Source organism: Dermatophilaceae bacterium Soc4.6 (assembly GCA_039889245.1).
Taxonomy (GTDB): domain Bacteria; phylum Actinomycetota; class Actinomycetes; order Actinomycetales; family Dermatophilaceae; genus Lapillicoccus.
In genome coordinates this window covers 3,202,115-3,316,423 of the sequence record JAZGVH010000002.1, presented here as the reverse complement: position 1 = coordinate 3,316,423, position 114,309 = coordinate 3,202,115, and the positions used below count along the sequence as shown (strand labels likewise).

Below are 114,309 nucleotides of genomic sequence, written 5' to 3'. Positions count from 1 at the left end.
CAGCGTCGATGTGCGCCATGATGCCGATGTTGCGGACCTTCGTGAGGTCCGTCAGGACGTCGAGTGCCACGTGTGCCTGCTCAATCTCGTAATCGGGTTCTTGGTCTTCGGTCTTCGGGCTGCCCGAGGCAGCCTCCAGGTCAACGCACCGCCCTGCCCCCGTATGCCGGGTGCGCCACTGGCGCACCCGGCACACGAAGCAGACGGGCGACTACCAGCGGTAGTGCGCGAAGGCCTTGTTGCTCTCGGCCATCTTGTGGGTGTCCTCGCGACGCTTCACGGCGGCACCGAGGCCGTTGGAGGCGTCGAGGATCTCGTTCATCAGGCGCTCGGTCATCGTCTTCTCGCGACGCTGACGGGAGTAGCCGACGAGCCAGCGCAGCGCGAGCGTCGTGCTGCGGTTCGGCTTGACCTCGATCGGCACCTGGTAGGTGGCCCCACCGACGCGGCGGGACTTCACCTCGAGGGCCGGCTTGATGTTGTCGAGGGCGCGCTTGAGCGTGACGACGGGGTCGGCGCCGGTCTTGACCCTGGCACCCTCGAGGGCGCCGTAGACGATGGTCTCGGCGATCGACTTCTTGCCGTCGAGGAGGATCTTGTTGACCAGCTGGGTCACGAGCGGCGAGTTGTGCACCGGGTCGATGACGAGCGGGCGCTTGGGTGCGGGTCCCTTGCGAGGCATATCAGCTCTTCTCCTTCTTCGCGCCGTAGCGCGAGCGAGCCTGCTTGCGGTTCTTGACGCCCTGGGCGTCGAGCGAGCCGCGCACGATCTTGTAGCGCACGCCAGGCAGGTCCTTCACACGACCGCCACGCACGAGCACGATCGAGTGCTCCTGCAGGTTGTGGCCGACGCCGGGGATGTAGGCCGTCACCTCGATGCCGGAGGTCAGCTTGACGCGCGCGACCTTCCGCAGCGCCGAGTTGGGCTTCTTGGGGGTGGTGGTGTAGACGCGGGTGCAGACACCGCGGCGCTGGGGCGAGCCCTTGAGCGCCGGGGTCTTGGTCTTGTCGACCTTGTCCTGGCGACCCTTGCGGACCAGCTGGTTGATCGTAGGCAACCTGTTCTCCGTCTTTGTTGCGTGTCGTCTGCCCCACCGACCGGCGGGGCTCCTTGGGTGTCCCGCCGACCCCCGCACTCGGGCGTGTCGGTCAGGTCGGAACGGGGTGCTCTCCCCTGCACTTCCCACCGGGGCGCAGGCCGCGAGGCCGTTGCCCGGGAGGTTGCCCGGCGAGAGAGGGTGAGCCTGCTTCCCTGACCGACAGTGGTAACCACCGGATCGGGGACATGCTCGGGTGCCCGGCAGACCGGGCACAGATCCCCACGATACCGCCCGCCCCACCCATCCCCAAATCTCCGCCACCCACACCCTCGACGCCTAGGATTCCCCCGCAACGCCGGCTGCGGGGCGACCCGCTGGAGAAAGGGAGCAGATGGCTCGACGAGCATGGCGGGTGGCGGTGCTGCTGACGCTGCCCTACGTGCTGCTCGGCCTCGCGTGGCTGGGCTCCAACCCGGGCGGTGCCGCCCCCGACGAGGACGCCCACCTGATCAAGGCCCTCGCCGCAGCCCACCTCGACATCGGCACCCCGGGGCCATCCCCCACCGCCGACCAGAGCCCCATCCAGGTCCGCAACGCCTCCAACCGCCGCGAGGTGACGATCCCCGGGCGGCTGTCGCCTCGCGGCGACAACTGCCTGGCCTTCCGCCCCGACGTCACGGCGGCCTGCCAGCAGGCCCTCCCGCCACCCCCGCCGGGTCAGATCCGGATCGGCACGACCCTCGGCGCCTACCCGCCCTTCCTCTACCCGCCGATCGGTCTGGTCGCCTCGCTCGGGAGCACGCCCTACCAGGCCTACCTGCTGGGACGGCTCGTCGTGCTCGCCGCGACCTCCCTGCTGCTCCTGCTCGCCTCGTGGCACCTGACCCGGTGGCTCGGACCGCAGGCCCTGCTCGGCGTGCCCGTGCTGATGACCCCCCTCGTCTCGTTCTGCACCGGGGTCGTCAGCACCTCCGGCGTGGAGATCCTCGGTGCCCTGCTCGTCGCCGCCGTCATCACGGTGTCGGCCCGTCGACCGGAGTCGCTCGAGCACCGCAGCACCCAGCTGCTGCTGCTGCTCGGTGGGGGGCTGCTGGTGCTGAGCCGGCAGCTCGGTCTGGTGACCATGGCCGCCCTCACCGTGGCGCTGCTCGCGCTGGGCGGCTGGAGGGCCGTCCTGGGGGGCCTGCGTGCCCGCTCCCCCGTCACCCTCGCGACCGTGGGTCTGCTGGCCGTCTGCTCCGTCGCAGCGGCCGCGTGGGAGGTCCGCTACGACCACCCCGCCATGCTGGGGCCCTGGATGAGCCGCGACGGCTGGGCCGCGTGGAGCGGCGCGTGGCTCGAGATGGCGCGCTCCGGAGTCGGCTGGTTCGGGTGGATGGAGACCCGGATGGCGTGGTGGACGACGACGGCCTGGCTCCTGGCGGCCCTCGCCCTCGTGGTCACGGCAGTCGTCCTCGGCAGCGCCCGTGACCGTGTCGTGCTCATCGGCGGCGCGGTGGCGCTGGTCGCGCTCTCGAGCACGCTCTACGTCCACGTCTTCCTGCCCGTCGAGTCCGGCCTGCAGGGCCGGCACGTCCTGCCCTTCGCGGCCCTGCTCCCGGTCTACGCCGGGGTGGTCGTCGCCGAGCGACTCCCCTCGCGCGTGGTGCCGCGCGTCGTCGCGGGTCTCGCGCTCACCCTCCCCCTGCTCCACGCCTACGGCTTCGTCCTGTACGCCGTGCGCAACGCAGTCGGGCTCACGCACCCCAGCTGGCGCTTCGTCCCGCTCGCGTCGTGGTCGCCCGTGCTCGGGTGGTACCCGTGGCTGGCTCTCGGCGCGGTGGCCGTGATCGGGCTCGTGACGTCAGGGCTGGCGCTGGCCCGCGCCGGCCGGCGCGACCCGCTGGTCTGACCCCCGGGGCACGACGAAGGGCGGGTGGGCCGGGAGTCTCCTCCCGGCCCACCCGCCCTGTCGTCAGGCGGTGACTGGTCAGCTGTCGGCGAAGCCCAGGCTGACGTCGTCGAGCCGGATCGCCTCGCCCGACCCGAAGGACGAGTAGTCGTAGGCGTCGTAGTTCGGCATGGAGTACATCGCCGCCTTGGCCTCCTCGGTCGGCTCGACCGAGATGTTGCGGTAGCGCGGGAGACCCGTGCCGGCCGGGATGAGCTTGCCGAGGATGACGTTCTCCTTGAGGCCGAGCAGCGGGTCGGACTTGGCCTCCATGGCGGCCTGGGTGAGCACCCGGGTCGTCTCCTGGAAGGACGCGGCCGACAGCCACGACTCGGTCGCGAGCGACGCCTTGGTGATGCCCATGAGCTCGGGACGACCGGCAGCAGTCTTGCCGCCCTCGGCCATGACCCGACGGTTCTCCTCCTCGAAGCGCCCGCGCTCGACGAGGTCTCCGGGGATGATGTTGGCGTCACCCGACTCGATGACCGTCACCCGGCGCAGCATCTGCCGGACGATGACCTCGATGTGCTTGTCGTGGATCGACACACCCTGCTGACGGTAGACCCGCTGCACCTCGTCGACCAGGAAGTTCTGCGTGGCCCGGGGGCCGAGGATGCGCAGCACCTGCTTCGGGTCGATGGCACCCTGCACGAGCTTGGCGCCGACCTCGACGTGGTCGCCGTCGCCGACGAGGAGGCGCGACCGCTTGCTGACGGGGTACGCGTGCTCCTCGCTGCCGTCGTCGGGGGTGAGGACGATGCGACGGGTCTTGTCGGTGTCCTCGATCTGGATGCGACCGGTCGCCTCGGCGATCGGGGCGACGCCCTTGGGGGTGCGTGCCTCGAAGAGCTCGACGACGCGGGGCAGACCCTGCGTGATGTCGTCACCGGCCACACCACCGGTGTGGAAGGTGCGCATGGTCAGCTGCGTGCCGGGCTCACCGATCGACTGGGCGGCGATGATGCCGACCGCCTCGCCGATGTCGACGAGCTTGCCGGTCGCCAGCGAGCGCCCGTAGCACCGGGCGCAGGTGCCGACCTTGCTGTCGCAGGTGAGGACCGAGCGGACCTTCACCTTGTCGACGCCCGCGACGAACAGCGCGTCGATGACGACGTCGCCGAGGTCGATGCCGGGCACCGCCAGCACGGCCCCGTCGAGGACGACGTCCTCGGCCAGGGTCCGCGCGTAGACGCTGGTCTCGACGTCCTCGTGCAGGATGCGGCTGCCTGTGGAGTCGGTGTCGGCGATCGGCATGGTCAGGCCACGCTCGGTGCCGCAGTCGTCCTCGCGGACGATGACGTCCTGCGACACGTCGACGAGTCGACGGGTCAGGTAGCCCGAGTCGGCCGTGCGCAGCGCCGTGTCGGCCAGACCCTTGCGCGAGCCGTGGGTCGAGATGAAGAACTCGAGCACGGTCAGACCCTCGCGGAAGTTCGCGCGGATCGGGCGCGGGATGATCTCGCCCTTCGGGTTCGAGACCAGGCCTCGCATACCGGCGATCTGGCGCAGCTGCATCCAGTTGCCACGAGCGCCCGAGGAGACCATCTTGTAGATCGTGTTGGTGGTGGGGATGTTGCGACGCATCTCCTCCGCGACCTTGTTGGTGGCCTCGTTCCAGATCTCGATGAGGTCCTCACGACGCTCGTTGTCCGTCATCGCACCGCGGTCGTAGAGCTTCTGGACCTTGGCCGCCCGGTCCTCGTAGTCCTCGAGGATCTTGATCTTGGTGGGCGGGGTGACGACGTCGGAGATCGCGACGGTGATGCCGGAGCGCGTGGCCCAGTGGAACCCCGCCTCCTTGAGCGCGTCGAGCGACGCCGCGACCTGGACCTTGGAGTAGCGCTCGGCGAGGTCGTTGACGATCGTCGAGAGCTGCTTCTTGTCGACGAAGACGTCGACGAAGGGGTAGTCCAGCGGGAGGGTCTCGTTGAAGAGCGCCCGACCCAGGGTCGTCTCGAGCGTGAGGGACGGGTAGATGCCCGCCTCGTCGGGGACGACACCCTCGGGCACCTCGAAGCCGGCCGGGGGCACGACGTCGGACAGGCGGATCTTGACGATCGAGCCCAGGTGGATGTCGCCCGCGTCGAACGCCATACGAGCCTCGGCGGGCGAGGTGAACGCCCGTCCGGCGCCCGGGTTCTCCGGCGACTCCGACGTCAGGTGGAACAGCCCGATGATCATGTCCTGGGTGGGCATGGTCACGGGGCGACCGTCGGCCGGCTTGAGGATGTTGTTGCTCGACAGCATGAGGATGCGGGCCTCGGCCTGCGCCTCCGCCGACAGCGGCACGTGCACGGCCATCTGGTCACCGTCGAAGTCGGCGTTGAACGCCGTGCAGACGAGCGGGTGGATCTGGATGGCCTTGCCCTCGACGAGCTGCGGCTCGAAGGCCTGGATGCCGAGGCGGTGCAGGGTGGGCGCACGGTTGAGCAGCACGGGGTGCTCGGTGATGACCTCTTCGAGGACGTCCCACACGACCGGCTTGCTGCGCTCGACCATCCGCTTGGCCGACTTGATGTTCTGCGCGTGGTCGAGGTCGACCAGGCGCTTCATCACGAACGGCTTGAACAGCTCGAGCGCCATCTGCTTGGGCAGGCCGCACTGGTGGAGCTTCAGCTGCGGGCCGACGACGATGACCGAGCGGCCGGAGTAGTCGACGCGCTTGCCGAGGAGGTTCTGACGGAAGCGCCCCTGCTTGCCCTTGAGCATGTCGGAGAGCGACTTCAGCGGCCGGTTACCCGGGCCGGTGACCGGACGGCCACGACGGCCGTTGTCGAACAGCGAGTCGACGGCCTCCTGGAGCATCCGCTTCTCGTTGTTGACGATGATCTCCGGCGCACCGAGGTCGAGCAGCCGCTTGAGGCGGTTGTTCCGGTTGATCACGCGCCGGTAGAGGTCGTTGAGGTCGGACGTCGCGAAGCGACCACCGTCGAGCTGCACCATCGGGCGCAGGTCGGGCGGGATGACCGGGACGCAGTCGAGCACCATGCCCGTGGGGCTGTTGCTCGTCGTCGTGAAGGCCGTGACGACCTTGAGGCGCTTGAGGGCACGCGTCTTCTTCTGGCCCTTGCCGGTCGCGATGATCTCGCGCAGGATGTCGATCTCGGCAGCGAGGTCGAAGGTCTGCAGGCGCTTCTGGATCGCCGCGGCGCCCATGCCGCCCTCGAAGTAGAGACCGAAGCGGTCGCGCATCTCGCGGTAGAGGATCTCGTCACCCTCGAGGTCCTGGACCTTGAGGCTCTTGAACCGGTCCCAGACCTGCTCGAGGCGCTCGACCTGCTGGTCGGTGCGACGACGGATGGCGTTCATCTCGCGGTCGGCACCGTCACGGACCTTGCGCTTGGCGTCAGCCTTCGCGCCCTCGGCCTCGAGCTCGCCGAGGTCGTTCTCGAGCCGCTTGGCCCGGGTGTCGATCTCGGAGTCGCGACGGTTCTCGATCTCCTTCTTCTCCACCTGGATCTGCGCCTCGAGCGAGGGCAGGTCGCGGTGACGCTGGTCGACGTCGACCGACGTGATCATGTACGCCGCGAAGTAGATGACCTTCTCGAGGTCTTTCGGGGCGAGGTCGAGGAGGTAGCCGAGCCGGCTCGGGACACCCTTGAAGTACCAGATGTGGGTGACGGGGGCGGCGAGCTCGATGTGGCCCATCCGCTCACGACGCACCTTGGCCCGGGTGACCTCGACGCCGCAGCGCTCGCAGATGATGCCCTTGAAGCGGACCCGCTTGTACTTGCCGCAGTTGCACTCCCAGTCCCGGGTGGGGCCGAAGATGCGCTCGCAGAACAGGCCCTCCTTCTCGGGCTTGAGCGTGCGGTAGTTGATGGTCTCCGGCTTCTTGACCTCGCCGTGGCTCCACCGACGGATGTCATCCGCAGTAGCGAGACCGATACGCAGCTCGTCAAAGAAGTTGACGTCGAGCACGTGGTTCCTTCTTCCGTGGTCTTTCGTGACGCAAAAACATGCTTAGAGGGTGTCCCGGTCCGGGCGCCGCGAAGGCGCCCGGACCGGTCACCGATCAGACCTCTTCGACGCTGCTCGGCTCGCGCCGCGACAGGTCGATGCCCAGCTCCTCGGCCGCCCGGAAGACGTCCTCGTCGCTGTCGCGCATCTCGATCGCCTGGCCGTCCGAGGACAGCACCTCGACGTTGAGGCAGAGCGACTGCATCTCCTTGAGGAGCACCTTGAACGACTCGGGGATGCCGGAGTCGGGGATGTTCTCGCCCTTGACGATCGCCTCGTAGACCTTGACGCGTCCGGGGACGTCGTCCGACTTGATCGTGAGCAGCTCCTGCAGGGTGTAGGCCGCGCCGTACGCCTCGAGGGCCCAGACCTCCATCTCACCGAAGCGCTGGCCACCGAACTGGGCCTTACCGCCGAGCGGCTGCTGGGTGATCATCGAGTAGGGACCCGTGGAGCGTGCGTGGATCTTGTCGTCGACGAGGTGGTGGAGCTTGAGGATGTACATGTAGCCCACCGACACCGGCTCGGGGTACGGCTCGCCGGAGCGGCCGTCGAAGAGCAGCGCCTTGCCCGACTTGTCGATCAGGCGCACGTCGTCGCGCGTCTTGAGCGTCGAGTCGAGCAGACCGGTGATGACGTCCTCGCCGGCACCGTCGAAGACGGGGCTGGCGACCCGGCTCCCCGCCGGCGCCTCGTGGGCGTCCTGCGGGATGACCTTCGCCCAGTCGGGCTCGCCCTCGATCTTCCAGCCGCGCGAGGCGGCCCAGCCGAGGTGGAGCTCGAGCACCTGGCCGATGTTCATGCGGCCGGGCACACCGAGCGGGTTGAGCACGACGTCGACCGGGGTGCCGTCCTCGAGGAACGGCATGTCCTCGACGGGCAGGATCTTGGAGATGACGCCCTTGTTGCCGTGACGGCCGGCGAGCTTGTCACCGTCGGTGATCTTGCGCTTGTTGGCGACGTAGACCCGCACGAGCTGGTTGACACCCGGGGGCAGGTCGTCGCCCTCGTCCTTGTCGAAGACCTTCACGCCGATGACCGTGCCGGTCTCGCCGTGGGGGACCTTCAGAGAGGTGTCGCGGACCTCACGGGCCTTCTCACCGAAGATGGCGCGCAGCAGGCGCTCCTCCGGGGTCAGCTCGGTCTCGCCCTTGGGCGTGACCTTGCCGACGAGCAGGTCGCCGTCGCGGACCTCGGCGCCGATGCGGATGATGCCGCGCTCGTCGAGGTCGGCCAGCACGTCCTCGGAGACGTTGGGGATGTCCCGCGTGATCTCCTCGGGGCCGAGCTTGGTGTCGCGGGCGTCGACCTCGTGCTCCTCGATGTGGATCGAGGAGAGGACGTCGTCCTGCACCAGACGCTGGCTGAGGATGATCGCGTCCTCGTAGTTGTGACCCTCCCACGGCATGAACGCCACCAGCAGGTTGCGACCCAGCGCCATCTCGCCACCATCGGTGGCGGGACCGTCGGCGATGACCGAGCCCTTCTCCAGCCGGTCACCCTCGTTGACGAGGACGACCTGGTTGTAGCAGTTGCCCTGGTTGGAGCGGTCGAACTTGCGGATCCGGTAGGTCTGGTACGTGCCGTCGTCGTTGGCGACGGTGACCAGGTCGGCACTGACCTCAGCGACGACACCCGGCGCGGTGGCCAGGACGACGTCGCCGGAGTCGAGGGCCGCACGGAACTCCATACCCGTGCCCACGAGCGGGGCCTCGGACTTGACCAGCGGCACCGCCTGACGCTGCATGTTGGACCCCATGAGGGCCCGGTTGGCGTCGTCGTGCTCGAGGAACGGGATGAGCGCCGTCGCCGCCGAGACCATCTGACGCGCGGAGACGTCCATGTAGTCCACGTCGAGGGCGTTGACGAGCTCGACCTCGCCCTGCTTGGTGCGCACGAGCACGGTGTCCTCGGCGAAGTGGTCGTCGTCGGTCAGCGGCGCGTTGGCCTGCGCCACGACGAACTCGTCCTCCTCGTCGGCCGAGAGGTAGGCGACGTCATCGGTGACCTGCCCGTTGACCACCTTGCGGTACGGCGTCTCGACGAACCCGAAGGCGTTGATCCGCCCGTAGGACGCGAGCGAGCCGATGAGGCCGATGTTCGGGCCCTCAGGGGTCTCGATCGGGCACATGCGGCCGTAGTGCGACGGGTGGACGTCGCGGACCTCCATGCCGGCGCGGTCGCGGGAGAGACCACCCGGGCCGAGGGCCGACAGCCGCCGCTTGTGGGTCAGACCCGCGAGCGGGTTGTTCTGGTCCATGAACTGCGAGAGCTGGCTGGTGCCGAAGAACTCGCGGATCGAGGCCACGACCGGGCGGATGTTGATCAGGGTCTGCGGCGTGATGGCCTCGACGTCCTGGGTCGTCATCCGCTCGCGCACGACACGCTCCATCCGGGACAGGCCGGTGCGGACCTGGTTCTGGATGAGCTCGCCGACGCTGCGCAGGCGGCGGTTGCCGAAGTGGTCGATGTCATCGACCTCGACGCGCATGGCCTGGTCGTGCCCGTCACGACGGCCGGGCATGGTCTGCTCGCCGGCGTGCAGGGAGACGAGGTAGCGGATCGTGGCGACCACGTCGTCGATCGAGAGCGTGGACGCGCCGAGCTCGGCCTCGACCCCGAGCTTCTTGTTGATCTTGTAGCGACCGACCTTGGCCAGGTCGTAGCGCTTCGGGTTGAAGTAGAGGTTGTCGAGCAGGGTCTGCGCGGCCTCCTTCGTCGGGGGCTCGCCGGGACGCAGCTTGCGGTAGATGTCGAGCAGCGCGTCGTCCTGGCCCTGGGTGTGGTCCTTCTCCAGGGTGAGCCGCATCGACTCGAACTCGCCGAACTCCTCGAGGATCTGCGCCTCGGTCCAGCCGAGCGCCTTGAGCAGCACGGTGACCGACTGCTTGCGCTTGCGGTCGACGCGCACGCCGACCATGTCGCGCTTGTCGATCTCGAACTCGAGCCAGGCCCCACGGCTGGGGATGACCCGGGCCTGGTAGACGTCCTTGTCGGACGTGCGGTCGGGCTGGCGCTCGAAGTAGACACCCGGGCTGCGCACGAGCTGCGAGACGACGACGCGCTCGGTGCCGTTGATGATGAAGGTGCCGCGCTCGGTCATGAGCGGGAAGTCGCCCATGAAGACCGTCTGGCTCTTGATCTCACCGGTGTTGGTGTTCATGAACTCGGCGGTGACGAACAGGGGCGCGTCGTAGGTCTGGTCGCGCTCCTTGCAGGACTCGATGGTCTTGCGGGTCTCTTCGAAGCGGTGGTCGCGGAACGAGAGCGACATCGAGCCGGAGAAGTCCTCGATGGGGGAGATCTCCTCGAAGATCTCCTCGAGACCGGAGCGGTCCGGGACATCGGTGCGTCCGGCGGACTTGGCCGCGGCGACGCGACCCTGCCAGCGCTCGTTGCCGAGGAGCCAGTCGAAGCTCTCGGTCTGGAGCGCCAGGAGGTCGGGGACCTCGAGGGGTTCGCGGATCTGGGCGAATGACAGACGGCCCGAAGCCGTCCGTGCGGTGGACACTTTCTGGGACGCGGTGCGCGAGGCAGCCAAGGAGGGTCCTTCCACGGGCCTTACTGAGCGGTGACTATCGGGCGGCTACCGTGGACCAGATCCCCCTCCCCCACGACATGGCACGATCAGCGCCACGAACCGAGAACGTCGGTCGTGGACTGGGCGCCTGGCTGGAGGGGATCACGGGTCATAGGCAGCGCAAAGCGTCAGCGTACCGGCTCAGGGCACAGAAGTCCATTCGAGTCAAGCACCACCCGTGGGCGCGGAGTGCGCCGCGACCTGGTGGACCTGTCGAGAACGCCATGAGCGTGACGCATGGCAGGCCCTCGCGTCAAGGTCGGGCCCGAGCCGACACGCGCAGAGGCCCCGACCGGCAGTGCCGGTCGGGGCCTCGTGCAGCGGTCAGGACCGCAGGGTCACTTGAGGGTGACGGTGGCTCCTGCGCCCTCGAGCTGCTCCTTGGCCTTCTCGGCCGCAGCCTTGTCGACCTTCTCGAGGACGGCCTTGGGCGCGCCGTCGACGAGGTCCTTGGCCTCCTTCAGGCCCAGGCTCGTGAGGGCGCGGACCTCCTTGATGACCTGGATCTTCTTGTCGCCGGCGGCCTCGAGCACGACGTCGAACTCGTCCTGCTCCTCGACCTCCTCGACGGCGGCGGCGCCGCCACCGGCGGCCGCGACGGCCACAGGGGCCGCGGCGGTGACGCCGAAGGTGTCCTCGAACTGCTTCACGAACTCGGAGAGCTCGATCAGGGTCATCTCCTTGAATGCGTCAAGGAGCTCGTCGGTGCTGAGCTTAGCCATGGTGGCTTCCTTCCATCAGGTGGTGCCAGAAGAGTGGCGGTGGTTAAGGTGCGAACCGTGCGGCAGGATGCCGTCCGGTCAGTTGTCGCCACCCTCGGCGACGTCGTGGGGTGCAGCGTCCTGCGACTCTGCGTCCTGCGTGGTCTCCGCATCCTGCGGAGCCACGTCCTGGGGGGCGTCGTCCACGGGGGACGCCGGTCCCTCCGCCTCGACCTTGGCCCGGAGCGCGTCGATGACTCGGACGCTCTGTGCCAACGGCGCAGCGAAGAGGTAGACCGCGTTGGTCAGCGACGCCTTGAGCGCGCCAGCCATCTTGGCCAGGAGGACCTCGCGGGACTCGAGGTCCGCGAGCTTGGTGATCTCGGCCGGGGTGAGGGCCCGTCCGTCGAGCACCCCACCCTTGATGACGAGAAGGGGGTTGGCCTTGGCGAAGTCCCTCAGGCCCTTGGCCGCCTCGACCGGGTCACCGGTGATGAAGGCGATGGCTGTCGGGCCCTGGAGCTGGCCGTCGAAGGCCGTGACTCCGGCCTCCTTCGCAGCCAGCTCGGTCAGGGTGTTCTTCACCACGGCGTAGGTGGCGTGCTCACGAAGCGAGGTACGCAGCAGGGTGAGCTGCTTCACGGTCAAGCCGCGGTACTCCGTCAGCACGGCCGCACCCGAGGTGCGGAAGCTCTCCGCGAGCTCGGCGATGGCGGCGGTCTTCTCCGCGTTGGCCATCGGGCCTCCTTATCCGTTGCATGACGACCGCGGGCGAAAGCGTCCGGTCACACGACAAGAGCCCCGGCGCAGGCACGGGGCTCGGATGAAAGCGACGCCGTGAGGCGCGTCCTCAGAGGAACTCGATGGCCTGCGCTGGATGCCCGCGTTGCGGGACCTTCGGCCTGGCACCCGCAGGAGCGGGAGCCGGACAACCGGCGGTCTGTGGTCGTTGCCCACCGTACGTGGTCGGTGGCCCCGAGGTCAACACGAGCGGACCTGCCTCGGCGGCGGACGGTCTGTTGCTCCCTCTGCATCGTCCGAATGGCACGAACCAGCGACTCACCCTGTCGCTGACCCGGTTCAGCGTCTACCCTCGTGGTGCAGCACCGTCGGATCCCGCACAGCACGCCGAACGGTGGTACCCCCACCACCGACCCGGCTCCGCATCGGCGGCCCTCCACCCCGAGGGCACCCGTGCGTCGACACCACCACGGACGCGTCGGGTCCCCCCGCATCGACGCCACCGGGTGGCCGCGGGACGACGAAGCGCCCGGTCCCCTCCTCGGAGGGGGCCGGGCGCTACCACGTCAGGGGCGTGCCGCTCAGGCGGTCGCCTCGTCCTCGACGAGGAGGTTGCGCGTGCGCCGGTAGTCGAGCGGGATGCCCGGGCCCATCGTCGTGGCCATGGTGGCCTTCTCGATGTAGGCCCCCTTGGACGAGGACGGCTTGAGCCGCAGGATCTCGTCGAGCGCAGCGGCGTAGTTCTCCACGAGCAGCTTCTCGTCGAAGGAGACCTTGCCGATGATGAAGTGCAGGTTGGAGTGCTTGTCGGTGCGGAACTCGATCTTTCCGCCCTTGATGTCGGTGACGGCCTTGGCGACGTCCATCGTCACCGTGCCCGTCTTGGGGTTCGGCATCAGGCCACGCGGGCCGAGGACCTTGCCCAGACGACCGACCTTGCCCATCATGTCGGGCGTCGCGACGACGGCGTCGAAGTCGAGCCAGCCACCGGACACCTTCTCCAGCATGTCGTCGGAGCCGACGAAGTCGGCTCCGGCCTCTCGGGCCGCCTCGGCCTTGTCGCCGTTGGCGAAGACCAGGACGCGGGCGACCTTGCCGGTGCCGTGGGGCAGGTTGACCGTCCCACGGACCATCTGGTCGGCCTTGCGGGGGTCGACGCCGAGGCGCATGGCGACCTCGACGGTCGAGTCGTACGTCGTCAGGGACGTGTCACGGGCCAGGCGGACGGCCTCGAGCGGTGCATACATCCGGCTCGAGTCGATCTTCTCCGCGGCGGCGGTGTAGGCCTTGCTGCGCTTCATGGTGCTGCTCCTTCGAGAGAACGGGTGGGGAGTCGTGGTGCGGACCAGCGCTGGCCCTCCCACTGGGGGCAGGAGCCCCCGAGGGTCAGTAACCCTCGGTGGTGATGCCCATCGACCGGGCGGTGCCGGCGATGATCTTGGCGGCGGCCTCGACGTCGTGCGCGTTGAGGTCCTCCATCTTGGCGGCGGCGATCTCGCGGACCTGGTCGCCGGTGAGCTTGGCGACCTTGGTCTTGTGGGGCTCGCCGGAGCCCTTGGGCACGCCGGCCGCCTTCTTGATCAGCTCGGCCGCGGGCGGCGTCTTGGTGATGAAGGTGAACGAGCGGTCTTCGTAGACGGTGATCTCGACGGGGATCACGTTGCCGCGCTGGGACTCGGTCGCGGCGTTGTAGGCCTTGACGAACTCCATGATGTTGACGCCGTGCTGACCGAGGGCCGGACCGACCGGCGGCGCGGGGGTGGCCGCACCGGCGTTGATCTGCAGCTTGATGAAGCCGGAGACCTTCTTGGACTTGGGGGGCATGGTGAGCCTGCTTTCCTGTGTGGTGGTGGGCCGACGCCGAGGGGCGATGACCCGGTTGCCGTATGACGGTGGGCGGTGGAGGTCCTACAGCTTGGAGACCTGACCGAACGAGAGCTCGACCGGGGTCTCGCGACCGAAGATGGAGACGAGCACCTTGAGCTTCTGGGTGTCGGGGTTGATCTCGGAGATGGTCGCCGGGAGGGTCTCGAACGGGCCCTCCATGACGGTGACGGACTCGCCGACCTCGAAGTCGACGACCGCGACGTCACGCTGCGAGGAGCGACCCGAGGGGCCACCTCCGCCGGGGGTCTCGGGGCTCTCGAACTCCGGGGCGAGCATGGTGAAGACCTCGTCGTAGCTGAGCGGCACCGGCTGGTGTGCGTTGCCGACGAAGCCGGTGACGCCGGGCGTGTGACGTACCGCGCCCCAGCTCTGGTCGGTGAGGTCGAGACGCACGAGGACGTAACCGGGCATGCGGACGCGACGGACGAGCTTCTTCTGGCCGTTCTTGATCTCGGTCACCTCCTCCATGGGGACCTCGATCTCGAAGATGAAGTCCTCCATGTTGAGCGACACGATGCGGGTCTCGAGGTTGGTCTTGACCCGGTTCTCGTAGCCGGCGTAGGAGTGGATGACGTACCAGTCGCCGGGCTTGGCCCGCAGCTGCGTCATGTACTCCGCGACCGGGTCGAGCACGGGGGCGTCGAGCTCGGCCGTCTGGTCGGCGGTCGGTGCGTCGTCGTCCTCAGCGGACTCGTCGTCCTCCACGGACTCAGCGTCCTGGTCGGACTCGGCGTCAGACGCCTCGGCCCCGGGCAGGTGGTGGTCGGCGAGCGCGTCCTCGGTGTCGAGGGTCTCGGTGTCGACCGGCTCGACCTCGAGGAGGTCGGGCTGCGGCTCGTGGTCGCTCGTGGCGGCCTGGGGGGCGTCCTGCGTGGACACTTCCTCGGACACGGTGGAACCTCATTCCTTCAAGACGTGGTGGGTGGGGCTGGCGGAGCGGGTCGAACCCGGCCGCTAGCCCGCGAGGGCGAGGAGCACGGCCCTCTTGAACACGAAGTCCAGGCCGGTCACGAGCCCCATGACGACGAGCACGAAGACGATGACCACTGCCGTGTAGTTGAGCAGCTCCGGGCCGGTGGGTCGCACCACCTTGCGCAGCTCGTCGAGGATCTGGCTGACGAAGAGCGTCACCGACCGCACCAGACGCGAGAAGGGGTTGCCCTGCTGACGCTTCTTGCGGTCGGCGCGGCCCGTCTCGCGGCTCTCTGCGCTGGTCTCGGTCACGATGTCGTCCTTGCCGCAGTGAGGGCCCGGGCGCTGGTCGCGCCGCAGGCGAGCTGTCTCGTCGCCCCGGGTGGTCGTCGGGCCACCCGGTCAGGTCGGCCGGTCCGGGAGGACCGACGACGCAGGGCACGAGGGACTCGAACCCCCAACCCCCGGTTTTGGAGACCGGTGCTCTACCAATTGAGCTAGTGCCCTTCGCCGCACCCGGTTGAGGCAGTGGGGCGGGCGGCCGGACGGCGGGCACAGGAGATCATGGCAGCCGTCAACCACCGGGGACGAGCATACGTGACCCGGCAGGGCCCACGCGAACCGGTGAGCCCTCCTTGGCCCACCGGTGCGAGGATGGAGCCCGTGTCGACCACCTCGCAGCCCACCGTCTCCCCGCTCGCCGACCGCAGCCCCGACGAGCTCGCCACCTTCCTGGCCCGGGCCAGGGACGACTACGCGGCCCTGCAGGCCCGCGGCCTGGCGCTCGACCTGACGCGGGGGAAGCCGAGCAGTGCCCAGCTCGACCTCGCCGACGCGCTGCTGCACCTGCCGACGACCACCCGCGACCGCGCCGGGGTCGACGTGCGCAACTACGGAGGGCTCGACGGGCTCGCGGAGCTGCGCGAGCTGTTCGCCGAGCTGCTGTGGGTCGAGCCGGAGCAGGTCGTCTGCGGGGGCAACTCGAGCCTGACGATGATGCACGACACCCTCGTCGACCTGCTGCTGCACGGCGCCCCCGACTCCCCCCGGCCGTGGTCGAAGGAGCCTGTGGTCAAGTTCGTGTGCCCCGTGCCCGGTTACGACCGCCACTTCTCGATGCTCGCCAGCTTCGGCATCGAGATGGTGACCGTGCCGATGCACGACGACGGTCCCGACGTCGAGGCCGTGCGCGCCCTCGTCGCCGACGACCCCAGCGTCAAGGGCATGTGGATCGTGCCCACCTACGCGAACCCGTCGGGTGCGGTCTGCTCGCTCGAGGTCGCCTCGGCGCTGATGGCGATGCCGACGGCAGCGCCCGACTTCCGCATCTTCTGGGACAACGCGTATGCCTTCCACCATCTGACCGAGGACGAGGCCAAGAGCGCCGACGCGCTCACCCTCGCCTCGGCGGCCGGCCACCCCGACCGGCCGATCCTCTTCGCCTCCACGTCGAAGATCACCTACGCCGGTGCCGGCGTCGCCGTGATGGCGGCGTCGAGCACCAACAAGGCCTGGTTCATCAAGCACCTGTCCATGGGCTCGATCGGCCCCGACAAGGTCAACCAGCTGCGGCACGTGGAGTTCTTCGGCTCGGCCGACGGTGTGCGCCAGCACATGCGGCGCCACCGCGAGATCATCGCGCCGAAGTTCGACGCGGTCGACGTGGCCCTGCACGGCGCCCTCGACGGCCTCGGCATCGCCACCTGGACCAAGCCGACCGGTGGCTACTTCGTCAACCTCGACGTCATGGACGGGACCGCCTCGCGGGTCGTGCAGCTCGCCAAGGAGGCAGGCATCGCGCTCACCCCGGCCGGGGCGTCGTTCCCCCTCGAGCACGACCCACGCGACCGCAACATCCGCCTCGCCCCCACCTTCCCGGTGCTGCCCGAGGTCGAGACGGCCATGACCGGGGTGGCCACCTGCGTCGCCCTCGCCGCGGCCGAGAAGCTCACCGCGCAGGCCTGATCCGGGACGAGCTGCCCCGGGAGCGCCCGTCCGCTGCGGCGCGTGACAGAGTTGCCGCATGAGCGACAACGGCACCGACGACACCCTGGGCAGCGACGAGAGCTACAGCGGCGAGGAGCTCAACACCGACACCGGGTCCTACTCCCTCGACGACGAGGACCAGCTCCCCGCCGAGGACACCCTCGTCGACCGGGGGCTCGAGGACAGCCTCGACGAGGGCTACTCGCCGCCCGACCGCGCCCGCGGATCGCTGATGTTCGGGACCACGGCCTGGGAGCAGTCCCAGGAGGAGACGATCGAGCAGCGGATCGCGCAGGAGGTGCCCGACCCCGACAGCGCCTACGGCGCTCCCGACAACGAGAGCGGCCTCGACCGCCCACTCGACCGGGTGGGCGGTGACGACCCCGACGCGATCCCTGCCGAGGACGACTTCATCGGGGACGCGGGGGCCCGCAGCGGGCGGCTCGTGGCCCCCGACGAGGGAGCCCACGCCGACGAGGAGAAGGACCTCATCGGCAGCGACGTCGGCTTCGCCGGCGGTGCCGCGTCGGCCGAGGAGGCCGCCATGCACATCGAGGGCGGGCGCCCCGAGGAGGGCCTCGACAACGACGCCTCCGACGAGCTGGACGTCGACGACCCGGAGAGTATGCACACGGCCGACTCCCCCGCCGAGCTGGAAGACCTCGACGGCATCACCGACCTCGACCGCTGACGGCTCGAGAGCCCGGCGGTGGCGTCTGTGAGGCTGGGCACATGACGTCGTCCAGGGACGGTCGGCGCGACCTCGGCGCCCTCCCCAAGGCGCACCTGCACCTGCACTTCACGGGGTCGATGCGGCTGACCACGCTCGCGGAGCTCGCCGAGCACCACGGGGTCCCGCTGCCCGACCAGCTGCGGGCCGGGGCCGACTGGACGCCGCCCCACCTCCACGCGACCGACCAGCGCGGCTGGTTCCGGTTCCAGCGCCTCTACGACCTCGCCCGGGCCTGTGTCCGCGGGGAGGACGACATGCGCCGGCTCGTGCGCGAGGCCGCGGAGGACGACCTCGCCGAGGGCTCGCGCTGGCTCGAGATCCAGGTCGAGCCGAGCTCGTACGCGCCCTTCGTCGGGGGCGTCACCCCCGCCCTCGAGATCGTGCTCGACGAGGCGGCCTCGGCCTCGCGCGACCTCGGGATCGGGGTAGGCGTCGTGGTGGCAGCGAGCCGCATCCGCCACCCGCTCGACGCGCGCACCCTCGCTCGACTGGCCGTGCGCTACGCCGGGTCGGGGCCGGGCACGGTCGTCGGCTTCGGTCTGTCGAACGACGAGCGGCGAGGGGCCCTCGAGGACTTCGCCCCGGCCTTCGACCTCGCCCGTCGCGGCGGGCTGGCCCTCGTGCCGCACGCGGGCGAGCTGCTCGGGCCGGACAGCGTCGCCGCGACCCTCGAGGTGCTGCGACCGGACCGCCTCGGCCACGGCGTGCGCGGCACCGAGGACCCGCGGGTGCTCGAGCAGGTCGCGCAGGCCGGGGTGGTGCTCGAGGTGTGCCCCGCCAGCAACGTGTCCCTCGGGGTCTACGCCAGAGCCGACGAGGTGCCGCTGACGACCCTGCTCGACGCCGGGGTGCCCGTCGCCCTCGGCGCCGACGACCCCCTGCTGTTCGGCTCGCGGCTCACCGCGCAGTATGCGATCGCGCGCGACGACCTCGGTCTGGACGACGTGGTGCTCGCCGAGCTGGCCCGCGCCTCGTTGCGGGGAAGCCGAGCCCCCGCCGACGTCGTCGGGCCAGCCCTCGCGCACGTCGACCAGTGGCTCGCCGGCTGACCGACCTCTGGTCGTCGCCGGGGCAGGGGACGGGAGTCCCACCCGACCGGATTTGGCCGGGCCCCCGCGACGGGGCAGTCTGGTGGGCGTGTCCACGCCCGTCTCCCGCCCCTCGTGGCGACTGCTCCCGCAAGCCGCGGTGAGCGTCGGCGCCGCCGCCCTCGTCCTGTCTGCGTGTGCGGAGCCGGCCCCTCTCGTCACCGGTGGGGGCACCGTGGCGCCCGCGACCGCCGCCCCCTCGCGCACCCCGAGCGCCTCGTCCTCGCCGACCTCGTCGGCCCCCACCTCGTCGCCCTCTGCCACCTCCGGCACCCCGCTCCCGTCCGCCACGACGAAGGCGCCGGCCTGGCCGACCAGGACGGTGGACGTGGGCAAGACGCTGACGGACACGGGCCTGGGGCACACGATCGAGATCAAGCGCATCCTGCGCGGCCTGCCGTGGCCGGCCGGCTACACCGCGACCGCACTGGCCTACGAGCTGGTCGCCGTCGAGATGACATGGACCCCCAGCACGACCTACACGGCTCCCCTGCGGCGACAGGACTTCGCGATCCGCACCGGAGCACAGTTCCCCAGCCGACCCCTCAAGCTGATCGACGGGCCGATGCGGGCGCACCGCCTCATCCCCATGCCGACCCAGATCGACAGCAACAAGTCGCGCACCGGGTGGCTGGTCTTCAAGGTCGACCCCAAGTCGGCCCCCAACCTGACCCTGGCCTACACCCGGCCCAAGTCGCAGGTCTCCGGCAGCGGACAGATCTTCGACACCAAGCTGTTCAGCGTCGTGCTCACCGGCGCCCCGGTCTCGACCAGCTGACGAGAAGTCAGAGGGAGTCGCCGACCACGACCGGCTCGGCCTCGAGGGTGACCCCGAAGGTGTCACGCACCCCGTCACGCACCTCACGGGCGAGCGCGAGCACCTCGGCGGCGCTCGCGTCTCCGCGGTTGGTGACCGCCAGGGTGTGCTTGGTCGAGAGCGAGGCGCGACCCGGCAGTCCGTGGCCACGGGCGAAGCCGGCGCGCTCGATCAGCCAGGCGGCGCTGGTCTTGACCCGGCCCCCGCCCTCCGGCCACGACGGCGGCTCGACCTCGGTGCCGAGGCGGTCGCCCACCCGCGTGACGAGGTCGGCCCAGGCACCGTCGCGCAGCACCGGGTTCGTGAAGAACGACCCGCAGCTCCAGGTGTCGTGGTCGGGGGCGTCGAGGACCATGCCGCGACGACGGCGCTGGGCGAGGACGGCGTCCCGCACCTGCACGAGCGGCGCCCGCTCCCCCACCGCGATGTCCAGCTCGGTCGCGAGGTCGGCGTAGCGCACCGGCTCACCGAGGTCGCCGACCCGCAGCTGGAAGAGCACGTCGAGCACGACGTAGCGCCCGCCCCTGCCGTCACCGGTCTTGAAGCGGCTGTCGCGGTAGCCGAACCCGCACTCGGCCCCGAAGACCGTGCGCACGGTCTGGGTCTGACGGTCCCACACGCGCACCTGGGCGATCGTCGTGGCGACCTCCTGACCGTAGGCGCCGACGTTCTGGATCGGCGTCGAGCCCGTGGCCCCGGGGATGCCGGAGAGGGCCTCGACGCCGGCCCAGCCCTCGACGACGGCTCGGGCGACGAGGTCGTCCCACGACTCACCCGCCGCGACCCGCACGTTGGCGCCGCCACAGGAGTCGTCGGACTCGACGGCGATCCCGGTCGTGGCCACCCGCACCACCGTGCCCGGGAAGCCGGCGTCGGCGATGACGACGTTCGACCCCCCGCCGAGCACGAGCAGCGGCTCGTCGGCGTCGTCCACCTCGCGCACGGCGTCGACGAGCTCGTCGGTCGTGGTCACCGTCACCAGGCGGGCGGCAGGGCCACCGACGCGCATCGTCGTCAGGTCGGCGAGGAGGACGTCGCGCTGCTCCAGCAGGGTCGGGCCCGGGCTCACGGCGCTCCGCTCAGTCGAGGTGGACGACGGCCACGGCGCGCCCGAGCACCTTGTCCTCGCCACAGGTGGCGCGCAGCTCGACGGTGACCAGACCGGTCTCCGCGTCGACCTTCGTGACCGCGCCGGAGAAGACCACGTCGGCCCCGGTGTCATGAGGGACGACGACCGGCTTGGTGAAGCGCGTGCCGTACTGGACGACACGGCCAGCGTCACCGGCCCAGTCGCCGACGACGGTGCCGCCCGCGCCCATGGTGAACATGCCGTGGGCGATGACGTCGGGCAGGCCCACCGAGCGCGCGAAGCGCTCGTCCCAGTGGATCGGGTTGCGGTCGAGCGAAGCCCCGGCGTAGCGCACGAGGGTGGCCCGGTCGATGTGCACGGTGCGGGTGGGCAGCTGGTCTCCGACGGTGACGGAGGCGAGGGCGCGAGCCGACATCAGGCGTCCTCTCCGCGGATGACGAGGGTCGAGGTGGCGGTGCAGACGGCCTCGCCGTCGACGCTCAGCTCGGTGCGGGTGGTGACCATCGAGTGCCCCCCGGCGGACCGGACCCCGTCGACGTGGAGCACACCGACCACGTCGTCACCCGCGGTCAGCGGCCGGTGGTGGGTGAAGCGCTGCTCACCGTGGACGACCCGGCTGTAGTCGATGCCGGCCTCGGGATCGACGATCAGCTGGGCGTCGCACTGCTGCGCGATGAGCACGGCGAAGGTGGGCGGGGCGATCACGTCGCGGTAGCCGGCGGCGAGCGCCGCGGCGCGGTCGAGGTGCACCGGGTCGGCGCTGCCCACCGCCTGGGCGAACTCGCGGATCGTGGCCGAGCCCACGGCATACGGGGTGGTCGGCGGGTACTGACGCCCGACGAAGTCTGCGTTGACCGGCATGCCCTCACCCTAGTGGGCGGGCCTCGTCGGCATTGGACGTGGCATCGGCGTCGGGCCCGGTGAAGGCAGTGAGGGCGACGGAGGCGTCGTAGCGCCAGAAGGGGCGCACGAGCACTCCCGCCACGAGGACCACCACCACGCAGACCAGGCCACCGCCGACCCAGGAGGCGGTCGCACCGGACCAGGCCGCGGTTGCGCCGGCGCGCACGTCACCGAGGCGGGGACCGCCGGCGACGACGGCGATGAAGACACCCTGCATCCGGCCGCGCATCTCGTCGGGGGCGTAGGTCTGCAGGATGGTCTGCCGGTAGACGGCCGAGACGAGGTCGAAGGCGCCGGCGAGGGCGAGCAGCACGACGGCGAGCCACAGCTGGTGGGCCAGGCCGGCGAGGGCGATCGCCGCGCCCCAGCCGGTGATCGCGATGACCAGCGCCACCCCCTGGCGTCGCACGCGGCCGATCCACCCGCTCGAGACCCCCGCGACGACCGCGCCGATGGCGATGGCGGCATAGAGCGGACCCACGTTGCCGCCGTAGCGCGCGGCGGCCACCTCGGGGAAGAGCGACCGTGGCATCGCGAGCACCATCGCCGCGATGTCGACCACGAAGCTCATCAGGAGCACGGGGCGGACGGCGATGAACCGCAGCCCCTCGAGGACCGCACCAGCGCCGGCACCGGCCCGGGCCGAGTCGCCCCCCGGGGGCACGGCGGGAAGTCGGAAGGCCGACCAGAGGGCCGAGGTGAACAGCAGGGCGTCAGCCCCGTAGGCGTAGACGAAGCCGTGCGGCAGCACCACGAGCACCCCGGCGAGCAGCGGTCCCACGACCTGGCCGACGTTGCCGACCGTGAAGTTGAGCGTGTTGGCGGCGGGCACCAGCTCGGTCGGCACGATGCGCGGGATGATCGCGCCCCGGGCGGACGAGGCGACCGCGAAGGCACCGGACTGCACCGCGACGAGCCCGAGGATCAGTGGCACGCTGCCCACGACCAGCAGGGTCTGCGCCAGCAGCGCGAGGGTGACCGCCCACCCGAGCAGCGACGACCACAGGTAGAGCACGCGCCGGTCGACCACGTCGGCGATCGCCCCGCCCCACAGACCGAAGCCCACGATGGGTAGCAGACCGGCCAGCCCGACGTAGCCGACGTCGAGGCTCGAGCGCGTCAGGTCGAAGACCTGCACGGGCACGGCCACCTGCGTGAGCATCGACCCGATGAACGAGGTGCCCTGGCCGACGAGCAGACGCCTGTACGGCGAGACGCCCAGCGGGCGCGTGTCGATCGCGTGGCGGTCCAGCAGGCCACGCAGAGCCGAGAGCCTGGGGACGGGCTGCTTCTGACCGTCGCTCGACACGAGGGTCGAGTCTGACACGCCCGGACGACGAAACGACCGCCACCCCCGGTGGGGCGACGGTCGGACGTGGTGCTGCGGGGCGGTCGCGAGGCCGCCGACGTCAGCGGGTCTCGCGGTGCTCCGTCTGCTTGCCGCAGTTGGGGCAGAACTTGGCCAGCTCCAACCGGTCGGGGTCGTTGCGGCGGTTCTTCTTCGTGATGTAGTTGCGGTTCTTGCAGTCCACGCACGCCATGGTGATCTTGGGACGGACGTCGGCGCTCTTGCTGGCCACGGGACAACCTGCTCTCGGAACTGAGGGGATGGGCACGGGACGTGTCCACCAACGCTGCTTGGGGGCGACCGGCTGACGGCCTGAGGCCGACAGCTGACGCGACCCCTGAGTTTACGCGAGGGGTGTGCCGGGCGAGAAATCGTCTCGTCCGACTCGACCCCGGGGCGGTCGTCGTAGCGGGAGCGGGGCTCGATCCCGCGACCTCACGATTATGAGTCGTGCGCTCTAACCAGCTGAGCTACCCCGCCGGGGGCCCTGCGCGAGGCAGGACCAGAGCCCCTTTACGGAATCGAACCGTAGACCTTCTCCTTACCATGGAGACGCTCTGCCGACTGAGCTAAAGGGGCGCGGGAGGCATGGCCTCCCAGTCGGTGCGTCGCAGACTTTACACGAGCCGGAGGGACGGGTGAAATCGGCCTTCCAGCCCCGTGGCCGTCAGCGGTCGCGGACGCCGGCGACGAACGAGGTGGTCTCGCCCAGCCGGGGCAGGATGACCGCCTGGTAGGCGTGGTAGGTGTCGGGCTTGCCCTCCCAGACGTGGCGGCTGGGCTCGTTGTGCTCGTCGAGCTCGTGCCGCCACGACCCGCGCTCCGCGTCGACGAAGAGGTCGGCGATGTGGGTGCGCCAGGCGTCGAAGCGGTCGCGGTAGCGCTGCTCCCCCGTCACCAGGGCGAGGGTCCAGGCAGTGGCCAACCCCTCGGCGGCGACCCAGTGCAGGCGGTCGCGCACGACGGGGGTGGCGTCGAAGTCGGTGGTGTAGACGAAGCCGGGGAGTCCGTCGACCGCCCACCCGTCGGCGACGGCCCGGTCGAAGAGGGCGACCGCGTCGTCGAGCAGCCAGGCCGGTGCGTCCTCGTCCCGCGCGCGTAGGGCGGTGCGCACGTGCAGGGCCAGGCGCGACCACTCGAGGAGGTGACCGATCGTCACGCCGTAGGGGCGGAACTTGTCGGCGGGGTGGTCGCGGTTGTAGCCCAGCTGCTGGTGCCAGCCCTCGTCGTAGTGCTCCGGCAGGCGGTAGCCGTTGCCGGCCGCGAACTCGTGGACCACCCGCTGCGTGATCCGCAGCGCTCGCTCGAGGTGGGCGCGGTCACCGGTGACGTCGTGCGCCGCGAGCATCGCCTCGACCGTGTGCATGTTGGCGTTCACGCCGCGGTAGGGGTCGAGGGTCGTGAAGGTGCGGTCCCAGACGTCGGCCGCCAGACCGTCGGCGTCGCTCCAGAACCGCGACACGAAGGTGTCGAGCGCCTCGGCGAGCAGGGCCGGGGCCTCGGGGTGCCCGGCGGCCACTGCGCTCGAGGCCGCGAGCATGACGAACGCGTGCGCGTAGGCCGCCTTGGCGTCGTCCGCGGGGCGCGAGGTGCCGTCGGGCGCGGTCTCGACCGCGGCATACCAGCCGCCGTGCTCGTCGTCGTGGAGGCGACCACGCAGGGCCCGAATGCCGTGGTCGACCAGGGCCGCCGCCCCGGCGTCGCCCTGCAGCGCGCCCAGCGCGAGCACGTGCGTCATGCGACAGGTGACCCAGAGCTCGACGGGACGGTCGGTCTCGACGGCTCCGTCGTCGTCGAGCCAGCCGAAGCCGCCGTCGGGGTGGACGGCACCCCGGGTGAAGTGAAGGAGCGAGGCCGCCTGACCGTCGAGCCAGGCCCGCTCGGGCCCCGTCAGGGTGGTGGCCGGGTGGGCGGGCGGCGACGTCGACATAGGACGAACCTAGTGCTCAGACGACGATGACCACGTGGAGGGTGCGGGGCCCGTGCACGCCCTCGACCCGGTCGAGCTCGATGTCACTCGTGGCGCTGGGGCCCGAGATCCAGGTCATCGGGCGGGTGGCCGCTCCGCTGCGGTCGAGGAGGGTGACGGCCTCCGGGACGTCGGCGACGACCTGGTCGGCGCGCACGACGCAGACGTGCCGGTCGGGCACGAGGCTGAGCGCCCGGCGCCCCTGGCCGGTGCCGTGGTCGAGGATGATCGTGCCGGTCTCGGCGATCCCGACCGTGGCGAGCGTGACGACCGCGTCGACGGCGTCGAGGGCGTGCGCGTCGAGCCCGTCGTCGGTGACGCGGCGGGCACCCGTCGGCAGGCCCAGCAGGTCGTCGGGGAACCCGTCGGGCACGACGACCGTGCCGCTGTCGGCGAGCCCGTGGCGCACGGCGTCGGCCACCTCGGCCTCCGTGCAGCGCACCACCACGGCGCGGTAGTCGGCGACGCGCTCCTCGAAGAGGTCGACCAGCCCCGACGTCGCACCCCCCCTTGTTGCGTCGGAGGTGCCCGAAACCGTCTCGGGAGAGCGGGATGCGGGTTGATCCGGCGCAACCAGCGGTCGGGGGGTGGCGGTGTGCAGGGCGGAGCGGACCCGGGCCAAGACGTCGTCGCGGGCGGTCACGACCGACCCCCCGCCGTCTCGTCGCGACCTCCGTGGGTCTGCGTCCACCACGTGCGGAAGGACGTGCGCGGGGGCACCGGCAGGTCCCGGGCGTCGCTCCACGCCGCCCCCGGGCCGGGGAGGCGGCCGATGGCGGCGCGCCCTCCGGGGAGGCTGCGGCCGTGCACACCGGGCAGCCCGGTCAGACCGGCGACCACCCGGTTGGCCACACCGGAAGCCTTGACCGCCAACGACATCCGCCCCGGGTCGGCGAAGAGCACCGAGGTGGCGCGCATCGCCAGGTCCATCCCCGTGGGCCAGCCGTCCCGGTGCGCGTCGACCACCTCGGCGCGCAGGTGCACCAGCACCTCGGGGATGTCGATCTTGACCGGGCACACCTCGTAGCACCGGCCGCAGAGGCTCGACGCATACGGCAGCGAGTCGACCTGGGCGTCGTGGCCCACCCCCTTGAGCAGGGGGACGAGGATGGCCCCGATGGGGCCGGGATAGACCGAGCCGTAGGCGTGGCCGCCGGTGCGCTCGTAGACCGGGCAGACGTTGAGACAGGCCGAGCAGCGGATGCAGCGCAGGGCCTGGCGGCCGACCTCGTCGGCCAGCACGTTGGTGCGCCCGTTGTCGAGCAGCACGACGTGCACCTCCTGCGGGCCGTCGCCGGGGGTGATGCCGCTCCACATCGAGGTGTAGGGGTTCATCCGCTCCCCCGTGCTCGAGCGGGGCAGCAGCTGCAGGAAGGTGTCGAGGTCGGCGAAGCGTGGCAGGACCTTCTCGATGCCGACGACGCTGATGAGCACCTCGGGCAGGGTCAGGCACATCCGCCCGTTGCCCTCGGACTCGACCACGACGAGCGTGCCGGTCTCGGCGACGGCGAAGTTGGCGCCGGAGACGGCGACCTTGGCCCGCAGGAACTTCTCCCGCAGGTGCAGCCGCGCGGCCCCGGCCAGCTCGCGCGGCTCGTCGGTGAGGTCGGCCGGCGCGGGGCGACCGCTGCCGGCCATGTGGTCGAGGAAGATCTGCCGGATCTCGGACCGGTTGCGGTGGATCGCGGGCACGAGGATGTGCGAGGGCAGGTCGTCGCCGAGCTGCACGATGAGCTCGGCGAGGTCGGTCTCCCACGCCGCGATGCCCTGCGCGGCCAGGGCCTCGTTGAGCTCGATCTCCTGGGTGGCCATCGACTTGACCTTGACCACCTCGTCGACGCCGTGGTCCGTGGCGACCTGCGCGACGATGGCGCAGGCCTCGGCCGCGTCGCGGGCCCAGTGCACGATCGCGCCCCGGGCAGTCAGCGACGCCTCGAGGGTCAGCAGGTGCTCGTCGAGGTGGGCCAGCATGTCGTCCTTGACCTGAGCCCCCTTGGTGCGCAACGCCTCCCACTGGTCGACCTCGTCGACGACCCGCTGGCGCTTGTCGCGGATGGTGTGGGTGGCGTGGCGCAGGTTGGAGCGCAGCTGGGTGTCGGCGAGGGCCGTGTGGGCCGCCTGCGGGAAGGGCGGCATCCCGACGAAGGTGGCGGTCACGAGCCCACCACCGCTGGCTGGTCCTGGGTGCTGGCGAGGATCTCGGCCAGGTGCATGACCCGCATCCCGGCCTGCTCGCGCGACAGCATCCCCCCCAGGTGCAGCAGGCACGAGTTGTCCGAGGCCACGAGGACCTCGGCGCCGGTGCCGCGGGCGTGCCGCACCTTGTCGGACCCCATGGCCACCGAGGTCTCGGCGTTCTTCAGGGCGAAGGTGCCACCGAAGCCGCAGCACTCCTCTGCCGCCGGCAGCTCGACGAGGCGCAGCCTTCGCACCTGCTGCAGCAGCTGGAGCGGCCGGTCGCCCACCCCGAGCATCCGCAGCGAGTGGCAGGTCGGGTGGTAGGTCACGGTGTGCGCGAAGGTCGCCCCGACGTCGGTCACGCCGAGCACGTCGACGAGGAACTCGGTGAGCTCGTAGGTCTTCGGGCTCGTAGCGGCGACCGCGTCGACGAGGGCAGGGTCACCGCTGCGCCGGGCGACGAGGCCGTGCTGGTGGCGCACGCAGCCGACGCACGAGCCGGAGGGGACGACGACGGCGTCGTACCCCTCGAAGGCCGAGGTGAACTGGCGCACCACCGGGACGGCCTCGTCGAGGTAGCCGGTGTTGACCATCGGCTGGCCGCAGCAGGTCTGGCCGGGCGGGAAGTCCACGTCGACCCCCAGCCGGCGCAGCAGCCGGACGACAGCCTTGCCGGTCTCGGGGAACATGGTGTCGTTGATGCAGGTGAGCATGAGCGCGACGCGCACAGCAACCCCCTCCTTGCGCCGGACGTCGTCGACCAACGTGCCCCCAACCTACTCGCGCACGTCCTGGGCTTGCTCCAGACGCGTGTGACATCGGGGCCACGTGCCGCCGTGCGTGTGACGAGGGGGCACGGGCGTGAGCGACGACCAGGACGGTCGGGCACCGCAGCGGAGCGCGCCGGGGGCTCCCACCCCGTTGCCGCCGTGGTCACGGTGCCGCTCGTGGCCGGGGCGGGCCGGCGGTCGTACGCCGCCGGCGGGCCGGGCCGGCGGCTAGGGCACCATCCAGGACAGGACGGCCGTGGACTGCAGGAAGACGATCAGGCACATCAGCACCAGGAAGCCGAGGGACCAGCCGACGACCTTGCGGAAGATGTCTCCCTCGCGGCCCGACATCCCCACGGCGGCGGCGGCGATGGCGAGGTTCTGCGGGGAGACCATCTTGCCCAGGACACCACCTGAGCTGTTGGCCGCAGCCAGCAGGAGCGGAGACAGCCCGGTCTGCTTGGCGGCCGACACCTGCAGAGCGCCGAAGAGGGAGTTGGACGAGGTGTCAGAACCGGTAACGGCCACACCCAGCCATCCGAGGATCGGCGAGATGAGGGCGAAGAGGGCACCGGAGGCCGCGAGCCAGGTGCCGAGCGTCGCCGTCTGGCCCGACGCGTTCATCACGTAGGCCAGCCCGAGGACAGCCATGACCGTGACGATGGCGGCGAAGAGCTGGCGGTAGGTCTCGACGTAGGCCTTGAGGGCGCGCGACGGGCTGATGCCGATGACCGGGATCGTCACGAGTCCGGCGATGACCATCAACGTGCCTGCGGCCGAGAGGAGCCCCAGCTTGAAGGTCGGCAGCGTCGACGCCTTGCCCGCGGCGGTCTGCAGGTGCAGCCCCGGCCACTGGAACGACGGGTTGAGCACCTTGGAGGCGAAGGCGTCCTTGATGCCGGGCAGCTGGGTGAGGACGAAGATCGCGACGATGATCAGGTAGGGCGAGTAGGCCTTCAGCACGTCGTTGCGGGAGTCGACGGCGTCGCGGTCGCGGGCGGCGAGCTCCTCGAGGGTGCCGACCCCGGCACCCACCGGGTGGTCGTCGCCCGACCCGGCCCCGACGGCTCGGGTGGCGGAGCCAGCCGGGATACGGGATGCCGCACTGGTGCCCGTCGTGTCGTCACCGGTCTCGACGTAGGCGCCGGACGGCTGCCACACGCGCAGCAGGAGGACGACCGACAGGGCGCCGACGAGCGAGGCGACGATGTCGGTGAGCTGGGTGGAGATGAAGTTGGAGGTGACGTACTGCGCGATGGCGAAGCTGACACCGCAGGTGAGGGTGGCTGGCAGGGTCTCACGCACACCCTTGCCCTTGTCGATGATGAACACCAGGGCCATGGGCACGAAGATCGCGAGGATCGGCGTCTGGCGCCCCACCATCTGCGCGAGGGAGTGCTCCGGCTGCTGGCTCACCGTGGCCAGCGTGGTGATCGGCACGGCGAGGGCGCCGAAGGCGACGGGGGCGGTGTTCGCGACCAGAGCGACCACGGCCGCCTTGAGGGGACGGAAGCCCAGCGCGATCAGCATGACGCTGGTGATGGCGACCGGCGTGCCGAAGCCGGCAAGGGCCTCCAGCAGGGCACCGAAGCAGAAGGCGATGATGACGGCCTGGATGCGCTGGTCGTCACTGACCTTCGCGAAGGAGCGGCGCAGCACGTCGAAGTGCCCGGTCGCCACCGTCATGTTGTAGACCCAGATCGCGTTGATGACGATCCACAGGATGGGGAAGAAGCCAAAGGCCGCCCCTTCGCTGCCCGCGAGCAGCGCCTGCCCGACGGGCATGGAGTAGACGGCGACGGCGATGAGCACGGCGGCGGCCAGGGAGGCGAGGGCGGCCTTCCAGGCCGAGATCCGCAGCACGCCGAGCATGACGAACAGCAGCAGCAGCGGCACCATCGCGAGGAGGGCCGTGAGGAAGAGCGAGCCTCCGACGGCGTCGAGGACGGGTTTGTACATGTGGTCACCTCTGGGTCGAGCCGGTCCCACCGCGTCGTCGGGGTGGGGTGCTGCGGGGTGCTGCGGCGGTGCCGCAGGGTGGGCGCTACACGGGTGCGGTCACTCCGAGACTGGTGGGGGGCAGCCCCCGGATGGAGGCGTCGAGCACCTCGACGGTGTGGGCCAGCGCGATCTGGGCCCCGGCGCGCTGCACCGAGGTCGCGACCTGCATGAGACAGCCGGGGTTGGCCGTGACGAGCAGCGAGGCGCCGGTGGCGATGACGTTGGCGGCCTTGCGGTCGCCGAGCTCGCGCGCGGGCTCGGGGTTGAGGATGTTGTAGACCCCGGCGCTGCCGCAGCACAGGTCGGCCTCGGCGATCTCGCGCAGCTGTAGGCCCGGTATGCCACGCAGCAGCTCGCGCGGCTGGGCGCGCACGCCCTGGGCGTGACCGAGGTGGCAGGCGTCGTGGTAGGCGATGGTGACGTCGAGCGGGTGGCGGGTGGCGACGGGGCCGGCCTCGGCGAGGATCTCGCTGACGTCCCTGACCTTCGCCGCCATCGCCGCCGCGCGGTCGGCCCACTGCGGGTCGTCGGCGAGCAGGTGCACGTAGTCCTTCATCGCCGAGCCGCACCCGGCGGAGTTGACCACGACGTGCTCGACGCCGGAGGCCTCGAACTGCGCGATGAGGTCGCGGGCGAAGCCCTGTGCCTCCTCCTCGCGTCCGCTGTGACCCGAGAGGGCGCCGCAGCAGCCCTGTCCGGCCGGGGCGACGACCTCGAAGCCCTCGGCGCTCAGCACCCGGACGGTCGCGGAGTTGACGTCGGGGAAGAAGGCGCGCTGCACGCAGCCCAGCAACATCCCCACAGTGCCGCGCTTCTGACCCTGCGCCGGGGTGCGCTCGGGCACCGGGGTGACCTTGCCCAGCGGTGGGGCGAGCGACTCCATGGCCGCGAGGGTGGGCGAGATCCGCTCGAGGACACCGCTGCGACGCACCAGCTTCGACAGGCCCGTGCGCTGGTAGAGGCGCAGTGGTCCGCGGGCGGCGCGCAACCGCTTCGGGTAGGGGAACAGGCTGAAGATGGCTTCCCGGTAGGCCCTGTCGGCCGGCTTGCGGGCGTGTCGGCGCTCGACCTGGGCCCGGGTCGCCTCGATGAGCCGGTCGTACTGCACGCCCGACGGGCAGGCGGTCACGCAGGCCATGCACCCGAGGCAGGCGTCGAAGTGCTCGACCATCGTGTCGGTCAGCGGCTCGCCGTTCATGCCGTCGTTCATCAGGGAGATGCGCCCGCGCGGGCTGTCCATCTCCTCACCCCACAGCACGTAGGTCGGGCACGTCGGCAGGCAGAAGCCGCAGTGGACGCAGTCGGCGATGAGCTCGGGGCTGGGCGGGCGGTGCTCGTCGAAGGCGCCGAGGGTGAGCGACACCGGCCCCGGTCGTCCGCTGGGTGCGCCGGATGCGCCCGAATGCGGCGTCCCGGAGGCGGATCCGGGACTGTCCGGCGCAAGAGCCGGACTCTGGGCGGGGCGGTAGGGCGTGGCGGGACCGGGCTGCTGCGGGGCCTCGTCGTCGGCGCCGTCGCCCGGGTGCCCCGTGCTCATGTCCCCTGCCATCAGATTCCTCCCACGAAGCGGCCGGGCGCGAGGACGCGTCCGGGGTCGAGCCGGTCCTTGACCCGGCGCATGAGGTCGAGCCCTCCGACGGGGCCCCAGACGTCGAGCCGCCGTCGGGTGGCGGGGTCGGCGTCGCGCACGACGACCGTGCCCCCCACCTCGGGGCTGCGGCGGCGCAGGCCGTCGACCACGGCCACGACCGCGGCCTCGTCGGGGCGACCGCGCAGCGCGACCGAGACCGTGCCGACGCCCACCGAGCCACGCACGTCGAGGGGCACCCCGGTCTGCTGCGACACGTCGTCGACGGCGGCGAGCAGCCTGTCGACAGAGGCGATCTCGTGCGTCACCTTGAGTCGCACGTCACCGTCCTCGCCAGGATCGCACCCCCACCAGGACGGCGCCTGGGCGAGCTGCTCAGCACCGCCACCGAGCATCTCGACAGCGGCATCGGCCCGCGCAGGCACGGCGGCAGCGATGCCGTCGATCCGCACGGCGAGCTGGGCGACTCCCCCTGCGGGGCGCTCGAGCTCGCAGCCGGTCATGACGAGCTGGGAGTGGACGACGCCCTGCACCAGCTCGCGGGCGTGCTGGGCCGACGGCACCGTGACCACGACCCAGCGGCTGGCCTCGGGCACCGGGTGCAGCCTCACCGCGACCTGGGTGAGGACGCCCAGGGTGCCGAAGGAGCCGGTGAGCAGCTTGGACAGGTCGTAGCCGGCGACGTTCTTGACCACGCGACCACCCGCGTGGGCGACGACGCCGTCGGCTCGCACCACCGTCGCGCCGATGACGAGGTCGCGCACCGGCCCGTGCACGAGGCGGGTCGGCCCGGTGTCGGCGGTCGCGACGAGACCACCGACGGTGCCGCGGCGGGCCGGGTCGACGGCCAGCCACTGGCCCGCCGACGACAGGTCGCCCTGGAGGTCGTCGAGCCGTCGACCGGCGCCGACCACGGCCACCAGGTCACCGGCAGCGTGGTCGACCAAGGCGTCGAGCCGACCCAGCTGGAGCAGGATGTCGAGCCGCTGCGGCGGAGCGCCCCAGCCGAGCTTGGTGCCCGAACCGGTGGGCACCACGGCCAGGCCCTCGTCGTGGGCCGTGCGCAGCACCGCCGCCACGCCCTCGGTGTCGGCGGGAGAGACGACCCACCGTGGGCGCAGCCCGTCGACCGCGTCGAGGTCGGTGCCCTCGCGGGCCGACCCCGCTGTGGCATCGGTCAGTCGAGAGAGGAGATCTGTGGTCGTCGTCATCAGAACGCGTCCGCCAGACCGGCCTCGACGAGGGGGTGCGCCCCGTCTGCGGCGTGGGCCCGCCGGGGCACCTCACCGCACAACCGTGGCGTGGGAAAGATCTTCCCGGGATTGGAGATCGACGTCGGGTCGAAGGCGCAGCGCAGCAGCTGCATGGTGTCGAGGTCGTCCTCGGTGAACATCTTGGGCATGTGCTTCGCCTTGTCGGAGCCGACCCCGTGCTCGCCGGTGATCGACCCGCCGAGCTCGATGCAGAGGTCGATGATGGCTCCCGACACGTCTTCGGCGCGCTCGGCCTCACCGGGAACGGCGTCGTCGAAGAGCACCAGGGGATGCAGGTTGCCGTCGCCGGCGTGGAAGACGTTGGCCACGCGCACTCCCCGTTCGCTGGCGAGCTGCTCGATGCGGCGCAGGGCGGGCCCCAGGGCGGTGCGTGGGATGACGCCGTCCTGCACGATGTAGTCGGGGCTGATGCGCCCGACGGCGGCGAAGGCCGACTTGCGGCCCTTCCAGAAGAGCGCCCGCTGGGCGTCGTCGGCGGCGATGCGGATCTCGGTCGCACCGGCCGCCTCGCACATGCCCGTCACCTGCTCGAACTGGTGGCGCACCTCGGCGGCGGGCCCGTCGAGCTCGACGATGAGCACCGCGCCTGCCCCCTGCGGGTAGCCGCAGGCGACGGCGGCCTCGGCGGCCTCGATGGCCAGGGCGTCCATCATCTCGATGGCGGCCGGCACGACCCCGGCGCTGATGACGGCCGAGACCGCGCGTCCCGCCGAGTCGGTGTCGGGGAAGCCGGCGAGCAGGGTCTCGACCGCCTCCGGGGTGCGCGTGAGCCGCACGGTCACACGGGTGGCGACACCGAGGGTGCCCTCCGACCCGCAGACCACGCCGAGCAGGTCGTAGCCGGGCGCGTCGGGCGCCTTGCCACCCAGGGTGATGAGCTCACCCGCTGGGGTGACCAGCTCGAGACCGGCGACGTGGCCCGTGGTGAAGCCGTACTTCAGGCAGTGCGCCCCACCTGAGTTCTCGGCGACGTTCCCCCCGATCGAGCACACCTGCTGGCTCGACGGATCGGGCGCGAAGTAGTAGCCCTCAGGACGGGTCAACGCCGACAGCTGGAGGTTGATCACCCCGGGCTCGACGACGGCCCGCTGGTTGGCCCGGTCGATCTCGAGCACGGCCCGCATCCGCGACAGCACGATCAGCACGCCGTCGGCGTGGGGCAGGGCCCCACCGGACAGACCGGTGCCCGAGCCCCGCGCCACGAACGGGATGTCGTGCTCCGCGCACGCCCGCACCACAGCGGCCACCTGCTCGGCGGTCTCGGGGATCACCACGAGCGCCGGCGTCACCTTGTAGAGCGCCAACCCGTCGCAGGAGTAGGTGCGCAGCTGTGTCGGGTCGGTGATGACTCCGCGGGCGGGTAGCACCGGAGCAAGCAACCCCGCCAGTCCTCGAGCATCCACGTCGCCCCCCCTGCTCAGGCCATGCGCTCGTAGGCCGGCAGGGTGAGGAACTCGGCGAAGTCGTCGGCGACAGCGACCGACAGGAAGGTCTGCGTGGCGGCTTCGTACTCCTGCTTGTCCCCGGGCAGCTTGGCCAGCTCCTCGTCGACGAGCCGGTCGACGAGCTCACGGGTGACGACCGTGCCGTCCTGCAGCTCGACGGAGTTGTGCAGCCACTGCCACACCTGCGAGCGGCTGATCTCGGCCGTGGCGGCATCCTCCATCAGACCGTTGATGCCGACGGCGCCCTGGCCGCCGAGCCAGGCGTGGAGGTACTGGATGCCGACGCTGATGTTGGCGCGCAGCCCCGTCTCGGTGACCTCACCGGGGGTGGAGGCGACGTCGAGCAGCTGGGCGGCCGTGACGTGCACGTCTTCGCGCAGCCGCCCCAGCTGGTTGGGCTGGTCGCCGAGCACCTTCGTGAAGGCCTCCTTGCAGGTCTCCACCATGCCGGGGTGCGCGACCCACGAGCCGTCGAAGCCGTCGCCGGCCTCGCGGGTCTTGTCGTCGTTGACCTTCGCGTAGGCCGCCTCGTTGGCCGCCTCGTCCTTGCTCGGGATGAGCGCCGACATGCCACCGATGGCATGGGCGCCGCGCTTGTGGCAGCTCCGCACGAGCAGCTCCGTGTAGGCGCGCATGAAGGGAACGGTCATGGTCACCTGAACCCGGTCGGGCAGCAGGAAGTCGCGGCCGCGGGTGCGGAACTTCTTGATGGCACTGAAGATGTAGTCCCAGCGCCCCGCATTGAGCCCGCTGCTGTGCTCGCGCAGCTCGTAGAGGATCTCCTCCATCTCGAAGGCAGCGGGGTAGGTCTCCACGAGGACGGTCGCGCGGATGGTGCCCTGCGGGATGCCCCGGGCCTCCTGGGCGGCGACGAAGACGTCATTCCACAGCCGGGCCTCGAGGTGGCTCTCGAGCTTGGGCAGGTAGAAGTACGGGCCCTTGCCGGCGTCGATCTGGCGCTGCGCGCAGTGGTAGAAGTAGAGGCCGAAGTCGAAGAACGAGCCCGACAGGCGCTCGCCGTCGACCAGCAGGTGCTTCTCGGTGAGGTGCAGGCCCCGGGGGCGGGCGACGACCGTCGCGAGGTCGGCGTCGGTGCGCAGGGCGTAGGACTTGCCGCCCTCCGCCGTGAAGTCGATGGTGCCGTCGAGCGCGTCCATGAGGTTGAGCTGGCCGTTGACCGCGTTCTCCCACGTGGGGGTCGAGGCGTCCTCGAAGTCGGCGAGCCAGACCTTGGCGCCGGAGTTCAGCGCGTTGATGGTCATCTTGCGGTCGACCGGGCCGGTGATCTCGACGCGACGGTCCTCCAGGCCGGGGGCGGGTGCGGCGACCTGCCAGTCACCGTCGCGCACCTCGGCGGTCTCGGGGAGGAAGTCGAGGGTCCCGCCAGCCGCCAGCTCGGCATACCTGGCGTCGCGGGCGGCGAGCAGGTCTCGGCGGCGGCTGTCGAAGCGCCGGTGGAGGTCGGCGAGGAACGCGAGCGCGTCATCGGTGAGCACCTGCTCGAACCGGGGGCCCATCGGGCCGGTCACCTGCACGCCATCGGGAATCGTCATCGTCACTCCTGCTCATCTCGGCATTATTTCCACAAAGCGGAAACAAAAGTTCACTATGCAGAAGCATCCTGCCCCGAGAATCAAGGGCGGTCAACCCCTCCCCGACCGTGCGGGGTGCGGTACCGGTGCACCGGGTGCCGTCCTCGGCGTGCGCTAGAATTATGTACATGACGACCGTCCCCTTGGCCGAGGCCCGCGCCCAGCTCTCCCGACTGGTCGACGAAGCCGTCACGACCCACCACCGCGTCGACATCACGCGCAACGGGGTGCGTGCGGCCGTGCTCATCGGCGCCGAGGACTACGACGAGCTGACGGAGACGATCGACGTGCTCGCCGACGCAGCCCTTGTCCAGGACATCCGCGACGCCATGGCGGCCTCCGCCGGCGACGACGTCATCGACCTGGACACCATGACCCATCAGATGCGGGCTACCGGGCGAATCGTCTCCTGACCGATGATCCCTCGGACGACCGCGAGGGGCCACCGGCGATGAACCCTGCCCCCTACACCGTCACCTTCTCGCGCCAGGCGCGCACGGCACTGACTCGGGACCTCCCCGAGGCCGTCGCTGCCGCCTGCTTCGAGTTCATCCGAGGGCCCCTCGTGGCCAACCCGCACCGGGTCGGCAAGGCGCTTCGCCCACCACTTGACGGTCTCATGTCGGCACGGCGCGGCGACTTCCGTGTGGTCTACGAGATCCGCGAGTCGGTCGTGACCGTGCACGTGGTGGCGGTGCAGCACCGCAGGGACGCTTACCGCACCTGAGCTGCTGGGTCGCCGCGGCCAGTAGCGTTGGGCCTGTGAAGCCGCCCATCTTGCAGGCCACGGACCCCGCCGCCGACCGCCACGACCTCATCCGCGTGGTCGGCGCCCGGGTCAACAACCTGCGCGACGTCGACGTGGTTATCCCGAAGCGGCGACTGACCGTCTTCACCGGGGTCTCCGGCTCGGGCAAGAGCTCGCTGGTCTTCGGCACGATCGCCGCCGAGTCGCAGCGGCTGATCAACGAGACCTACAGCACCTTCGTCCAGGGCTTCATGCCCAGCCAGGCCCGGCCCGACGTCGACGTGCTCGACGGGCTCACCACGGCGATCATCGTCGACCAGCAGCGGATGGGGGCCGACCCCCGCTCGACCGTCGGCACCGCCACCGACGCCTACGCCATGCTGCGGATCCTGTTCAGCCGGCTCGGCACTCCGTACGTCGGGTCGCCGCAGGCGTTCTCCTTCAACGTCGCCTCGGTGAGCGGGGCCGGGGCCGTGACGGTCCAGCGGGGCGTCGAGAGCGTCCAGGAGCGGCGCAGCTTCAGCATCACCGGCGGCATGTGCCCGCGATGCGAGGGGCGCGGGTCGGTCACCGACATCGACCTCAGCGCCATCGTCGACGAGAGCCGCTCGATCAACGGCGGCGCCATCGTCGCGCCGGGTTACAGCATGGAGGGGTGGTTCGGCCGGATCTATCGCGGGAGCGGGTTCTTCGACCCCGACAAGCCGGTGGCGAGGTTCACCAAGAAGGAGCGGCACGACCTCCTCCACAAGGAGGCGACCAAGATCAAGGTCGACGGCATCAACCTCACCTACGAGGGCCTCATCCCCAAGATCAGCCGCACCATGCTCAGCAAGGACGTCGACGCGCTGCAGCCGCACATCCGTGCGTTCGTCGAGCGGGCAGTGACCTTCTCGGTCTGCCCGGAGTGCGGCGGAAGCCGGCTCAACGAGGGCGCACGGAGCGCAACGATCAACGGCACCAACATCGCCCAGGTCAGTGCGATGCAGATCAGCGACGTGCTCGCGTGGGTGCAGCGCCTCGACGACGTCTCGGTCGCGCCGCTGCTCACCGCGCTGCGCGACACGCTCGCGTCGTTCGTCGAGATCGGCCTGGGCTACCTGTCGCTCGACCGGCCGGCCGGCACCCTCTCGGGCGGGGAGTCGCAGCGCACCAAGATGATCCGTCATCTCGGCTCGGCCCTCACCGACGTGACCTACGTCTTCGACGAGCCCAGCGTCGGCCTGCACCCGCACGACATCGCTCGGATGAACGACCTGCTGGTCCGCCTGCGGGACAAGGGAAACACCGTGCTCGTCGTCGAGCACAAGCCCGAGATGATCGCCATTGCCGACCACGTCATCGACCTCGGCCCGGGAGCCGGCAGCCAGGGCGGCCAGGTCGTGTACGAAGGCCCGCTCGCCGGTCTGCGCAGCAGCGGCACCCTCACCGGCCGCCACCTCGACGACCGGGCCCGGCTCAAGCCGGTCGTGCGCGAGCGCACGGGCGCGCTCGAGGTCAAGGCGGCCAGCACCCACAACCTGCGGGACGTCGACGTCGACGTGCCCCTCGGGGTGCTCGTCGTCGTCACCGGCGTGGCCGGGTCGGGCAAGAGCTCGCTCATCACCGGGTCGGTCAGCGGGCGCGAGGGGGTGGTCACCGTCGACCAGTCGCCGATCAAGGGCTCGCGGCGCAGCAACCCCGCGACCTACACCGGACTGCTCGAGCCCATCCGCAAGGCCTTCGCCAAGGCCAACGGGGTCAAGCCGGCCCTCTTCAGCCCCAACTCCGAGGGCGCCTGCCCGACCTGCAACGGCGCAGGGGTGGTCTACACCGACCTCGCGATCATGGCCGGGGTCGCGGCCCCGTGCGAGACCTGCGACGGCAAGCGCTTCCTGGCCGAGGTGCTCGACTACACGCTCGGCGGCCACAACATCGCGCAGGTGCTGGGCATGTCGGCGGAGCAGGCGCACGCGTTCTTCGCCGTCGGCGAGGCGAAGACGCCCGCGGCCCACAAGCTGCTCGGCCAGCTGGTCGACGTCGGGCTGGGCTACCTCACCATCGGCCAGCCCCTGCCGACCCTCTCCGGCGGCGAGCGCCAGCGGCTCAAGCTCGCCACCCACATGGGCACGAAGGCGACCGTCTTCGTGCTCGACGAGCCCACGACCGGCCTGCACCTCGCCGACGTCGAGCAGCTGCTGGCCCTGCTGGACCGGCTCGTCGACAGCGGCACGTCGGTGGTCGTCATCGAGCACCACCAGGCGGTCATGGCCCATGCCGACTGGATCATCGACCTCGGCCCCGGCGCCGGCCACGACGGCGGTCGGGTCGTCTTCGAGGGGACGCCCGCCGACCTCGTCGACGGTCGGGAGACTCTCACCGCCCAGCACCTGGCGGCCTACACCGGCGCCTGAGGGCTCTGCGGTCGGAGCCGGTGGCCTGGCCTCGTGACGGCGGGCGCATGGGGTCTTCCCCGGCGCGGGGCTCAGCCGACCACGAGCGCCTGCATCGCCGCCCGCAGACCAACCGGCACCGGAGCCGGTCTCCGGGTGACCCGGTCGACGAAGACGTGCACGAACCGGCCGGCCGCCACATCCTCACCGTCGCTCTCGCGGGTCATCGCGATCTCCCACTGCACGCTCGTCGTCCCCAGCCGGGCGATGCGCAGGCCGAGCACCAGGGCGTCGGGATAGCTGAGGGAGGCGACGTAACGGCAGCCCGACTCGACGACGAGGCCGATGACCGGGCCGCGCCCGACGTCGAGGCCGTGCGCGATCATCCAGCCGTTGACCACGGTGTCCATCGCCAGGTAGTGGACGGTGTTGTTCACGTGACCGTAGACGTCGTCGTCCGTCCAGCGGGTGGGGACGCGGGCGGCATACGGGTAGCCCGGGATCGTGGGCGACGCGGGCGGAGGGTGCGCCACGGGGGGCTCGTTGACCGACACCCGGCGGAGGTTAGCGGACGACTGAGGGCCCCGCGCAGATGCCGTCGCAGAACGTGCCCGGCCTCACGCCTCGATGTGACCGGATCGACATGTCCCCCGCTCACACCGCACCCCGGCCGACCGGCTCACCGGCGACGCCGCTCTACCGGTGGCGTCCTGGTGGTCGCCCTGCCGGCGGTCCTGGTGTGGGTCGGGCTCCTCTGACCGGACCGCGGCCGCGCGCCGGCCCTCACCGTTGAGGTTGACCCAGAGTCGATCGCACCGACGCGCGGCACGACTGCTCGACGACCGGAGTCGTCAGCTGCCGGAGGCGGCAGCGGCGAGGTTGCCGAGCGAGGTCTCGAGCTGGTCCTTGCTCACGAGGGGGAAGTGCACCTTCGAGAGGATGTCCTTGTCCGTGACCTTCTCCCAAGCGTAGGTGAGGGTGACGTCGGTGGAGTCGGGGCCCGTGGCGTCGAGCTCCCAGACCCACTCCCACCCGGGAGGCTCGGTGCCCGCCGGCGCGGTCTTCCACGACACCAGCGAGTTCTTGTCGTAGCCCGTGACGTGGTTGTCGGTCTTGTACTCCCCACCCATGTGGTCGCCGGACATGTTCATCGTGAAGACCTGCCCGGTCGCCGTGATGCGGTCGCCGCGGTCGACCGACAGGACGAAGCCCGAGCCGTCCAGCTCGACGTGCCGCTGCGGCAGCGTCAGGACCTCGAAGACCTCCGACGCCGGAGCGTCGATGGTGCGGGTGACGGTGGTGCGCTTCTCGTGGTCAGCCATAGGGGTCGCGTACCCCGCAGACCCCGGTCCAAACGTCCCGGTGACATCCGGGGCAGATGAGGGGACAACCGGAGCGTGCGGGGACGGCCGACCGGATAGATTGGCGGGACGTCTGACACCACGGCCCCGAGGGGCCGACCACCCAGGGGAGCGCACCGCCGATGACCGACTCGACCTCGACGCCGTCCGACGCTGCTTACGCACCGCTCGCACCGCCCGCCCCGAGCTCGGGGCTGACGCTCGCCCCCCCGGCCCCGGCGCAGGCGGTCAGCACCACGGCCGCACCGAAGATGGCGCCACCGGTGCCCGCGGAGGCAGTGGCCGGTCTCGACGCCAAGGTCGAGGGCTACCTCGAGGCGCTGATGACGGCGCAGTCCAAGAGCCCGACCTTCGAGGCCAAGGCCGCCGACGTGCGCACCATGGGGAACGACGAGATCAGGCGCGCCGCCGAGTCGAGCAACCGCCTCCTCAAGGCGCCCGTCAAGGCGCTGCAGGAGGGTGGGCTGTCGGAGGGCTCGACGGTGAGCAAGACCCTGCTCGACCTGCGCCGTACCGTCGAGGACCTCGACCCGGGTCAGGCCAAGGGCGCCCGCAAGGTCTTCGGCATGATCCCCTTCGGTGACAAGCTCACCGACTACTTCCGCAAGTACCAGTCGGCGCAGAGCCACCTCGACGGCATCCTGCACTCCCTGCGCAGCGGCCAGGACGAGCTGACCCGCGACAACGTCGCGCTCAACCTCGAGAAGCAGAACCTGTGGGACTCCATGGGCCGGATCAACCAGTACGTCTACATCGCCGAGCGGCTCGACGCGCGCCTCACCGCGCAGATCGCCACCCTCGAGGCGACCGACCCCGAGAAGGCGGCGGCCCTCAAGCAGGACGTGCTCTTCTACGTGCGTCAGAAGCACCAGGACCTGCTCACCCAGCTGGCCGTGTCGATCCAGAACTACCTGGCCATCGACATCGTCATCAAGAACAACATCGAGCTCATCAAGGGGGTCGACCGCGCATCGACCACGACGATCTCGGCGCTGCGCACGGCGGTCATCGTGGCCCAGGCGCTCGGCAACCAGAAGATGGTGCTCGACCAGATCACCGCCCTCAACACCACGACGAGCAACCTCATCCAGAGCACGTCGGAGATGCTGCGCGACAACTCGGTGGCGATCCAGCAGCAGGCGGCGTCGGCGACGATCGGGCTGCCGCAGCTGCAGGCCGCCTTCGCCAACATCTACGCCACCATGGACGCCATCGACACCTACAAGGTGGCCGCCCTCGACTCCATGGCCTCGACGATCGGTGTCCTCGAGACCGAGGTCGGCAAGTCGCAGGCGTACCTCGACCGCGCCAACCGCACCAACCCGCAGGTGCAGGCGGGCGCGCTCGACCTCGGCCACTGAGCGGCCGAGGACGACGCGACACCATGGGAATCGCCGCGTGGTTCGGCTTCGGCTCGCGCGCGCCCGCCGAGCCGCAGGTGTCGACTCCGCGCGCGCCGAACGCCGACGACCTGGTCGCGGCGGTCGACACCGTGGAGCAGCAGGCCCGTGACGGCAAGGTGCCGCCCATGGTGGCGGCGCGGCTCGGCCGGGTCACCCGCGTGGTGCGCGACACCGTGCCCCGGCTCGACACCCTCGGCGCCGGAAGCCCCAGCGCCTACAACGTCATCGCCACCGCCACCAACTACCTGCCGGACGCGATCGGCGGATACCTGAGGCTGCCCCGGCAGTGGGCCGACTCGCGCCCCGTGGACCGCGGGCGCACGCCGTTGATGATCCTCATCGACCAGCTCGACCTGCTCGGCGCGACGATGGACCAGGTCTTCGACGCCGTGTGCAACGCCGATGCCCAGGCGCTGATCGTGCACGGTCGTTTCCTGGAGGAGAAGTTCGGAGCCGCCGCCGGCGGTGGAGCGCTGCGCCTCGACCCCGCCGCGTCGTCGACCGCCGCCTCGACCGACCTCGAGAGCGGCGTCGCCCCGCTGTCGCCGCCCAGCGGGCGATCGACCTCGTGAGCGCCCAGCTGACGCGGGCCCTCGACACCCTCGCCGAGGTGGCGCGCGCCGTGGGCGTCGACCCACAGGAGGCGCGCCGCGAGGGCGTCCTGCTCGCGGCGACCGTCGCCGAGTCCGCCTCCCCCCTGTATGAAGCGGCCCGGTCGTGGGCCGCCGGTACCGGTCTCGCCGACCCCACCGACCTCGACTCCAGCGTCGCAGCCTTCGTCGACGCCGCCTCGGCCGGACGCCGGTGGCGGGCAGCGCCCACCGAGTCGCTCGCGCGCCTGCGCGCCGGCGGCGGCGATGCGACCAGCTACGCCGCCGCTCTGGTCACGGTGATCGAGTCGTGCACCACCCTCGGCGGCCTGACGCCCCGGGTCACGGACAACATCATGGCCGTGGCGGCTACGCAGCGAGGTGCCGCCACTGCTCCCACCGCCGCTCCCTCGGCCGCCACCGGACCGGCCGGACCGGCCGACCCGGCGGCCCTGCGGGCCGACTCCGTCGCGGCCATGCTCGAGGCGCTCGGGCGCCTCGAGCCAGCCCCTCCACCCACGGGAAGCCCCACCACCGGAACGGGGTCCGAGCCCGAGCCCGAGCCCGAGCCCGAGCCCGAGCCCGAGCCCGAGCCCGAGAAGACGGTCGAGGAGCTGCTCGCCGAGCTCGACGCGCTGATCGGGCTCGACGCGGTCAAGCAGGTGGTGCGCCAGCAGGTCGCGATGCTGCGGGTCGAGGCCAAGCGCGAGGCCGCCGGGATGCGCAACCCCTCGATCACCCGCCACCTCGTCTTCGTCGGCAACCCCGGCACGGGCAAGACGACCGTGGCCCGCATGGTCGGCGGCATCTACCGAGCGCTGGGGCTGCTCGAGCAGGGCCACCTCGTCGAGGTCGACCGCAGCGAGCTCGTGGCCGGCTTCCTCGGGCAGACCGCGGTCAAGACCGCCGAGGTCTGCGCCAAGGCCGTCGGCGGGGTGCTCTTCATCGACGAGGCCTACTCGCTGACGGGCGACCAGTACGGCGCCGAGGCGGTCAACACCCTCGTCAAGGAGATGGAGGACCACCGCGGCGACCTCGTGGTCATCGTCGCGGGATACCCCGACCCCATGGTCGCGTTCGTCGCGCAGAACCCGGGGCTGTCCAGCCGCTTCAGGACGACCGTGGAGTTCGCCGACTACACCGACGCCGAAGTGATCTCGATCCTGCACAAGCTCGCGGCCGACGCCGACTACGACGTGACCGCCGCCGCGGAGGAGGTCTTTCGTGAGGTGCTCGCTGCGGCCCCGCGCACCATGGCCTTCGGCAACGGTCGCTTCGCCCGCAACCTGCTCGAGGAGGCGATCGGCCAGCAGGCCCTGCGCATCCAGGACGTCGAGGAGCCGACCGACGCCCAGCTGCGCGACCTCGAGGCCACCGACTTCGGCGCCGAGCCGACGCCCGACACCGTCCACGACGACGCCCACGACGGCACCCGCCCGGACGCCACGCCCGAGGAGGACGGGCCATGAGCCAGCAGCTGACCGCCGGCACGGTGGCCGTCGCCCCGCCGGCGCCCCGCGCGCCGACGGCCCGGCTCGTCTCCGGTCTGCAGGGCACCCCCGGCCGGCTGCGGGTCGTGGCCGCCGTGACCGCACTGGTGGTGGCCGCCTTCGGACTCGTCGCGGCCAGCACCCTGAGGTCGTCGTCGGGTGCCCTCGAGCGGGCCGATCTCAACCTCACGCAGCTCGTGCGGGTGCAGAGCATCCAGTCGGACCTGCTCCAGGCCGACGCGAGCGCGACCAACGCGTTCCTCGTCGCGGGCCTGGAGCCGCCCACGCAGCGCGCCGCCTACGACGACGCCATCGCCCGGGTGACGACGACGATCGCCACCGCGGCCAGCGCGCAGCCTGCCGACGCCGCAGCGCTCGGCGCACTCAACGGCCAGGTGCAGCAGTACACCGCGTCGGTCGAGCAGGCCAGGGCGCTCAACCGGCAGGGGCTGGTGGTCGGCGCGACCTACCTGAGGAACGCCAGCGACACGCTGCGGGGGCAGGGCATCCGGCTCATCGACGCCCTCAGGGCCGCCAACCAGAGCCGGCTCGACACCGAGATCGGGGCGAGCTCCTCCGGGCTCGCCCTCACCCTCGTCGGTGCGCTCGCGATCGTGGTGCTGCTGCTGGCGCTCGTCGAGCTGGCCCGGCGCACCCATCGCTACGTCAACGTGCCGCTGGCCGTCGGGACCGGGCTCGTCGTCGTGACGCTCGTGACCGGCACCGTGGCCATCGCCTCGGTGCGCTCCGCCGCCACCGAGGCTCGGGACGGCAGCGTCGCGGCGACGACCAGCCTGTCGCAGGTGCGGGCGGCTGCCTTCGACGCCAAGGCCAACGAGAGCCTCACCATCATCCTGCAGGGTCCCGCGGGCGACCCGTATGAAGCCCTGTGGGTGACGGACAGCGAGACCCATGTCCTCCAGCGGCTCACCACGCTCAGCGTGCCCGCGGCCGCCGAGGGACTGGGCGCCGCCTGGAACGCCTACGTGTCCCGGCACGAGGCGATCCGGACCACGAGCGCCAAGGGCCGGTACGAACAGGCCAGGACCGACGCCGCCAAGACGGACCCGGCCTCGGCCAACGCCGCCTTCAACGCCTTCACGACCACGGTGTCGCAGCGCCTGCAGCAGCAGGAGGACGCGGCCGGGGCAGCGCTCACGGCCCCCCGGACCCGCACGTCCCTGGTGGGCTGGCTCGTCCTCGTGCTCAGCCTGGCCGCCGCCGCACTCGCCCTGCGGGGAGTCGGCCAGCGACTGGAGGAGTACCGATGACCCGTCTCCGGCGTTCAGCGGCCGGCCTCGTCGCCGCGCTGGCCCTCCTGGCACCCGCGGCGTGCTCTGCCGGGGGCTACTCGGCGACCCCGGTCCCGAGCCCGACCACCTCCCCGCCACCGGCGGCGACGAGCAGCGCCCCCAAGAACAACTGCACGAAGCCCACCGACAACGTCAGGTCCTTCGCCCCGCTGCCCGCGGGATCGACCGCGGACCTGCCCGACTTCCCCACCGGCACGCTGCGGGTCGGGGTCTCCGCCGACACCCTGCTGCTCGGTGCCCGCAACCCGCGCACAACGGCGATCGAGGGCTTCGACATCGACCTCGCCAAAGCCGTGGCGAAGGCGGCCCTGGGTGACGAGAAGAAGATCACGCTCGTGGTCATCACCGCAGCCGAGCGGGTCAGTGCCCTGCAGACCGGGAAGGTCGACATGGTGGCGCGCAACATGTCGATGACCTGCGCACGGTGGGCCGACATCGACTTCTCGGCGGAGTACTACCGTTCCGGTCTCAAGCTGCTCGTGTCCCAGGGTCAGACGGCCACGTTCGCCGCGCTCAGGGGGAAGAAGGTCTGTGCGCCGACGGGCACCTCCACCCTCGCCTACGTCCAGGGGCAGGCCGGGGTCACGGCCGTCGGTGCGCGAGACCACACCAGCTGCCTGGTGCTCTTCCAGGCCGGCGAGGTCGACGCGATCGCCGGCGACGACACCGTGCTCGCCGGTCTCGCGGCGCAGGACCCCTTCGCCGACGTGCCGACGCAGGAGGCACAGACGACCGAGAGCTACGGCCTGGGCTTCTCACCGAAGAACGTCGGTCTCGTGCGCCTGGCCAACCGGGTGATCGACGACCTGAAGTCGGGTCCCGGCTGGAAACAGCTGTACGACAAGTGGTTCGCCACCTCCCTCGGGCCCGCCCCCACCCCGCCGGCGTCGGTCTACGGTCGGTGACGATGTCACTGCAGCTGCCTCCCCCCGGCTCGGCGGTGCCCGGGTCCACGGGCACCTCGGGCTCCACGGCCTCCTCGTACGGTGCCTCGGGCTCGTCCGCCGCCGGTGCCGCGCCGCCCGCTCCCGGCCGGCTCGGGGGCACCGTCACGCCGCAGGAGGCCTTCGCCTACCTGCGCGACCTCGACGTCTGGAAAGGCCGTCGCCGGGACGAGCTCGACGGCCTCGACGCCGCGGCGCTGGCCTCGAGCGAGCGCGACACCTTCAGCCGCGACCTGCTGGTCTCGATGGCGCTGTGGAAGGCGGTCTCCGACCGCTACGACCTGCTCGAGATAGCCTTCGACAACGGGCGGGTCGGGCCCACGCAGGCGCAGCGGATCGCCGCGCTGGTCTGGGGCCGGCTCGACGTCGCGCCCGACTCGGCTGCGTCGTCGGTCGCGCCGGCGACCGCGGGGGCCCTCGCCCTGTCGCTGCCCGAGGCCTGCCGGCTGCTCGACGCGATGACGTCGTCCCTGCGGGCCCGGCTCAGCCTCGAGCCGTCGGGGGCCGAGGTGGGCACCCGCCTGACCGACGTGCGCCAGACCATCGAGCGGGTCCGCGACCAGGTCGCCCTGGCGCCGGCGGGCAACCCGCGCGACACCGCCCGCCCGCTGCTGGTCCGTCTCGAGCAGCGGCTGCTCGACGTCACCGACCGCGCCCGGCGCGGTGCCGACGTCGGCGGCCTGCTCGCCCCGCTCGAGCACGACGCGAGCACCGCCGAGCGCGACCTCATCGTCGGCGCGGGTCAGCGGGTGGTGGCCGCCCGCGACGCGGTCCGGGCCCAGCAGCTGCGCACCGAGCTCGCCGCCCGCGGTGAGGCCATCCGGCTGCTCGAAACCGCGTGCGTCGAGGCCGTGACGCCCGCCCCACGCCTCGCGGTGCCCGACGTCACCGCACTCGGCCCGGTGCCGGGGCCGGGCGACCCCCCCGACGCCCTCGAGCGCTACCTGACCCGGCTCGACGCCGTCGGGCGGGCCCTGACGACCGCGCACGCCGCCTACGCCGACGCCCTCGCGGCCCGTGACGAGGCGCAGGGGCTCGCCGGCGCCCTCGGCGCCCAGGCCAGGGCGAGCGGCGTGCCCGACGCCGACCGCACGGTCCTGACCGACCGGCTCGACGAGCTCTTCGCCGCCCGCCCGACCGACCTGCGCCGGGCCCGGGCCCTCACCGCCGCACTCTCGGCCTACGTCACGTCGTATGCCACACCCTCGACACCCACGACCCAGCCCAGCCCAGGGGTTCCCCGATGACCGTGCACTGCGCGCAGCCCGGGTGCTCCGGCACCATCCTCGACGGCTACTGCGACGTCTGCGGCACGCCGGGCACCGGGGGGGCGAGCACCTCGATGGGGGGCGCCCTCGCCGACCCGACGAGCCTCCCCTCTGGCGCGGGGCCGGCCGGAGACGACGGCAGCGGGCTGCGCCCGGCCGTGCAGCAGGTCATCAGCTCGAGCGTCCCCGACGGCACGGCCTGCGCCCAGCCGGGATGCCGGGGGCACGTGCTCGACGGCTTCTGCGACCTGTGCGGCACCTCGGCCGAGCCTCCCCGAGCGGGCCCCGCGGGCAGTGTGGTGACCAGCCGCGCCGAGGGCGCTGGGGGCCCTGGCGGCGACCCGGCCGACCCTGGCCCAGCCGGGCTCGAGTCGGCGCCCTCAGCGGTGTCACGGGCGAGCAACCGCCTCTCGTCCACCGCCCTCGGCTCGGTGCGCGCGACCCAGTCGGGTAGCCGCACGACGCGACGGGTCGGCACCGGGTCGCAGCGCATGCGCACCGCCCGGCTCGGCGCCGGCCTGACGACCATCCCGCCGGTGCCGACGATCGACGCGGGCGCGGCCCTGATGAAGGACCCGGTGGTCCCCGAGGACAAGCGCTACTGCTCCACCTGCGGCACCGCCGTCGGCCGCAGCCACGACGGGCGCCCCGGTCGCACGACCGGCTTCTGCCCCAAGTGCCGTCAGGCCTTCTCCTTCGACCCCAAGCTCGTCGCCGGTGACCTCGTCGCCGGACAGTACGAGGTCGCCGGCTGCCTCGCGCACGGCGGGCTCGGCTGGGTCTACCTCGCGCGCGACAGGAACGTCTCCAACCGGTGGGTCGTGCTCAAGGGGCTGCTCAACTCCGGCGACCCCGACGCGCTGGCCGCGGCCATCGCCGAGCAGCGCTTCCTCGCCCAGGTGTCCCACCCGCAGATCGTCGAGATCTACAACTTCGTCACGCACGACGAGGCCGGCTACATCGTCATGGAGTACGTCGGTGGCACCTCGCTGAAGTCGTTGCTCAAGCACCGGATGCGGGCAGCCGGACGCTACGACGCGCTGCCGGTCGACCAGGCGCTGGCCTACATCGTCGAGATCCTCCCGGCCTTCTCCTACCTGCACGACCTCGGGCTCGTCTACTGCGACTTCAAGCCCGACAACCTCATCCAGGTCGGCGACGACCTCAAGCTCATCGACCTCGGCGGCGTGCGGCGGATCGACGACGACGACTCGGCCATCTTCGGCACCGTCGGGTACCAGGCCCCCGAGGTCGCCCAGCAGGGCACGACCGTGGCCTCCGACCTCTACACGATCGGGCGCACCCTCGTGGTACTGGTGCTCGAGTTCCGCGGCTACCAGTCGACCTACCTGCACTCCCTGCCGGCGGTGGCCGATACCCCGCTCTTTGAGCGCTACGACTCTCTCTACCGGTTGCTCGCCAAGCTGTGCGCCACCTCGCCGGACGACCGCTTCGCCTCGGCCGACGAGCTGCGGGTGCAGATGCTCGGGGTGCTGCGTGAGGTGGTGGCCATGGACAGCACGGGTGACCGAGTCGGCCGTGGCCGCCGAACAGGCTCTGCCGCAACGGTTCGCGGGATCGGATCGGCACCGTCGGTGCTCTTCGACAACCCGTCGATCGCGACCGACCGGCTCGACTGGCAGACCCTGCCTGCCCTGCGGGTCGACCCGACCGACCCGTCGTCCGCGTGGCTGCACGCCCTCGCCGACGGCACCCCCGACCAGCGGCTCGACGCCCTGCGCCAGGCGCCGTCGGTCACTCCGGAGGTGCAGCTCGACACCTGCCGCACCGCGCTCCTGGCCGGCCGACCCGACCTCGTCGAGGTCACTGCCGACCAGATGCTGCGTCAGGACCCGTGGGAGTGGCGGGCCGTCTGGATGCAGGGGCTGCTCGCGCTGCAGCAGGGCGACTGGGCCGCCGCCCAGAGCGCGTTCAACGCCGTCTACGGCCAGGTGCCGGGCGAGCTGGCGCCCAAGCTGGCCCTGGCCTTCGCGTGCGAGTGCAGCAAGGAGCTCGACGTCGCCGAGGGCCTGTATGCCGCCTGCGCCCGCACCGACTCGACCTACACCCCCCCGGCAGCCTTCGGCATGTCCCGGGTGCGCCGGGCCCGGGGTGACGGTGCGGGCGCCGTCGAGGCGCTCGACCTCGTGCCCGCCACCTCCCGTGCGCACTCGATCGCCCGGCAGGCCCGCGCCGACCTGCTCGCCCAGCCGGGCGCGCCCCTCGACGCCCTGGCCGCGGCCCGCACCAGCCTCGACGGGGTGCTGCTCGACCCGGCCGAGCGGGCCCGGCTCGACGTCCGGATCTTCGACCTGTGCCTGCAGGCGGTCACGGCCTCGGGTGAGGTGCCGGCTCTGCAGGTGGGTGGTCACGCCGCCACCACCAAGGGCATGCGCACCGCGCTCGAGGAGTCGCTGCGCAGGCTGGCGACCCTCAGCCCCGACCGCCGTGACCGCGTGCGCCTGGTCGACGAGGCCAACACCGTGCGCCCGTGGTCGCTACGATGAGCGCCCCCGCAGGCTCCACGGGCGCCTCGCCGACGTCCTCGGTGTCGCCGGTGTGCCAGTCGTGCGGCGCGCCCCACGAGCCGGGCGCGAGCTTCTGCGAGGGGTGCGGCGGCGCCCTCGGCCCGGTGCCCGTGGTGGCGTCGACGACCCCGACCGGTGATCCGGCGGCCGAGGACCGGACCGGGTGGGCGAGCGCCGACCCCGTGACGGCCGCGGACGGCGAGGAGTCGCCGCTCGACGTCGGCTGGACCGGCCCGGTCGCCCGAGTGACCACCGGTGTCCCCCCGTCGACGGGCCCGACGGCGCCGACCTCGGAAGGTGCCACCTGCCATGCCTGCGCGGTCGGTCACGTCGTCGACGGCTACTGCGACGTCTGCGGCAGCAAGGGCCGCGACCCGCGTGACCACTACGAGGAGGAGCCAGCCGCCTGGGTGGCCGGCGTGTGCGACATCGGGCGCCGTCACCGTCGCAACGAGGACGCGCTCGCCCTCCACGCCGAGGCCGCGCCCCGCTCCTTCGCGGTCCTCGTCGTGTGCGACGGGGTCAGCAACACCGTCGACTCGCACGTGGCGAGCCTCGCCGCCAGCCGCGCTGCCGCGCGGGTGCTGGAGCACCCGCTGCCCCGGGGGGTCGGCACCCGCACGGCGCTCGTCGCCGCGGCTCGCACCCGGCTCGGTGAGGCCGTGCAGGCGGCGCGGGACGCGGTCGTCGCCGTCACCCCTGCCGCCCCACCGGTCGGCCCGCGGGACGGCGAGGGCGAGGCGCTCCATCCGCAGGTCGACAACCCGCCGTCCTGCACCTTCGTCGCGGCACTCGTCAGTGACGGGCTGGCGGTCGTCGGCAACGTGGGCGACAGCCGCGCCTACTGGCTCCCCGACGAGCCAGACCACCCGGACGCCCCCCGGCGCCCGGCCCGTCAGCTGAGCCGCGACGACTCCTACGCGCAGGAGCAGATGGAGGCTGGGGTGCCCCGCGAGCAGGCCGAGACCGGCCCGGGCTCGCACGCCATCACCCGCTGGCTCGGGGTCGACTCCCCCGACGACCTCACCCCGCACACGGGCGACCTCGACCTCGACCACGACGGGTGGCTGGTCGTGTGCAGCGACGGGCTGTGGAACTACTGCTCCGGGGCCGCCGACCTGCAGGCGCTCGTCCACCAGACGGTGACCACCCTCGGAGCCGCCGGACACCACCCGCTCTCACTGGCCGGGGCCCTCACCGACTGGGCCAATGCGCGCGGGGGCACCGACAACATCACGGTCGCGCTGGCCCGCATCGGCCCGACCTCGCCCGCCGTCCCGACCGACCCACCTGCCACCGACGACACGAAGGACACCCCCTGATGGCGCAGTTCACCGCCGAGGTCTTCCAGAACGAGTTCCTGCCCGACGGCGGCACCGACGTGCACGCCATCGTGCGCGTCACCTGCCGGGACGCGGGGCAGGCCGGCTCGGGCGTCGCCGACGCAGCCGAGGTCATCATCGTCGACACCTCCGGCTCGATGGGTCCGGACGGCATCGCCCAGGGCCGAGCCGCGGCCACGGCGGCCCTCACTGAGATCCTCGACGGCACCTGGTTCGCCGTCATCGCGGGCAACCACGTCGGCACCCTCGTCTTCCCGTACGCCGTGCCCGGCGGGCAGCAGATGGTGCGCATGGACGCGGCGACGAGGACCCAGGCCATCTCGGCCATGGCCGCCTTCCGGGCCGACGGCGGCACCGCGATGGGCACCTGGCTGACCAAGGCGACCCAGGTCTTCGACTCCGTGCCGCAGGCCACCCAGCGGCACGCGATCCTGCTCACCGACGGGGCCAACGAGCACGAGTCCCCCGACCAGCTCAGTGCGTCGATCGCCGCCGCTGCCGGCCGCTTCCAGTGCGACTGCCGGGGGCTGGGCTCGCGGTGGCAGGTCGACGAGGTGCGCCGCATCGCCTCGGCCCTGATGGGCACCGTCGACCTGATCCCCTCGGCCGGCGCGATGGCCGCGGAGTTCAGCAGCCTGGTGCGGCGCTCGATGGCTCGCGGGGTCGCCGGGGTCGACCTGCGCGTGTGGTCGCCGCAGGGCGCCCTGACGCTCTTCGTCAAGCAGGTCGCCCCCACCCTCGAGGACCTCACCTCGCGTCGCACCTCGGTCAACCCGCTCACGTCGCAGTTCCCCCTCGGGGCCTGGGCGGACGAGAGCCGCGACTACCACGTCGCGGTCCGCCTGCCGGCGAAGTCGGTGGGGCAGGAGCAGCTGGCGGCGCGGGTGCAGGTAGCGCTCGGCGACGAGATCCAGACCCAGGCCCTGGTCAAGGCCACCTGGTCGAACGACGACGCGCTCACCACCCGCATCGACGACCAGGTCGCCCGCTACACCGGGCAGGCCGAGCTGGCCCAGGTCATCCAGGACGGGCTCGTGGCCAAGGCCGCCGGCCGCGACGACGAGGCGACGTCGAAGCTCGGCCGGGCCGTCCAGCTCGCCGACGCCGCGGGCGACGCCGAGATGACGTCGCGCCTGCGCAAGGTCGTCGAGATCGAGAACGCGGAAACGGGTACCGTCCGGTTGAAGAAGGGTGCCGACCGTCTCGACGAGATGGCCCTCGACACCGCCTCCACGAAGACGACCCGGGTGAGGAAATGATCTGTCCCCACGGACACCAGTCGCAGGCCGAGGACTTCTGCGACACCTGCGGAGCCACCATCGACCCGCACGCCCAGCCGGTCGGTAGCACCACGGCGGCCCCGAGCGGCCAGGAGTGCCCGCACTGTCAGACGACCAACCTGCCGGAGGCGCTCTTCTGCGAGGCCTGCGGCTACGACTTCACGACGGGCGCACTGCCTCGGGCCGCGAGCCCTGTGACCGCACCGACTGCGCCGCCGGCGGCGGCGGCGCCCGAGCAGCCGCGGGTCGCGCCGTCGATCCCCCTGGAGTGGGTGGCCGAGGTGTGGGTCGACCCCGACTGGTATGCCGGGCAGGAGGCCCTGGAGCCGATGCCGTCACCCGGCCTGCCCACCGTCGTGCCGCTGACGCTGCGTAGCAACCTCGTCGGCCGGATGTCGCTCAGCCGCAGCATCGAGCCTGACATCGACTGCACCTCCGACACGGGCGTCAGCCGGCGCCACGCCCAGCTGACGACCGACGGCACCCGCTGGTTCGTCGAGGACCTCGGATCGGCGAACGGCACGTTCGTCGGCCCCGCCTCGGGCCCGCTGCCGGTCGACCCGGTCGCGGTCGGTCCGCGCACCGAGCTCGACAGCGACGACCGGGTCTACGTCGGGGCGTGGACCCGCATCGTGGTGCGTCGGGCCGCCCCTGAGGAGCAGGCCGACAGCGTGTAGCCAGTCACGGCAACCGGCGGCATACGGTGGCCAACAGGCGTCATCGACGCACCCGGGTGCATCCACCAGTGACCTGAGTCACTGTGGCGAAGACTGCCAAAAACCTGGGAAATATCTGATTTAACATCACCTTAGGCAACGACGGTCGAAACCCCCGAAAGCGGACCGTAGCGTGATGGGAACGGCTCTCCCCGACGGGCCCCGACCCCAAGGACCTCCCATGTCAGACACCGCCACCACCACCCGCAACCCCACCGCCGTGACGCGCACCCTGGGCGCGCACAGCCTCGCCTACACCGTCGCCTCGACGGTCGCGGGCGTCGCCGTCGTGCTCCAGGGCGTGTGGGCCGGCCTCCTCGTCCGCGAGGGCGAGGACTACCAGGTCCGATGGGTCCAGGTGCACGACCTCGGTGCCAAGATCTGCATCGCGCTCGCGCTCGTCGCGCTCGTGATCGCCGTGGTCAGGCTGCGCTCACGCCGAGACCTGATCATCGGCTCGGCCGTCTTCCTCGTCCTGCTCGCCCTCGAGGGACACCTCGGGAGCCTGATCGGCGACTCCCCCGCCGTCACCGCCATCCACTTCCCGCTGGCGATGGGCCTGACCGGCCTCGCGGTGTGGCTGCCCTTCCGCTCGCGCCACGCCTAGGCCGTCGCCGGGCGGCGGGGGTCAGCGGACCGTGTCCCGACGCAGGACGTCGAGCGACAGGTCCTGGTGCCACAACAGCTCGCGCAGCTCCTCGAGACGGTCGTTCGCGTCCTGCTGGGCGGCGTCGTCGCCGCGGGCGGCCGCGTCCTGCAGCTGGCTCGTGGCGCTCGCCCACTGCACCCTGACCTCGGCGAGGAACGCCTCGCTCGAGGTCTGGGTGCTCAAGTGGTGCCGATCGGTCGTGGTGGCAGTCATCGGGTCCTCCGGTCGGTCGTGTGCAGTGACAGGGGCGGGGGGTTGCCGGGTGTCACGCAGGCACGCGTGAGCACGGCGCCCCCGGCAGAGGGAGCATGGCGAAGGAACCGACGCAGCAGGGCCTCGTCGGGCTCCATCCGCAGGCCGCGCAGGTGGCGGCGATCAGCGGCCGAGACGTCGTCGCCACGGACCAGCCGGGCCACCACCTGTGGCGCCTGGTCGAACGCGGCCGCGGTGAGCACCAGCAGCCGGTCGCCGGGCGCGAGGTGCACCTGCCCCGGGTCACCGGGCACCTGGGGAACCATGGCCACGGGGAGCCCCTGGTCGGCCGGCACCAGCAGAGCCGGTGGCGCGAACGTCGCCCGCACCAGCACCGACCCGTCGTCATGGGCCCAGACCGTGGTCGACGCCGAGGGGACCCGGATGGCGAGGTCGTCGGCCAGCGGCGAGCCCGGCTGCGCGTCGTGGGCCACCACGAGGCCGATCCGGCGCGCCCCGGGCACGAGCCGGACCGCCGCGTGGTGGCCCACGCTCATCGCGAGCGTGAACCCGGCCCGGGCGGCATACGTCGAGATGGTGACGGCGGCCGTGTCCGGAGCGAGCACCGAGGGGCTCGACGGGCTCATCGCCTGACCGCCGACTCGAGCACGTCACGCAGACCCTCCCGCACGAGCCGGCCATGGCCGCGGCCCGTCGGGCGCTCGAGAACGAGGTGGATGCGACGAGCCACGCACACGCGCTTGACCCGCAGGAGGGTGGCGACGCTGATCGACGAGAGGTGGTCGGCAGCTCGCAGGTCGATCCGCAGGGTGTCGGTGCCACCGGGCAGCACCGTCGGCAGGCACCGCAGCTCGACGAGACCCTGGGCCAGGTGAGCGCCGTCGAGGGCGACGCTGACCGTGCCGTCACCGTCGTCGCTCACACGGAGCCCGATCAGGCCGATCACGCCAGCAGACATCGCGCACCTCTCTCATCGACGGCGGGAGCCGGCCTGAACGGGCTCGACCACCGCCGAAACACGGTCGCACCGGTCACCCCCTACCTTGGCCCGCCGATGTTGAGATGGTCCGCCGACGGCTTTGCAGTTGTGTGACAACACCGGGGTCGGCAGCAGCCGCTGGCAGGATGGGGCAGGTGGTGACGCTCCTGGTGCTCGAGGACGACGACGGCATCCGCGCTGCCCTGGGGCTGGCCATGGAGGACGAGGGCTACGACGTGGTCGAGGCGGCGAGCGCCGAGTCGGCCCTCGTGCAGGTGGGCCGCACCCCGCCCGATCTCATGCTCGTCGACCTCACCCTCGGAGGGATGGACGGCCTCGCCTTCATCCGCGAGGTGCGGCCCTTCAGCCGGGCACCGATCATCGTCGTCAGCGCGCGGTCGGGCACCGACGACATCATCAGCGCCCTGGAGGCCGGGGCCGACGACTACGTGACCAAGCCGTTCCAGGTCGCCGAGATCGGGGCCCGGCTGCGGGCGATGAGACGCCGGTCGTCCGACTCGGGAGGCGGCGAAGCGGACGACGCAGGAGGCGGGGCGCCCGCCCCCCTGGTGCTCTCGAGCGAGGGGCCGCTCGTGCTCGACGTGGGAGCCGGGGTCGTGCGCCGCGGAGGCGACGAGGTGCGCCTGACCATCACGGAGTTCCGGCTGCTGGTCGAGCTGGCCTCGCCCTCGGGCCGGGTCCTGTCGCGCCGCTCCCTGCTCGAGCGGGTCTGGGACCGCGACTACTTCGGGGACGAGCGCATCGTCGACGTGCACGTGCGCCGGCTGCGTACCAAGATCGAGCGGGACCCGGCCGCACCGGTGCTCGTGGTGACGGTGCGCGGTCAGGGATACCGGCTGGACACCGGATGATGCCGCGCCGGCGCCCCCGGTGGGTGGAGCAGGTGCTGCGTCGACGGCCCCTCGGTCTGCGCGACACGGCGACCCTCTTCTTCGCCGTGGGCGCGCTGCTGGTCTCGGCCCTGCTCTCCGTCGGCACCTACCTCGTGGCGCGCCACTACCTCATCGAGCAGCGGGAGACCTCTGCCCTGCGCCAGACCTATGCCGATGCGTCGGTCGTCGCCGACGGGCTGCTGACCCAGGGCGCCCGGGTGCCGGACGTGCTCGGAGCAGTGGGGGCGCCCTCCGACTCCGACCTGATCGTGCACCGGGCCGGCCGCTGGTTCTCCACCTCGCTCGACCAGGGTCCCGGGTCGCTGCCGGCGTCGGTCCGCGCCGGCGTCGACGACGGAGCGGTCACCTACGCCTGGGCCAGGTCGGGCGGTGAGACGGTCATCGTCATCGGGGTGCCCCTGGCTCGCGCCGACGCGCAGTTCTACGAGCTCGTCCACACGAGCGAGCTGGACTCGACGCTGTCGACCCTGATGGTGGTGCTGCTCGCCTTCGCCCTCGTCGGCACCGGTGTCGGCGCCGTGGTCGGCCGGTTCGCCGCCGGCCGGGTGATGGCCCCCCTCGACGACGTGGCGACGGCGGCGGCGCGGATCGGGGCTGGTGGCCTGCAGACGCGGCTGCCGCCGACGACGGACCCCGACCTCGCCACCATCGTCGGCTCCTTCAACGAGATGGTCGAGGCCCTCGACGAGCGGATCCAGCGCGACGCGCGGTTCGCCGCCGACGTGGGCCACGAGCTGCGCTCTCCGCTCACCACGCTCGTCGCCTGCGTCGACGTCATTTGCCGCCGGCGCGACGAGCTGCCCGAGCGCACCCGCCGGGCGGTCGACCTCGTCAGCACCGAGCTCGACCGCTTCCAGCGCACCCTTGAGGACCTCCTCGAGCTGGGCCGCCTCGACGCCGGTGTGCGCGGTCAGGTGCTCGCGCCGGTCGAGGTCGCCGAGCTGGTGCTCGAGACCCTCGCGGCCGGCCACCGCGACCTCACGCTGATGTCCGTCAGCGGCCCGGGCTCGCGTCCCGCCGGGCTCGTCGAGGTCGACAAGCACCAGGTCTCCCGGGCCCTGGTCAACCTGCTCGAGAACGCCGACCGGCACGGCGGCGGGGTACGCGGTGTGCGCGTGCGGGGCGTGCGCGACCGGGTGCGCATCGAGGTCACCGACGCGGGGCCGGGGGTGCCCGAGGCCGAGCGCGAGCGCATCTTCGAGCGCTTCGCCCGGGGTGGCTCCCGCGGCAGCCTGCCCGGCAGTGGGCTGGGCCTGAGCATCGTCGCCGAGACCGCCCTGGCCCACGGCGGACGCGTGTGGTGCGAGGACGCCTCCCCCGGTGCCCGCTTCTGTCTCGAGCTGCCGCTCGCGACGGGGCAACCGAACCCGGCCGTGCGCTCCGGGGACGGGCAGGTGGTGGCGTGGTGAGGCGCCGGGCCGAGGGCGTCGGGCTGACCGCGCTCATCGCCTGCCTCGTGCCGGGCCTGCTGCTCGGCGCCTGCAGCCTGCCCAGCGGTGGTGCGGCGATCTCCGTGCCGCCCGATGAGGTGCCCTACGGCCTGGTCACCACGACGGCGACCCCCGCGGCACCGTCGGCTCCGGAGCCGACGTCGGCCTCCGCCCGGGGCACCGTCTACCTCGTCGACGGCCAGCAGCGCCTCGTCCCGCTCATCGTCGAGGTATCGACGGCGCCGCTGCGACCGCTCGTGCAGGACCTGCTGCACCGCCTGGCGCTCGGCCCCACCGAGCGTCAGCGCAGCAGGGGTCTGCTCACCGACCTCGCCCCTGGATCCACGCTGGCCCTGCGGTCGGTCGACCGGGGCACGGCGACCATCGAGCTGCAGGCGACGGTGCAGGACCCCAGCCCCGTGCGCTTCCCCGTGGCGATCGGTCAGATCGTGCTCACCGCGACCTCTGTCGTCGGGGTCGACCGGGTGCGCTTCGTGCAGGAGGACGGCACGCCGGCCAACGTGCCGGTCCCACCCATCGGCGGCGTGACCACCGACGCGGTGACGACCGAGCAGCTCGACACCCTCCTCGCACCGGGCACGACGAGGCCGGCTCGCCTGGTGCCGCTGCCCGGAGACGACCCGGTGCCGGTGCAGTCGCCCACCTCGGGCACCGGCTGAGGACCCGGGGCGGGTGTTGGATGGGGTCATGACCCCCGCCGACGGCATCCGTCCTGAGCCTGCTCGTGCTGACCCTGCTCGTCCGTGCGAGCGGGTGCCGGCGGGAGGCCTCTCGCCCGCCGACCCCACCCCCGGGATGTCGCGCGAGGTCGCGCTCTCGACGGGCGGGATGTGGTCGGGCACGGTGGACACGCAGGCCGGGGCGGTCACCGGCTGGCACCACCACGGGGACCACGAGACGACGCTCTACATCGTCTCGGGGACGTTCCGCCTCGAGTCGGGTCCACGAGGTGGCCACGTCGTCGAGGCACGCGAGGGCGACTTCCTCCACGTGCCCGCCGGCGCGGTGCACCGCGAGTCGAACCCGGGCCCCACCACCTCGCGCGCCGTCGTCGTGCGGTGCGGCTCGGGAGTGCCGACGGTCAACGTCGACGGCCCGGCCGGGGCCGCCTGAGCCGAGGGTGCCCTGCGCCTACGGCTTCACGTGAAGGCGTGTGCCGGCGGGTGGGCGGGCCTCCTCAGATGGCCTGGATCTTGGTCAGCCGGTTGAGCGAGACCCAGCCGAAGGGGATCGGGAGCCAGTAGGTGGCCAGGCGGTAGAGCAGGACCGACGAGACGGCAGTACCGCTGTCGACGCCGATGGCGATCAGGCCGGCGGAGAGGGCCGCCTCGATGCCGCCGAGCCCGCCCGGGGTCGGCACCGCCGAGCCGATGATGGCCCCGGCGAAGTAGACGACCGCCACAGCCGCGACGGGCGGCTCGGCACCGAACGCGCGGGTCGCGCAGACCAGGCTCGTGACGAAGGAGATGTCGAGCAGGAGGGCCCCGCCGAAGAGCTGGACCAGCTTGCGCGGGTGCTGCAGCACGCCGAGCACCTGCGGGACGACGGCCCGCACCTGCGGGAGGAAGCGGGTCGTGATCGCCGTCCTGATGCGGGGGACCGCGACCAGCCCGAGCACGATGATGACGACGACCGGGATGGCTGCGACGAGGCCCGGCGGCGGGGTGAAGGAGGCTCGCGGACCCGTGCCGGCGAGGACCCCCGAGACGAGCAGCAGCACGACGTAGGAACAGAACTGGGCGACCTGGGCCACGCCGACACTCGCCGCGGCCACGGCGGGCGGCACCCCGGAGCGCTGCAGGTAGCGCGTGTTGAGGGCCAGGTTGCCGATGACGGCCGGGGCGACGAGCCCGCTGAAGGCCACCGAGAGCTGGGTCATGTACGTGTGCACGAATCGGAGCCGCGTCGTGACCGCCCCCGCGAGCACCGTCGACGCGCCGGCGAAGGTCAGGGCGGCGAAGACCACCGTCGCGAGCGCCCACTGCCAGCGGGCCTGACCGACCACCTGCGCGACATCGACCTTGGCCAGCTGGGTGAGGATGAAGTAGCCCGCGACGCCGAGCCCCGCGACCGTGAGGACGCCGCGCGCCGTGACGCGACGCAGCTGCACCTCGTCGGCCTCCTGCGCCTGCGGTCGCAGCCGGGTGATCTCGTCGCGCAGCTGCCCCAGCAGCTCCTTGTGCTCGCGCAGGGCCGACCGGGTGACGGTCGTGAACACGATGGGCTGCAGCAGGGGAAGAGCCCCCGACACGACGTCGTCGTCGAGCTCGGCGAGCGCGGAGGCCACGGCCCGACGGGCACCGGCGACGAGACCGACGCTGACCAGCAGCTGGGCGGCGTCGATGCGCAGGGCGAGGTCGGCGGCCGCGACGTCACCGCCGCCACCGCGCCGCAGACCGGCGACGACCGGCGCCGACGACCCGGCCTCGCGGGCTGCGGGAAGCTGGTTGTCCTGGGTCTCGTCGGCCCCGGTGTCCTCGTGGGTCTCGAGGACCTCAAGGGCCTCACGGGTCTGCACGAGCATGACGACGTCGGGCCCGAGCCCGCGGTGGGCGACCCGACGGGCGCGCAGGGCGCCGAGGAGGCGCCATACGGCAGCGAGGTCGTGGTCGGTGACCGCGTCGCCGACCTCGAGCAGCGTGCGCCCCTGCAGCGGAACGTAGGCGATGCAGGCCGAGAAGGGGCCGACCTCGGTGGCGGCGGCCACGCGGGGCGCGGGGATGCCCGCATCAGCGAGGGTGAGGGCCATCAGGGCCCGGTGCTCGAGCTCGGCCCGCAGGTTGAGGGCCGGAGCGCGGGTGCTCGCCCCCCGCAGGCGCAGCATCCGCAGCAGCCGCCGGCCCGAGGCGAAGCCGAAGGTGTCGCGGTCGATGACCCGCACGACGAGGTCACCCCCATCGGTCTGCGCGAGGTACTGACGCTCGGCCGCGTCGTCGACCTCGACCAGCTGCAGGTGCGTCAGCGGCACGCCGGCGACCGCGAGCGCGGCCGCGATCTGCGTGCCGGGGGGCCGGGTGGAGACCGCCCCCACGCCGTAACGGAAGGCCAGGCCGACGAGCCAGCCGAGCAGCAGCGACACGAAGATCGCGAGTGACGTGCTCTGCCCCGAGACGAAGGTGGTGAGGGCCGAGGAGCCGATGATGACGACCGACGACGGCGAGACCCAGCGCCGGCCGACGGTGTCGGCGACGGTGAGCATGGCCACCAGCGAGACCGCGACGGCGTCGAGCGGGTTGGTGCGACCCTCGCTCAAGGGCCGGGTGAGGGCTCCGAGCACGCTGCCGAGGTGGCCGTCGAGGATGAGCGTGCGCAGTCCGAGCACGAGCAGCGCCCCGACACCCGCGGCCACGAGGGCCTCGACCAGCTGGAGGGGGCGGCGGCGCAGGAGCAGGTCGGTGCCGATCACCACCGGCAGGATCACGGCGCCCAGACCCGCGAGCCAGCCGATGACCTGGAGCAGGATCGGCGAGGTGCCGTCGGTGGCCAGCGAGAGGTCCTGCTCGAGCGCCCCGGTCGTGCCCACGGCCAGGTCGGCGAGGACGATGACGATGACGAGCACCACGGCCACCGTGACCAGCCGCAACAGGTCGGCCGGGCGACGCACCCGGTCCGGGGTCGCCGGCTCGTCGACCTGGATCCCCGGGGCCGCGAGGGGTGGCAGCCCGGCGGGCCGGCTGACGACCTCCTTCAGGCTGCTCACCCGACCATCCTGCCCCACGCTCCGGCCGGCGTGACACCATTCGGACAGCCCCCGCCGGGCGTTGGCATCGCCCCGGTGCATGCACCACACTGCACTGATGGACTCCCCCGACGTCGAGCGGACCGCCCAGCGGGCCAACGACCACCCCGCGATCGAAACCGGCGCGCGCCTCGGCTACGCGGTCAACGGACTGCTCCACCTGCTGATCGCCTGGCTCGGCCTCCAGCTGGCCACCGGTGCGCGGGGTCGCAGCGCCGACCAGTCAGGCGCCCTGCAGACCCTCGCGGGCACCACCCTCGGCCGGGGCACCCTGTGGGTGGCGGTCGTCGGATTCGCACTCCTGGGGGTCTGGCAGGTCACGGAGGTCTTTACCAGCCGCAAGGGCGCCGACCGCCTCAAGGCCGGGGCCAAGGCGGTCACGTATGCCGTCCTGGCCGCCAGCGCCCTCGGCTACGCCAAGGGGGCGGGTGGCGCATCGAGCAGCGCACAGAGCGTCGACGTGACGTCCACCCTGATGAAGCAGCCGATGGGCCGAGTGCTCGTCGCCGCGCTCGGGGCCGTCGTCGTGGCGGTGGGTGTCTACCACGTCGTCAAGGGCTGGCGGAAGAAGTTCCTCGCCGATCTGGAGAGTCATCCGGGCGAGCTGGCCGAGGCCTTTGGCCGCTACGGGTACATCGCCAAGGGAATCGCGCTCGCGATCGTCGGGGGCCTCTTCGTCGTGGCCGCGTCGAAGGCGGAGCCCGGACAGGCGAAGGGCCTCGACGGCGCCCTCCGCACGGTGCTCGGGGCGCCGTACGGTGCGGTGCTGCTGGTGGTCGTGTCGCTCGGGTTCGCGGCCTTCGGCATCTACTCGTTCTTCCGCGCCCGTCACGCCGACGTCTGACCTCGTCCGCGCTCAGCCCACGACGATCTCGGCACCGCCGCGAGGTGTCGTGTCGCCCGGGGTCCGGGTCGACTCAGGAGGGGTACCCCGACTGAGTCAACCTCCCCGGGGGTGCGGCTGCCGAGCGGAGCGAGCGGTGGTCGGGAGGTCGTCGTGGGCGGCGAGGCGGGGGCTGGCGGCCTGCCCCGCCGACCCCGATCCGGGCTCGGTAGCACCCACGGGGCGGTTCACCGCGCCGTGCCACGGTCCTTGAGCCAGCCCCACGCGAGGCCGGCGCACACGACGCCGTTGGCCAGCCCGACGAGCACGTCGGTGAGGTGGTGCATCCCGCGGTAGAGCCGGGCGTAGAGCACCAGCAGCGGGATGACCAGGCAGAGCGTGGTCAGCACTCGGCGGATGCCTGGGTGCGGGATGCGCTGACAGAGCAGGGCGAGCGTGAGGTAGAGCGCGGTGGAGGCGCCGACGTGGCCGCTCGGGAACGACGACGTGGGTGGTGCCTCGTCGAGGTGCGGGACGTCGGGCCGGGGGCGGCCAGTGAGCGTCGTCGCGGCGACGAAGACCGAGGCCTGCAGGGTGATCGCGATGGCCGGGACCACGGCGACCCAGAAGCTGCGGGTCAGGGCCCACACCACGCCCACCACGAGCACGCAGACGCCGATGACGATCTCGGTGTTGCCGACGTGCGACCAGAGTGCCGTGACGGCGTCCCAGGTGGGGGTGCGGGTGTTTTGCAGGGCCCGGTTGACGGCACTCTCGGACTGGAAGCTGCCGAGTGGCCCGACGATGACCATCCCGATGGCGAGGATGACCAGGAAGAGAGCCACGGCCGGCGCGACCAGCCGCAGGGCGATGTCGCGCAGCACGAGCCCCCGGCGGGGTGGGACGAGGGTGTCCCACCGGTGGACGAAGGGGTGTCCGTCATTACGTCGTCGCTCCCGTCCGTTGCGTCGGTCTCGTCGGGGGGACGGGGCTCCATCGACCAGGGTCATCACTCGTGCTCCGCTTCGGTGTCGTGGCGACGGCGGCTGGCACCGCGGTAGCCGAGGAAAGAGGACAGGACCAGACCACAGCCGACCAGCACGCCGGCGACCGTGTCTGTCGGGAAGTGCACGCCGAGGAAGACCCGGTCGAGCACGGTGAGCACCACGACCACCCCCGCGAGCACGACGACCGTTGCGCGGGCGGTGCTCGAGCGCAGCAGCGGCCACAGCAGGATGGTCACCGCCGTGCAGGCGGCCGCCGCGTTGGCGACGTGGCCGCTGGGAAAGCTGTAGCCGGGCGCCGACGACACCGGGTCGTCGACGACGGGGCGCACCCGCTGCACGACGTACTTCAGGTCGAGCGCGATGTTCCAGGCCACCATCATGGTGAGGAAGGCCCAGACGGCTCGCGAGCGCAGTCCCCCGCGCCACCACACGAGCAGGCAGACGACGGTGGCGACCACGTAGACGGGCAGCGGCTGGAGGGCCGTCTCCCAGGTCTTGAGCGCGCTGAGCAGGGCCGGGTGCTGACGCGTGAGCGACGTGGCCGCCGTGATGGCGCGCTGGTCGAGCTCGGCGAGCCCGCTGACCTTCCCGCGCACGACGAGGGCCAGCAGGGTGACGGGGACGGCGAACCCCACCGCGGCGAGCAGGCCCGGCAGCACGGCGGTCCACCGTGGGAGTGGCGCTGCAGCGGGTGCCTCGGCGCTGTGGGGGCGGACGTCGACCATGAGGTCAACCTACCCACTCGAGGCGTTTCCCACCCCGGCCCGAGGTGGGCGGGTCGAGACCTCCTCGAGCCGCAGCGGCGGGCCGCTCTAGGCCTGGGCCTGCATCGGCACGCGCACGAGCAGGGCGCCCGGCAGGATGCGCGTCACCATGCCGTAGTGCCTGCCCATCGGGTCGCCGTCGACCTGGGTCTCGATCGGCTGGCGGACGACCACCGAGATCGACGTGCCCCCGAGGGGGAAGAGCCGCTTGTGGCCGCGGCGGTGGCGGCTGGCGAGGTCGACCGCGACGGACACCCAGCTAGCGGGGCCGGTCGGCGACATGATGACGCCGTCGAGGCGCCCGTCGTCGACCCGCGCGTCGGGCAGCACCTCGAGGTTGCCCTGCAGCCTGCCGCAGTTGCCGATGAGCACCGTCTTGGCGTGCTGCACCTGGGGCCGGGCGCTGCCGCCCGACACGCGCACGCGGAAGCCCTGGTGCCAGATCTTGCCCAGACCGGCGATCGCGTAGGCCGGCCAGCCCAGCACGCCCTTGATCTTCTCGCTGGTCTCGGCCATCACCTCGGCGTCGACGCCGATGCCGGCCATGATGAGAAAGACCTCCTCGTCGTCGCGGCGGGGGCTGTCGTCGTCGCCGTCACCCAGCAGCGTGTCAGGAGAAGGGGAGTCGGGTAGCAGCCGCACGAGTCCCACGTCGATCCGGCGGCTGCTGCCCGTGAGCACGATGCGCAGCGCGTCGACGAGGCTGTCGACGGGGAGGTCGAGGTTGCGGGCCAGGAGGTTGCCCGTGCCACCGGGCAGCAGCCCGATCGGGGTGTCGGTGCCCACGAGGGTCGTGGCGACCGCCCGCACGGTGCCGTCGCCACCGAGGGGGCACACGACATCGACCCCCGCCTCGAGCGCCTCGGCCGCCTGTCCCACGCCCGGGTCCTCCGCGGTCGTCTCGAGGACCATGGGCGGCGCCCAGCCCTCCTGCGCGCACACCTCGGCCAGCTCGTCGGTGACCGTGTCGAGGTCGTCGAACTTCGTGGGGTTGACGATGATGGCGACCCGACGCCGGGAGGCCGGGTCCCCGGACGCGGCGGCGGGAGTGGCGGTCTGCGACATGACACCGACCCTATCGGCGTGGGGGACCCTGCCTCACCCGGTGTAGTAGCCGTCCGCGACGGTGAGGGCCTGGTCGAGGATGGCCAGCCCCTCGCGCACGTCGTCGTCGCTCGTCGTGCACGGCGGCACCACGTGCGTGGTGTTGAAGTGCACGAACGGCCACAGGCCGCGCTCCTTGCAGGCTGCGGTGAAGGCGGCCATGGGGGCGTTGTCGGCACCGGAGGCGTTGAAGGGCACCAGCGGCTCGCGCGTGGCGCGGTCGCGCACCAGCTCGAGAGCCCAGAAGGCTCCCAGTCCTCGCACCTCCCCCACGCTGGGATGCCGCTGCATGAGCTCCTCGAGACCGGGGCCGATGACGTCGGTGCCGAGGTGCCGGGCGTGCGCGATGACGCCCTCGTCCTCGTAGATCTGGATGGACGCGACCGCGGAGGCGCAGGCCAGCGGGTGGCCGGAGTAGGTCAGGCCGCCGGTGAACGGCCGGGTGCGGAAGGTGTCGGCGATCGCCGGGGAGATGACGATGCCCCCCAGCGGCACGTAGCCGGAGTTGACGCCCTTGGCGAAGCAGACGAGGTCGGGCGTGACGCCCCAGTGGTCGACGGCGAACCACTCACCGCAGCGCCCGAAGCCGGCCATCACCTCGTCGGAGATCATGACGATGCCGTGCTCGTCGCAGATCGCCCGCACCCCGGCGAGATAGCCGTCCGGTGGCACGAGGATGCCGTTGGTGCCGACGACCGTCTCGAGGATGATGGCCGCGACGCTGCCGGGGCCCTCGACCATGATCGTGTCCCGCAGGTGCTGCAGGGCTCGCTCGCACTCCTGCTCGGCGCTCGTGGAGTGAAAGGCCGACCGGTAGGGGTAGGGGCCCCAGAAGCGCACGACGCCCGGCATCCCCGGCTCGGTGGCCCACCGTCTGGGCTCGCCGGTGAGGGCCATGGCACCGGCGGTGCCACCGTGATAGCTGCGGTAGGCCGCGAGGACCTTGTGGCGGCCGGTGTGCACCCGGGCCATGCGGATCGCGTTCTCGTTGGCCTCGGCCCCACCGGTGGTGAAGAAGACCATGTCGAGGTCGCCCGGCGCGCGCTCCGCGATGAGCCGGGCCGCCTCGGAGCGCACGTCGACCGAGAAGGCCGGGCCGGCCGTGGCCAGCCGGGCGGCCTGCTCCTGCACCGCGGCGACGAGCCGCGGGTGCTGGTGGCCGATGTTGACGTTGCACAGCTGCGAGCTGAAGTCGAGGTACTCCTTGCCCTCGGTGTCCCAGAACCGCGACCCCTGCGCCCGGGCCAGCGACACCGTGTCGGATCCGACGAGGCCCCACGCGTGGAAGACGTGGTCGCGGTCGGCGGCCCGCACCGTCGCCCCGTCGACGGGGACGGAGAACGTCGTCGGGGCGGCGTCAACGTCAGCGGGTCGGTGGTCGAGCTGGGTCATGGGTCTCCTTGGGGCTCAGCCGATCTCGGTCAGGCGGGGAACGAGCCTCTCGCCGAGCTCCCGGACCGCGGCGGCCGGGTCGGGGGTGAGGGCCCGCAGGTGGATCAGCTCGATGCCGACGTCGGCATAGCCCTGGGCGAGGCGCAGGAAGCCGTCGGGGTCGTCGAGCGGCGGCTCCTGCGGACCCATGACGGTCTTCTCGATCGCGTCGTAGTCGGTGCCGAGCGCGTCGCAGTGCCCGCGCAGCACCGCGAGCTTGTGGGCGGCCTGCTCGGGGCTGGCGACGAGCAGGTTGCAGCCCTGGGCATACTGCGCGACCAGCCGCAGCGTCTTCTTCTCGCCGCTGCCCCCGATGACGATCGGCGGGTGCGGAGTCTGGATGGCCGCGGGCACGTTGATGGTCTCGGCCAGCTGGTAGTGCGTGCCGGCGTAGGCACCGTCGTCGTCCCCCCACATCTGCAGGGTGATCTGCAGCGTCTCCTCGAGCCGCTCGAAGCGTTCCTTGAGCGGAGGGTAGGGCACGCCGAGGGCAAGGTGCTCCCGCTCGTACCACGCGGCGCCGATGCCGAGGAAGGCCCGACCGCCCGACAGCACGTCGAGGGTCGTGGCGATCTTGGCCAGCAGCCCGGGGTGGCGGTAGGTCACACCGGTGACGACGGTGCCGAGGCGCACGGTGCTCGTGCGGCCGGCGAGGAAGCCGAGGGTCGCGTAGGCCTCCAGCATCGGGTCGTGCGCGGTGCGGAAGAACTCCATCTGGAAGTAGTGGTCCATCACCGTCAGCCAGGAGGCCCCGACCTCCTCGGCGGCGACGGCCGTGTCGCCCAGGGCGGCGGCATACGTGCCGGGCCCGCCGGGCAGATTGAAGTCCATGAAGTGGAAGCCGAAACGCATGGGATCAGTCTGCACCCACCGGCCCGGTCCCGCGCCGATTCCTCGGTCGAGGCACACTCGGGCGTATGAAGGCAGGGACCGCATGAGGGCCTGGGCCCGCACCGCGCTGGTGGCCACTCCCACGGTGCTGCTCGCCCTGGCCGGGCTGGTGCACCCCAGCGACCTCGACGCCTCGACAGCCCACCTGTGGTGGACCCTGCACGTGTGGCTGCTGCCCGTCTTCCCCCTGCTCGGCGGGTCGGTCTGGCTGGTGCTGCGCGGCGAGCGCGGCCCCCTGCCGGCACTCGCGCGGGCGGCCGCCTACGGCTTCGCCACGTTCTACACCGGGCTCGACCTGGTGGCCGGGCTCGGGGCGGGGCTGGTGGCCGAGCAGCAGGGCGGCGTGACCCCGACCGTCGGCCGCTTCTTCGAGGTGGGCGACCGGCTCGGCGCGGTCGGGGTGTGGTCGCTCGCGGTCGCGGGACTGCTCACGGGAGCGACCCTCTGGCCGCGCCTGCGCTGGCGGGTGGTTCCCGGCACCACGGCGCTGGTCGGGTGCTGCTACCCCTTCCTGGGCAACCACATCTTCCACCCGCGAGGAGTGCTCGCCGTGCTCGGCATCGGGCTCGGGCTGGGACTGCTGTCCCTCGCCCGCTCCTCCGACGCGGACGGGCGCTCCGTGACGTCCGTGTCAACGATCGACCACGCTCCCCCGAGCTGATCCGAGATGGTGCGAGGATCGGCCCATGACCGACTCCGCGCAGACGATCTCCTACCCTTCGCCCTCGGCCCGACCCCGCCGCGGAGTGAAGGACGGCATCGAGCCCCACGTGATCGTCCTCTTCGGGGCCACGGGTGACCTCGCCCGGCGCAAGCTCCTCCCGGGCATGGCCCACCTGGCGCTGTCGGCGCTGGCGCCCGACATCCGCGTCGTGGGCACCTCGCTCGAGGACCTCGACGACGACGGCTTCCGGGCCTTCGCCCAGCAGGCGGTCGAGGAGTTCGGCAACCTGACGCTGACCCCCGAGCAGTGGGACGACTTCGCCACCAGGCTCTTCTACGTGCCCACGACGGCCGGGCCCGACGGGCTGCGGGCCGCAGTCGAGGCGGCCGAGGCGGGCCTGGGCCCCCACACCCGCCGTCTGCACTACCTCAGCGTGCCCCCCAAGGCGGCGCCCGTGGTCATCCAGACCCTGCGCGACGCCGGGCTCGTGGCGCGCTCGCGCGTGGTCATGGAGAAGCCGTTCGGCACCGACCTCGAGAGCGCCATCCTGCTCAACGACCAGGTGCACGAGACCTTCGACGAGAGCCAGATATTCCGGATCGACCACTTCCTGGGAAAGGAAGCAGCGCAGAACATCCTCGCTTTCCGTTTCGCCAACGGGCTGTTCGAGCCGATCTGGAGCCGCAACTTCATCGACCACGTGCAGATCGACATCCCCGAGACGCTCGGGCTCGACCGGCGGGCGGGGTTCTACGAGTCCACCGGTGCCTACAAGGACATGGTGGTCACCCACCTCTTCCAGGTCCTCGCGTTCGTCGCGATGGAGCCTCCGACCGCTCTGGAGCCGCGGGCGATCAGCGAGGAGAAGAACAAGGTCTTCCGCTCGCTGCTGCCGATCGAGCCCTCCGACGTCGTGCGTGGGCAGTACACCGGCTACCGCGACGAGGAGGGCGTCGCCCGCGACAGCGACACCGAGACGTTCATCGCCCTGAAGTGCCACATCGACAACTGGCGCTGGGCGGGCGTGCCGTTCTACCTGCGCACCGGCAAGCGGCTGGCCGAGGGCCAGCGCATCATCTCGATCGCCTTCCGAGAGGCGCCCAAGTCGATGTTCCCGGCCGACTCCGGCGTGGGCACCCAGGGCCCCGACCACCTGACCTTCGACCTCGCCGACGAGTCGAAGGTGTCGCTCTCCTTCTACGGCAAGCGCCCCGGCCCGGGGATGAAGCTCGACAAGCTGTCGCTGCAGTTCTCCACCCGGGAGACCGAGCACGCAGGGGCGGTCCTCGAGGCCTACGAGCGCCTGATCCTCGACGCCATGCGGGGGGACCACACGCTGTTCACCACCGCGGAGGGCATCGAGTCGCTGTGGGGCCGCTCGATCCCGCTGCTGGACAACCCTCCTGCCGTCAAGCCCTACCCCCCGGGCAGCTGGGGCCCCAACGCCGTCCACCAGCTGGTCGCGCCGCACGCGTGGCGCCTACCCTTCGAGCGGGCCTGGCGCAACCATCGTTGACGACACGAGGGTGCTCGTCTGAACTTCCAGCCAGCTCTCAGCAAGTTGCCCGACGACTCACAGGCCAAACCCCTCAGCATCACCGTCCATGGCGATCTACGGTGCAAGAACTCCACCAGATCCGTCCAGGTGCCGAAGGATGTTCACCGCATCCCGTGGCCCGGACCCCACCAGAGGACGTCCATGACCTCAGCCATCCCTCGTCGGGCACTCGCTCTGACGTGCGCCGCAGCGCTCGGCACGCTCGGCCTGTCGCTCACCCCCTCCGCGCTCGCCGCCGGTGCCCCCTCGAGCAACGGGGGTAGCGCTCGCGCGACCCTCGCCGGCTCGACGCCTCGCTGGCTCGCGCACGCCGAGAAGCAGGCGAGCGACTCGACGACCACCAAGGCGGCAGCCCCGCAGTCGGTCCGTGTCTATCTCGCTCCTCGCGGTGGGATCGCGGCCCTGAAAGCCACGGTCGCGAGCCTGTCCGACCCGGCCTCGGCGCAGTACCACCACTGGCTCACGACGGCGCAGTACGACGCCACCTTCGCGCCGACCGCGGCCAGCGCGGACGCGGTCTCGTCCTACCTGCGGTCGCAGGGCCTCGCGGTCACCGGCGTCGAGAAGAACCGCCGCTACGTCTCGGCCACCGGTACCCGCGCCCAGTTGGGCGCCGCGTTCGGCACCAGCCTCGCGACCTACCGCCACGACGGCCAGACGGTCACCGCCAACTCGAGCGCCGTCACCCTGCCCGCCGCTGTCGGCGCCTCGGTGCTCACGGTCACGGGCCTCGACACGACGGTCACGACCAAGGCCCCCCAGCACGTCGTCCCGGGCGCCACCGGCGACGCCCCCGCGGTCACGCGCCGCACGGCCGACCCCAACGCGACGCCCCCCGCGGCCTTCCAGAACGGCCGCCCCTGCGCGATCAGCTTCGGCACCCCTCTGGCGACCTACCAGGCCGACTTCCGGACCCCTCTGCCGAAGTTCGGCGGCCAGACCCTCCCCTACGCCCCCTGCGGCTACACGGGCCCGTCGTTCCGCGCCGCCTACGAGGGCAACTCGGCCCTCAACGGGGCCGGGGTCACCGTCGCCATCACCGACGCCTACGCCTGGCAGTTCATCGCCCGCGACGCCAACACCTACGCCTCGCAGCACGGCGACGGGTCCTACGCGCCGGGGCAGCTGACCCAGTCCTTCCCGCCCGCGTTCACCCACCAGGCCGCCTGCGGCCCCAGCGGCTGGTCGGGCGAGGAGACCCTCGACGTCGAGGCCGTGCACGCCATGGCCCCGGCCGCCAAGATTAAGTACTACGCCTCGGCGTCGTGCTTCGACAGCGACTTCCTCGAGACCCTCGGGCGTGTCGTCGACGACAACCAGGCCACCATCGTCACCAACTCGTGGAGCGACCTCGAGAGCAACGAGTCCGCTGCCAGCGTCGCCGCCTACGAGCAGGTCTTCCTGCAGGGCGCCACGCAGGGCATCACCTTCCTGTTCTCGTCGGGCGACAGCGGCGACGAGCTGGCCAGGACCGGCATCAAGCAGGTCGACTACCCCGCCTCCGACCCGTATGCCACGGCCGCCGGCGGCACCTCGACCGGCATCACCTCCGGCAGCATCTCGGCCCAGACCGGCTGGGGCACGCACAGCGCGGCCCTGTCCACGAACGGCAAGCGCTGGCTTGACACTGGCTTCCTCTACGGCGCGGGCGGCGGCTACTCGGCGCTGTTCAACCAGCCGGCCTTCCAGAACGGCGTCGTCCCGACGACGGCGCCCCCCGGACGCGCCGTGCCCGACATCGCGATGGACGCCGACCCCAACACCGGCATGCTGATCGGGCAGACCCAGACCTTCCCGGACGGCGTGCACTACGGCGAGTACCGCATCGGCGGCACCAGCCTCGCCTCGCCCCTGCTCGCCGGCATGATGGCCCTCGCCAACCAGAGCGCCGGCACCGGCTTCGGCTGGGCCAACCCGCTGCTCTACAAGGCGCCGAAGGCGACGATCACCGACGTCACGCACCGCACGGCCAACGGCATAAAGGGTGTCGTGCGGGTCAACAACGTCAACGGGATCGACCCCACCAACGGCCTGTCCTACTTCGTGCGCACCTTCGACCAGGACTCCAGCCTGGCGACCGCGCCCGGGTGGGACCCGGTGACCGGCATCGGGGTGCCCAACCCGGCCTTCCTCGCCGCGGTCAGCGCCAAGAAGTAGCACCCAGCAGCACGCACCACCGCACGACGGCGGGGCGCCCTCCCACGGGGAGGGCGCCCCGCTCGTGCATGCGGAGTCCCGGTGACCGCCGCCTCAGCGGCGGGCGACCAGGGCGTAGCCCGACGGCGTGAAGGCGGCCGTGCGGGAGCGCAGCGCCGCACCGACGGGTGAGCTGTGCACCATCCACGTCAGCCGGTGCACGAGGGCGGCCATCAGGGAGCCGAGCCCGGGCACCACGGTCATGCCCTTGCCGACCAGGTCGGAGAGCACCTCGAGCAGGCCACCGAGCGGCTCGATCTCGACGAGGGTCAGACCCGCGTCGTCGATCATCTTGCGCAGGGCGAACTCGGTGTAGCGGTGGAAGTCGTAGGGCGCCTCGTGGATCCCGTAGAGGAAGGGCACGTTGACCAGGAGCGTGCCTCCCGGACGCAGCAGCCGATGGGCCTCACTGAGCACGAGCGCGGGGTTCGGCAGGTGCTCGAGGACGTCGGAGAGGATCACCGTGTCGAAGGCCGCGTCGTCGAAGGACAGTGGCGCCGTCAGGTCGGTGACGTGGTCGACGTGCGGGCCGGCCTTCCAGTCGCCGGTCGTCACGGAGGAGACCCGCGAGCGGTAGGTGCCGTAGAGGGGCGCCTGTCCGCACCCGAGGTCGAGCAGGTCACCATGGGCGTTCTCTGGCAGCGAGGTGGCGTAGAACTCGGCGACGAGGTCGGCCATCAGCCGTGAGGCCGGGGAGACCGCCCCCGCCCGCAGGGTGCCTCGACGCTCGACGTACTTCGTGGGCTGCCAACCGTGGCCGTCCATGCCGGTCCTCCTCGTCGTATGGGGTCGATGGGGTCGTATCGGGTCGTAGGGCGCCGTATCGGGTCTCAGGAGGTCGTCACAGGGACTCCTGCAGGCGGCGGTGACGCGCCCGCAGGCCGCCCACGAGCGCAGCCGCGCCCGCGAGGACGGCGTCGACGAGGATCAGCAGCACCCGCGAGGCGACGACCACCACCACGACGGCGCCCGAGCCGAGGACCGCCCCGAGGATGAAGCCGAGGGCCACCTCGCGGATCCCCGCTCCCGCGGGCGACGGGATGAAGAGCACCCCGGCCGTGACGGCGAGCCCGACACCCCCGACGCACAGCAGCACCAGCCCCACCGACGGGGTCGCTCCGGCGTAGGCGACCAGCACGGTGAGGTGCAGCCCGAGGAAGACCCACGAGAGCAGGGACCACCCGGCCGACCGCAGCGCGGCGCCGGGGTCGAGGGTGACCCCGAGGGGCTCGCGGTGCAGCATCCGCAGCACCCGGTCGAGCAGGGCAGGCAGCGTCTTGGGCAGGGCGACGACGACGACCAGGGGGGCCGCGGCGAGCGCCCACCAGTACCGTCGAAGAGCATCGGGTGAGGCGAAGGGCAAGGTCGCGGCCGCGAGCACGAGCCCGGTCGCGAGGCCGATGGCGAGGTTGATGAGGTTGCCCGCCAGCATCGTGCGCCGGCTGGCCCCTCGCTCGCGGGCCGCCTCCATCTGGAGCACGATCGGCCAGACCGAGCCGGGGAGGTACTTCCCCAGCTGGCTGACGAAGAAGACCCGCAGGGCGTCGCTGCGGCGCAGGGTGATGCCGACCCCGCCCATGACGCTGTGCCACATCAGGCCGTTGCACAGGACCCCGAGGACGGCCGCAGCCGCGCTCAGCGCGATGCCCGTGGGCCCCACCCGCACGAGGGTGGAGGAGAAGGAGGCGCGGTTCTTCGCCACCGCCCACACCAGAGCCACCAGCACGACCAGCATCAGGGCCCGGCTCGCGTTGCGGCGCCAGGCGGGCTGCCCCGCGACGGGCGACGGGTCCTCAGACGCGTCGACGGCTGGGGGCTCCGCCTTCGGGTCCGGCACGGGGTCTCACTCTCGAAGCAGGGGGTACGTTTCGGGCCACCCTAACGGCCCGGGCCGCGCCCTTCCGCACCGACGAGCGAGGTCAGCAGGTCGCGGTAGCGGCGGCCCACGGCGTCGACGGAGAGCGACTCCGAGAGCTCGCGGGCTGCCTCGCCGAGCCGCTCGGCGCGGTCGGGGTCGGCGACGAGGGAGCGCACCGCTGCCGCGAGCCCGGGCTCGTCGCCCGCCTGCACGAGCAGACCGGTGTGCCCCTCGAGCACCACCTCGTTGAGTCCCGGCAGGTCGCTGGCCACGATGGGCGTGCCGACCCCCATGGCCTCGAGCAGCGCGACCGGCAGACCGTCCTGGTCACCCGACGCGGCCCGGGTGCTCGGCACCACCATGAGGGCGCTGGCGGCGTACTCGCGGGCCAGCTCGCCCCGGCCCAGGGCTCCGAGGAAGGTGACGGGCAGACCGCGCGCCGACGCCTCGAGCTCGGCCCTCAGTGGTCCGTCGCCGACGACCCGCACCCGCAGGTCGAGGTCGGCCAGGAGCGGCAGCGCGGCGAGCAGGTGCCGCAGGCCCTTCTTCTCCACGAGCCGCCCGACGAAGAGCACCTGGCCCGGCACCCGCGCCACCTCGGCCGCCTCGGCGCGGATGGTCGACAGGTCGGCGCCCATCGGCATGACGTGGGCGTCCGCCGGGGCGGCCCCGAGGCCGACCAGCTGGGCGCGCATGTCCTCGTTCATCGCCGTCACCGCGGCGGCCCGGCGCACGACCAGCCGCTTGAGGGCGGTGGAGACCGGGTCGCGCAGGCCGTAGAGGTCACCGCCCAGGGTCGTGACCACGGACGGCACCTGCCGCATCGCCCCGAGCGCGGCCACGCCCTGCGGCACGAGCCAGTGCACGTGGAGCACGTCGGGCGACTGCCGCCGCACCTCGCGCCGCAGCGCCAGCCACTCCGCGACGACGAAGGGCACCACCTGCAGCCAGCGCGAGGGGCGTGCGCGCAGGTTCTCGAGGATGGCACCGTCGGCGAGGTCCTCCCACCGGCGCGGGAAGTAGCGGAACCGGATGACCTGCACCTCGCCGATCCGCTGGCGCGCCGTGGCTCCGGGCACGGACGGTACGATGACGGTCGTCTCGAAGGCCTCGGCCTCCTGCTGGGCCAGATCGAGCACGAAGCCCGGAGTGCCGTCGTGGGCCTGCGCGGGAAAGGTCGAGGCCAGCACGAGCAGCCGTGGCCGCGTCATCCGACACCGAGTCCGGGCCCGACCAAGCACTGGAGGACAACGCTCGTGACGCGCTCTCGCATCGCGGTGGTCGGCGCCACCGGATTCATCGGCAGGGCGGTCGTGGACGCCGCAGCGACCCAGGGTCTGACGACGGTGGCATTCACGCGGGGCACTCCTGCGGTAGGCGGCGACGGGAGCCTGGCCCCCGGGATCCGCGAGGTGGAGACGGTCGTCTGGACGGCTGCGAGCATAAACCCTGCGCTCGCCGAGACCCGACCGGACCTCGTGGCGGCCGACGACGCGGCGCTGTCGGGTCTGCTGCAGGCCCTCGACGACGCCGGGTCCACCGCCCGGGTGGTCTTCCTGTCGTCCGGGGGGACCGTCTACGACGTCACCGAGCCGGCGCCCTTCGCCGAGGACAGCCCCTGTGCGCCCTCGGGTGCCTACGGCCGCAGCAAGCTGGCGGCAGAGCGCCGGGTGCTGGCCCGCGACGGGTCCGTCGTCATCCGGATCGCCAACGCCTACGGCCCGGGGCAGCCGGTCGCCCCCGGCCAGGGGGTGGTGGCGCACTGGCTCGCCGCGGTGGGGCGGGGGGAGCCGCTGCGCGTCTTCGGGTCGCTCGACACCGCCCGCGACTACGTCTACATCGACGACATCGCCCGCGCCGTCGCGACCGTGGCCTCGACAGCGGCGCCCCCGCGGGTGATCAACGTCGGCTCGGGTCGGGGCACCACCCTGGGTGAGCTGCTCGACGCCGTCCGACAGGTCGCCGGTGATGTCGAGGTGGTGCACGAGGAGTCGCGCTCCTTCGACGTGTCGCGCACCTGGCTCGACGTGTCGCTCGCCGCCACCACGGTCGGCTGGGCGCCCCGCGTCGCCCTCGTCGACGGGATCGGCACCACCTGGCGTGCCGCCCGCGACGCGTCCGCGCACTCGTCGTCGCAGGCCTGACCGGCCAGCGCCCATGCCGACGTCGTCGATCTACCTGCTCATCGGGCTGTCCCTGCTGCTGGCGGTCGTGCTCCCCCGGGCTCTGTCGCGGGTCCCTGTGTCGCCGCCGATGGTCCTCGTCGGCGTCGGCATCCTCATCGGGCGCTCGCCCCTCACCAGCGGGCTCGATGCCGACCCGGTGACCCACCGCGGGGTCATCGAGCACGTCACCGAGCTCACGGTCCTGCTGGCCCTCATGGGGGTGGGCCTGGCCCTCGACCGACCTTTGACCCTGCGCGACCGGCGCTCGTGGGCGCGGTGGTCGCCCGCCTGGCGCCTGCTGGCGGTGGGGATGCCGATCACCATCGGCGGGGTGGCCCTCATCGGCTGGGCCGCCCTCGGGGTGGCCCTGCCCACGGCGGTGCTCCTCGGCGCCGCCCTGGCGCCGACCGACCCCGTCCTCGCCTCCGACGTGCAGGTGGAGGGTCCTCGGGTCGCCGTCGGTGACGAGGTCGAGCTCGGCATCGACGGCGAGGTCGACGAGGACGACGAGGTGCGCTTCGCGCTGACGTCGGAGGCCGGGCTCAACGACGGGCTCGCCTTCCCCTTCGTGCACCTCGCGATCCTGCTCGCCGGCGTCGGCTCGGTGGCCACCTGGGGCGGGTACTGGCTCGGCTGGCACCTCGTGCTGCAGATCGTGCTCGGCGTCGCCGTCGGTGTCGGGGTGGGCCGCGCGCTCGCCGCGGTGGCCTTCCGCTCGCCTCGCCCCGCGCTGCGCCTCGCCGAGCAGGGCGACCCGCTGCTGGTCGTCGCGGCGCTGCTGACGTCCTACGGGCTGAGCGAGCTGGTCGGTGGCTACGGCTTCCTGGCGACCTTCACGTGCGCCATGACCATCCGCGCGGCCGACCGCTCGCACGGCTACCACGAGGCGATGCACGGGGTGGTCGAGCGCCTCGAGCGCCTCCTCACCCTCTTCGTCCTGCTGGCGCTCGGGGTGGCCATGACGCACGGCCTGCTCGCCGCCCTCGACGCCCGGGGCATCGCCATCGGGCTGGCCCTGGTCCTCGTGGTGCGCCCGGTGGCCGGGCTCGTCGCGCTGCGGGTCAGACCGAGGTCGCTCGGCGAGCCGGGGGCGCTCACCCGCTCCGAGGCGCTGGTCACGGCGTTCTTCGGCGTGCGCGGCATCGGGTCGCTCTACTACCTCGCGTACGCCGCCGGCCACGCCGACTTCGCGCAGGAACGGTGGATGTGGTCGGTCATCGCCTTCACCATCGCCGTGTCCGTGATCGTCCACGGGGTGGGGGCGACGCCGGCGATGCACTGGCTGGGCCACCGCAGGGGACCGGGCCCCGCTGACACCGACCTCCCCGCGGATTGCGGGCCTCCGGCGACGGGCACCACTGGGGCATGACCGGCCAGTGGGCCCACGTCCGCCGAGGGCACGCGGCGCTCACGCGGTCGAGCGCACCGCCAGGAGCACCACGTCGACCACGGCGATGAGGGCCCCGACGACGAACGGCCAGCGACCGCGCGCGAAGGCGCCGACGCCACCAGCGACCACGCAGACGGCGAGCACCGCCAGGGCCCACGTGGGTGGGCGGCCCGGGCCGAACACCGCGGTCACCGTGCCGCCCACGAGCAGCACGACGGCCGCGACCCTCGTGACCGACGCGCCCAGCCGGTGTGGCAGGCCGCGCACCCCGGCGCGCAGGTCGTCGTCGAGGTCGGGAAGCACGTTGAGCAAGTGGGCCGCGACCCCGAGGAGCGCCCCGGTGAGCGTCATCCAGGGTGGCGCTACGGCCACACCGTGGGACGATGGTGCCGCAAGCGTGATCACCGAGGGCAGCGACCCGAAGGCGGCCGCATACGGAAGGGGCGAGAAAGCGGTGGCCTTGAGACCCAGGTTGTATGCCCACCCGCCGGCCACCCCCAGCCCCAGGTGCACCGCCGCCGACGCGGCCCCGACGCCGAGCGACAGCACGAGGCAGGCCAGGAGGGCCGCCAGGGTCGCCACCCGCAGGGTCTGCACCGAGACCTCGCCCAGCGCGGCCGGCTTGTCGGCTCGATGGGCCTGCCGGTCACGCTCGACGTCGAGCAGGTCGTTCGACCAGCCGATCGAGAGCTGGCCGGTGAAGACAGCGGCCACCACGAGGGTGCCGGTCACCGCGCCCCGTCCCGTCGCCACCGCCAGCCCGGTCGCCACCGCGGTCACCGCGACGCAGGGGCCGGGATGACACGCGCGGGCCAGCTGCACCGCCGAGGGTCCACTCACCCGACGAGCGTAGGGAGCGAGCGCGCACTCCGCCCGGCGGCCAGCTCGCTGCTCGCCGTGGCCGCGGCGCTGCCGGAGCACCGCTATCCGCAGTCGGAGGTCACCCGGGCCGTCGCCGACATGCTCGGCGCCGAGGGCCGGACCCGCGCCCTCATGGAGCGCCTGCACGCCAACTCCGGTGTGGGACAACGGCATACGGCCCTCCCGCTTGAGCAGTACGCCGGTCTCGCCGACTTCGGCGACCGCAACGACGCCTTCATCGCCGCCGCGGTCGACCTCGGGTGCGAGGCGGTGTCGGCGGCCCTCGCGGCGGCCGGCTTCCAGCCCGGCGACGTCGACCTGATCATGTCGACGACGGTGACCGGCCTCGCCGTGCCGTCGCTCGACGCCCGGGTCGCCGGGCGCCTGGGCCTGCGGGAGGACGTCAAGCGGGTGCCCCTGCACGGCCTCGGCTGCGTCGCCGGGGCGGCCGGCATCTCCCGCCTGCACGACCACCTCGTCGGTCACCCCGACGACGTCGCGGTGCTCCTGTCGGTCGAGCTGTGCTCGCTCACCATCCAGCACGACGACCTCTCGACCGCCAACCTGGTCGCCACGGGGCTCTTCGGCGACGGAGCGTCCGCCGTCGTGCTCGGCGGATCACGGGTCGTCCCCGGACCGGCCCACAGCCGGACCGGGCCCGACCCGTCGTCCAGATCGGTGTCTGCGGTGTCCCCCGTGTCCCCGGTGGGGGTCGTGGCGAGCAGGAGCCGCCTCTACCCCGACACCGGCCGAGCCATGGGCTGGGACGTCGGCGCGGGCGGCCTGCGGATCGTCCTCGGGGTCGAGGTGCCCGATCTCGTGCGCACCCACCTGCGCGACGACGTGGACCGCTTCCTCACCCAGCAGGGCCTCACCCGCGCCGACATCGGCTGGTGGGTGGCGCACCCCGGCGGCCCCAAGGTGCTCGAGGCGATGCAGCAGGCGCTCGAGCTCGAGCGCGAGGACCTCGGCGTCACCTGGCGCTCGCTGGCGGCGATCGGCAACCTGTCGTCGTCGTCGGTGCTGCACGTGCTGGCCGACACGCTGCGCGAGCGGCCGCCGGCACCGGGCAGCCACGGCCTGCTGCTGGCCATGGGACCGGGGTTCTGCCTCGAGACGGTGCTGCTGCGGGCGGGCACTCCGTGACCGCCGGCTGGTACACCGTCGTCGTGCTGCTCGTCGCCCTCGAGCGCCTGGCCGAGCTCGTCGTCGCCCGTCGCCACCTCACCTGGGCGCTCGCGCGCGGTGGGGTCGAGAGCGGGCAGCGGCACTACCCGGCGATGGTGGTGCTCCACACGGGGCTGCTGGTGGGCTGCCTCGTCGAGGCCTGGTGGCGCCGCCCCGACGGGCATCCGCTGTTCGCCGTGGTCGGGTTGGTCGTCGTCGTCGCCGCCCAGGCTCTGCGCTGGTGGTGCATCCGCACCCTCGGGCCGCAGTGGAACACCAAGATCGTCGTCGTTCCCGGCCTCGGTGCCGTGCGCACCGGCCCGTATGCCGTGCTCCCCCACCCCAACTACGTCGCCGTAGCCCTCGAGGGGCTCGCGCTGCCGCTGCTCGGCTCCGCCGTCCTCACGGCCGTGGCCTTCACGCTGCTCAACGCCGCGCTGATGGCGGTGCGGATCCCGGCCGAGGAGGCCGCCCTGCGCGCTGCGGTGCCCGTCCCCGGACGGGCGGGCTGACGCGGTGGACGACCTCCTCGTCGTCGGCGGCGGACCGGTCGGCCTCGCCACGGCCCTGCACGCAGCCCGGGCCGGACTGTCGGTGTCGGTGCTCGAGCGACGGAAAGGCTTGGTGGACAAGGCCTGTGGCGAGGGGCTCATGCCCTCGGCCGTCGCCGAGCTGCACGAGCTCGGTGTCGGCGAGGCCATCGCCCGGGACGGGATGCCCCTGACCGGCATCGCCTACGTCTCCGGCCGCCATCGGGTGGAGGCGCCCTTCTCCCGAGGCCCCGGGCTCGGGGTGCGCCGCACCCGGCTGGCCGCGGTCCTCACCGACGCCGTGGCCCGGGCCGGCATCCGCACGCACCACGGCACCGCCGTCGAGGTGCGACGCGACGACCACGGCGTCGTGGTGGTCCAGCGCGAGGGGGTGGACAGCACCGATCACGCCGAAGACACCGAGCACACCGAGCACACCGAGCACACCGAGTACACCGTGTACACCGAGCACACCGCCCGATACGTCGTGGCCGCCGATGGCCTGCACTCCCCCGTGCGCCACCTGCTGGGTCTCGACGCCCCCCCGGCCCGGCCGCGCGAGGGAGCGCGTCACGGACTGCGCCGCCACGTGCGGGTCGCCCCGTGGACCTCGCGCGTCGAGGTGCACTGGGGCGCGCTCGCCGAGGCCTACGTCACCCCCGTCGGCCCCGACGAGGTGGGCGTCGCGGTGCTGACCCGCGAGCGCCTCCCCCTCGACGACCTGCTGGTCGGCTTTCCCGAGCTGGCTGCGCGGCTGGCCGGTGCACCGGCCACCTCGACCCCGCGCGGAGCCGGCGGGCTGCGACAGGGCTCGACGCGTCGGGTGGCGGGGAGGGTGCTGCTCGTGGGTGACGCCTCCGGTTACGTCGACGCCCTCACCGGCGAGGGCATCGCCCTCGGGCTGGCCCAGGCCCGCGCGGCGGTGGAGGCGATCGCGGCGGGCGACCCCGCGGCCTACGAGCGCTCGTGGCGACGCCTGACGCGTCGCCCCGACGCGCTGACCGCAGGCCTGCTGCGCGTGACCCGACCGGCCTGGGGCCGACGGGCGCTCGTCCCTGCGGCGGCCACGGCGCCGTGGGTCTTCCGCGGAGTCGTCGACGCGCTCGCCGGCGCCCGCACCGACCTGGTGACGCGATGAGCACCACCTCGGTCCACGTCGGGGCCGACGAGCTCGTCGTGCTCCTCGACGACGACGGCCGCGCCGTCGGCACCAGCACCAAGCTCGAGGTGCACAGCTCCAATACGCCACTGCACCTGGCCTTCTCGTGCCACCTGCTCGTCGACGGCGGGGTGCTGCTCACCCAGCGGGCCGCGACCAAGCGGACCTTTCCGGGGGTCTGGACCAACGCGTTCTGCGGGCACCCCCTGCCCGGGGAGCGCCTGAGGGACGCGGTGCACCGCCGCGCGCGCGACGAGCTGGGCCTCGCGGTCACCGACCTGCGGCTCGTGCTGCCCGGCTTCCGCTACCGCGCGGAGGCCGGCGGGCTCGTCGAGCACGAGTGGTGCCCGGTGCTGGTGGCGAGGACAGAGTCGGTCGAGCACCTCGACCTCGCCCCCGGTGAGGTCGACGCGACCGCGGTCGTGCCGTGGGCCGAGCTGGTGCGCCGCACGGTCGACGACCCCTCGCTGTCCCCGTGGGTGCGCGAGCAGGTGCCGCTGCTGCTCGCTCTCGGCCGGGAGCCCGACCGCTGGCCCGAGGCCGACCCGGCCGGGCTCCCCCCGGCCCTGACCTGGTAGGCGGTCAGAGCTCGAGCTTCTCCGAGTCACCCGCCTCGGGGTGCTGACCTTGCCCGGGCTCTGCCAGTACTGAGCCGAGTCGTCGTCGGCGAGGTGCGACCCACGAGGAACCAGGCGTCGCCGTCGAACTGGGCCTGCTGCGTCGTCATCGGGGTGCGGTGCAGCGCGCCGCCGTCGGCCACGGTGGTCAGCATGGGTTCAGGGGTGAAGGAGCCCGCGGCTCCGTCGGTCGGAGGACTCCTACGCGCTGGGCGATCGACGACACCATCGGCCTCGCCGCGACCGCCCCAAACGGGCCCCGCGGGCCCGCGGTTCGTGAGAGGGTCGAGCACTCACCAACCCGGCCAGCCCGGCCAGCCCGCAACCAGGAGGTGGCCATGACCCTCGTCCCGGCCACCGACCAGCCCGGCATCCGTTGTCCCACGTGCGCTCGAGCGCAGCTCACTGTTCCCCACGACATCCCGGATATGCCGGACGAGCCTGACACCCGGTCCCACGACGACGTCGTCGCGGTCTGCCCGGCCTGCGGCCACCGCGCCCATGCGAGCCTGGTGGCCGAGGCGACGTGGCTCGCGGGCGAGCAGCAGCAGCTGCTCGCCCGGCTGTCCTGGGTGCAGGGCCGGATCGCCGCGGGCGACACCACCCCCACGGGCTGGGTGGTTCCCGGCTGGGCGGGTGCCCCCGCACCCACGCCCGGCCGTCCGGTGCAGCCGTCACCACCGCCGCGGCCCTCCCTGACCGCCCAGACGCTGTTGCTCGCGGGTGGGGCGCTGCTCCTCGTGATCGCCACGGTGGTCTTCGCCGCGGTCGCCTGGGACCGGCTCGGCGCGGGAGGGCAGGTCGGCCTGCTCGTGGTGGTCGTGGGGGTGCTCGCCGCATCGGCGCACGGCCTGCGGCACTCCTACCGGTCGACGGCCCAGACGCTCGCCGCCGTGGCCGCCGCCGTCGCCGCGGTGGGCCTGGTCGCCGCGCCGCGGCTCGGGCTCGGCCCGCCGTGGCTGCGTGAGCACGACGCCGCATGGGGTGCCGTCGCCATGCTCGGGGTCGTGGCGCTCAGCGCGGCCTTCACGCGGATCTCCGACCTGCGGGCCTGGCGGCTGGCGGCCGTCGTGGCCGCGGTGCTCGCCGGGTGGGCCGCGTGCCTCGCGGCGTCAGGCCAGCGGGGCGGAGCCGCTCCGCTCGCCGTGGGGGCGCTCGTGGTCGTGGGCGCCGTCGTGCTCGTGCTGGCGCGACGGTCGGTGCCTCCGACGGCCGACACGGTGCGCGCCGACCTCGTGCTCGCCGGGACGGGGCTGGTCGGAGTCGCCGTCGTGCTGTCGCTGACCGGCTACGGCGACTCCCCCCGCTACGGGTCGTGGGCCCTGTGCTGGGCGCTGGTGGCCGGCTCGTTGGGCGCGGTGACCATGACCCGACCTCGTGCAGCCTCGTCCCGGTTCTCGTCCTTCGACCCCCTCGTCGTCGCCGCCGCCGTTGCCGTCGCTCACGTGCCCGCCTTCGTCGCAGGCGCCCTCGTCGTCGGCAGCCGCGGGCCGGTCCACCTTCCGGTCGCGCTGCTGGCCGTCCTCGGGGCCGTCACCCTCACGACGACCGCCCTGCCCGTCGTGCGCGACCACCACCTCGTCGCTGCCGTGAGCGCCTTGGCGGTGACCGTGTGGGTGCTCGGGCTGCCGCTGCTCGAGGCGGCCGCGAGCGCCCGTCGGGTCGGGGCCGGGGACGGGTCCGGCGTCAGCGCCGGCGACGTCACCGGCTTCCTGGCGGTCGTCGCCGCTGCGCTCGTCGTCGTGGCCGTGCTCGATGTCCTGTCCCTCGAGCAGACTTGGCTCTCGCAGCTCGCATGGCTCGGTGCCGCCGCAGGCAGCGCAGCCGGATGGATCTCGTTGTTGGACAACGACATCCATCAGCTGGAGGGCTTCACCCTCCCGGCTGCGGGACTGCTGTTCGTCGCGGGGTTGGTCGTGCTCGTCGGAGCGAGCAGAGCTCGTGCACCGCAGGCGGCGCCGTCGTCGCTGCGCGAGGGCTTCAGCCGGGCCGGCTCGGTGGCCGTGCTCGGACCGGCCCTGGCGATGGCCCTGCTGCCCTCGGCCGTGGCCGCCCTCGACGAGGCTCTCGGCCGGCAGTCTCCGACGCGCGCCGTCCTCACGATCGCGGTCTCGGTGCTCGTCGCCCTCGCCGGGGCGCTGCTGCGCCTGCGGGCGGCGCTCGTCATCGGTCTCGCGGCGCTCGTGGTCGCGGCCGTCGGGCAGGTCGCCACCGTCTCCGACCTCGTGCCCCGCTGGGTCGTGCTCGCGGTGGCGGGGACGCTGCTGCTTGGGGCCGGGTTCTCCTTCGAGGCCCTCGCCGGAGCTGGTCGTCGGGCCTGGCGCTTCGCCGGCGACCTGCGCTGACGCGGCCCGCGGCCCCGGGGTGGGAGGCTGGGGGATGGCCGACACCGAGCACGCGCACGAGTCCCCCTGGCGGTTCACCCAGGAGTTCTGGGACGAGCGGTATGCCGCTGCCGACCGGCTCTGGAGCGGCCGGCCCAACCCCCGCCTCGTCGAGGAGGTGACCGGCATGCCCCCGAGCACCGTCCTCGACGTCGGGTGCGGTGAGGGCGCCGACGCGATCTGGCTGGCCCGGCAGGGCTGGGAGGTCACTGCGGTCGACATCTCCCCTGTCGTGCTGGCGCGCGCGGCGGCACACGCCCGCGAGGTCGCGCCGCAGGTCGCCGACCGGATCACCTGGACCCAGGTCGACCTGACCGCCTGGGAGCCCGGCGAGGCGTCGTACGGGCTGGTGTCGGCCCAGTTCGCGCACCTGCCTCAGCCCGAGCTGGCTCGGCTGCACGCGCAGCTGGCGTCGGTCGTGCGCCCGGGCGGGACGCTGCTCGTCGTCGGGCACCATCCGGACGACCTGCGCCCTGAGATGGGCGGCCTGCGGCACGGCGGCCACGCGATGATGCCGACCGCCGAGCAGGTCGCCCAGGGCCTGGACCCGCACGAGTGGGAGGTGGTGGCCACCGACGCACGCACCCGCGAGCAGGCCCACCCCGAGACCGGGGAGGTCATGACGGTCACGGACGCCGTCATGCGGGCCCTGCGCCGGGCGGTCGGCGTGGGCAGCCGCTGGCTGCCTCCCGAGCAGGACCCCCGCGAGTCGGCGACGGGCACGCTCACCGACGAGCGCTCGGTCCTGACCGACTACCTGCGCCACTACCGCATGACCTTCGAGCTCAGGTGCGACGGTCTCGACGCGCAGCAGCTGGCTCGCCGCTCGGTCCCCCCGTCGACGCTGTCCCTGCTGGGGCTGCTGCGTCACCTGGCCGGGGTCGAGCAGCTCTGGTTCCGGACGCGCCTGTCCGGCCTGGAGGGCCCTCGTCACTTCCGTGAGACCGGGCCCTGCGGCGAGTTCGACGGGGCGGTGGCCGACGACGCGGTCGTCGCGCACGCGTGGGCCCTGTGGCGCGAGGAGGTGGCGTTCGCCGAGGCCTACGTCGACGCGGCGCCCTCGTTCGACCAGGTGGGAGCCGACGGCGAGATGGTGCTGCGGGACGTCATGGTGCACATGATCGAGGAGTACGCCCGGCACTGCGGCCACGCCGACCTGCTGCGCGAGTGCCTCGACGGCCGGGTGGGGCAGTAGACGCCGTTGCGTCCGCGTCCCGGGGGCCCTCGCCCGCGTCGAGGCGGACGCAACGACCCCCCAGCAGACGACCCCCGACCGGCTCTCGCTGGTCGGGGGTCGCACGCGTGCGCTGGTGGCGGGTGAAGGATTCGAACCTACGTAGCTTGCGCGATGGATTTACAGTCCACTCCCATTGGCCGCTCGGGCAACCCGCCTCGGTGCGCGCATGGAAGGATAGCAAGCATCGGGTCCACCGATGAAATCCGTCTCCGCAGCACCGGACCACACCCAGGGAGCACCCTCAGCATGGCCGACTCGTCGTTCGACATCGTCTCCAAGATCGACCACCAGGAGGTCGCGAACGCCGTCAACACGGCGGCCAAGGAGATCTCCACCCGCTACGACTTCAAGAACGTCGGCGCCTCGCTCGACCTCTCGGGCGAGAGCATCATGATCAAGGCCAACTCCGAGGAGCGCGCCCTTGCCGTGCTCGACGTCCTCCAGACCTGGTTGGTCAAGCGCAAGGTCTCGCTCAAGCACCTCGACTACGGCGACGACACCCCCACCCCGAGGATCTCGGGCAAGGAGTACCGGCTGCCGATCGGCCTCAAGGAGGGCATCTCGCAGGAGATCGCCAAGAAGATCGGCAAGCTCATCCGCGACGAGGGACCCAAGGGCGTCAAGTCGCAGATCCAGGGCGACGAGCTCAGGGTCACGAGCAAGTCGCGTGACGACCTGCAGGTCGTGCAGCGCCTCGTGCAGGGCGCTGAGCTCGACACCGCAGTGCAGTTCACCAACTACCGCTGAGGCATCGGGCGTTCACCCCAGGCCGGCGTCCGGCATCGCCGCCGACGAGACCTCGTGGCTGCTCGCCCCCCAACAGACACCACTCCCGCCTCCGGCCCGTTTGGCACATTCATTTGGCATCGCGAGGAAGCCGGTGCGTGTTGGTCGGGCGAATCTGCGCCACCGAGAAGGGCGTTCGGTCGTTCGGGCGCAGCGGACCGCGACCGGTATCTGCATCCGGTACGACGATCGGCGCCGCCCCAGGGGGACGGCGCCGATCGTGTCGTACGAGGCGGAGCGGGAGTGCTGCGAGTCAGGGCGGAGGGGCCTTCACGGCCAGCACCGGGCAGTCGGCGTCGAGGAGCACCTGCTGCGCCGTGCTGCCGGTGAGCAGCTTGCCCACCGGGGAGCGGCGACGGACCCCGATGACGATCAGCTCCGCGCCCACCCGCTCGGCGACGTCGAGGATCGTGTCGGCCGCCGCGGCGCCGTCCATCGGCCGCTGGATCTCGTGCTCGAGACCGGCGGCCGACAGCTGGGCGTCGAGGGCATCGATGTCCTGCTCGGTCGCGAAGCTCGGGTGCGAGAAGTCACCGTGGTGGGACGTGTTGACCACGACGAGCCTGGCCGAGCGCCGACCCGCCTCCTCGATGGCGAGGTCGACCGCAGCCGACCCCTCGGGTGTGGGGACGTAGCCGACGACGACGGTCATGCCTGCGCCCCGGCCGTCCGGCGACCCGCCGCCCTGACCTCGACCTCGTCGGCGGTCATGGCTCCCGTCATGATCGCCACACCCTCCTGCGGGGTGTAGTCCTTCGGGTCGATGACCGCCACCCTCCGGGCCAGCCGCTGGATGTGGATCCGGTCGGCCACCTCCCACACGTGTGGCATGTTGTGGCTGATGAGGATGACCGGCATCCCCTTGTCGCGCAGCCCCTTGATCATGTCGAGGACGGCGTTGCCCTCCTTGACCCCGAGGGCAGCCGTGGGCTCGTCGAGGATGACGACCTTGCTGCCGAAGGCCGCGGCGCGGGCCACGGCGACGGCCTGGCGCTGGCCCCCGGAGAGGGTCTCGACGGCCTGACCCATGTTCTGGATCGTCTGGATGCCGAGGTCCTGCACCGACTGGGAGGCGCGCTCGCGCATGCCCTTCTTGTCGAGCATCCGCAGCACGGACCCGAGCGGACCCGGACGACGCTCCTCGCGGGCGAGGTAGAGGTTGCTCGCGATGTCGAGCGCCGGGATGACGGCCAGCTGCTGGTACACCGTCTCGATACCAGCGTCGCGCGCGTCCTGCGGCTTGCCGAACCTCACCGGGCGACCCTCGAGCGTCAGCTCCCCCGAGTCGAGGGTGTAGGCGCCGGACAGGCACTTGATCAGCGTCGACTTGCCGGCCCCGTTGTCGCCGATGACCCCCAGGACCTCTCCGGGATACAGGTCGATGTCGACGGTGTCGAGCCCCACGACCCGTCCGAACGTCTTGACCAGCGCCCGGCCACGCAGGACGGGCTCCCGCCCGCCCCCCGCAGGGGCCGGGCCCGGAGAGGTCGCGTCCCGAACGGTACCGGCGGACTGCCCTGGCTCGGTGGTCATCCCTTGACCTTCCTGATCCACTGGTCGATGGCGACGGCGACGATGACGAGGATGCCGATCGCGAGCACGCGGTACTGCTGGTCGACTCCCGCCAGGGACAGCCCGAAGGTGAACGCGTAGACGATGAGGGCGCCGAGGAGGGTGCCCGCGACGCCGCCGCGGCCGCCGAACAGGCTGGTCCCGCCGATGACGACCGCCGTGATGCTCTGGAGGTTGCCGTCGGTGATCGCATTGGGGGTCGCCCCACCGGAGCGACCGATGAGGACCCAGGCCGAGATGCCGAAGATGAGGCCGGCGACGGCGTAGACCGAGACCAGCACCCGCTGGCTCGCGATGCCGCTGAGACGGGCCGACTCCGGGTCGTCCCCGACGGCGTAGACGTGGCGACCCCAGGCGGTCTGGCTCAAGGCGAACCCGACGACGAGGTACATGACCAGGACGATGACGACCCCGGTGGTGAGCCGGAAGCCGAGGAAGGTGAAGCCCTTGCCGGCCCAGTTGATGATGTCCGGCAGCCGGTTGTCCTGGATGCTCGACCCACCGGAGTAGAGCAGGGCGAGCGCGGTGAAGATGCTCAGGGTGCCCAGCGTCACGATGAACGGTGGCAGGTTGATCCGGGTCACCAGGAGACCGTTGAGGTATCCGGCCAGGAAGCCGAAGGCGATGCCGATGACGAGGGCCAGGACGCCTGGGACGCCGTTGTTCGCGGCGAGCGAGGCCATGATCATCGTCGAGAGGATGGCGATGGCGCCGACGGAGAGGTCGATACCGGCCGTGAGGATGATGAGGGTCTGGCCGAGGGCCAGGGCCGCGACCACCGCCGTCTGCTGGACCAGCAGGGACAGGGAGTTGGCCAGGAGGAACCTCGGGTTGATGATCGAGAAGACGACGATGGTCAGCACGAGCAGCAGCAGCGGGCTGATCCACGGGTGGCCGTGGAGCAGGTGTTGGAGGCGCTGCAGCGGGCGCTGGGACCGCGTGGAGAGCTCGGCCTGGGCCTGGCTCTGCTTGGGTCCGCCTGCGGCGGTCGTGGTGGCGGTCATGTGATCAGCCCCAGCAGATCTTGGAGCCCTCGGCGCTGGTGATGCTCGTGACGCCGTCGGCCGGCTTGTCGGTTACGAGCGCGACACCGGTGTCGAAGAAGTCGAGGCCGGGCGAGGTGGCCGGCTTGGCGCCACCGCTGGCGATCGTCTTGACCGCGTCGATGCCGAGCTGGGCCATCTTGAGGGGGTACTGCTGGGCGGTGGCGCCGATGATCCCGTCGGTCACCGACTTCACACCGGCACACCCACCGTCGATCGAGACGATCGTCGCGGTCTTGCCCGCAGCCTTGAGGGCGGCGCTGGCACCGACTGCGGTGGGCTCGTTGATCGTGTAGACGAGGTTGATGTTGGGGTTCTTGGTGAGGCAGCGCTCCATGGCGGCACGCCCACCGTCCTCGGCGCCCTGGCCCGCCTCGTTGCACACGATGGTGTACGTGCCGTCCGTGTAGTTCCCGGTCTTGGCTTCGTCGCCGTTCTTGGTCTTGTCCTTGACGTCGATCCCCATGCCGGTGAGGAAGCCCTGGTCACGGTTGTAGTCGACCGAGACGATCTTGTCGCTGAACAGGTCGAGCAGGGCGATGGTCGCCGGCTTGCCGCCCATCTGCTTCTCGGCCCACTGTCCGATCAGCGTGCCGGCCTTGAAGTTGTCGGTCGCGAAGGTGATGTCGACCGTGCTGGCCGGGTCGGGCGGGGTGTCGAGGGCGATGACGAACAGGCCCGCGTCACGAGCCTTCTTGATCGCGGAGTTGACCCCGGTGGACATCGGGGTGATGAGGATGCCCTTGTCGCCCTTGGCGATGGAGTTCTCGATGGCCACGATCTGACCCTGGTCGTCACCCTCCTGCTTGCCGGAGGCGACGGTGAGGTCGATGTTGCCCTCCTTGGCGGCCAGGGCCTTGGCGCCCTTCTGCATGGCGACGAAGAACGGGTTGGACGAGTCCTTGGTGATGAGCGAGACGCCGATCTTGTCGCCGCTGCCACCGCTGGCACCACCGGAGCTGGTGCTGCCGGAGCAGGCAGCCAGGCCGAGGGCCAGGCTGGCGGCAGAGGCGACGACGGCCGCGCGGGTGCGGCGAGGGTTGACATGCAGAGACATTCTTTTCCTCCTCGTAGAGACAACGTTGTCTGGAGACAGTTATAGCCGCATCTTGCGCGTGCGTCAACGCGTATGGCTAAACTGTGACCCGGAGCCAGACAACGATGTCTCAGCCCCGGCAGGGAGGCCCCGCCCCCCGGTGCCGGCACAGGAGAGGGACTGCACGTGGCTGATCAACCGGCGATGCGAGCCACCATGCGGGACGTGGCCGCCCTCGCGGGGGTGAGCCTGAAGACCGTATCGCGCGTGGTCAACGGAGAGACGACCGTCGCTCCCGAGCTGGCCGAGAAGGTCCACCGGGCCGTCCTCCGGCTGGCCTACCGACACAACCTGTCGGCCAGCAACCTGCGGCGCGGAAACAGCCGCACCGGGGTCATCGGCGCCCTGCTGCAGGACGTCAGCAACAGCTTCTCGGGGAGCCTGCTGCGCTCGCTCGAGGACGCCGCACGCTCCCGACACGACGTCGTGCTCACCGCGAGCCTCGACGAGGAGGCCGACCGGGAGCACACCCTCGTAGCCGACCTCGTGAGCCGTCGCGTCGACGGCCTGATCATGATGCCGGCGACGACCGACCAGGCCTATCTCGAGGCGGACGTGCGCGCCGGTCTGCGCGTGGTGTTCGTCGACCGCGAACCCCACGGGCTGGTCGCCGACTGCGTGCTCGTGGACAACGTGCTGGGGGCCGACCTCGGCACCGCCCACCTGATCGAGCACGGCCACCGACAGATCGCCTACCTCGCCGACCTCGACACCATCGAGACGGAAGGCCGCCGCCAGCGGGGCTTCCAGCAGGCCCTGCTCGCGGCCGGGATCGCCATCGACCCGGCCCTGCTCCTCACCGGCCTGCGCTCGAGCGATGCGGCTCAGGCGGCCACCCTCGAGCTCTTCGACGGCACCCACGCCCCGCCGACCGCCCTCTTCTGTGCCCGCAACACGGTGACCATCGGGGCCGCCCGCGCCCTGCGAGAGCTGGGCCTGGCCCACTCGGTCGCCCTCGTGGGCTACGACGACTTCCCGCTCGCCGACCTCGTCGACCCCGCCCTCACGGTCGTGCGCCAGGACGTGACGAGGCTGGGCCAGGAAGCAGCGCGACAGCTCTACGCGCGCATCGACGGCGACCCCTCTCCGGCGCGGCGGCAGGTCCTGCCGCCGACGCTCGTGGTGCGCGGGTCGGGCGAGATCAGACCGCCCGACTCCCGGCTCACGCGGTGAAGCGTAGACGGCCAGTGGATGGAGCATGTCAGTCAGTGTTGCGCCTGGGGCGCCTGACATCAAGGACCCCGGCGCGATCAGCGCCCCTGACGTCCGGCGGCCATCGTCTCGAGGCGGGAGATCCGCTCCGCCATCGGTGGGTGGGTGGAGAAAAGCCGGGAGACGTCCTGCGCCCGGAACGGGTTGGCGATCATCATGTGGCTGGCGTTGACGATCTGCTGCTGGGGCTGCAGCGGGGCCCGGGCCACCCCCGTCTCGAGCTTGCGCAGCGCCGAGGCGAGCGCGAGCGGGTCGCCGGTGAGCGCGGCGCCGTCCTCGTCGGCGTCGTACTCGCGGGTGCGGCTGATCGCCAGCTGGATGACGCTGGCCGCGACCGGGGCGAGCAGCGCCAGCACCAGCAGGGCGAGCGGGTTGGGGCGGTCCTCGTCGTTGGTGCCCCCGAAGCCCCCGAACATCCCGGCGAACATCGCCATCTGGGCCACCGACGTGATGATGCCGGCGACGGCCGCCGCGATCGAGCTGGTGAGGATGTCGCGGTTGTAGACGTGCTGCAGCTCGTGGCCCAGGACCCCGCGCAGCTCGCGCTCGTCGAGCAGCGCCAGGATGCCCTCGGTGCAGCACACTGCGGCGTGCGAGGGGTTGCGCCCGGTGGCGAAGGCGTTGGGGGCCTGGGTGGGTGAGACGTAGAGCGCGGGCATCGGCTTGCCGGCGCGCGTCGAGAGCTCGCGCACGATGCGGTACATCGCCGGCGCCTGCGTCTCGCTCACGGGGTAGGCCTGCATCGCCCTGATGGCGAGCTTGTCACTGTTCCAGTAGCCATAGAGCGTCGTGGCCACGCCGATGAGGGCGAAGAGCCAGATGAAGCGTCCACCGGCGACGAGCGCGCCGAGGCCGAGCAGCAGGGCCCAGATCGCGCCGAAGAGGGCGACGGTCTTGAGTCCGTTGAAATGGCGGTGCATGACCTGGAAACGCCGGGTGCTGTTGGGGCGTTCCCGCACCACGTCGCGTCGGGGGGTCGAGTCAGGCCGAGTCGGGCCGAGTCAGGCCGAGTCGCGTCGAGCCGGTCAGCCCAGCAGGCCGAGCAGCAGCTGCGGCTGCACCGACAGCGCCACGAGCACCCCGCCGGTGACGACGACGGCCACCCGGTGCAGCGGCACCGCCGGGACCGCAGCAGGGGCCTGCGACGCGTCGGGCCGAGCGAGCAGCACGCGGAACCACCGCAGGTAGACCGCGACCCCGAGCACGGCGTTGAGCGCGGCGACCACGGCGATGACCCACCAGCCCTCGGCGATGACGGGTCGCAGGGCCACGACCTTGGCCACGACCCCGACGATGCCGGGCGGCAGCCCGGCCAGCGTGGTCAGTGCCAGCGCGAGCACACCCCCCAGGAGCGGGTGACGACGCACCAGCCCGTCGTACGCCGTGAGGCGGTAGCCCGAGCGCCCGCCCGAGCCGCGCACCACGACCGCCACGACGCTGAACGCGGCGAGCGTGCTCACGACGTAGGTCAGCAGGTAGGACGCCGACGCGCGCACCCCCAGCGCCGAGACGCTCACCAGGGGGACGACCACCCAGCCGGCCTGCGCGACCGTCGACCAGGCCAGCAGCCGCACCACGTCGTCCTGGCGCAGGGCGACGAGGTTGCCGAGGGTCATGCTCGCGACCGCGACCACCGCCGTCGTGACGAGCGCGGCCTTGCCGAGCGACGAGAGGGCGGTGACCACGACGAGCAGGGCGCCGAGGGCCGCGATCTTGGAGACACCGGCGAGGAAGACGGCGATCGGCAGGGGTGCGCCGGCGTAGGTCGTGGGGGTCCAGGCGTGGAAGGGCACGAGCGAGAGCTTGAAGCCGATGCCGGCCAGCACGAGGACGACGGCGAGGGCCAGCAGCCCCTTCTGCGGGGTGCCGCTCACCCCGAGCACGGCGTCGGCCGTCAGGCGCGGGGTGCCGGTCGCGGCGTACCAGCAGGCGGCGGCGAGGGCGAGGACGGCGAACGAGACGAGCGAGGTCGTGAGCAGCTGCACCGCGCCGGCGAGGGCGCGGCGGGTGCCGGGCAGGGCGGCGAGGGCGATGACCGGCAGCGTCGCGAGCTCGAGGGTCACGAGCCACGAGCCGAGGTCGCGCGCGCCGACGACCCCGACGGCGCCGGCGGTCGCGGCGAGCAGCAGGGACACGGTGACGGGGGTGCGGTCGTGCTCGTCCTTGGGCTCGAGCGGAGCGGCGAGCAGCAGGGTGACGGCGGCAGCCAGGAGCGCGGCGAGCTGGAGCCCCGCCCCCACCCCGGTGACGGCGTAGAAGCAGGTGCGTGCCTGCTCGCCCGTGCCGGGCAGGCAGAGGCTGGCGCGGGTGTCTCCGACCGGTGGCCGCAGGGTGAGCACCGTCGCCGCGGCCGCGAGGACGAGGCTGATGCCGGCGACGACGTAGTGCCCGAGCACGACGCGCGGCATCGCGATGTCGACGACGAGCACGATGACGGCTCCGAGCACGGGGGCGAGCACCGGCAGCAGCAGCCCCCAGTCGACGGTGGTCACCGGCCACCTCCCCCGACGCCGGCGACGCCGGCCTCGCCGACCGTCGTGCGGGCGTCGTCGGCCGTCGCAGCCATGAGCGGCCGCGGGAGCACGCCACCCGCGACGGTCGCGGCGACCAGCAGCGCGACGACCGCCCACTCCCGGCCCCTCGCGTCGCGGGCTGGCCCGACCTGCGGGGGGGTGACCCAGCGCTCGCCGCTCCCGCCGACCCAGACCAGGCGCAGGACGCGCAGGGCGTAGGCCGCGGCGAGCCCGAGGCCGAGCAGCGCGACCACGACGGCGGCGCGGAAGACCCCGACGGGGCGGTCGCCGGCCGGCTGCCACGCGGCATACAGGGCGAGGAGCTCACCCCAGAAGCCGATCAGGCCGGGCAGCCCGAGGGCGGCGGCGAAGCCGACCACGAGCGACCAGCCGAGGCGCGGCGAGACGTCGCGCAGGGCGGCGCGGGCGACCTGGAGGTCGGCGCTGCCCCAGCGCTCCTTGAGGCCGCCGACGACGAGGAAGAGCAGGGCCGAGACGACGCCGTGGGCGATGTTGCCGAAGAGCGCCGCCTGCAGCCCGGTCCACGTGCCGGAGGCGAGGCCGAGGGCGACGAAGCCCATGTGGGCGACCGACGAGTAGGCCACGAGGCGCTTGAGGTCGCGCTCGACGAGACAGGCCAGCCCGCCCCAGACGGTGGCGACCGCGCCGACGAGCGCGAGGTAGGGAGAGACCGCGGTGAAGCCGTCGGGCACGACCGGGATGACGACCCGCACGATGCCGTAGGTGCCCATCTTGAGCAGGACGGCGGCCAGCAGCACCGAGCCGGCCGTCGGAGCGACGGTGTGGGCTGGCGGCAGCCAGCTGTGCGCCGGCCAGAGCGGGATCTTGATGCCCAGTCCCCCGACGAGCAGCACCGCGGCTGCGACCTGCGTGGCGTGGTCGAGACCCGCGCCGCGGGCGGTGGCGAGGGCGACGAGGTCGGAGGTGCCCGTGCGGGTGACGACCAGCAGGATGCCGAGCAGCATGAGGGTGGAGCCGAGCACGGTGAAGAGCACGAAGCGGCCCGCGGCGTCGGCGCGCGCCTGCTCGGCGGCGTGCTGGTCGCCGAAGCGGCCGATGAGCACCCACATCGGCACGAGCACGACCTCGAAGGCGACGAAGAAGACGATGGCGTCGCGGGCCAGGAAGGTCGCGAGGGCCCCGGTCTCGACGAGCAGGATGCAGGCGTAGAAGGTGGCTGCGGAGCGCTCCCCGGGCACGTCGCGCGCCGGCTCGCGGCCGCGCGAGTGCACGACGACCACGACGGTGAGCGCGGCGGTGAGCAGCAGCAGCGGCACGCTGATGCCGTCGACGGCCAGGTGCCAGCGCACCCCGAGGGTGGGCACCCAGCGCAGGTCGACCCCGGGGCGGGCGACGGCCGCGACGACGGTCAGCACGAGGGTCACCGCGCTGCCGGCGAGGGCGACCGCGTGGGTGGACCCGCGTCGCTCGGCACGGTCGGTGCGGGCCACGGCGAGCAGCACGACCCCCGTGAGGGCTGGCACCAGCAGCAGGAGGGTCAGGACCACAGGGTCACCCCCGCGACGGCGACGACGACGACGCCGACGAGCACGGCGACCAGCCCCGCCGAGGGCGAGCCCCGGTGGCCGCCGTCCGCGGTGCGTCCGGCAGCGTTCACGCTGCGGGCCACGAGCGCTGGGTAGGCGTCGAGGGTCACCCGGTCGACCGTGGCGACCACGGTCGCGAGGCCGACGACGCCGCGGGCCACGGCGACGTAGGCCACGTCGACGCCGAAGCCGTTCTGGGCGCGCGCCCGCAGCCGCTCCGGGACGAGGTCGGCCGCATCGGCGCCGGCGGGCGAGCGGGTCCACACGAGGTAGGCCGCGCCCGCGACGAGGAGCACGGACAGGGCGGCCGACAGCCAGCCCAGGTGCAGGCCTCCCGGCAGCAGGAGCAGGCCGAGACCGCCGAGGGCGGTGAGCACGGCGAGGGTGGCCACGACCAGGGCGGCGGCGAGGCTGACCGGGCGGGCCTCGTGCCCGCCCGTCGGGGCCTCGTCGCCCGCGGCTGCGGCCGGCTCGGCGTCCTCGCTCTGTCCGTCGGCGCCATCGACTGCCTCGGCGGCCTCGGCGGCCTCGGCGGCGGCCAGGCTCGGCTCGGTCGTCAGCAGCAGCCAGGCCCGCATGGAGTAGGCGGCGGTGAGCGCCACCGTGAGCAGGAGCGCGAGCAGCAGGAACCACGCCGACCAGCCGTTGCCGAGCGACTCCTCGACGACGGTGACGACGCCGTCCTTGCTGAAGAAGCCGACCAGCGGCGGGACGCCGGCGAGCGAGGCGAGGCCGATGCCGAGGGCCCAGGTGAGGGCCCCCCGCCCGCGGGCCCGCCCGCGGAGCGCCGCGACGGCGGTGCCGCCCGCGAGCACCGAGAGCCAGCCGACCGCGAGGAAGAGCAGCGACTTGAAGAGGGCGTGCCCGACCAGGTGGCTGAGGCCGGCGGAGGCGGATGCCGCCAGCTCGCCGGGCTGCGGGGACGGCAGGTAGTCGGCGTAGCGGAGCGAGGGATCCGGGTCGGACGTGACCGCGAGCGCCGCGAGCATGATCGCGATCTGGCTGAGCGTCGAGTAGGCCAGCATCCGCTTGAGGTCGGCCTGCACGCAGGCCAGCAGCGCGGCCCAGACCATGGTGACGGCGGCGAGCACGGCGAGGACGGCGCGGGCGGTGGGGTCGGCGGCATACAGGGGCTCGAGGCGGGCGAGCACGACGGTGCCGGCGGCAACCATGGTGGCGGCGTGGATGAGGGCCGACGCGGGTGTCGGGCCCTCCATGGCGTCGGGGAGCCAGTCGTGGAAGGGGACGAGGCCCGACTTGCCGGCGACGCCGACGAGCAGCGCGACCAGGGCCAGGGTGGACGCCTGCCCACCCCCGGAGGTCTCGCCAGTGAGCGGCGCGTAGGCGAACCAGCCGTAGCCCGAGCGCTGGGCCAGCACGTCGGCGATGCGGGTCGAGCCCGCGCCGTGGGCGAGCACGACGATGCCGAGCACGAAGCCGAGGTCGGCCACGCGGGTGACCAGGAAGGCCTTGAGGGCGGCGCGGCGGGCCGACTCCCGGGCGCTGACGTGGCCGATGAGCAGGTAGGAGCACCAGCCCATCACCTCCCAGCCGACGAGGGTGAGCACGAGGTCGCCGGAGTGCACCACCAGCAGCATGCCGGCGAGGAAGAGCGAGACCTCGGCGGCGAAGACGGGGTAGCGCTCGTCGTCGGCGAGGTACCACACCGAGAAGAGCTGCACGGCGAGCCCGACGACGGTGACGGCGAGCGCGACCACGGCAGAGGGCCGGTCGAGCAGCAGGTGCAGGGGGACGACGAGGTCACCGGCCGGCAGCGGGCCGATGGTCGAGATCTCGAGGGGGCCGCCGTCGGGGCCGACCGCGCCGCCCGACCCGACGAGGTCGACGAGGGCGAGCGCCACGCCGACCGCCGCAGCACCGACGGCGAGCCCCGCCGCGGCGACCCGGTGGGGTCGGATCAGGCCGAGCAGGATGCCGAGCAGGGCAGCGAGGGCAGGCAGGAGGACGACGAGCCGGACGACGACGCTCACGCAGACCCTCCGGGGGTCGCGACGTGCTCGGAGAGCTCGGAGGGCTCGTCGCCCTCGTCGTCGCCGGTGAACGGCACCCGGGTCACGTCGATGTGCCCGGTCACGCGGAACATCGCGAGCACGATGGCGAGGGCCACGCAGATCTCGGCTGCCGCGATGGTGATGACGAAGAGGGCCAGGCTCTGCCCGGTCTGCAGGGGTGAGGAGTCGGCGGCGCCGAGGGCGACGAGCAGCAGGTTGGCGGCGTTGAGCACGAGCTCGACGCCGATGAGCACGAGCACGGCGTTGCGGCGGGCGAGGATGCCGTAGACGCCGGTGCCGGCGAGGACCGCGGCGAGGGCCATCGGGAGCCACAGGTGCATCACCGGTTACCCCCCGGCGCGGCGGGGGTGGCGCCGGTGGCCCGCACGACGGCGAAGGCACCGACGAGCGCGACCAGCAGCAGCAGCGAGAGCAGCTCGAAGGGCCAGACCCACGTGCCGAAGAGGGCGGTCGCGACGGCGCGGGTGTCGCCGGAGACGGGGGTGATCGCGTCCTGGCCGACCAGCGGGACGAGCATCGCCGCGAGCAGGGCGGTGGTCGTCGCGCCGAGCACGGCGGCCAGGATCCGCTGCAGGAGTGGGGTGCCCAGCTCGTCACTACGACCGATGGGGGCACGGGTGAGCATCAGGGCGAAGAGCACGAGCACCACGACCGCGCCGACGTAGATCAGCAGCTGCACCAGCGCGACGAGCTCGGCTCCGAGCACGACGTAGCACCCGGCGAGGGTGCCGAGGCAGACGACGAGCCACAGGGCGGCGTGGACGACGTGCCGGGTGGTGACACTGAGCAGGGCGCTGACGGCGGCGATCACGCCCACGAGGGCGAAGACGAGGTCGCGGCTCGTCACGGCTTGGCCCGGGGCTCGCGCGAGCTGCGCGGCGGCTTGGTGGCCGTGGCGACCTCGGTGGCCTCGGCGGCCCCGGGGTCGAGGGCGGGCGGCATCGGCACCGTCTGCATCCACTCCCCCAGCCGGTCCTTCTCGTGGAGCAGGTCGCGGATGTCGGTCTCGGCGTACTCGAACTCCGGGCTCCAGTGCAGGGCGTCGAAGGGGCAGACCTCGATGCAGATGCCGCAGTACATGCAGAGCGAGAAGTCGATGGCGAAGCGGTCGAGCACGTTGCGCTGCCGGTCGCGCCCGCCCTCGGTCGTCGCGGGGATCGTCTCCTTGTGCGAGTCGATGTAGATGCACCAGTCGGGGCACTCGCGCGCACAGAGCATGCACGAGGTGCAGTTCTCCTCGGTGAGCGCGATGACCCCGCGCGAGCGCGGCGGCAGCGCCGGCGCGACGTCGGGGTACTCCGCCGTGTGGCTCGGCGTCATCAGCGCCTTGGCGGTGGTCGCCAGCCCCTTCAGCAGACCCGGTACGGCGCCGCGCGGACCGCTGCTGCTGTCGGCGTCGCTCGGCTGCCGGGTGGGCGGCTCGGGCTGGGCGGGATTCTCGGTCACTGTCTCATCACCACGACTACCCCGGTGAGCGCGACCTGGGCGATACCGGCGGGCACGAGCCACACCCACGCCAGGCGCTGGAGCTGGTCCTCGCGCAGCCGGGGCCACGAGACGCGGAACCAGATGATGACGACGGCGACGAGCAGGCCCTTGAGCAGGGTCCACACGACGCCGAGCGGCTCGACCTGACCGACGAGCAGGCCGCGCCAGCCGCCGAGGAAGAGCACGGTGAAGAACAGCGACATGACGACGATGCCGGCGTACTCCGCGAGCAGGAAGAAGGCGAACCGCAGCCCGGTGTACTCCGTCACGGCTCCGAAGACGACCTCGGAGTCGGCGAGCGGCATGTCGAAGGGTGGGCGCTGCAGCTCGGCCAGGGCGGCGACGAGGAAGACGACAGCGCCGGGCAGCTGCCAGATCAGCCACCACGGGCTCCACTCGGCCACGATGCCCGGCAGCGACAGGGTGCCGGCCGCGAGCGCGACCGAGGCAACGCTCAGCACGAGCGGCAGCTCGTAGCTGAGCAGCTGGGCCGCGGAGCGCATGGCGCCGAGCAGGGAGTACTTGTTGGCGCTGGCCCACCCGGCCATGAGCGTGCCGAGGATGCCGACGCCGGCGACCGCGACGACGAAGAGGGCGCCCGCGTCGACCGAGGCACCGACGACGCCCGGCCCGAGCGGGATGACGCTGATCGCGACGAGGTAGGGGATCAGCGCGACAGCCGGTGCGGCGCGGAAGACCCACGTATCGGCCGCGACCGGGGTGATGTCCTCCTTCTGCACGAACTTGACCCCGTCGGCGACGAGCTGGGCCCATCCGTGGAAGCCCCCGGCATACATCGGGCCGAGGCGGCCCTGCATGTGGGCCATGACCTTGTGCTCGGTCTGGCCGACCAGCAGCGGCAGCACGAGGAAGCCGAGCAGGGTGACGACCGCGCGTACGACGACCTCGAGAGCACTCATCGCGGACCCCAGTCGGGGCCGGGCACACCGGGCGCCGTCACGCGTCTGCGGCCGGGAGCGCGGGTGCCTTCGTGGCCCTCGCCGGGCTCCTTGGCGCCGGGCCAGGGCTTGCTGGCCCGGGCCGCGAGCACGAAGGACTTGAGCAGCGGGTGGCCGACGAAGCCGTCGGGCAGCAGCAAGGGGCGCAGGCCGAGCCCTGTGCCGTCGTCGAAGCCGTCGACCTCGATGCCGAACATCTCGTGCGTCTCGCGCTCGTGCCACGCGGCGCCGCGGAAGATGCCGGTGAGGCTGGGCAGGGACTGGTCGAGCGGCAGGCGCGTGCGCACGAGGTGCCCGCGCAGCGCTCCGGGGGTGCTCACGTCGAGCAGGTGCGTGACCACGTCGAGCCCCGGGGCGTCGTCGCGATCGGTCTCGTCGACGGCGGTCAGCCAGTCGAAGAAGGTGTAGCCCGCGCCGCGCAGCTCGGCCGCTGCCGCGACCCACTCCCCCACGGCGACGTCGAGGCAGGGCTCAGCCACGGGGGTCGCCGGCTCCTGCGTCATGCCCGCCCCTCGGGGTCGGTCGGCGTCTCGGAACGCACGTCACCGGAGCCGAGGTCGAAGATGTCGTCGGCCAGCGTCCGCCCCGGGTCGGCCGGCGGGGGGCGACGACGCAAGAAGCGCCGGGGGGCCGGGTCGGCTGGCGTGCGGGGTGCTCCCTGCGGCGGCGCCGTGGGCGTCGGGGGTCCGGTCTCCGGCGACACCGGCGTCTGGGGTGCTGCCTCCGGCGGCGCAGGCGTGGCGCTCACCGGCACCCCGGTGACCGGTCGCGGGGTGAGCGCGTCGCCGCGCCCGGGCAGCCGGCCGGCCTGCCCGGGGGTGACCTGGCCCCGCTGGACCTCGGCGGCCGACGCGAGGCGGCCCCCGGCATACCTGCGGGTCAGGCTCGTGCTGGTGAGGCGCTCGGCGGCGATCTTCTCCTGCAGCTTGACGATGCCCTGCAGCAGCGCCTCGGGGCGGGGCGGGCAGCCGGGCACGTAGACGTCGACCGGGATGATCGTGTCGACGCCCTTCAGCACCGAGTAGGAGTCCCAGTAGGGACCGCCGGAGTTGGAGCAGGCGCCGAAGGAGATCACGTACTTCGGCTCGGGCATCTGGTCGTAGAGCCGCCGGACCGCCGGCGCCATCTTGTCGGTCACGGTGCCCGAGACCACCATCAGGTCGGCCTGCCGCGGCCCCGGCGCGAAGGGGATGACTCCGAGCCGGATGAAGTCGTGCCGACCCATGGACGCCGCGATGAACTCGATGGCGCAGCAGGCGAGGCCGAAGTTGAAGACCCACAGGCTGTAGCGCCGGCCCCAGTTGAGCACGACCCGCATGGGCTGCGGCGCGTGCTCGGCCAGCACGCCCACCTGGGGCCGCACGGTGGGCAGCGGGAGGTCGGTGGTCATCGGGACACCAGCTCAGACCCAGCGCAGCAGGCCGCGGCGCGCCGCGTGCCCGAGGCCGATGACGAGGACGACGACGAAGATGCCCATCTCGACCAGCGACGCGGCGCCGAGGTCAGGGTCGCGGATGACGGTGGCCCAGGGGAAGAGGTAGACCGCGTCGACGGCGAAGATGACGTAGAGGAACGCGTAGACGAAGTAGCGCACGTTGACCTGGGCCCAGTCGGCGCCCACGGGGTCGACCCCGGACTCGTACGTCGTGCGCTTCGCGGGCGTCGGCACCCGGGGCGCGAGGAGGTAACGGGCGACCGCAGCGGCCAGCACCAGCACGATGCCGCTGACCACGACCGCACCGACGGTCACGTAACCCTCCATGGCTCCCAGCCTAGCGAGGGGTCGACGGCGGGAGGTGGCTGGTGGGGTGGGATGAGACAGCGACCTCACACGAAGGCGCTGTGCCCCGTCACCGCCCGCCCGACGATGAGCTGGTTGACCTCGCGGGTGCCCTCGTAGGAGTAGACCGCCTCGGCGTCGGCGAAGAAGCGGGCGACCCCGTGCCCGAGCACGATGCCGTTGCCGCCCATCACCTCGCGGGCCCGGGCGACCGTCTGGCGCATCAGGGTCGAGGTGGTGGCCTTGGCTAGGGCTGCGTGCTCCTCCTGCTCGAGGCCGGCGTCCTGCATCTGGGCCAGACGCACGACGAGGCCGAGCGAGCAGGTGATGTTGGCGAGCATGGTCGCGAGGTGGTCCTGCACGAGCTGGAAGGAGGCGAGCGGCCGGCCGAACTGCTGACGCTCCTGCGTGTAGGCGAGCGCCCGCTCGTAGGCGCCCATTTGCAGACCGACGGCGCCCCAGGCGACCCCCCCGCGGGTGATCCGCAGGACGTTGGCCGTGTCGGCGAAGGTGCGAGCCTGCTCCAGCCGCCGGTCGTCCGGCACGTGCACGTCGGTGAGGGTGATGTCGGCGTTCTGCACTGCGCGCAGGGCGATCTTGCCCTCGATCTTGGTGGTGACGACCCCGGGCGTCTCGCGGGCGACGACGAAGCCGGCCACCTCGCCGTCGTCGTCACCCCCCTCCTGCTTGGCCCAGACCACGATCTCGTCGGCGAAGGTCGCGTTGCCGATCCACCGCTTCGCCCCGTCGAGCACCCAGCCGCCGTCGACCCGTCGCGCGGTCGTCTCGAGCCCGCCCGCGACGTCGGACCCGTGGTCGGGCTCGGTGAGGGCGAAGGCCCCGATGCTCGTGAAGTCGAGCATCGCCGGCAGCCACCGCTGCCGCTGCGCCTCGGATCCGCAGTGGAAGATGCTGGCGAAGGCCAGCCCGGTGTGCACCCCCCAGAACGTGCCGAACGACTGGTCGACCCGCGACATCTCGAGCGCGACGAAGCCGTCGAAGAGCCGCGTCATCGGCTCACCGCCGTCAGGGGTGAAGCCCGCGTAGGTCGACCCCGCGATCCGCAGGTCCTTCAGCGCCGGGACGAGGTGGTGCGGGAACTCTCCCCGCTCCCAGTGGTCGTCGGCCACCGGCCGCACCCGCAGCTCGAGGAACTCGCGCAGCGCCGTCAGGCGCTCCCGCTCCCGCTCGTCGAGGAGGTCTTCATACCGGTAGAAGTCGGATGGATGGGCGAAGGTGCCCCTCAACGTCTCGTTGGCGCTCACCACGACACCGTATGCTCCACCGGCGGTGCGCGCCCCTGCGCCGGGTGACTGGTCCGGGCCGGCCACCCCCCAGATGACCTGCCCGGACCGTTCCACCCGTCGCCCCCGTGTCGCTGAAGCGACTGGTACGCCCCCCTACAGGGGGACTAGGCCCCGCTGCGTCGACCCCCTCAGATCCGCAGGGTGGGAGTTCGCAACGTGTCCACTATGCACACTTTTTGGTGGTTACACAAGCACCGCCACCACCGAATCACGCCCCGCGGCCCACCCTTGCCTTCTGATCAGTGAAACCCGACACCTTGCCCCAGTCCGGTGCTAGCGACCGACGGAAAAGTCTGGGAGGAATGGCGGACGTGACCCCCTAGTTGACCGGTCATGACCACACGCAGCGTCGCACCCCAGGGCTTCGGCGGGCCCGAGCAGCTCTCCCTGACCACGTCTCCCACGGCCGAGCCCCAGGCCGGCGAGGTGAGGCTCGCCGTCCGCGCCATCGGCGTCAACCCCATCGACTGGAAGCTCTACTCCGGCGCCTTCGGCACCCACCCCGGCATGCTCGCGGCCATCGGGTCGGATCTCGCCGGCACCGTCGAGGCCCTGGGCGCCGACGTGACCGGCTGGAGCCTCGGGGACGCCGTCGTCGTCGCCTCGCTGCCGGGATCGGCCTACGCCGACCACGTGATCGCGCCGGTCGAGCTGCTGGTCGCCAAGCCCGAGAGCGTCTCCTTCGAGGTGGCTGCGGGAGTCGGGGTCGTCGCCGGCACGGCCGTGCACGCCCTCGAGACCGTCCACCTCGGCGACGGCGAGACGCTGCTGCTCCACGGCGGCGCCGGCGGGGTCGGCGGCCTCGTCGTGCAGCTGGCCACCCGTCGCGGGGCCCGGGTGATCGCGACAGCGAGCGCGGGTAACCACGACTACCTGCGAGGCCTCGGCGCTGAGCCGGTGCTCTACGGAGAAGGACTCGAGCAGCGGGTGCGCGACCTCGCCCCCGAGGGTGTCGACGCCGCGATCGACGCCGTCGGCACCGACGAGGCCCTCGACACGAGCGTGGCCCTCGTGGCCGACCGCTCCCGCGTCGTCACCATCGCCGGGTTCGCCCGCGTCGCCGAGCTCGGGATCGTCGCCATCGGTGGCGGCCCCGGTGCCGACCCCGGCACCGAGGTGCGCGCAGCCGCCGTTCCGGAGGTGCTGGCGCTGCTGGCCAGCGGAGAGGTCGAGCTGCCCGTAGCCCGCACCTACCCGCTCGAGCAGACCGAGCAGGCGCACCGCGACAGCATGGACGGGCACACCCGGGGCAAGCTCGTCGTCGTGCCGTGACTCCCGTGACCCCCTCAGTGTCCGAGACTCCCTCCACTTCCTCGGTGCCGGTGATCCGCTTCGGGCTCGTGGGAGCCGGGCCGTGGGCCGAGCGCTTCCACGCCCCGATGATCGCGGGCTCCCCAGGAGTCGAGCTGGCGGGCGTGTGGGCTCGCCGGGCCGAGGCGGCGGTGGCGCTCGCGGCTCCCTACGGAGCCCGGGTGAGCTCGTCGTACGACGACCTGCTCGCCCACTGCGACGCGGTCGCCTTCGCCGTGCCCCCCGACGTGCAGGCCGACCTCGCTCCCCGGGCGGCGCGGGCGGGTCGGCACCTCCTGCTCGAGAAGCCGCTGGCCTTCACGGTGGCGGGGGCGCAGGAGATCGTCGACGCCGTCGACGCGGCGGGGGTGACGAGCCTGCTGATGGTGCGCAACCGCTTCGACCCGGCCGTCGTCGAGCTGCTGCACGCGAGTGCCGAGGTCGTCACGCGCGGGGTCGTCGCCCGTTTCGTGTCCGGGGCCGCCCTGCCGGGCGAGACCTTCGCGACGCCGTGGCGTCAGGAGCGGGGCGCGCTGTTCGACCTCGCGCCGCACGCGCTCGACCTCATCGAGGCGCTCCTCGGGCCGGTCGAGGGGATCACCGCGACCGGCGACCCGAAGCGGTGGGTGGGGGTAACCACCCGGCACACCGGAGGCGCCGTCGGGCAGGTCGCCCTGTCGCTCACCGTGCCGGGCGTCGAGGGGCAGCTGCGGCTCGATCTCGTCCACGACGGGGGCGTGACGTCGCTGGGGCCGCTGCTCCCCGACGAGGACGAGACCGTGCCCAGGGCGATCATGGCCGCCTTCGTCGGGGCGGTGGCATCGGGACGCTCGCACGAGCTCGACGCGCACCGCGGGCTGATGATCCAGCGGCTGCTGGAGGGGGCGGGCGCTACCGGCTGAGCGCCGGTGCCTTCCGCCTCAGGTCGTCGTCGGGCCGTTACCGGCTGCGCGTGCCCGGACCGATCGCGGGAAGCGCCGCGTGATGGAGCTGCAGGACACCTCGGCGAGGACGAGGTTGCTGGTGGTGCGCCCCGCCGGCAGCGGCCGGGCGCCCCCACCGGCGGTGCGGGTGTCGAGGATCCGCGACACGGGCACCGTGTCCGACGAGACCGCCGCGGGCAGTCGTACCGGCCTTCGTCGAGGCCGAAGGCGTCGGGTCGGGCGCACGAGCGCGACGTGCACCGGGGGCTGATGCTCCAGCGGCTGCGGGCGGTTGACCGGGGCGAACCGGCACGGTCAGCGCCTGGACGCCACCCGCGACCCCTCGGGGGCGGCGGTGGCGGACAGCTCCACCTCGGGGGGCAGCGGCGGCAGCCGGCGGGCGCCGGCCACCGGTGCCGAGGTGGGCACGATCGTCACTCCGGTCACGAGGTCCTGGATCACGGGCAGGGTGAGCCGGGCCCGCTCGACCGGCGTCGGGTCACCCCACCGATCGGCCGCCAGAGCCACCTTGCTGCCCGCGCACTCCGGGCAGGGCACGAGGCAGCTGGACCAGGCGTCCCGCAGGCTGACGCGGTAGGCGACCACGCCCTCGCGTGAGTCGCGCACCTCGCAGGCGGCGCACGCGTGCCAGTGCACACAGCCGTCACGGACCACGACGTCACCGGACCCGTGGTCCGTCACCTGACCGTGCTCCATGACCTGCGGTCCCTACTCTGATCGTGCTCGCTGACGCCTACCGATATACGGACATTCCAGAAATATTATCCGCAGGTCCACGTCAGGGCCAGAGCCGAACGGTCAGCCTCCGAAGGCCGCCAGGGCAGCGCGCAGGTCGTCGACCGTCGTCGTGCTGGCGGGTGGCATGATCCCCTTCGTCGGGTCGGCGTCCGAGGCGTCGGCCTCGGGGTCGAAGTACGGCACACCGTATGCCGGGGTGTTGGGCTCGAAGCGCCGACCCTCGGAGAGCGCTCCGGCGTCGAGGGTGTCGTAGCCCAGCTCGTCGAGCAGGGCGGTCACCGTCTGCTTGGCCCCCGTGTCGTCACCGGCGATGACGAGCGCGCTGCGGTCGTCGGCACCCGTCGGGCGGGCGAGGCCGCCGAGGTGGGCGAAGTTGATGTTGTTGAACGCCTTGACGACGTGCGACTGCGGCAGGTGCTGCTGCAGCAGCTCGCTCGAAGTCGTCGAGCCGTCATCGAGACCGGGGAACTGCCCGTCACGCTGCGGGTAGTAGTTGTTGGTGTCGATCACGACCTTGCCGACGAGGGGCTCGGTGGGCACGCTCTCGTAGGCCTTGAGCGGGATGGTCACGACCACCACGTCACCGGCCTGCGCCGCCTCGAGGGCGGTCGCCGCACGAGCGTGCGGGCCGAGCTCGGCGACGAGGTCGGCGAGGGTCTCGGGGCCCCGCGAGTTGCTCAGCACGACGTCGTGGCCCGCCGCCACGGCGAGTCGTGCGACCGTGCTGCCGATGTGTCCACTGCCGATGAGGCCGATGGTTGTCATGTCCGGTCCAGCGCCCCCACCGGGTGCGCTATTCCCCCTCGCTCCCCGCTCGGGCGGGGGTGGCCAGGAGGTCGCGCAGCCCGTTGTCGACGGCGTCGAGGTAGGTCTGCTCGAAGCCGAAGAGCCCGAAGTGACCGGCGACGCTGGGCAGCACCCGCAGCTCGCTGTCGGGCACCAGGGCCTGCTCGGCCGCGCAGTCGCGCACGGGGAAGAACATGTCCTCGTCGATCGGCATCACCATCGTGCGGGCGGTGATCCGCCCCAGCGCCGCGGCCAGGTCGCCCCCGGTGTGCCGGGTGACGTCGCCGTGCTGCCACTTCCGGCCCATCACCAGCAGGGCATTGGGGTCCATGGCGCCGAAGACGGCCTCCATGAAGTTGGTCATGAAGTCGTCGCGGCTGGTGAACTGGTAGTCGGGCACCTGGATGCCGCGCCAGAACTCGGTCTTCCAGAACTCCGTCGAGAGCCCCATGACGGCCCAGATGCCCGCGTGCCGGGCGAGCCCGGCGTGTACGTCGGCGTTCGACGCGTACTCCCCGCCGTTCCAGCCGGGGTCGGACGTGATGGCCTCGAGGAGCGCCTTCGTGAAGAGGTAGTCGTGCGGGGTGTTCTGCGCCGTGCCGGCGATCGGCGCCGCGCGCTCGACCCGCTCGGGGAAGCGGACCGCCCACTCCCAGGTCTGCTGCGCCCCCATCGACCCGCCCACCACCAGGGCCAGCCGCTCGACACCGAACAGCTCGCTCAGCAGCCGCTGCTGGGCGACGACGTCATCACCGATCGTCACGTGCGGGAAGCGCGACATGGCCACGGCTCCGTCGGTGTTGTGCGGCGAGGTCGACAGTCCGTTGCCGATCTGGTTGACGACGACGATGAACCAGCGCGTCGGGTCGAGCGCCCGACCCTCGCCGATGTAGACCTGCTCCCACGTCTGGTGCGTCCCGGAGAACCACGTGGGGATGAGGACGGCGTTGTCCTTGGCCTCGTTGAGCTCGCCGTAGGTCGCGTAGGCCAGCCGGAGGTCCGGGATGGTGCCGCCCTCCTCGAGGGCGAAGTCCCCCAGGCCGTGCAGCTGGTAGGCCCCCTGGACCTCGGGCGTGTAGAAGGGGTTGTCGAGCATGGGGACTCCCAGGGGCCGGGGCGGGCCTCGTCGCCCGCGAGCCAGAGCCAACCACGAATGAGGGCCGCCGTCGAGACCCTCGGGCGAAGGAGCGGCATACAGTCGGGCCATGGCGAAGGCGACGTCCCCCGCGGCCCTGCTCGAGGTCGGCGACCGCACGGTGCGCCTCTCGAACCCCGACCGGGTCTACTTCCCCGCCCACGGCTGGACCAAGCTCGACCTGGCGCACTACTACCTCTCCGTCGGGGACGGCATCGTGCGCGCCCTGCGCGACCGTCCGTGCATGATGCACCGCTTCCCCACCGGCCTCGCCGGCGAGAAGGTGCACCAGAAGCGGGTGCCCGCGGGCGCTCCGCCGTGGCTCGAGACCGTGCGCATCCACTTCCCGCGGTGGAACCGCACGGCCGACGAGCTGTGCGTCACCGAGCTCGCCTCGGTGATCTGGGCGGTCCAGATGTCGACCGTGGAGTTCCACCCGTGGAACAGCCGCCGCGACGACCCTGAGCGGCCGGACGAGTGGCGCATCGACCTCGACCCGATGCCCGAGTGCGACCTCGCGAAGACCAAGCGCGTGGCCCACGTGGCGCACGAGGTGCTCGACGAGCTGGGGATCACCGGCTACCCCAAGACGTCCGGGGGCAGCGGCCTGCACGTCTACGTGCGGATCGAGCCGGAGTGGGGTTTCCCCGACGTGCGACGAGCCGCACTCGCCTTCGCCCGCGAGGTCGAGCGCCGGGCCACCGGGGAGGCGACGACGACGTGGTGGCGCAAGGACCGCGACCCCGCCGCCGTCTTCGTCGACTACAACCAGAACGCCCGCGACCACACGATCGCCAGCGCCTACTCCGTGCGCGGGGTCCCCGACGGCACGGTCTCGACGCCGATCGCGTGGGACGAGGTCGACGACGTCGAGCCCCGTGAGCTCACCCTCGCCACGGTGCCGAGCCGGTATGCCGCCAAGGGCGACCTGATGGCGGCCATCGACGACACGGCATACCGGCTGGATGCCCTGCTGGAGTGGGCTGCTCGCGACGAGCGCGACGGCGTGGAGGAGCCACCGGAGCCTGCCGAGACGTGACGGTCAGGCGGCGCGGCCGCCCGGCACCTTGAGGAAGGTGGCGACGTCGACCGCTATCGCCGGGGCCGTCACCGGGTCGGCCACGAGCACCGTGGTGCACCGGCTCCCCCGCCGACCTCGCCCCGCTCGAGCCGCTCCTCGAGCACCCGCACCACCACTCACCAGCACGCCAGATCAGCCGGTCGAAACCCGCCCACCCTCGACGTGCCATCGCTGGTCGAGCCGCACCGTCTCGAGCAGCCGCCGGTCGTGCGAGACGAGCAGCAGCGCCCCGTCATACGAATCCAGCGCCTCCTCGAGCTGCTCGATCGCCGGCAGGTCGAGGTGGTTGGTCGGCTCGTCGAGCACGAGCAGGTTGACCCCCCGAGCCTGCAGCAGGGCCATCGCCGCCCGGGTGCGCTCTCCCGGTGACAGGCGGCCGACGAGGCTGCCGACCTGGTCGGCCTTCAGACCGAACTTCGCGAGCAGGGTGCGCCGGTCGGCTGGTGCGAGGTCGGGCACCGCCTCACCGAAGGCGTCGGCCAGGCTCTGCTCGTCGGCCAACCCGCTACGGGCCTGGTCGATCTCACCGACCGCCACACTCGCCCCGAGCCCAGCACTGCCCCCGTCCGCAGCCAACCGCCCCAGCAGCAGCTGGAGCAGCGTCGTCTTCCCAGCCCCGTTGGGCCCCGTGATGCCGATCCGCTGGCGTGCCTCGACCTGCACCGACACCGGCCCGAAGGCGAAGTCCCCACGCTGCACGACAGCCTGGTTCGCCACGGCGACAACCGAGCTCGAGCGCGGCGCCGCACCCACGGTGAACTGCAGCACCCACTCCTTGCGGGGCTCCTCCACCTCGTCGAGCCGGTTGATGCGCGACTCCATCTGGCGCACCTTGCGAGCCTGCTTCTCCGACGAGTCGATGCTCGCGGCCCGGCGGATCTTGTCGTTGTCGGGGCTCTTCTTCATCGCGTTGCGCACGCCCTTGCTGCTCCACTCGCGCACCGTGCGGGCCCGACCCTGCAGGTCGGCCTTGGTGGAGGCGAAGTCGTCATAGGCCTCGCGCGCGTGACGCCGCGCGACCTCGCGCTCGGCGAGGAACGACTCGTAGCCACCGTCGTGCACCGAGACGGCGTGCTGGGCCAGGTCGAGCTCGACGATGCGGGTCACGCAGCGCGAGAGGAACTCCCGGTCGTGCGAGACCAGCACGACCCCACCCCGCAGCCCCTGGATGAAGCGCTCGAGCCGCTCCAGCCCCGCGAGGTCGAGGTCGTTGGTCGGCTCGTCGAGCAGCACGACGTCGAAGCGGCTCAGCAGCAGGGCCGCCAGCGCTGCCCGCGCGGCCTGGCCGCCGGACAACGAGGTCATCAGGGCGTCGAGCCCCACGTGGAGCCCCAGCTCGGCGAGCACCTGCGGCATCCGGTCGTCGAGGTCGGCGGCTCCGCAGGCCAGCCAGTGGTCGAGGGCCACGGCATACACGTCGTCGGCGCCCTCGACGTCTGACCCGAGGTCACCGGCCGCCGCCTCCATCGCCTCGGTGGCCTCGGTGGCCCCGGTGCGCCGCGCCACGTAGCCACCGACGCTCTCGCCCGGCACCCGCTCGTGCTCCTGCGGCAGCCAGCCGAGGAAGGCGTCGGAGGGAGCCGTCGTGACAGTGCCCGCCAGCGGTGTCGCAGCGCCCGCGAGCAGCCGCAGCAGCGTGGTCTTGCCAGCCCCGTTGGCGCCGACCACGCCCACGACGTCCCCGGGAGCGACCGTGAGGTCGAGACCCTCGAACAGGGTTCGGTGAGCGTGCCCACCGGACAGGTCCTTGGCCACCAGGGTCGCGCTCACCCGCCCAGACTACGGGTCACCGAGCCCGTGCTCGTGACCGAAGACCACCACCTGCACGCGGTCGCGCAGGGCGAGCTCGTGCAGGATCGCGCCCACGTGGGTCTTCACGGTCGACTCGCTGCGCGCTCCTTGTCAGTGAGCGAGGCGTAGGCCGCGGGAACCACGGTGCGCGAGCGGAACTGGCCGTCGAGCAGCGTCGAGAGGTCGGCCGGTGCGAGCGACGAGCGAGCGCCGTCGTCACGCGTCGACCTCCGGCCCGGTGCTGTCGCAGGGTGCGACCGGCGCCCCGGTCAGCAGGGCCCAGTAGCGGTCGCCGTACTCTGCGTGGGGGCCCCGACGACACGGGCGGGGTTCAGCACGATGCCGCCCGCCGGGAAGGCGACCAGCGCGTCGACGATCCGCTTGTCGGACTCCTTCACCCCCCCGCAGCAGCTCGCGTTGTCACCGACGAGCAGGATGCTGCCGCCTGCTCGAGCGAAGTCGATCAGCCGCCCCTCCACGACCGACCCGAGACCGCTGTAGGCATGGATCGACCAGATCTGGCCGTAGGCACTGAGGTCATCCGGCAGCGCGGGCCGGGAGTCGACGCGAGACCCCACGGCGGTGAGGGCCCTCGTGATGCCGCCCATCGGGCCGTCCGGGTCCCTCACGGGGATGTCGTCGTTGTCACCGACGAGCAGCACGTGCCCGTAGGGCCCGACCGCCGGAGGGTGCGGGACCGCCTGCGCCGCGGCCACCGGCAGGACCGATGCCGGCGCAGCGACGGCGAGCGCCAGGATGCCGCCGAGCACCGCACTGCGAAGAGGGGTGCGGTGGGTCGGTCGGGTCAGCCTGAGTCGCACGGTGTCACGTCCTGACAGGAGGCCGCTCGGCGGGACGACGCGGCATGCAGAGGGGGTGTTTCCCCTCCCCTGCGCAGAGTTGTGGTGTCCGGCGAGAAGTGGCGTCAAGAGCGCAGAGGCGGCAGCGATCTGCACCGGGCGTCTCGTGTGCCCGCGGACGCGCACCTCCCTGCCGGTGGGCACCCGCTGGCGAGGGAAGGGGGCGACATACGATGAACGAGGCAGCCAACCAGGCGCCGTACTCACTGACCTGAGGCACCACACTGATGACTGCCACGACCCAGCGCCTCGCCCGCGTCGTCATCCGCTTCGCCGGAGACTCCGGCGACGGGATGCAGCTGACCGGCGACCGCTTCACCAACGACTCCGCCGTGCTCGGCAACGACCTGTCGACCCTGCCCAACTTCCCCGCCGAGATCCGCGCCCCCCAGGGCACCCTGCCGGGCGTCTCGAGCTTCCAGCTGCACTTCGCCGACCACGACGTGCTCACGCCGGGCGACGAGCCCGACGTGCTCGTCGCCATGAACCCGGCGGCGCTGAAGGCCAACCTGCCCGACCTGCCGCGGGGCGCGACGGTCATCGTCGACACCGACGAGTTCAGCAGACGCAACCTGGCGAAGGTCGGCTACGCCACCTCGCCGCTCGACGACGGCACCCTCGAGGCGTATGCCGTGCACCGGGTGCCGCTCACGTCGATGACGGTCGCCGCGCTCGCCGGCTCCGACCTGACCCGCAAGGACAAGGAGCGGGCGAAGAACATGTTCGCCCTCGGCCTGCTGTCATGGCTCTACACCCGCCCCAGCGAGCCCACCGAGCACTTCCTCACCGCCAAGTTCGGCAACAAGCCCGACCTGTTGTCGGCCAACCTCACCGCCCTGCGCGCGGGGGTGAACTACGGCGAGACCACAGAGGAGTTCGCCGTCCGCTACGAGGTCGGCGCCGCCACCATGCCGGCCGGGCGCTACCGCAACATCACCGGAAACCTCGCGCTGGCGTACGGGCTCGCCACCGCCGCCCACAAGGCGCAGCTGCCGCTCGTGCTCGGGTCCTACCCCATCACCCCCGCGTCCGACATCCTCCACACCCTCTCGGGTCTCAAGCGCTTCGGAGTCACGACGATCCAGGCCGAGGACGAGATCGCGGGCGTGGGCATCGCCCTCGGCGCAGCCTTCGGCGGCGCCATCGGGGTGACGACCACGTCGGGGCCGGGCCTCGCCCTGAAGGCCGAGACCATCGGGCTCGCGGTCTCGCTCGAGCTGCCCCTGGTCGTCGTCGACGTGCAGCGCGGTGGCCCCTCGACGGGGTTGCCGACCAAGACCGAGCAGGCGGACCTGCTCCAGGCCCTCTACGGCCGCAACGGCGAGTCGCCTGTCGCCGTCATCGCACCCCAGTCCCCCTCCGACTGCTTCGACGCGGCCCGCGAGGCCGTGCGCACGGCCACGACCTACCGCACACCGGTGATCCTGCTGTCCGACGGCTACCTCGCCAACGGCTCCGAGCCGTGGCGGCTGCCGGCGGTCGCCGACCTGCCCGACCCACCCGTGCGGCACACCACCGAGCCCAACGCCGTTGATGCCGAAGGCAACCCGATCTTCCACCCCTACCTGCGCGACCCCGAGACACTGGCCCGCCCCTGGGCCGTGCCGGGCGCGCCCGGTCTCGAGCACCGCATCGGTGGCATCGAGAAGGCCGACGTGACGGGCGACATCTCCTACGACCCGGCCAACCACGACCGGATGGTGCGCCTGCGCCAGGCCAAGATCGACGGCATCACCGTGCCCGACCTCGAGGTCGACGACCCCACGGGTGACGCGCGGGTGCTCGTCATCGGCTGGGGCTCGACCTACGGCCCGATCGCCGCTGCGGTGCGCGCTCTGCGCACCGACGGGCACACCGTCGCCCGCACCCACCTGCGCCACCTCGCCCCCTTCCCGTCCAACCTCGGACGGGTGCTGCACGCCTACGACCGGGTGGTGCTGCCGGAGATGAACCTCGGCCAGCTCGCCCTGCTGCTGCGCGGGCGCTACCTCGTCGACATCCACTCGCACACCGCAGTCCGCGGTCTGCCCTTCACCTCGGCCGAGCTCGTCGAGGTGCTGCGGCCGTTCCTGCGCGACACCCACACTCCCGGCACGGAGGTGCCCGCATGACCACCACCCACCCCGCTCCCCCCGTCTCCCTCGGTATGCCGGGGCACGGCCTGGCCGGCGTCCCGACCCTGCCCGAGGGCTCGGCACCGCAGTCCCGCAAGGACTTCACCTCGGACCAGGAGGTGCGGTGGTGCCCGGGGTGCGGCGACTACGCCATCCTCGCCGCGGTGCAGGGCTTCCTGCCCGAGCTGGGTCTGCGCCGCGAGAACGTCGTCTTCGTCTCGGGGATCGGCTGCTCGTCGCGCTTCCCCTACTACCTCGACACCTACGGCCTGCACTCGATCCACGGGCGTGCTCCGGCCATCGCCACGGGGCTTGCCACGTCGCGCCGTGACCTGTCGGTCTTCGTCGTCACCGGCGACGGCGACGCCCTGTCGATCGGTGGCAACCACCTGATCCACGCGCTGCGGCGCAACGTCAACCTCACGATCCTGTTGTTCAACAACGAGATCTACGGCCTGACCAAGGGTCAGTACTCCCCGACCTCACCAGTCGGCGCCATCACCAAGTCGACCCCGGCCGGCTCGGTCGACGCTCCCTTCAACCCGGTCAGCCTCGCCCTCGGCGCGGAGGCGACCTTCGTGGCCCGCACCATGGACTCCGACCGTGCGCACCTGACCGAGGTGCTGCGCGCGGCCACCGCCCACCGGGGCACGTCGCTCGTCGAGATCTACCAGAACTGCCCGATCTTCAACGACGGCGTCTTCGCGGTGCTCAAGGACCGCACTCAGGCCGCGGCACGGATCCTGCCGCTGCGCCACGGCAAGGAGATCGCGACCGGCGACGCCGACAGCGGCACCGTCGTCGTGCGCGCCGACGGCGGAGGGCTCGAGGTCGTCGACCGTGCGGTCGCCGACCCCGCCCGCATCGTGCGCCACGACGCCCACGCGGCAGACCCGTCGCAGGCCTTCGCCATCTCGCGGCTCATCGACCCGACCCTGGCTCACGTGCCCATGGGCATCTTCCGCGACGTCGACCGTCCGACCTACGACGACCTCGTGCGCGACCAGGTCGACGCCGCCGTCATGGGGCTGCACGGAGCCGACGACGACGGCATCGCCGTCGCCGCCACCGATTCCGACCTCGACGAGCTGCTCACCGGGCGCGACTCCTGGGTCGTCGGCGGGTGACGAGGAGCTCTCCGACGGGCCAGGGTGGCGCAACCGCCGACGAGACGGCGAAGGGCACGGCGTACGGGCTCATCGCGTATGCCGTGTGGGGCGCCTTCCCGCTCTACTTCCACGCGCTCGCCCCCGCGGGGGCGCTCGAGATCCTGGCCCATCGCATCGTCTGGACGCTGGCCCTGTGCCTGCTGGTGCTGGTCGTCGTGCGCGACGTGCGGTGGGTGCCCGCCCTCGTGCGGCAGCCGCGGCTGCTCGGCGGGCTCGCTCTCGCAGCGGTCGCCATCGCGGTCAACTGGGGCTTCTACGTCGCGGCCGTCGCGGCGCACGACGTCGCGGACGCGTCGCTCGGCTACTTCCTCAACCCGCTCGTGACCGTGGCGCTCGGCGTCGTCGTGCTGGGTGAGCACCTGCGTCCGCTCCAGTGGGCGGCCGTCGGCGTGGGCGTCGCCGCT

At 72.2% G+C, this 114,309-nt stretch carries 105 protein-coding genes, 4 tRNA genes and 2 pseudogenes (2 of these 111 only partly in view); 43 read left to right on the top strand and 68 right to left on the bottom strand.

Features of this window, described 5'->3' with window-relative positions; translation table 11 throughout:
* From fusA to rpsL, 3 genes are all read right to left on the bottom strand, one after another.
* Positions 1–70: the start of an elongation factor G gene (gene fusA, locus V3N99_15455; GenBank protein ID MEO3938133.1), read on the bottom strand. The gene continues 2,045 nt to the left of window position 1, outside the view; only the first 70 of its 2,115 coding nucleotides appear in the window; its start codon is at positions 68–70; its stop codon lies off the left edge, out of view.
* Between the two features lie 141 nt (positions 71–211).
* Positions 212–682: a 30S ribosomal protein S7 gene (gene rpsG / locus V3N99_15450; protein MEO3938132.1), complete on the bottom strand. Its 471-nt coding sequence runs from the start codon at positions 680–682 to the stop codon at positions 212–214.
* 1 nt (position 683) lies between these two features.
* Positions 684–1,058, bottom strand: a complete 375-nt coding sequence (rpsL, locus tag V3N99_15445) for a 30S ribosomal protein S12 (protein MEO3938131.1) — start codon at positions 1,056–1,058, stop codon at positions 684–686.
* A 373-nt stretch (positions 1,059–1,431) separates the two neighbouring features.
* Here rpsL and V3N99_15440 point away from each other — a divergent pair, with 373 nt between their 5' ends.
* Complete coding sequence (locus V3N99_15440) at positions 1,432–2,931, top strand: DUF2142 domain-containing protein (GenBank protein MEO3938130.1); 1,500 nt, start codon at positions 1,432–1,434, stop codon at positions 2,929–2,931.
* A 78-nt stretch (positions 2,932–3,009) separates the two neighbouring features.
* Here the strand turns inward: V3N99_15440 and V3N99_15435 are convergent, their stop codons facing one another.
* From V3N99_15435 to V3N99_15395, 9 genes are all read right to left on the bottom strand, one after another.
* The gene (locus tag V3N99_15435) at positions 3,010–6,891 is read right to left on the bottom strand and encodes a DNA-directed RNA polymerase subunit beta' (GenBank protein MEO3938129.1); all 3,882 of its coding nucleotides are present in this window, start codon (positions 6,889–6,891) and stop codon (positions 3,010–3,012) included.
* Positions 6,892–6,985: 94 nt separating this feature from the next.
* Positions 6,986–10,471 (bottom strand): DNA-directed RNA polymerase subunit beta, encoded by a 3,486-nt coding sequence (gene rpoB / locus V3N99_15430; GenBank protein MEO3938128.1) that lies wholly within the window; start codon positions 10,469–10,471, stop codon positions 6,986–6,988.
* Positions 10,472–10,848: 377 nt separating this feature from the next.
* On the bottom strand, positions 10,849–11,232 hold the full coding sequence (rplL, locus tag V3N99_15425) for a 50S ribosomal protein L7/L12 (protein MEO3938127.1): 384 nt from the start codon (positions 11,230–11,232) through the stop codon (positions 10,849–10,851).
* Positions 11,233–11,310: 78 nt separating this feature from the next.
* Positions 11,311–11,949 carry a 50S ribosomal protein L10 gene (gene rplJ / locus V3N99_15420; GenBank protein ID MEO3938126.1) on the bottom strand — a complete coding sequence of 213 codons (639 nt, stop codon included), beginning with the start codon at positions 11,947–11,949 and terminating at the stop codon, positions 11,311–11,313.
* Positions 11,950–12,533: 584 nt separating this feature from the next.
* Complete coding sequence (gene rplA / locus V3N99_15415; protein ID MEO3938125.1) at positions 12,534–13,253, bottom strand: 50S ribosomal protein L1; 720 nt, start codon at positions 13,251–13,253, stop codon at positions 12,534–12,536.
* 85 nt (positions 13,254–13,338) lie between these two features.
* Complete coding sequence (rplK, locus tag V3N99_15410; protein MEO3938124.1) at positions 13,339–13,776, bottom strand: 50S ribosomal protein L11; 438 nt, start codon at positions 13,774–13,776, stop codon at positions 13,339–13,341.
* 84 nt (positions 13,777–13,860) lie between these two features.
* Positions 13,861–14,730, bottom strand: coding sequence for a transcription termination/antitermination protein NusG (nusG, locus tag V3N99_15405; GenBank protein MEO3938123.1), 870 nt, complete (start codon positions 14,728–14,730; stop codon positions 13,861–13,863).
* A gap of 63 nt (positions 14,731–14,793) precedes the next feature.
* Positions 14,794–15,063 carry a preprotein translocase subunit SecE gene (gene secE / locus V3N99_15400; GenBank protein ID MEO3938122.1) on the bottom strand — a complete coding sequence of 90 codons (270 nt, stop codon included), beginning with the start codon at positions 15,061–15,063 and terminating at the stop codon, positions 14,794–14,796.
* A 122-nt stretch (positions 15,064–15,185) separates the two neighbouring features.
* Positions 15,186–15,258, bottom strand: a tRNA-Trp gene (locus tag V3N99_15395).
* Between the two features lie 156 nt (positions 15,259–15,414).
* On the opposite strand from V3N99_15395, the gene V3N99_15390 reads away from it, so the two are divergent.
* The 4 genes from V3N99_15390 (at position 15,415) to V3N99_15375 (ending at position 19,336) form a co-directional block, all read left to right on the top strand.
* Positions 15,415–16,716 (top strand): aminotransferase class I/II-fold pyridoxal phosphate-dependent enzyme, encoded by a 1,302-nt coding sequence (locus tag V3N99_15390; protein MEO3938121.1) that lies wholly within the window; start codon positions 15,415–15,417, stop codon positions 16,714–16,716.
* Positions 16,717–16,774: 58 nt separating this feature from the next.
* The gene (locus tag V3N99_15385) at positions 16,775–17,428 is read left to right on the top strand and encodes a DUF5709 domain-containing protein (protein MEO3938120.1); all 654 of its coding nucleotides are present in this window, start codon (positions 16,775–16,777) and stop codon (positions 17,426–17,428) included.
* 41 nt (positions 17,429–17,469) lie between these two features.
* A complete protein-coding gene (locus V3N99_15380) occupies positions 17,470–18,519 on the top strand; it encodes an adenosine deaminase (protein MEO3938119.1) in 1,050 nt (349 codons plus the stop codon).
* An 88-nt stretch (positions 18,520–18,607) separates the two neighbouring features.
* On the top strand, positions 18,608–19,336 hold the full coding sequence (locus tag V3N99_15375; protein MEO3938118.1) for a hypothetical protein: 729 nt from the start codon (positions 18,608–18,610) through the stop codon (positions 19,334–19,336).
* A gap of 7 nt (positions 19,337–19,343) precedes the next feature.
* On the opposite strand, the gene V3N99_15370 is transcribed toward V3N99_15375, so the two are convergent.
* The 16 genes from V3N99_15370 to aceB all read right to left on the bottom strand — a co-directional run bounded on the left by V3N99_15370 (position 19,344) and on the right by aceB (position 35,494).
* A complete protein-coding gene (locus V3N99_15370) occupies positions 19,344–20,444 on the bottom strand; it encodes a UDP-N-acetylmuramate dehydrogenase (GenBank protein MEO3938117.1) in 1,101 nt (366 codons plus the stop codon).
* 10 nt (positions 20,445–20,454) lie between these two features.
* Positions 20,455–20,880: a MaoC family dehydratase gene (locus tag V3N99_15365; protein MEO3938116.1), complete on the bottom strand. Its 426-nt coding sequence runs from the start codon at positions 20,878–20,880 to the stop codon at positions 20,455–20,457.
* Positions 20,880–21,326, bottom strand: coding sequence for a MaoC family dehydratase N-terminal domain-containing protein (locus V3N99_15360; protein MEO3938115.1), 447 nt, complete (start codon positions 21,324–21,326; stop codon positions 20,880–20,882). The genes V3N99_15365 and V3N99_15360 overlap by 1 nt, the downstream gene beginning before the upstream one ends.
* A 4-nt stretch (positions 21,327–21,330) precedes the next feature.
* Entirely contained in the window at positions 21,331–22,695 is a 1,365-nt protein-coding gene (locus tag V3N99_15355) for an MFS transporter (protein ID MEO3938114.1), read from the bottom strand.
* 82 nt (positions 22,696–22,777) lie between these two features.
* A complete protein-coding gene (rpmG, locus tag V3N99_15350) occupies positions 22,778–22,948 on the bottom strand; it encodes a 50S ribosomal protein L33 (protein MEO3938113.1) in 171 nt (56 codons plus the stop codon).
* A 174-nt stretch (positions 22,949–23,122) separates the two neighbouring features.
* Positions 23,123–23,196: transfer RNA gene (locus tag V3N99_15345), tRNA-Met, on the bottom strand.
* Between the two features lie 26 nt (positions 23,197–23,222).
* Positions 23,223–23,295: transfer RNA gene (locus V3N99_15340), tRNA-Thr, on the bottom strand.
* An 88-nt stretch (positions 23,296–23,383) separates the two neighbouring features.
* Positions 23,384–24,646: an AGE family epimerase/isomerase gene (locus tag V3N99_15335; protein ID MEO3938112.1), complete on the bottom strand. Its 1,263-nt coding sequence runs from the start codon at positions 24,644–24,646 to the stop codon at positions 23,384–23,386.
* Between the two features lie 16 nt (positions 24,647–24,662).
* The gene (locus tag V3N99_15330) at positions 24,663–25,328 is read right to left on the bottom strand and encodes a lactate utilization protein C (protein ID MEO3938111.1); all 666 of its coding nucleotides are present in this window, start codon (positions 25,326–25,328) and stop codon (positions 24,663–24,665) included.
* Positions 25,325–26,821, bottom strand: a complete 1,497-nt coding sequence (locus V3N99_15325; GenBank protein MEO3938110.1) for a lactate utilization protein B — start codon at positions 26,819–26,821, stop codon at positions 25,325–25,327. The genes V3N99_15330 and V3N99_15325 overlap by 4 nt, the downstream gene beginning before the upstream one ends.
* Positions 26,822–26,838: 17 nt before the next feature.
* Complete coding sequence (locus V3N99_15320; GenBank protein MEO3938109.1) at positions 26,839–27,576, bottom strand: (Fe-S)-binding protein; 738 nt, start codon at positions 27,574–27,576, stop codon at positions 26,839–26,841.
* A 285-nt stretch (positions 27,577–27,861) separates the two neighbouring features.
* Entirely contained in the window at positions 27,862–29,592 is a 1,731-nt protein-coding gene (locus V3N99_15315; protein ID MEO3938108.1) for an L-lactate permease, read from the bottom strand.
* Between the two features lie 85 nt (positions 29,593–29,677).
* A complete protein-coding gene (locus V3N99_15310) occupies positions 29,678–31,171 on the bottom strand; it encodes a heterodisulfide reductase-related iron-sulfur binding cluster (protein ID MEO3938107.1) in 1,494 nt (497 codons plus the stop codon).
* An 11-nt stretch (positions 31,172–31,182) separates the two neighbouring features.
* On the bottom strand, positions 31,183–32,433 hold the full coding sequence (locus tag V3N99_15305) for an FAD-binding oxidoreductase (GenBank protein ID MEO3938106.1): 1,251 nt from the start codon (positions 32,431–32,433) through the stop codon (positions 31,183–31,185).
* Complete coding sequence (locus tag V3N99_15300; protein ID MEO3938105.1) at positions 32,433–33,899, bottom strand: FAD-linked oxidase C-terminal domain-containing protein; 1,467 nt, start codon at positions 33,897–33,899, stop codon at positions 32,433–32,435. The genes V3N99_15305 and V3N99_15300 overlap by 1 nt, the downstream gene beginning before the upstream one ends.
* A gap of 14 nt (positions 33,900–33,913) precedes the next feature.
* Complete coding sequence (gene aceB, locus V3N99_15295) at positions 33,914–35,494, bottom strand: malate synthase A (protein ID MEO3938104.1); 1,581 nt, start codon at positions 35,492–35,494, stop codon at positions 33,914–33,916.
* Between the two features lie 167 nt (positions 35,495–35,661).
* Here aceB and V3N99_15290 point away from each other — a divergent pair, with 167 nt between their 5' ends.
* From V3N99_15290 to V3N99_15280, 3 genes are read left to right on the top strand one after another with little or no spacing between them, the layout of a single operon-like run.
* Entirely contained in the window at positions 35,662–35,946 is a 285-nt protein-coding gene (locus V3N99_15290; protein ID MEO3938103.1) for a type II toxin-antitoxin system Phd/YefM family antitoxin, read from the top strand.
* Positions 35,947–35,984: 38 nt separating this feature from the next.
* A complete protein-coding gene (locus tag V3N99_15285; GenBank protein MEO3938102.1) occupies positions 35,985–36,260 on the top strand; it encodes a type II toxin-antitoxin system RelE/ParE family toxin in 276 nt (91 codons plus the stop codon).
* A 35-nt stretch (positions 36,261–36,295) separates the two neighbouring features.
* Positions 36,296–38,674 (top strand): excinuclease ABC subunit UvrA, encoded by a 2,379-nt coding sequence (locus tag V3N99_15280; GenBank protein ID MEO3938101.1) that lies wholly within the window; start codon positions 36,296–36,298, stop codon positions 38,672–38,674.
* Positions 38,675–38,745: 71 nt separating this feature from the next.
* Here V3N99_15280 and V3N99_15275 read toward each other — a convergent pair whose 3' ends face one another.
* Positions 38,746–39,186, bottom strand: a complete 441-nt coding sequence (locus tag V3N99_15275) for a thioesterase family protein (protein ID MEO3938100.1) — start codon at positions 39,184–39,186, stop codon at positions 38,746–38,748.
* 318 nt (positions 39,187–39,504) lie between these two features.
* Positions 39,505–39,975, bottom strand: a complete 471-nt coding sequence (locus tag V3N99_15270) for an SRPBCC family protein (protein ID MEO3938099.1) — start codon at positions 39,973–39,975, stop codon at positions 39,505–39,507.
* 161 nt (positions 39,976–40,136) lie between these two features.
* On the opposite strand from V3N99_15270, the gene V3N99_15265 reads away from it, so the two are divergent.
* The 11 genes from V3N99_15265 (at position 40,137) to V3N99_15215 (ending at position 53,496) form a co-directional block, all read left to right on the top strand.
* Positions 40,137–41,375, top strand: a complete 1,239-nt coding sequence (locus V3N99_15265) for a toxic anion resistance protein (GenBank protein MEO3938098.1) — start codon at positions 40,137–40,139, stop codon at positions 41,373–41,375.
* A gap of 23 nt (positions 41,376–41,398) precedes the next feature.
* Positions 41,399–41,989, top strand: a complete 591-nt coding sequence (locus V3N99_15260; protein MEO3938097.1) for a hypothetical protein — start codon at positions 41,399–41,401, stop codon at positions 41,987–41,989.
* Complete coding sequence (locus tag V3N99_15255) at positions 41,986–43,476, top strand: AAA family ATPase (GenBank protein MEO3938096.1); 1,491 nt, start codon at positions 41,986–41,988, stop codon at positions 43,474–43,476. The genes V3N99_15260 and V3N99_15255 overlap by 4 nt, the downstream gene beginning before the upstream one ends.
* Positions 43,473–44,768, top strand: coding sequence for a hypothetical protein (locus tag V3N99_15250; GenBank protein MEO3938095.1), 1,296 nt, complete (start codon positions 43,473–43,475; stop codon positions 44,766–44,768). Before V3N99_15255 ends, V3N99_15250 begins: the two co-directional genes overlap by 4 nt.
* The gene (locus tag V3N99_15245) at positions 44,765–45,715 is read left to right on the top strand and encodes a transporter substrate-binding domain-containing protein (GenBank protein ID MEO3938094.1); all 951 of its coding nucleotides are present in this window, start codon (positions 44,765–44,767) and stop codon (positions 45,713–45,715) included. The genes V3N99_15250 and V3N99_15245 overlap by 4 nt, the downstream gene beginning before the upstream one ends.
* 2 nt (positions 45,716–45,717) lie before the next feature.
* On the top strand, positions 45,718–47,001 hold the full coding sequence (locus tag V3N99_15240; protein MEO3938093.1) for a hypothetical protein: 1,284 nt from the start codon (positions 45,718–45,720) through the stop codon (positions 46,999–47,001).
* Entirely contained in the window at positions 46,998–49,529 is a 2,532-nt protein-coding gene (locus V3N99_15235; protein ID MEO3938092.1) for a tetratricopeptide repeat protein, read from the top strand. Before V3N99_15240 ends, V3N99_15235 begins: the two co-directional genes overlap by 4 nt.
* A complete protein-coding gene (locus tag V3N99_15230; protein ID MEO3938091.1) occupies positions 49,526–50,872 on the top strand; it encodes a protein phosphatase 2C domain-containing protein in 1,347 nt (448 codons plus the stop codon). The genes V3N99_15235 and V3N99_15230 overlap by 4 nt, the downstream gene beginning before the upstream one ends.
* Entirely contained in the window at positions 50,872–52,152 is a 1,281-nt protein-coding gene (locus V3N99_15225; GenBank protein MEO3938090.1) for a VWA domain-containing protein, read from the top strand. Before V3N99_15230 ends, V3N99_15225 begins: the two co-directional genes overlap by 1 nt.
* Entirely contained in the window at positions 52,149–52,850 is a 702-nt protein-coding gene (locus V3N99_15220; GenBank protein ID MEO3938089.1) for an FHA domain-containing protein, read from the top strand. Before V3N99_15225 ends, V3N99_15220 begins: the two co-directional genes overlap by 4 nt.
* Before the next feature lie 220 nt (positions 52,851–53,070).
* Complete coding sequence (locus tag V3N99_15215; GenBank protein ID MEO3938088.1) at positions 53,071–53,496, top strand: hypothetical protein; 426 nt, start codon at positions 53,071–53,073, stop codon at positions 53,494–53,496.
* A gap of 21 nt (positions 53,497–53,517) precedes the next feature.
* Here the strand turns inward: V3N99_15215 and V3N99_15210 are convergent, their stop codons facing one another.
* The 3 genes from V3N99_15210 to V3N99_15200 are packed head-to-tail and all read right to left on the bottom strand — an operon-like array spanning position 53,518 to position 54,709.
* Positions 53,518–53,751, bottom strand: coding sequence for a hypothetical protein (locus V3N99_15210; protein ID MEO3938087.1), 234 nt, complete (start codon positions 53,749–53,751; stop codon positions 53,518–53,520).
* A complete protein-coding gene (locus V3N99_15205; protein MEO3938086.1) occupies positions 53,748–54,377 on the bottom strand; it encodes a hypothetical protein in 630 nt (209 codons plus the stop codon). Before V3N99_15205 ends, V3N99_15210 begins: the two co-directional genes overlap by 4 nt.
* On the bottom strand, positions 54,374–54,709 hold the full coding sequence (locus V3N99_15200; protein ID MEO3938085.1) for a hypothetical protein: 336 nt from the start codon (positions 54,707–54,709) through the stop codon (positions 54,374–54,376). Before V3N99_15200 ends, V3N99_15205 begins: the two co-directional genes overlap by 4 nt.
* Before the next feature lie 167 nt (positions 54,710–54,876).
* Here V3N99_15200 and V3N99_15195 point away from each other — a divergent pair, with 167 nt between their 5' ends.
* The 4 genes from V3N99_15195 to V3N99_15180 are packed head-to-tail and all read left to right on the top strand — an operon-like array spanning position 54,877 to position 58,208.
* Positions 54,877–55,602: a response regulator transcription factor gene (locus V3N99_15195; protein MEO3938084.1), complete on the top strand. Its 726-nt coding sequence runs from the start codon at positions 54,877–54,879 to the stop codon at positions 55,600–55,602.
* Positions 55,599–57,053, top strand: coding sequence for a HAMP domain-containing sensor histidine kinase (locus tag V3N99_15190; GenBank protein ID MEO3938083.1), 1,455 nt, complete (start codon positions 55,599–55,601; stop codon positions 57,051–57,053). Before V3N99_15195 ends, V3N99_15190 begins: the two co-directional genes overlap by 4 nt.
* Positions 57,047–57,754 (top strand): GerMN domain-containing protein, encoded by a 708-nt coding sequence (locus V3N99_15185; GenBank protein MEO3938082.1) that lies wholly within the window; start codon positions 57,047–57,049, stop codon positions 57,752–57,754. Before V3N99_15190 ends, V3N99_15185 begins: the two co-directional genes overlap by 7 nt.
* Before the next feature lie 28 nt (positions 57,755–57,782).
* Positions 57,783–58,208 carry a cupin domain-containing protein gene (locus tag V3N99_15180; protein ID MEO3938081.1) on the top strand — a complete coding sequence of 142 codons (426 nt, stop codon included), beginning with the start codon at positions 57,783–57,785 and terminating at the stop codon, positions 58,206–58,208.
* Positions 58,209–58,272: 64 nt separating this feature from the next.
* Here the strand turns inward: V3N99_15180 and V3N99_15175 are convergent, their stop codons facing one another.
* A complete protein-coding gene (locus tag V3N99_15175; GenBank protein MEO3938080.1) occupies positions 58,273–60,795 on the bottom strand; it encodes a lysylphosphatidylglycerol synthase transmembrane domain-containing protein in 2,523 nt (840 codons plus the stop codon).
* 97 nt (positions 60,796–60,892) lie between these two features.
* On the opposite strand from V3N99_15175, the gene V3N99_15170 reads away from it, so the two are divergent.
* Positions 60,893–61,678: a DUF1206 domain-containing protein gene (locus V3N99_15170; protein MEO3938079.1), complete on the top strand. Its 786-nt coding sequence runs from the start codon at positions 60,893–60,895 to the stop codon at positions 61,676–61,678.
* Between the two features lie 227 nt (positions 61,679–61,905).
* On the opposite strand, the gene V3N99_15165 is transcribed toward V3N99_15170, so the two are convergent.
* The 5 genes from V3N99_15165 to V3N99_15145 all read right to left on the bottom strand — a co-directional run bounded on the left by V3N99_15165 (position 61,906) and on the right by V3N99_15145 (position 66,815).
* Positions 61,906–62,667, bottom strand: a complete 762-nt coding sequence (locus V3N99_15165; GenBank protein MEO3938078.1) for a phosphatase PAP2 family protein — start codon at positions 62,665–62,667, stop codon at positions 61,906–61,908.
* The gene (locus V3N99_15160; GenBank protein ID MEO3938077.1) at positions 62,667–63,389 is read right to left on the bottom strand and encodes a phosphatase PAP2 family protein; all 723 of its coding nucleotides are present in this window, start codon (positions 63,387–63,389) and stop codon (positions 62,667–62,669) included. Before V3N99_15160 ends, V3N99_15165 begins: the two co-directional genes overlap by 1 nt.
* Positions 63,390–63,476: 87 nt before the next feature.
* Positions 63,477–64,493 carry a diacylglycerol kinase family protein gene (locus V3N99_15155; GenBank protein MEO3938076.1) on the bottom strand — a complete coding sequence of 339 codons (1,017 nt, stop codon included), beginning with the start codon at positions 64,491–64,493 and terminating at the stop codon, positions 63,477–63,479.
* A 33-nt stretch (positions 64,494–64,526) separates the two neighbouring features.
* Positions 64,527–65,924 (bottom strand): aspartate aminotransferase family protein, encoded by a 1,398-nt coding sequence (locus V3N99_15150; protein MEO3938075.1) that lies wholly within the window; start codon positions 65,922–65,924, stop codon positions 64,527–64,529.
* Positions 65,925–65,939: 15 nt separating this feature from the next.
* Positions 65,940–66,815 carry an LLM class F420-dependent oxidoreductase gene (locus V3N99_15145; protein MEO3938074.1) on the bottom strand — a complete coding sequence of 292 codons (876 nt, stop codon included), beginning with the start codon at positions 66,813–66,815 and terminating at the stop codon, positions 65,940–65,942.
* Positions 66,816–66,897: 82 nt separating this feature from the next.
* Between V3N99_15145 and V3N99_15140 the strand changes: the two genes are divergently transcribed.
* From V3N99_15140 to V3N99_15130, 3 genes are all read left to right on the top strand, one after another.
* On the top strand, positions 66,898–67,515 hold the full coding sequence (locus V3N99_15140; GenBank protein ID MEO3938073.1) for a hypothetical protein: 618 nt from the start codon (positions 66,898–66,900) through the stop codon (positions 67,513–67,515).
* Between the two features lie 25 nt (positions 67,516–67,540).
* Positions 67,541–69,034 (top strand): glucose-6-phosphate dehydrogenase, encoded by a 1,494-nt coding sequence (gene zwf / locus V3N99_15135; protein ID MEO3938072.1) that lies wholly within the window; start codon positions 67,541–67,543, stop codon positions 69,032–69,034.
* Positions 69,035–69,217: 183 nt separating this feature from the next.
* A complete protein-coding gene (locus tag V3N99_15130) occupies positions 69,218–71,233 on the top strand; it encodes a S53 family peptidase (GenBank protein MEO3938071.1) in 2,016 nt (671 codons plus the stop codon).
* A gap of 93 nt (positions 71,234–71,326) precedes the next feature.
* On the opposite strand, the gene V3N99_15125 is transcribed toward V3N99_15130, so the two are convergent.
* The 3 genes from V3N99_15125 to V3N99_15115 form a co-directional block, all read right to left on the bottom strand.
* Positions 71,327–72,037, bottom strand: coding sequence for a class I SAM-dependent methyltransferase (locus V3N99_15125; GenBank protein MEO3938070.1), 711 nt, complete (start codon positions 72,035–72,037; stop codon positions 71,327–71,329).
* A gap of 76 nt (positions 72,038–72,113) precedes the next feature.
* The gene (locus V3N99_15120) at positions 72,114–73,109 is read right to left on the bottom strand and encodes a lysylphosphatidylglycerol synthase domain-containing protein (protein ID MEO3938069.1); all 996 of its coding nucleotides are present in this window, start codon (positions 73,107–73,109) and stop codon (positions 72,114–72,116) included.
* Between the two features lie 41 nt (positions 73,110–73,150).
* Entirely contained in the window at positions 73,151–74,341 is a 1,191-nt protein-coding gene (locus V3N99_15115) for a glycosyltransferase (protein MEO3938068.1), read from the bottom strand.
* Between the two features lie 45 nt (positions 74,342–74,386).
* On the opposite strand from V3N99_15115, the gene V3N99_15110 reads away from it, so the two are divergent.
* Positions 74,387–75,274: an NAD-dependent epimerase/dehydratase family protein gene (locus V3N99_15110; GenBank protein ID MEO3938067.1), complete on the top strand. Its 888-nt coding sequence runs from the start codon at positions 74,387–74,389 to the stop codon at positions 75,272–75,274.
* Between the two features lie 13 nt (positions 75,275–75,287).
* A complete protein-coding gene (locus tag V3N99_15105; GenBank protein ID MEO3938066.1) occupies positions 75,288–76,664 on the top strand; it encodes a cation:proton antiporter in 1,377 nt (458 codons plus the stop codon).
* A gap of 39 nt (positions 76,665–76,703) precedes the next feature.
* Here the strand turns inward: V3N99_15105 and V3N99_15100 are convergent, their stop codons facing one another.
* A complete protein-coding gene (locus tag V3N99_15100; protein ID MEO3938065.1) occupies positions 76,704–77,525 on the bottom strand; it encodes a UbiA family prenyltransferase in 822 nt (273 codons plus the stop codon).
* Positions 77,526–77,573: 48 nt separating this feature from the next.
* Here V3N99_15100 and V3N99_15095 point away from each other — a divergent pair, with 48 nt between their 5' ends.
* The 4 genes from V3N99_15095 to idi are packed head-to-tail and all read left to right on the top strand — an operon-like array spanning position 77,574 to position 80,980.
* On the top strand, positions 77,574–78,692 hold the full coding sequence (locus V3N99_15095) for a 3-oxoacyl-[acyl-carrier-protein] synthase III C-terminal domain-containing protein (GenBank protein ID MEO3938064.1): 1,119 nt from the start codon (positions 77,574–77,576) through the stop codon (positions 78,690–78,692).
* Complete coding sequence (locus tag V3N99_15090; protein ID MEO3938063.1) at positions 78,689–79,225, top strand: isoprenylcysteine carboxylmethyltransferase family protein; 537 nt, start codon at positions 78,689–78,691, stop codon at positions 79,223–79,225. Before V3N99_15095 ends, V3N99_15090 begins: the two co-directional genes overlap by 4 nt.
* A 4-nt stretch (positions 79,226–79,229) precedes the next feature.
* Positions 79,230–80,381 (top strand): NAD(P)/FAD-dependent oxidoreductase, encoded by a 1,152-nt coding sequence (locus tag V3N99_15085; GenBank protein ID MEO3938062.1) that lies wholly within the window; start codon positions 79,230–79,232, stop codon positions 80,379–80,381.
* Entirely contained in the window at positions 80,378–80,980 is a 603-nt protein-coding gene (gene idi, locus V3N99_15080; GenBank protein ID MEO3938061.1) for an isopentenyl-diphosphate Delta-isomerase, read from the top strand. Before V3N99_15085 ends, idi begins: the two co-directional genes overlap by 4 nt.
* Before the next feature lie 26 nt (positions 80,981–81,006).
* Here the strand turns inward: idi and V3N99_15075 are convergent, their stop codons facing one another.
* On the bottom strand, positions 81,007–81,174 hold the full coding sequence (locus tag V3N99_15075; protein ID MEO3938060.1) for a pyridoxamine 5'-phosphate oxidase family protein: 168 nt from the start codon (positions 81,172–81,174) through the stop codon (positions 81,007–81,009).
* Between the two features lie 183 nt (positions 81,175–81,357).
* Here V3N99_15075 and V3N99_15070 point away from each other — a divergent pair, with 183 nt between their 5' ends.
* The gene (locus V3N99_15070) at positions 81,358–83,364 is read left to right on the top strand and encodes a hypothetical protein (protein ID MEO3938059.1); all 2,007 of its coding nucleotides are present in this window, start codon (positions 81,358–81,360) and stop codon (positions 83,362–83,364) included.
* 34 nt (positions 83,365–83,398) lie between these two features.
* Positions 83,399–84,598 carry a DUF664 domain-containing protein gene (locus tag V3N99_15065; protein ID MEO3938058.1) on the top strand — a complete coding sequence of 400 codons (1,200 nt, stop codon included), beginning with the start codon at positions 83,399–83,401 and terminating at the stop codon, positions 84,596–84,598.
* Positions 84,599–84,711: 113 nt separating this feature from the next.
* Here the strand turns inward: V3N99_15065 and V3N99_15060 are convergent.
* Positions 84,712–84,795: transfer RNA gene (locus tag V3N99_15060), tRNA-Tyr, on the bottom strand.
* A 91-nt stretch (positions 84,796–84,886) separates the two neighbouring features.
* On the opposite strand from V3N99_15060, the gene V3N99_15055 reads away from it, so the two are divergent.
* On the top strand, positions 84,887–85,387 hold the full coding sequence (locus V3N99_15055) for a YajQ family cyclic di-GMP-binding protein (protein MEO3938057.1): 501 nt from the start codon (positions 84,887–84,889) through the stop codon (positions 85,385–85,387).
* A gap of 292 nt (positions 85,388–85,679) precedes the next feature.
* Here the strand turns inward: V3N99_15055 and V3N99_15050 are convergent, their stop codons facing one another.
* Genes V3N99_15050 through V3N99_15035 form a run of 4 tightly spaced genes read right to left on the bottom strand, consistent with a single transcriptional unit; the run spans position 85,680 to position 89,098 of the window.
* Entirely contained in the window at positions 85,680–86,078 is a 399-nt protein-coding gene (locus V3N99_15050; GenBank protein MEO3938056.1) for a universal stress protein, read from the bottom strand.
* The gene (locus V3N99_15045; GenBank protein MEO3938055.1) at positions 86,075–86,959 is read right to left on the bottom strand and encodes an ATP-binding cassette domain-containing protein; all 885 of its coding nucleotides are present in this window, start codon (positions 86,957–86,959) and stop codon (positions 86,075–86,077) included. Before V3N99_15045 ends, V3N99_15050 begins: the two co-directional genes overlap by 4 nt.
* Positions 86,956–88,002: an ABC transporter permease gene (locus V3N99_15040; protein ID MEO3938054.1), complete on the bottom strand. Its 1,047-nt coding sequence runs from the start codon at positions 88,000–88,002 to the stop codon at positions 86,956–86,958. Before V3N99_15040 ends, V3N99_15045 begins: the two co-directional genes overlap by 4 nt.
* Positions 88,003–88,006: 4 nt before the next feature.
* Positions 88,007–89,098, bottom strand: a complete 1,092-nt coding sequence (locus V3N99_15035; GenBank protein MEO3938053.1) for a substrate-binding domain-containing protein — start codon at positions 89,096–89,098, stop codon at positions 88,007–88,009.
* Positions 89,099–89,263: 165 nt separating this feature from the next.
* On the opposite strand from V3N99_15035, the gene V3N99_15030 reads away from it, so the two are divergent.
* A complete protein-coding gene (locus tag V3N99_15030; protein ID MEO3938052.1) occupies positions 89,264–90,310 on the top strand; it encodes a LacI family DNA-binding transcriptional regulator in 1,047 nt (348 codons plus the stop codon).
* Between the two features lie 77 nt (positions 90,311–90,387).
* Here V3N99_15030 and htpX read toward each other — a convergent pair whose 3' ends face one another.
* The 12 genes and pseudogenes from htpX to V3N99_14970 form a co-directional block, all read right to left on the bottom strand.
* Complete coding sequence (htpX, locus tag V3N99_15025; GenBank protein ID MEO3938051.1) at positions 90,388–91,269, bottom strand: zinc metalloprotease HtpX; 882 nt, start codon at positions 91,267–91,269, stop codon at positions 90,388–90,390.
* Positions 91,270–91,374: 105 nt separating this feature from the next.
* Entirely contained in the window at positions 91,375–92,841 is a 1,467-nt protein-coding gene (locus V3N99_15020) for a proton-conducting transporter membrane subunit (protein ID MEO3938050.1), read from the bottom strand.
* Positions 92,838–94,391, bottom strand: a complete 1,554-nt coding sequence (locus tag V3N99_15015) for an NADH-quinone oxidoreductase subunit M (protein MEO3938049.1) — start codon at positions 94,389–94,391, stop codon at positions 92,838–92,840. Before V3N99_15015 ends, V3N99_15020 begins: the two co-directional genes overlap by 4 nt.
* Complete coding sequence (locus V3N99_15010; GenBank protein MEO3938048.1) at positions 94,382–96,421, bottom strand: NADH-quinone oxidoreductase subunit L; 2,040 nt, start codon at positions 96,419–96,421, stop codon at positions 94,382–94,384. Before V3N99_15010 ends, V3N99_15015 begins: the two co-directional genes overlap by 10 nt.
* The gene (nuoK, locus tag V3N99_15005; GenBank protein MEO3938047.1) at positions 96,418–96,783 is read right to left on the bottom strand and encodes an NADH-quinone oxidoreductase subunit NuoK; all 366 of its coding nucleotides are present in this window, start codon (positions 96,781–96,783) and stop codon (positions 96,418–96,420) included. Before nuoK ends, V3N99_15010 begins: the two co-directional genes overlap by 4 nt.
* Complete coding sequence (locus tag V3N99_15000) at positions 96,783–97,310, bottom strand: NADH-quinone oxidoreductase subunit J (GenBank protein ID MEO3938046.1); 528 nt, start codon at positions 97,308–97,310, stop codon at positions 96,783–96,785. Before V3N99_15000 ends, nuoK begins: the two co-directional genes overlap by 1 nt.
* A complete protein-coding gene (locus V3N99_14995; protein ID MEO3938045.1) occupies positions 97,307–97,783 on the bottom strand; it encodes a 4Fe-4S binding protein in 477 nt (158 codons plus the stop codon). The genes V3N99_15000 and V3N99_14995 overlap by 4 nt, the downstream gene beginning before the upstream one ends.
* A 122-nt stretch (positions 97,784–97,905) precedes the next feature.
* Positions 97,906–98,871: a complex I subunit 1 family protein gene (locus V3N99_14990; protein ID MEO3938044.1), complete on the bottom strand. Its 966-nt coding sequence runs from the start codon at positions 98,869–98,871 to the stop codon at positions 97,906–97,908.
* Positions 98,868–99,413 carry an NADH-quinone oxidoreductase subunit C gene (locus V3N99_14985; GenBank protein ID MEO3938043.1) on the bottom strand — a complete coding sequence of 182 codons (546 nt, stop codon included), beginning with the start codon at positions 99,411–99,413 and terminating at the stop codon, positions 98,868–98,870. The genes V3N99_14990 and V3N99_14985 overlap by 4 nt, the downstream gene beginning before the upstream one ends.
* A gap of 389 nt (positions 99,414–99,802) precedes the next feature.
* Positions 99,803–100,300: pseudogene (locus tag V3N99_14980) on the bottom strand (NADH-quinone oxidoreductase subunit B family protein).
* A 12-nt stretch (positions 100,301–100,312) separates the two neighbouring features.
* Positions 100,313–100,672, bottom strand: coding sequence for an NADH-quinone oxidoreductase subunit A (locus V3N99_14975; protein MEO3938042.1), 360 nt, complete (start codon positions 100,670–100,672; stop codon positions 100,313–100,315).
* Between the two features lie 65 nt (positions 100,673–100,737).
* The gene (locus V3N99_14970) at positions 100,738–101,955 is read right to left on the bottom strand and encodes an acyl-CoA dehydrogenase family protein (protein MEO3938041.1); all 1,218 of its coding nucleotides are present in this window, start codon (positions 101,953–101,955) and stop codon (positions 100,738–100,740) included.
* A gap of 375 nt (positions 101,956–102,330) precedes the next feature.
* Between V3N99_14970 and V3N99_14965 the strand changes: the two genes are divergently transcribed.
* Together V3N99_14965 and V3N99_14960 are read left to right on the top strand one after the other, a co-directional pair.
* Complete coding sequence (locus V3N99_14965; protein ID MEO3938040.1) at positions 102,331–103,269, top strand: NADP-dependent oxidoreductase; 939 nt, start codon at positions 102,331–102,333, stop codon at positions 103,267–103,269.
* A gap of 44 nt (positions 103,270–103,313) precedes the next feature.
* Positions 103,314–104,189 carry a Gfo/Idh/MocA family oxidoreductase gene (locus tag V3N99_14960; GenBank protein MEO3938039.1) on the top strand — a complete coding sequence of 292 codons (876 nt, stop codon included), beginning with the start codon at positions 103,314–103,316 and terminating at the stop codon, positions 104,187–104,189.
* Positions 104,190–104,207: 18 nt separating this feature from the next.
* On the opposite strand, the gene V3N99_14955 is transcribed toward V3N99_14960, so the two are convergent.
* From V3N99_14955 to V3N99_14940, 4 genes are all read right to left on the bottom strand, one after another.
* Complete coding sequence (locus V3N99_14955) at positions 104,208–104,378, bottom strand: hypothetical protein (GenBank protein MEO3938038.1); 171 nt, start codon at positions 104,376–104,378, stop codon at positions 104,208–104,210.
* Between the two features lie 147 nt (positions 104,379–104,525).
* Positions 104,526–104,927, bottom strand: coding sequence for a hypothetical protein (locus V3N99_14950; GenBank protein ID MEO3938037.1), 402 nt, complete (start codon positions 104,925–104,927; stop codon positions 104,526–104,528).
* A gap of 102 nt (positions 104,928–105,029) precedes the next feature.
* Positions 105,030–105,734 carry an NADPH-dependent F420 reductase gene (locus V3N99_14945; protein MEO3938036.1) on the bottom strand — a complete coding sequence of 235 codons (705 nt, stop codon included), beginning with the start codon at positions 105,732–105,734 and terminating at the stop codon, positions 105,030–105,032.
* Between the two features lie 28 nt (positions 105,735–105,762).
* Complete coding sequence (locus V3N99_14940) at positions 105,763–106,851, bottom strand: alpha/beta fold hydrolase (GenBank protein ID MEO3938035.1); 1,089 nt, start codon at positions 106,849–106,851, stop codon at positions 105,763–105,765.
* 109 nt (positions 106,852–106,960) lie between these two features.
* On the opposite strand from V3N99_14940, the gene ligD reads away from it, so the two are divergent.
* A complete protein-coding gene (gene ligD, locus V3N99_14935; protein ID MEO3938034.1) occupies positions 106,961–107,929 on the top strand; it encodes a non-homologous end-joining DNA ligase in 969 nt (322 codons plus the stop codon).
* 174 nt (positions 107,930–108,103) lie between these two features.
* Here ligD and V3N99_14930 read toward each other — a convergent pair whose 3' ends face one another.
* The 3 genes and pseudogenes from V3N99_14930 to V3N99_14920 form a co-directional block, all read right to left on the bottom strand.
* Positions 108,104–109,741 (bottom strand): ABC-F family ATP-binding cassette domain-containing protein, encoded by a 1,638-nt coding sequence (locus V3N99_14930; GenBank protein MEO3938033.1) that lies wholly within the window; start codon positions 109,739–109,741, stop codon positions 108,104–108,106.
* 9 nt (positions 109,742–109,750) lie between these two features.
* Positions 109,751–109,861, bottom strand: a pseudogene (locus V3N99_14925) (DNA-binding response regulator).
* A 170-nt stretch (positions 109,862–110,031) separates the two neighbouring features.
* On the bottom strand, positions 110,032–110,583 hold the full coding sequence (locus V3N99_14920) for a hypothetical protein (protein ID MEO3938032.1): 552 nt from the start codon (positions 110,581–110,583) through the stop codon (positions 110,032–110,034).
* 266 nt (positions 110,584–110,849) lie between these two features.
* Here V3N99_14920 and V3N99_14915 point away from each other — a divergent pair, with 266 nt between their 5' ends.
* The 3 genes in view from V3N99_14915 to rarD are tightly spaced (each overlapping or abutting the next) and all read left to right on the top strand, a layout consistent with a single transcriptional unit that may run on beyond the window.
* Positions 110,850–112,733: a 2-oxoacid:acceptor oxidoreductase subunit alpha gene (locus V3N99_14915; GenBank protein MEO3938031.1), complete on the top strand. Its 1,884-nt coding sequence runs from the start codon at positions 110,850–110,852 to the stop codon at positions 112,731–112,733.
* Positions 112,730–113,863 carry a 2-oxoacid:ferredoxin oxidoreductase subunit beta gene (locus tag V3N99_14910; GenBank protein ID MEO3938030.1) on the top strand — a complete coding sequence of 378 codons (1,134 nt, stop codon included), beginning with the start codon at positions 112,730–112,732 and terminating at the stop codon, positions 113,861–113,863. The genes V3N99_14915 and V3N99_14910 overlap by 4 nt, the downstream gene beginning before the upstream one ends.
* Positions 113,860–114,309 carry the 5' end (the start) of an EamA family transporter RarD gene (gene rarD, locus V3N99_14905; GenBank protein MEO3938029.1) on the top strand. It continues 492 nt past the right edge of the window, so only the first 450 of its 942 coding nucleotides appear in the window; its start codon is at positions 113,860–113,862; its stop codon lies off the right edge, out of view. The genes V3N99_14910 and rarD overlap by 4 nt, the downstream gene beginning before the upstream one ends.

Excerpts from the sequence above, each read along its gene's own strand:
- rpsG (MEO3938132.1), bottom strand. The coding sequence starts at position 682 with ATGCCTCGCAAGGGACCCGCACCCAAGCGCCCGCTCGTCATCGACCCG.
- V3N99_15440 (MEO3938130.1), top strand. The coding sequence starts at position 1,432 with ATGGCTCGACGAGCATGGCGGGTGGCGGTGCTGCTGACGCTGCCCTAC.
- rplL (MEO3938127.1), bottom strand. The coding sequence starts at position 11,232 with ATGGCTAAGCTCAGCACCGACGAGCTCCTTGACGCATTCAAGGAGATG.
- rplJ (MEO3938126.1), bottom strand. The coding sequence starts at position 11,949 with ATGGCCAACGCGGAGAAGACCGCCGCCATCGCCGAGCTCGCGGAGAGC.
- rplA (MEO3938125.1), bottom strand. The coding sequence starts at position 13,253 with ATGAAGCGCAGCAAGGCCTACACCGCCGCCGCGGAGAAGATCGACTCG.
- rplK (MEO3938124.1), bottom strand. The coding sequence starts at position 13,776 with ATGCCCCCCAAGTCCAAGAAGGTCTCCGGCTTCATCAAGCTGCAGATC.
- V3N99_15385 (MEO3938120.1), top strand. The coding sequence starts at position 16,775 with ATGAGCGACAACGGCACCGACGACACCCTGGGCAGCGACGAGAGCTAC.
- V3N99_15380 (MEO3938119.1), top strand. The coding sequence starts at position 17,470 with ATGACGTCGTCCAGGGACGGTCGGCGCGACCTCGGCGCCCTCCCCAAG.
- V3N99_15365 (MEO3938116.1), bottom strand. The coding sequence starts at position 20,880 with ATGTCGGCTCGCGCCCTCGCCTCCGTCACCGTCGGAGACCAGCTGCCC.
- V3N99_15360 (MEO3938115.1), bottom strand. The coding sequence starts at position 21,326 with ATGCCGGTCAACGCAGACTTCGTCGGGCGTCAGTACCCGCCGACCACC.
- V3N99_15335 (MEO3938112.1), bottom strand. The coding sequence starts at position 24,646 with ATGTCGACGTCGCCGCCCGCCCACCCGGCCACCACCCTGACGGGGCCC.
- V3N99_15325 (MEO3938110.1), bottom strand. The coding sequence starts at position 26,821 with ATGCCGCCCTTCCCGCAGGCGGCCCACACGGCCCTCGCCGACACCCAG.
- V3N99_15320 (MEO3938109.1), bottom strand. The coding sequence starts at position 27,576 with ATGCTCACCTGCATCAACGACACCATGTTCCCCGAGACCGGCAAGGCT.
- V3N99_15315 (MEO3938108.1), bottom strand. The coding sequence starts at position 29,592 with ATGTACAAACCCGTCCTCGACGCCGTCGGAGGCTCGCTCTTCCTCACG.
- V3N99_15310 (MEO3938107.1), bottom strand. The coding sequence starts at position 31,171 with ATGAGCACGGGGCACCCGGGCGACGGCGCCGACGACGAGGCCCCGCAG.
- V3N99_15305 (MEO3938106.1), bottom strand. The coding sequence starts at position 32,433 with ATGACGACGACCACAGATCTCCTCTCTCGACTGACCGATGCCACAGCG.
- aceB (MEO3938104.1), bottom strand. The coding sequence starts at position 35,494 with ATGACGATTCCCGATGGCGTGCAGGTGACCGGCCCGATGGGCCCCCGG.
- V3N99_15290 (MEO3938103.1), top strand. The coding sequence starts at position 35,662 with ATGACGACCGTCCCCTTGGCCGAGGCCCGCGCCCAGCTCTCCCGACTG.
- V3N99_15285 (MEO3938102.1), top strand. The coding sequence starts at position 35,985 with ATGAACCCTGCCCCCTACACCGTCACCTTCTCGCGCCAGGCGCGCACG.
- V3N99_15270 (MEO3938099.1), bottom strand. The coding sequence starts at position 39,975 with ATGGCTGACCACGAGAAGCGCACCACCGTCACCCGCACCATCGACGCT.
- V3N99_15265 (MEO3938098.1), top strand. The coding sequence starts at position 40,137 with ATGACCGACTCGACCTCGACGCCGTCCGACGCTGCTTACGCACCGCTC.
- V3N99_15260 (MEO3938097.1), top strand. The coding sequence starts at position 41,399 with ATGGGAATCGCCGCGTGGTTCGGCTTCGGCTCGCGCGCGCCCGCCGAG.
- V3N99_15250 (MEO3938095.1), top strand. The coding sequence starts at position 43,473 with ATGAGCCAGCAGCTGACCGCCGGCACGGTGGCCGTCGCCCCGCCGGCG.
- V3N99_15245 (MEO3938094.1), top strand. The coding sequence starts at position 44,765 with ATGACCCGTCTCCGGCGTTCAGCGGCCGGCCTCGTCGCCGCGCTGGCC.
- V3N99_15240 (MEO3938093.1), top strand. The coding sequence starts at position 45,718 with ATGTCACTGCAGCTGCCTCCCCCCGGCTCGGCGGTGCCCGGGTCCACG.
- V3N99_15235 (MEO3938092.1), top strand. The coding sequence starts at position 46,998 with ATGACCGTGCACTGCGCGCAGCCCGGGTGCTCCGGCACCATCCTCGAC.
- V3N99_15230 (MEO3938091.1), top strand. The coding sequence starts at position 49,526 with ATGAGCGCCCCCGCAGGCTCCACGGGCGCCTCGCCGACGTCCTCGGTG.
- V3N99_15225 (MEO3938090.1), top strand. The coding sequence starts at position 50,872 with ATGGCGCAGTTCACCGCCGAGGTCTTCCAGAACGAGTTCCTGCCCGAC.
- V3N99_15220 (MEO3938089.1), top strand. The coding sequence starts at position 52,149 with ATGATCTGTCCCCACGGACACCAGTCGCAGGCCGAGGACTTCTGCGAC.
- V3N99_15215 (MEO3938088.1), top strand. The coding sequence starts at position 53,071 with ATGTCAGACACCGCCACCACCACCCGCAACCCCACCGCCGTGACGCGC.
- V3N99_15210 (MEO3938087.1), bottom strand. The coding sequence starts at position 53,751 with ATGACTGCCACCACGACCGATCGGCACCACTTGAGCACCCAGACCTCG.
- V3N99_15205 (MEO3938086.1), bottom strand. The coding sequence starts at position 54,377 with ATGAGCCCGTCGAGCCCCTCGGTGCTCGCTCCGGACACGGCCGCCGTC.
- V3N99_15200 (MEO3938085.1), bottom strand. The coding sequence starts at position 54,709 with ATGTCTGCTGGCGTGATCGGCCTGATCGGGCTCCGTGTGAGCGACGAC.
- V3N99_15195 (MEO3938084.1), top strand. The coding sequence starts at position 54,877 with ATGGGGCAGGTGGTGACGCTCCTGGTGCTCGAGGACGACGACGGCATC.
- V3N99_15190 (MEO3938083.1), top strand. The coding sequence starts at position 55,599 with ATGATGCCGCGCCGGCGCCCCCGGTGGGTGGAGCAGGTGCTGCGTCGA.
- V3N99_15180 (MEO3938081.1), top strand. The coding sequence starts at position 57,783 with ATGACCCCCGCCGACGGCATCCGTCCTGAGCCTGCTCGTGCTGACCCT.
- V3N99_15170 (MEO3938079.1), top strand. The coding sequence starts at position 60,893 with ATGGACTCCCCCGACGTCGAGCGGACCGCCCAGCGGGCCAACGACCAC.
- V3N99_15165 (MEO3938078.1), bottom strand. The coding sequence starts at position 62,667 with ATGACCCTGGTCGATGGAGCCCCGTCCCCCCGACGAGACCGACGCAAC.
- V3N99_15160 (MEO3938077.1), bottom strand. The coding sequence starts at position 63,389 with ATGGTCGACGTCCGCCCCCACAGCGCCGAGGCACCCGCTGCAGCGCCA.
- V3N99_15155 (MEO3938076.1), bottom strand. The coding sequence starts at position 64,493 with ATGTCGCAGACCGCCACTCCCGCCGCCGCGTCCGGGGACCCGGCCTCC.
- V3N99_15150 (MEO3938075.1), bottom strand. The coding sequence starts at position 65,924 with ATGACCCAGCTCGACCACCGACCCGCTGACGTTGACGCCGCCCCGACG.
- V3N99_15145 (MEO3938074.1), bottom strand. The coding sequence starts at position 66,815 with ATGCGTTTCGGCTTCCACTTCATGGACTTCAATCTGCCCGGCGGGCCC.
- V3N99_15140 (MEO3938073.1), top strand. The coding sequence starts at position 66,898 with ATGAGGGCCTGGGCCCGCACCGCGCTGGTGGCCACTCCCACGGTGCTG.
- zwf (MEO3938072.1), top strand. The coding sequence starts at position 67,541 with ATGACCGACTCCGCGCAGACGATCTCCTACCCTTCGCCCTCGGCCCGA.
- V3N99_15130 (MEO3938071.1), top strand. The coding sequence starts at position 69,218 with ATGACCTCAGCCATCCCTCGTCGGGCACTCGCTCTGACGTGCGCCGCA.
- V3N99_15125 (MEO3938070.1), bottom strand. The coding sequence starts at position 72,037 with ATGGACGGCCACGGTTGGCAGCCCACGAAGTACGTCGAGCGTCGAGGC.
- V3N99_15115 (MEO3938068.1), bottom strand. The coding sequence starts at position 74,341 with ATGACGCGGCCACGGCTGCTCGTGCTGGCCTCGACCTTTCCCGCGCAG.
- V3N99_15105 (MEO3938066.1), top strand. The coding sequence starts at position 75,288 with ATGCCGACGTCGTCGATCTACCTGCTCATCGGGCTGTCCCTGCTGCTG.
- idi (MEO3938061.1), top strand. The coding sequence starts at position 80,378 with ATGAGCACCACCTCGGTCCACGTCGGGGCCGACGAGCTCGTCGTGCTC.
- V3N99_15075 (MEO3938060.1), bottom strand. The coding sequence starts at position 81,174 with ATGCTGACCACCGTGGCCGACGGCGGCGCGCTGCACCGCACCCCGATG.
- V3N99_15070 (MEO3938059.1), top strand. The coding sequence starts at position 81,358 with ATGACCCTCGTCCCGGCCACCGACCAGCCCGGCATCCGTTGTCCCACG.
- V3N99_15065 (MEO3938058.1), top strand. The coding sequence starts at position 83,399 with ATGGCCGACACCGAGCACGCGCACGAGTCCCCCTGGCGGTTCACCCAG.
- V3N99_15055 (MEO3938057.1), top strand. The coding sequence starts at position 84,887 with ATGGCCGACTCGTCGTTCGACATCGTCTCCAAGATCGACCACCAGGAG.
- V3N99_15050 (MEO3938056.1), bottom strand. The coding sequence starts at position 86,078 with ATGACCGTCGTCGTCGGCTACGTCCCCACACCCGAGGGGTCGGCTGCG.
- V3N99_15045 (MEO3938055.1), bottom strand. The coding sequence starts at position 86,959 with ATGACCACCGAGCCAGGGCAGTCCGCCGGTACCGTTCGGGACGCGACC.
- V3N99_15040 (MEO3938054.1), bottom strand. The coding sequence starts at position 88,002 with ATGACCGCCACCACGACCGCCGCAGGCGGACCCAAGCAGAGCCAGGCC.
- V3N99_15035 (MEO3938053.1), bottom strand. The coding sequence starts at position 89,098 with ATGTCTCTGCATGTCAACCCTCGCCGCACCCGCGCGGCCGTCGTCGCC.
- htpX (MEO3938051.1), bottom strand. The coding sequence starts at position 91,269 with ATGCACCGCCATTTCAACGGACTCAAGACCGTCGCCCTCTTCGGCGCG.
- nuoK (MEO3938047.1), bottom strand. The coding sequence starts at position 96,783 with ATGCACCTGTGGCTCCCGATGGCCCTCGCCGCGGTCCTCGCCGGCACC.
- V3N99_14995 (MEO3938045.1), bottom strand. The coding sequence starts at position 97,783 with ATGACGCCGAGCCACACGGCGGAGTACCCCGACGTCGCGCCGGCGCTG.
- V3N99_14990 (MEO3938044.1), bottom strand. The coding sequence starts at position 98,871 with ATGAGTGCTCTCGAGGTCGTCGTACGCGCGGTCGTCACCCTGCTCGGC.
- V3N99_14985 (MEO3938043.1), bottom strand. The coding sequence starts at position 99,413 with ATGACGCAGGAGCCGGCGACCCCCGTGGCTGAGCCCTGCCTCGACGTC.
- V3N99_14975 (MEO3938042.1), bottom strand. The coding sequence starts at position 100,672 with ATGGAGGGTTACGTGACCGTCGGTGCGGTCGTGGTCAGCGGCATCGTG.
- V3N99_14965 (MEO3938040.1), top strand. The coding sequence starts at position 102,331 with ATGACCACACGCAGCGTCGCACCCCAGGGCTTCGGCGGGCCCGAGCAG.
- V3N99_14950 (MEO3938037.1), bottom strand. The coding sequence starts at position 104,927 with ATGGAGCACGGTCAGGTGACGGACCACGGGTCCGGTGACGTCGTGGTC.
- V3N99_14945 (MEO3938036.1), bottom strand. The coding sequence starts at position 105,734 with ATGACAACCATCGGCCTCATCGGCAGTGGACACATCGGCAGCACGGTC.
- V3N99_14940 (MEO3938035.1), bottom strand. The coding sequence starts at position 106,851 with ATGCTCGACAACCCCTTCTACACGCCCGAGGTCCAGGGGGCCTACCAG.
- ligD (MEO3938034.1), top strand. The coding sequence starts at position 106,961 with ATGGCGAAGGCGACGTCCCCCGCGGCCCTGCTCGAGGTCGGCGACCGC.
- V3N99_14915 (MEO3938031.1), top strand. The coding sequence starts at position 110,850 with ATGACTGCCACGACCCAGCGCCTCGCCCGCGTCGTCATCCGCTTCGCC.
- V3N99_14910 (MEO3938030.1), top strand. The coding sequence starts at position 112,730 with ATGACCACCACCCACCCCGCTCCCCCCGTCTCCCTCGGTATGCCGGGG.